General features: G+C 42.9%; 108 protein-coding genes and 1 pseudogene (2 of these 109 only partly in view). 41 read left to right on the plus strand and 68 right to left on the minus strand.

Going from position 1 to position 115343, the window contains the following annotated elements; all coding sequences use genetic code 11:
• From rplC to ACX17N_RS06110, 3 genes are all read right to left on the minus strand, one after another.
• Window positions 1–61, minus strand: partial view of a 50S ribosomal protein L3 gene (rplC, locus tag ACX17N_RS06100; protein ID WP_458891663.1) — the 5' end (the start) only. The gene continues 578 nt to the left of window position 1, outside the view; only the first 61 of its 639 coding nucleotides appear in the window; it begins with the start codon at window positions 59–61; the stop codon falls past the left edge of the window.
• Between the two features lie 60 nt (window positions 62–121).
• The gene (gene rpsJ, locus ACX17N_RS06105) at window positions 122–433 is read right to left on the minus strand and encodes a 30S ribosomal protein S10 (protein ID WP_000070912.1); all 312 of its coding nucleotides are present in this window, start codon (window positions 431–433) and stop codon (window positions 122–124) included.
• 261 nt (window positions 434–694) lie between these two features.
• Entirely contained in the window at window positions 695–1429 is a 735-nt protein-coding gene (locus tag ACX17N_RS06110) for a type 1 glutamine amidotransferase (protein WP_458891664.1), read from the minus strand.
• Between the two features lie 158 nt (window positions 1430–1587).
• Between ACX17N_RS06110 and ACX17N_RS06115 the strand changes: the two genes are divergently transcribed.
• From ACX17N_RS06115 to ACX17N_RS06145, 7 genes are all read left to right on the plus strand, one after another.
• Window positions 1588–2775: a PLP-dependent transferase gene (locus tag ACX17N_RS06115; RefSeq protein ID WP_458891665.1), complete on the plus strand. Its 1188-nt coding sequence runs from the start codon at window positions 1588–1590 to the stop codon at window positions 2773–2775.
• Between the two features lie 17 nt (window positions 2776–2792).
• Entirely contained in the window at window positions 2793–4343 is a 1551-nt protein-coding gene (locus tag ACX17N_RS06120) for a helicase HerA-like domain-containing protein (protein ID WP_458891666.1), read from the plus strand.
• Window positions 4344–4608: 265 nt separating this feature from the next.
• Window positions 4609–5820, plus strand: coding sequence for an NO-inducible flavohemoprotein (gene hmpA / locus ACX17N_RS06125; protein ID WP_458891667.1), 1212 nt, complete (start codon window positions 4609–4611; stop codon window positions 5818–5820).
• Between the two features lie 85 nt (window positions 5821–5905).
• Window positions 5906–6352, plus strand: a complete 447-nt coding sequence (locus tag ACX17N_RS06130) for an RrF2 family transcriptional regulator (RefSeq protein WP_458891668.1) — start codon at window positions 5906–5908, stop codon at window positions 6350–6352.
• A gap of 87 nt (window positions 6353–6439) precedes the next feature.
• Window positions 6440–7315 (plus strand): ribosome biogenesis GTP-binding protein YihA/YsxC, encoded by an 876-nt coding sequence (gene yihA, locus ACX17N_RS06135; RefSeq protein WP_458891669.1) that lies wholly within the window; start codon window positions 6440–6442, stop codon window positions 7313–7315.
• 122 nt (window positions 7316–7437) lie between these two features.
• Window positions 7438–8382: a metal-dependent hydrolase gene (locus tag ACX17N_RS06140; RefSeq protein WP_458891670.1), complete on the plus strand. Its 945-nt coding sequence runs from the start codon at window positions 7438–7440 to the stop codon at window positions 8380–8382.
• Between the two features lie 93 nt (window positions 8383–8475).
• Window positions 8476–8826 (plus strand): VOC family protein, encoded by a 351-nt coding sequence (locus ACX17N_RS06145; RefSeq protein WP_458891671.1) that lies wholly within the window; start codon window positions 8476–8478, stop codon window positions 8824–8826.
• Window positions 8827–8878: 52 nt separating this feature from the next.
• Here ACX17N_RS06145 and ACX17N_RS06150 read toward each other — a convergent pair whose 3' ends face one another.
• Window positions 8879–10123, minus strand: a complete 1245-nt coding sequence (locus ACX17N_RS06150; RefSeq protein ID WP_458891961.1) for a dicarboxylate/amino acid:cation symporter — start codon at window positions 10121–10123, stop codon at window positions 8879–8881.
• A gap of 149 nt (window positions 10124–10272) precedes the next feature.
• Window positions 10273–11145, minus strand: coding sequence for an acyl-CoA thioesterase (locus tag ACX17N_RS06155; protein ID WP_458891672.1), 873 nt, complete (start codon window positions 11143–11145; stop codon window positions 10273–10275).
• Between the two features lie 293 nt (window positions 11146–11438).
• Between ACX17N_RS06155 and plsB the strand changes: the two genes are divergently transcribed.
• Window positions 11439–14021 carry a glycerol-3-phosphate 1-O-acyltransferase PlsB gene (gene plsB, locus ACX17N_RS06160; protein ID WP_458891673.1) on the plus strand — a complete coding sequence of 861 codons (2583 nt, stop codon included), beginning with the start codon at window positions 11439–11441 and terminating at the stop codon, window positions 14019–14021.
• Between the two features lie 147 nt (window positions 14022–14168).
• Here the strand turns inward: plsB and ACX17N_RS06165 are convergent, their stop codons facing one another.
• The 4 genes from ACX17N_RS06165 to ACX17N_RS06180 all read right to left on the minus strand — a co-directional run bounded on the left by ACX17N_RS06165 (window position 14169) and on the right by ACX17N_RS06180 (window position 15854).
• Complete coding sequence (locus ACX17N_RS06165; RefSeq protein WP_458891674.1) at window positions 14169–14333, minus strand: hypothetical protein; 165 nt, start codon at window positions 14331–14333, stop codon at window positions 14169–14171.
• Window positions 14317–14679, minus strand: a complete 363-nt coding sequence (locus ACX17N_RS06170; RefSeq protein WP_458891675.1) for a hypothetical protein — start codon at window positions 14677–14679, stop codon at window positions 14317–14319. Before ACX17N_RS06170 ends, ACX17N_RS06165 begins: the two co-directional genes overlap by 17 nt.
• Window positions 14680–14701: 22 nt before the next feature.
• The gene (locus ACX17N_RS06175) at window positions 14702–14929 is read right to left on the minus strand and encodes a DUF6500 family protein (RefSeq protein WP_241626563.1); all 228 of its coding nucleotides are present in this window, start codon (window positions 14927–14929) and stop codon (window positions 14702–14704) included.
• A gap of 115 nt (window positions 14930–15044) precedes the next feature.
• A complete protein-coding gene (locus ACX17N_RS06180) occupies window positions 15045–15854 on the minus strand; it encodes an SDR family oxidoreductase (RefSeq protein ID WP_458891676.1) in 810 nt (269 codons plus the stop codon).
• Window positions 15855–15888: 34 nt separating this feature from the next.
• On the opposite strand from ACX17N_RS06180, the gene recG reads away from it, so the two are divergent.
• Window positions 15889–17934 carry an ATP-dependent DNA helicase RecG gene (gene recG, locus ACX17N_RS06185; RefSeq protein ID WP_458891677.1) on the plus strand — a complete coding sequence of 682 codons (2046 nt, stop codon included), beginning with the start codon at window positions 15889–15891 and terminating at the stop codon, window positions 17932–17934.
• Window positions 17921–18559: a ComF family protein gene (locus ACX17N_RS06190; protein WP_458891678.1), complete on the plus strand. Its 639-nt coding sequence runs from the start codon at window positions 17921–17923 to the stop codon at window positions 18557–18559. The genes recG and ACX17N_RS06190 overlap by 14 nt, the downstream gene beginning before the upstream one ends.
• A gap of 34 nt (window positions 18560–18593) precedes the next feature.
• Here the strand turns inward: ACX17N_RS06190 and ACX17N_RS06195 are convergent, their stop codons facing one another.
• Window positions 18594–18995 (minus strand): NUDIX hydrolase, encoded by a 402-nt coding sequence (locus ACX17N_RS06195; RefSeq protein ID WP_458891679.1) that lies wholly within the window; start codon window positions 18993–18995, stop codon window positions 18594–18596.
• Window positions 18995–19594 (minus strand): LOG family protein, encoded by a 600-nt coding sequence (locus ACX17N_RS06200; RefSeq protein WP_458891680.1) that lies wholly within the window; start codon window positions 19592–19594, stop codon window positions 18995–18997. The genes ACX17N_RS06195 and ACX17N_RS06200 overlap by 1 nt, the downstream gene beginning before the upstream one ends.
• Before the next feature lie 154 nt (window positions 19595–19748).
• On the opposite strand from ACX17N_RS06200, the gene ACX17N_RS06205 reads away from it, so the two are divergent.
• Window positions 19749–20762, plus strand: coding sequence for a magnesium and cobalt transport protein CorA (locus tag ACX17N_RS06205; protein WP_458891681.1), 1014 nt, complete (start codon window positions 19749–19751; stop codon window positions 20760–20762).
• 98 nt (window positions 20763–20860) lie between these two features.
• Here ACX17N_RS06205 and ACX17N_RS06210 read toward each other — a convergent pair whose 3' ends face one another.
• The 8 genes from ACX17N_RS06210 to dxs all read right to left on the minus strand — a co-directional run bounded on the left by ACX17N_RS06210 (window position 20861) and on the right by dxs (window position 29651).
• On the minus strand, window positions 20861–21121 hold the full coding sequence (locus tag ACX17N_RS06210; RefSeq protein WP_458891962.1) for an STAS domain-containing protein: 261 nt from the start codon (window positions 21119–21121) through the stop codon (window positions 20861–20863).
• A gap of 36 nt (window positions 21122–21157) precedes the next feature.
• Window positions 21158–21793, minus strand: a complete 636-nt coding sequence (locus tag ACX17N_RS06215) for an MlaC/ttg2D family ABC transporter substrate-binding protein (RefSeq protein ID WP_458891682.1) — start codon at window positions 21791–21793, stop codon at window positions 21158–21160.
• 16 nt (window positions 21794–21809) lie between these two features.
• On the minus strand, window positions 21810–22478 hold the full coding sequence (gene mlaD / locus ACX17N_RS06220) for an outer membrane lipid asymmetry maintenance protein MlaD (RefSeq protein ID WP_458891683.1): 669 nt from the start codon (window positions 22476–22478) through the stop codon (window positions 21810–21812).
• Window positions 22478–23257 carry a lipid asymmetry maintenance ABC transporter permease subunit MlaE gene (gene mlaE, locus ACX17N_RS06225; RefSeq protein WP_458891684.1) on the minus strand — a complete coding sequence of 260 codons (780 nt, stop codon included), beginning with the start codon at window positions 23255–23257 and terminating at the stop codon, window positions 22478–22480. Before mlaE ends, mlaD begins: the two co-directional genes overlap by 1 nt.
• On the minus strand, window positions 23254–24072 hold the full coding sequence (locus tag ACX17N_RS06230; RefSeq protein WP_458891685.1) for an ABC transporter ATP-binding protein: 819 nt from the start codon (window positions 24070–24072) through the stop codon (window positions 23254–23256). Before ACX17N_RS06230 ends, mlaE begins: the two co-directional genes overlap by 4 nt.
• 401 nt (window positions 24073–24473) lie before the next feature.
• Complete coding sequence (locus ACX17N_RS06235) at window positions 24474–26357, minus strand: DEAD/DEAH box helicase (RefSeq protein ID WP_458891686.1); 1884 nt, start codon at window positions 26355–26357, stop codon at window positions 24474–24476.
• A gap of 439 nt (window positions 26358–26796) precedes the next feature.
• The gene (locus ACX17N_RS06240) at window positions 26797–27627 is read right to left on the minus strand and encodes an inositol monophosphatase family protein (RefSeq protein WP_458891687.1); all 831 of its coding nucleotides are present in this window, start codon (window positions 27625–27627) and stop codon (window positions 26797–26799) included.
• A gap of 116 nt (window positions 27628–27743) precedes the next feature.
• Window positions 27744–29651, minus strand: a complete 1908-nt coding sequence (gene dxs, locus ACX17N_RS06245; RefSeq protein ID WP_458891688.1) for a 1-deoxy-D-xylulose-5-phosphate synthase — start codon at window positions 29649–29651, stop codon at window positions 27744–27746.
• Window positions 29652–29953: 302 nt separating this feature from the next.
• Between dxs and ribA the strand changes: the two genes are divergently transcribed.
• Window positions 29954–30556 (plus strand): GTP cyclohydrolase II, encoded by a 603-nt coding sequence (ribA, locus tag ACX17N_RS06250; protein WP_458891689.1) that lies wholly within the window; start codon window positions 29954–29956, stop codon window positions 30554–30556.
• A gap of 52 nt (window positions 30557–30608) precedes the next feature.
• Here ribA and hemN read toward each other — a convergent pair whose 3' ends face one another.
• Window positions 30609–31979, minus strand: a complete 1371-nt coding sequence (gene hemN / locus ACX17N_RS06255; protein ID WP_458891690.1) for an oxygen-independent coproporphyrinogen III oxidase — start codon at window positions 31977–31979, stop codon at window positions 30609–30611.
• 232 nt (window positions 31980–32211) lie between these two features.
• On the opposite strand from hemN, the gene hemF reads away from it, so the two are divergent.
• From hemF to aroE, 3 genes are all read left to right on the plus strand, one after another.
• Complete coding sequence (gene hemF, locus ACX17N_RS06260; protein ID WP_458891691.1) at window positions 32212–33159, plus strand: oxygen-dependent coproporphyrinogen oxidase; 948 nt, start codon at window positions 32212–32214, stop codon at window positions 33157–33159.
• Window positions 33160–33383: 224 nt separating this feature from the next.
• Entirely contained in the window at window positions 33384–33575 is a 192-nt protein-coding gene (locus tag ACX17N_RS06265; RefSeq protein ID WP_458891692.1) for a hypothetical protein, read from the plus strand.
• A gap of 114 nt (window positions 33576–33689) precedes the next feature.
• Window positions 33690–34478, plus strand: coding sequence for a shikimate dehydrogenase (aroE, locus tag ACX17N_RS06270; RefSeq protein WP_458891693.1), 789 nt, complete (start codon window positions 33690–33692; stop codon window positions 34476–34478).
• Between the two features lie 71 nt (window positions 34479–34549).
• Here the strand turns inward: aroE and ACX17N_RS06275 are convergent, their stop codons facing one another.
• Entirely contained in the window at window positions 34550–36853 is a 2304-nt protein-coding gene (locus tag ACX17N_RS06275) for a hypothetical protein (RefSeq protein ID WP_458891694.1), read from the minus strand.
• A gap of 346 nt (window positions 36854–37199) precedes the next feature.
• Here ACX17N_RS06275 and ACX17N_RS06280 point away from each other — a divergent pair, with 346 nt between their 5' ends.
• Window positions 37200–39023, plus strand: a complete 1824-nt coding sequence (locus ACX17N_RS06280) for an acyl-CoA dehydrogenase C-terminal domain-containing protein (protein WP_458891695.1) — start codon at window positions 37200–37202, stop codon at window positions 39021–39023.
• A 66-nt stretch (window positions 39024–39089) separates the two neighbouring features.
• Here the strand turns inward: ACX17N_RS06280 and hchA are convergent, their stop codons facing one another.
• The 4 genes from hchA to ACX17N_RS06300 all read right to left on the minus strand — a co-directional run bounded on the left by hchA (window position 39090) and on the right by ACX17N_RS06300 (window position 43145).
• Window positions 39090–39959 carry a glyoxalase III HchA gene (hchA, locus tag ACX17N_RS06285; RefSeq protein WP_458891696.1) on the minus strand — a complete coding sequence of 290 codons (870 nt, stop codon included), beginning with the start codon at window positions 39957–39959 and terminating at the stop codon, window positions 39090–39092.
• 674 nt (window positions 39960–40633) lie between these two features.
• Complete coding sequence (locus ACX17N_RS06290) at window positions 40634–41401, minus strand: hypothetical protein (RefSeq protein ID WP_458891697.1); 768 nt, start codon at window positions 41399–41401, stop codon at window positions 40634–40636.
• Between the two features lie 149 nt (window positions 41402–41550).
• Window positions 41551–42771 (minus strand): CsgG/HfaB family protein, encoded by a 1221-nt coding sequence (locus ACX17N_RS06295; protein ID WP_458891698.1) that lies wholly within the window; start codon window positions 42769–42771, stop codon window positions 41551–41553.
• Complete coding sequence (locus ACX17N_RS06300; protein WP_458891699.1) at window positions 42765–43145, minus strand: hypothetical protein; 381 nt, start codon at window positions 43143–43145, stop codon at window positions 42765–42767. Before ACX17N_RS06300 ends, ACX17N_RS06295 begins: the two co-directional genes overlap by 7 nt.
• A gap of 1375 nt (window positions 43146–44520) precedes the next feature.
• Between ACX17N_RS06300 and ACX17N_RS06305 the strand changes: the two genes are divergently transcribed.
• From ACX17N_RS06305 to ACX17N_RS06315, 3 genes are all read left to right on the plus strand, one after another.
• The gene (locus ACX17N_RS06305; protein WP_458891700.1) at window positions 44521–44736 is read left to right on the plus strand and encodes a cold-shock protein; all 216 of its coding nucleotides are present in this window, start codon (window positions 44521–44523) and stop codon (window positions 44734–44736) included.
• Window positions 44737–44833: 97 nt separating this feature from the next.
• Window positions 44834–45061, plus strand: coding sequence for a hypothetical protein (locus tag ACX17N_RS06310; RefSeq protein WP_458891701.1), 228 nt, complete (start codon window positions 44834–44836; stop codon window positions 45059–45061).
• Between the two features lie 62 nt (window positions 45062–45123).
• Complete coding sequence (locus tag ACX17N_RS06315) at window positions 45124–45321, plus strand: hypothetical protein (protein ID WP_241626000.1); 198 nt, start codon at window positions 45124–45126, stop codon at window positions 45319–45321.
• Window positions 45322–45693: 372 nt separating this feature from the next.
• Here ACX17N_RS06315 and hemW read toward each other — a convergent pair whose 3' ends face one another.
• The gene (hemW, locus tag ACX17N_RS06320) at window positions 45694–46848 is read right to left on the minus strand and encodes a radical SAM family heme chaperone HemW (protein ID WP_458891963.1); all 1155 of its coding nucleotides are present in this window, start codon (window positions 46846–46848) and stop codon (window positions 45694–45696) included.
• 124 nt (window positions 46849–46972) lie between these two features.
• On the opposite strand from hemW, the gene ACX17N_RS06325 reads away from it, so the two are divergent.
• From ACX17N_RS06325 to ACX17N_RS06340, 4 genes are all read left to right on the plus strand, one after another.
• Window positions 46973–47434, plus strand: a complete 462-nt coding sequence (locus tag ACX17N_RS06325) for a DMT family transporter (RefSeq protein WP_458891702.1) — start codon at window positions 46973–46975, stop codon at window positions 47432–47434.
• Window positions 47435–47526: 92 nt separating this feature from the next.
• A complete protein-coding gene (locus ACX17N_RS06330) occupies window positions 47527–48825 on the plus strand; it encodes an MATE family efflux transporter (RefSeq protein ID WP_458891964.1) in 1299 nt (432 codons plus the stop codon).
• A 299-nt stretch (window positions 48826–49124) separates the two neighbouring features.
• Window positions 49125–50426, plus strand: a complete 1302-nt coding sequence (locus ACX17N_RS06335) for an ABC1 kinase family protein (protein ID WP_458891703.1) — start codon at window positions 49125–49127, stop codon at window positions 50424–50426.
• Window positions 50427–50527: 101 nt separating this feature from the next.
• Window positions 50528–50782 carry a type B 50S ribosomal protein L31 gene (locus ACX17N_RS06340; protein ID WP_458891704.1) on the plus strand — a complete coding sequence of 85 codons (255 nt, stop codon included), beginning with the start codon at window positions 50528–50530 and terminating at the stop codon, window positions 50780–50782.
• Window positions 50783–50873: 91 nt separating this feature from the next.
• On the opposite strand, the gene crcB is transcribed toward ACX17N_RS06340, so the two are convergent.
• A complete protein-coding gene (gene crcB / locus ACX17N_RS06345) occupies window positions 50874–51257 on the minus strand; it encodes a fluoride efflux transporter CrcB (RefSeq protein WP_458891705.1) in 384 nt (127 codons plus the stop codon).
• Window positions 51258–51418: 161 nt separating this feature from the next.
• Between crcB and ACX17N_RS06350 the strand changes: the two genes are divergently transcribed.
• Window positions 51419–51751 (plus strand): HopJ type III effector protein, encoded by a 333-nt coding sequence (locus ACX17N_RS06350; RefSeq protein WP_458891706.1) that lies wholly within the window; start codon window positions 51419–51421, stop codon window positions 51749–51751.
• Between the two features lie 80 nt (window positions 51752–51831).
• Here the strand turns inward: ACX17N_RS06350 and ACX17N_RS06355 are convergent, their stop codons facing one another.
• Window positions 51832–52392: a hypothetical protein gene (locus ACX17N_RS06355; RefSeq protein WP_458891707.1), complete on the minus strand. Its 561-nt coding sequence runs from the start codon at window positions 52390–52392 to the stop codon at window positions 51832–51834.
• Window positions 52393–52541: 149 nt separating this feature from the next.
• Between ACX17N_RS06355 and ACX17N_RS06360 the strand changes: the two genes are divergently transcribed.
• Window positions 52542–53165: a class I SAM-dependent methyltransferase gene (locus ACX17N_RS06360; protein WP_458891708.1), complete on the plus strand. Its 624-nt coding sequence runs from the start codon at window positions 52542–52544 to the stop codon at window positions 53163–53165.
• Between the two features lie 37 nt (window positions 53166–53202).
• Here ACX17N_RS06360 and ACX17N_RS06365 read toward each other — a convergent pair.
• A pseudogene (locus ACX17N_RS06365) lies at window positions 53203–53517 on the minus strand (Holliday junction resolvase-like protein); the annotation flags it as partial.
• Between the two features lie 123 nt (window positions 53518–53640).
• Here ACX17N_RS06365 and yccS point away from each other — a divergent pair.
• Window positions 53641–55794 carry a YccS family putative transporter gene (yccS, locus tag ACX17N_RS06370; RefSeq protein ID WP_458891709.1) on the plus strand — a complete coding sequence of 718 codons (2154 nt, stop codon included), beginning with the start codon at window positions 53641–53643 and terminating at the stop codon, window positions 55792–55794.
• 165 nt (window positions 55795–55959) lie between these two features.
• Window positions 55960–56244 (plus strand): DUF3817 domain-containing protein, encoded by a 285-nt coding sequence (locus tag ACX17N_RS06375; protein WP_458891710.1) that lies wholly within the window; start codon window positions 55960–55962, stop codon window positions 56242–56244.
• Window positions 56245–56320: 76 nt separating this feature from the next.
• On the opposite strand, the gene craA is transcribed toward ACX17N_RS06375, so the two are convergent.
• Both craA and ACX17N_RS06385 read right to left on the minus strand, forming a co-directional pair.
• Entirely contained in the window at window positions 56321–57550 is a 1230-nt protein-coding gene (gene craA, locus ACX17N_RS06380; protein ID WP_458891711.1) for a chloramphenicol efflux MFS transporter CraA, read from the minus strand.
• A 275-nt stretch (window positions 57551–57825) separates the two neighbouring features.
• Entirely contained in the window at window positions 57826–59163 is a 1338-nt protein-coding gene (locus ACX17N_RS06385) for an MFS transporter (protein WP_458891712.1), read from the minus strand.
• 439 nt (window positions 59164–59602) lie between these two features.
• On the opposite strand from ACX17N_RS06385, the gene ACX17N_RS06390 reads away from it, so the two are divergent.
• On the plus strand, window positions 59603–60175 hold the full coding sequence (locus ACX17N_RS06390; protein WP_458891713.1) for a PAS domain-containing protein: 573 nt from the start codon (window positions 59603–59605) through the stop codon (window positions 60173–60175).
• A gap of 85 nt (window positions 60176–60260) precedes the next feature.
• Here the strand turns inward: ACX17N_RS06390 and ACX17N_RS06395 are convergent, their stop codons facing one another.
• A complete protein-coding gene (locus ACX17N_RS06395; RefSeq protein ID WP_458891714.1) occupies window positions 60261–60632 on the minus strand; it encodes a hypothetical protein in 372 nt (123 codons plus the stop codon).
• A gap of 178 nt (window positions 60633–60810) precedes the next feature.
• Window positions 60811–62220: an FAD-binding oxidoreductase gene (locus ACX17N_RS06400; RefSeq protein WP_458891715.1), complete on the minus strand. Its 1410-nt coding sequence runs from the start codon at window positions 62218–62220 to the stop codon at window positions 60811–60813.
• A gap of 356 nt (window positions 62221–62576) precedes the next feature.
• Between ACX17N_RS06400 and serA the strand changes: the two genes are divergently transcribed.
• The 4 genes from serA to ACX17N_RS06420 all read left to right on the plus strand — a co-directional run bounded on the left by serA (window position 62577) and on the right by ACX17N_RS06420 (window position 67235).
• Window positions 62577–63809 carry a phosphoglycerate dehydrogenase gene (gene serA / locus ACX17N_RS06405; protein ID WP_458891716.1) on the plus strand — a complete coding sequence of 411 codons (1233 nt, stop codon included), beginning with the start codon at window positions 62577–62579 and terminating at the stop codon, window positions 63807–63809.
• 292 nt (window positions 63810–64101) lie between these two features.
• Window positions 64102–65007 carry an EamA family transporter gene (locus ACX17N_RS06410; RefSeq protein ID WP_458891717.1) on the plus strand — a complete coding sequence of 302 codons (906 nt, stop codon included), beginning with the start codon at window positions 64102–64104 and terminating at the stop codon, window positions 65005–65007.
• Between the two features lie 70 nt (window positions 65008–65077).
• Window positions 65078–65968 (plus strand): EamA family transporter, encoded by an 891-nt coding sequence (locus tag ACX17N_RS06415; RefSeq protein WP_458891718.1) that lies wholly within the window; start codon window positions 65078–65080, stop codon window positions 65966–65968.
• Between the two features lie 181 nt (window positions 65969–66149).
• Window positions 66150–67235 carry a glycosyltransferase gene (locus tag ACX17N_RS06420; RefSeq protein WP_458891719.1) on the plus strand — a complete coding sequence of 362 codons (1086 nt, stop codon included), beginning with the start codon at window positions 66150–66152 and terminating at the stop codon, window positions 67233–67235.
• Between the two features lie 66 nt (window positions 67236–67301).
• Here ACX17N_RS06420 and ACX17N_RS06425 read toward each other — a convergent pair whose 3' ends face one another.
• Window positions 67302–68072, minus strand: coding sequence for a sulfite exporter TauE/SafE family protein (locus ACX17N_RS06425; protein ID WP_458891720.1), 771 nt, complete (start codon window positions 68070–68072; stop codon window positions 67302–67304).
• Window positions 68073–68085: 13 nt separating this feature from the next.
• Entirely contained in the window at window positions 68086–68991 is a 906-nt protein-coding gene (gene truB / locus ACX17N_RS06430; RefSeq protein WP_458891721.1) for a tRNA pseudouridine(55) synthase TruB, read from the minus strand.
• A gap of 155 nt (window positions 68992–69146) precedes the next feature.
• Between truB and ACX17N_RS06435 the strand changes: the two genes are divergently transcribed.
• Together ACX17N_RS06435 and ACX17N_RS06440 are read left to right on the plus strand one after the other, a co-directional pair.
• Complete coding sequence (locus ACX17N_RS06435; protein WP_458891722.1) at window positions 69147–70181, plus strand: lipase secretion chaperone; 1035 nt, start codon at window positions 69147–69149, stop codon at window positions 70179–70181.
• Window positions 70182–70216: 35 nt separating this feature from the next.
• Window positions 70217–71200 (plus strand): lipase family alpha/beta hydrolase, encoded by a 984-nt coding sequence (locus tag ACX17N_RS06440; RefSeq protein WP_312326846.1) that lies wholly within the window; start codon window positions 70217–70219, stop codon window positions 71198–71200.
• Window positions 71201–71257: 57 nt separating this feature from the next.
• Here the strand turns inward: ACX17N_RS06440 and rplS are convergent, their stop codons facing one another.
• The 12 genes from rplS to ispH all read right to left on the minus strand — a co-directional run bounded on the left by rplS (window position 71258) and on the right by ispH (window position 81797).
• A complete protein-coding gene (rplS, locus tag ACX17N_RS06445; protein ID WP_458891723.1) occupies window positions 71258–71632 on the minus strand; it encodes a 50S ribosomal protein L19 in 375 nt (124 codons plus the stop codon).
• Between the two features lie 188 nt (window positions 71633–71820).
• A complete protein-coding gene (trmD, locus tag ACX17N_RS06450) occupies window positions 71821–72555 on the minus strand; it encodes a tRNA (guanosine(37)-N1)-methyltransferase TrmD (RefSeq protein WP_458891724.1) in 735 nt (244 codons plus the stop codon).
• Window positions 72556–72600: 45 nt separating this feature from the next.
• A complete protein-coding gene (gene rimM, locus ACX17N_RS06455) occupies window positions 72601–73149 on the minus strand; it encodes a ribosome maturation factor RimM (protein ID WP_458891725.1) in 549 nt (182 codons plus the stop codon).
• 18 nt (window positions 73150–73167) lie between these two features.
• Window positions 73168–73425 (minus strand): 30S ribosomal protein S16, encoded by a 258-nt coding sequence (gene rpsP / locus ACX17N_RS06460; protein WP_005013161.1) that lies wholly within the window; start codon window positions 73423–73425, stop codon window positions 73168–73170.
• 146 nt (window positions 73426–73571) lie between these two features.
• Entirely contained in the window at window positions 73572–74042 is a 471-nt protein-coding gene (locus ACX17N_RS06465; RefSeq protein WP_458891726.1) for a type IV pilin protein, read from the minus strand.
• A complete protein-coding gene (locus ACX17N_RS06470) occupies window positions 74036–74473 on the minus strand; it encodes a type IV pilin protein (protein WP_458891727.1) in 438 nt (145 codons plus the stop codon). Before ACX17N_RS06470 ends, ACX17N_RS06465 begins: the two co-directional genes overlap by 7 nt.
• A gap of 10 nt (window positions 74474–74483) precedes the next feature.
• Window positions 74484–77969 (minus strand): pilus assembly protein, encoded by a 3486-nt coding sequence (locus ACX17N_RS06475; RefSeq protein ID WP_458891728.1) that lies wholly within the window; start codon window positions 77967–77969, stop codon window positions 74484–74486.
• Between the two features lie 17 nt (window positions 77970–77986).
• Window positions 77987–78763, minus strand: coding sequence for a PilX N-terminal domain-containing pilus assembly protein (locus ACX17N_RS06480; RefSeq protein ID WP_458891729.1), 777 nt, complete (start codon window positions 78761–78763; stop codon window positions 77987–77989).
• Window positions 78763–79737 carry a PilW family protein gene (locus ACX17N_RS06485; protein ID WP_458891730.1) on the minus strand — a complete coding sequence of 325 codons (975 nt, stop codon included), beginning with the start codon at window positions 79735–79737 and terminating at the stop codon, window positions 78763–78765. Before ACX17N_RS06485 ends, ACX17N_RS06480 begins: the two co-directional genes overlap by 1 nt.
• A gap of 1 nt (window position 79738) precedes the next feature.
• The gene (gene pilV, locus ACX17N_RS06490) at window positions 79739–80245 is read right to left on the minus strand and encodes a type IV pilus modification protein PilV (RefSeq protein WP_458891731.1); all 507 of its coding nucleotides are present in this window, start codon (window positions 80243–80245) and stop codon (window positions 79739–79741) included.
• Window positions 80242–80682, minus strand: a complete 441-nt coding sequence (locus tag ACX17N_RS06495; protein ID WP_458891732.1) for a pilus assembly FimT family protein — start codon at window positions 80680–80682, stop codon at window positions 80242–80244. The genes pilV and ACX17N_RS06495 overlap by 4 nt, the downstream gene beginning before the upstream one ends.
• A 164-nt stretch (window positions 80683–80846) precedes the next feature.
• Window positions 80847–81797, minus strand: coding sequence for a 4-hydroxy-3-methylbut-2-enyl diphosphate reductase (gene ispH, locus ACX17N_RS06500; protein ID WP_458891733.1), 951 nt, complete (start codon window positions 81795–81797; stop codon window positions 80847–80849).
• 135 nt (window positions 81798–81932) lie between these two features.
• Here ispH and gmk point away from each other — a divergent pair, with 135 nt between their 5' ends.
• The 6 genes from gmk (at window position 81933) to bfr (ending at window position 86821) form a co-directional block, all read left to right on the plus strand.
• Window positions 81933–82556: a guanylate kinase gene (gene gmk / locus ACX17N_RS06505; RefSeq protein ID WP_458891734.1), complete on the plus strand. Its 624-nt coding sequence runs from the start codon at window positions 81933–81935 to the stop codon at window positions 82554–82556.
• A gap of 77 nt (window positions 82557–82633) precedes the next feature.
• Window positions 82634–82915, plus strand: a complete 282-nt coding sequence (gene rpoZ, locus ACX17N_RS06510; RefSeq protein WP_086209029.1) for a DNA-directed RNA polymerase subunit omega — start codon at window positions 82634–82636, stop codon at window positions 82913–82915.
• Window positions 82916–83138: 223 nt separating this feature from the next.
• Complete coding sequence (locus ACX17N_RS06515; protein WP_458891735.1) at window positions 83139–85244, plus strand: RelA/SpoT family protein; 2106 nt, start codon at window positions 83139–83141, stop codon at window positions 85242–85244.
• Window positions 85245–85318: 74 nt separating this feature from the next.
• A complete protein-coding gene (locus ACX17N_RS06520; protein ID WP_044739681.1) occupies window positions 85319–85702 on the plus strand; it encodes a RidA family protein in 384 nt (127 codons plus the stop codon).
• A 222-nt stretch (window positions 85703–85924) separates the two neighbouring features.
• Entirely contained in the window at window positions 85925–86119 is a 195-nt protein-coding gene (locus tag ACX17N_RS06525; RefSeq protein WP_458891736.1) for a bacterioferritin-associated ferredoxin, read from the plus strand.
• Between the two features lie 237 nt (window positions 86120–86356).
• Window positions 86357–86821, plus strand: a complete 465-nt coding sequence (gene bfr, locus ACX17N_RS06530) for a heteropolymeric bacterioferritin subunit Bfr (RefSeq protein ID WP_458891737.1) — start codon at window positions 86357–86359, stop codon at window positions 86819–86821.
• Window positions 86822–86878: 57 nt separating this feature from the next.
• Here bfr and ACX17N_RS06535 read toward each other — a convergent pair whose 3' ends face one another.
• From ACX17N_RS06535 to ACX17N_RS06615, 17 genes are all read right to left on the minus strand, one after another.
• Entirely contained in the window at window positions 86879–88507 is a 1629-nt protein-coding gene (locus tag ACX17N_RS06535; RefSeq protein WP_458891738.1) for a PglL family O-oligosaccharyltransferase, read from the minus strand.
• Window positions 88508–88682: 175 nt separating this feature from the next.
• Window positions 88683–89966: an O-antigen ligase family protein gene (locus ACX17N_RS06540; protein WP_458891739.1), complete on the minus strand. Its 1284-nt coding sequence runs from the start codon at window positions 89964–89966 to the stop codon at window positions 88683–88685.
• Window positions 89966–90388, minus strand: coding sequence for a pilin (locus ACX17N_RS06545; protein WP_458891740.1), 423 nt, complete (start codon window positions 90386–90388; stop codon window positions 89966–89968). Before ACX17N_RS06545 ends, ACX17N_RS06540 begins: the two co-directional genes overlap by 1 nt.
• Window positions 90389–90652: 264 nt before the next feature.
• A complete protein-coding gene (locus ACX17N_RS06550; protein WP_458891741.1) occupies window positions 90653–91213 on the minus strand; it encodes a TPM domain-containing protein in 561 nt (186 codons plus the stop codon).
• Window positions 91207–92256, minus strand: coding sequence for a TPM domain-containing protein (locus tag ACX17N_RS06555; protein WP_458891742.1), 1050 nt, complete (start codon window positions 92254–92256; stop codon window positions 91207–91209). The genes ACX17N_RS06550 and ACX17N_RS06555 overlap by 7 nt, the downstream gene beginning before the upstream one ends.
• A gap of 26 nt (window positions 92257–92282) precedes the next feature.
• Window positions 92283–92873, minus strand: a complete 591-nt coding sequence (locus ACX17N_RS06560) for a LemA family protein (RefSeq protein ID WP_458891743.1) — start codon at window positions 92871–92873, stop codon at window positions 92283–92285.
• A 141-nt stretch (window positions 92874–93014) separates the two neighbouring features.
• Window positions 93015–93890 (minus strand): metal-dependent hydrolase, encoded by an 876-nt coding sequence (locus ACX17N_RS06565; protein WP_458891744.1) that lies wholly within the window; start codon window positions 93888–93890, stop codon window positions 93015–93017.
• Window positions 93891–94078: 188 nt separating this feature from the next.
• Window positions 94079–95500, minus strand: a complete 1422-nt coding sequence (locus tag ACX17N_RS06570) for an FAD-dependent oxidoreductase (protein ID WP_458891745.1) — start codon at window positions 95498–95500, stop codon at window positions 94079–94081.
• Window positions 95501–95569: 69 nt separating this feature from the next.
• Entirely contained in the window at window positions 95570–100045 is a 4476-nt protein-coding gene (gltB, locus tag ACX17N_RS06575) for a glutamate synthase large subunit (protein WP_458891746.1), read from the minus strand.
• Window positions 100046–100491: 446 nt separating this feature from the next.
• A complete protein-coding gene (locus ACX17N_RS06580; RefSeq protein ID WP_458891747.1) occupies window positions 100492–101364 on the minus strand; it encodes a hypothetical protein in 873 nt (290 codons plus the stop codon).
• A gap of 3 nt (window positions 101365–101367) precedes the next feature.
• Window positions 101368–102459, minus strand: a complete 1092-nt coding sequence (gene aroB, locus ACX17N_RS06585) for a 3-dehydroquinate synthase (RefSeq protein WP_458891748.1) — start codon at window positions 102457–102459, stop codon at window positions 101368–101370.
• A gap of 18 nt (window positions 102460–102477) precedes the next feature.
• The gene (gene aroK, locus ACX17N_RS06590) at window positions 102478–103020 is read right to left on the minus strand and encodes a shikimate kinase AroK (RefSeq protein WP_458891749.1); all 543 of its coding nucleotides are present in this window, start codon (window positions 103018–103020) and stop codon (window positions 102478–102480) included.
• A 37-nt stretch (window positions 103021–103057) separates the two neighbouring features.
• Window positions 103058–105184: a type IV pilus secretin PilQ gene (gene pilQ / locus ACX17N_RS06595; RefSeq protein WP_458891965.1), complete on the minus strand. Its 2127-nt coding sequence runs from the start codon at window positions 105182–105184 to the stop codon at window positions 103058–103060.
• 60 nt (window positions 105185–105244) lie between these two features.
• Window positions 105245–105772, minus strand: coding sequence for a pilus assembly protein PilP (locus ACX17N_RS06600; protein ID WP_458891750.1), 528 nt, complete (start codon window positions 105770–105772; stop codon window positions 105245–105247).
• Window positions 105772–106518, minus strand: coding sequence for a type IV pilus inner membrane component PilO (locus ACX17N_RS06605; protein ID WP_458891751.1), 747 nt, complete (start codon window positions 106516–106518; stop codon window positions 105772–105774). Before ACX17N_RS06605 ends, ACX17N_RS06600 begins: the two co-directional genes overlap by 1 nt.
• Window positions 106515–107165, minus strand: coding sequence for a PilN domain-containing protein (locus ACX17N_RS06610; protein WP_458891752.1), 651 nt, complete (start codon window positions 107163–107165; stop codon window positions 106515–106517). The genes ACX17N_RS06605 and ACX17N_RS06610 overlap by 4 nt, the downstream gene beginning before the upstream one ends.
• Window positions 107165–108223 (minus strand): pilus assembly protein PilM, encoded by a 1059-nt coding sequence (locus ACX17N_RS06615; protein WP_458891753.1) that lies wholly within the window; start codon window positions 108221–108223, stop codon window positions 107165–107167. The genes ACX17N_RS06610 and ACX17N_RS06615 overlap by 1 nt, the downstream gene beginning before the upstream one ends.
• 166 nt (window positions 108224–108389) lie before the next feature.
• Between ACX17N_RS06615 and ponA the strand changes: the two genes are divergently transcribed.
• Entirely contained in the window at window positions 108390–110906 is a 2517-nt protein-coding gene (gene ponA / locus ACX17N_RS06620) for a penicillin-binding protein PBP1a (protein WP_458891754.1), read from the plus strand.
• 59 nt (window positions 110907–110965) lie between these two features.
• Here ponA and ACX17N_RS06625 read toward each other — a convergent pair whose 3' ends face one another.
• From ACX17N_RS06625 to ACX17N_RS06640, 4 genes are all read right to left on the minus strand, one after another.
• Window positions 110966–111769, minus strand: coding sequence for a putative RNA methyltransferase (locus tag ACX17N_RS06625; RefSeq protein ID WP_458891755.1), 804 nt, complete (start codon window positions 111767–111769; stop codon window positions 110966–110968).
• 73 nt (window positions 111770–111842) lie between these two features.
• Window positions 111843–112961 (minus strand): phospho-N-acetylmuramoyl-pentapeptide-transferase, encoded by a 1119-nt coding sequence (gene mraY / locus ACX17N_RS06630; RefSeq protein ID WP_458891756.1) that lies wholly within the window; start codon window positions 112959–112961, stop codon window positions 111843–111845.
• A gap of 1 nt (window position 112962) precedes the next feature.
• Window positions 112963–114372: a UDP-N-acetylmuramoyl-tripeptide--D-alanyl-D-alanine ligase gene (locus tag ACX17N_RS06635; RefSeq protein WP_458891757.1), complete on the minus strand. Its 1410-nt coding sequence runs from the start codon at window positions 114370–114372 to the stop codon at window positions 112963–112965.
• 12 nt (window positions 114373–114384) lie between these two features.
• A protein-coding gene (locus ACX17N_RS06640) for a UDP-N-acetylmuramoyl-L-alanyl-D-glutamate--2,6-diaminopimelate ligase (RefSeq protein WP_458891758.1) crosses the window boundary here: on the minus strand, window positions 114385–115343 show its 3' portion. 535 nt of this gene lie beyond the right edge of the window; only the last 959 of its 1494 coding nucleotides appear in the window; its start codon lies off the right edge, out of view; its stop codon occupies window positions 114385–114387.

Below are 115343 nucleotides of genomic sequence, written 5' to 3' on the forward strand. Positions count from 1 at the left end.
CACCAGCATCTGTAAAGATACGGGTCATACCGCACTTGCGACCGACTAAACCAATAGCCATGTGCATAACCTCTAAAAAAGCGGCCTAATTAACTTTAAAAGCGTTAATTAACCGAAAGCCTTAACCCAAAGCGATCTGAACATCAACACCAGCAGCAAGATCTAACTTCATCAATGCATCAACAGTTTTATCTGTAGGTTGAACGATGTCGATCAAACGCTTGTAAGTGCGGATCTCGTATTGGTCACGCGCATCTTTGTTAACGTGTGGTGATGTTAAAACGTTAAAACGTTCGATGCGAGTTGGCATCGGAATTGGACCGCAAACTTGTGCGCCAGTACGTTTTGCTGTTTCTACGATCTCTTGAGCAGATTGATCAATTAAACGGTGATCAAAAGACTTAAGACGGATACGAATTCTCTGGTTAGACATACCAGTTAACTCCAAGCCAAATATATAAAGAATCACCCTTGACGCATCTCACCTACTGGTAAGTGTCAAAGGCAGTGAAAATCACTAAGGTCATGATCGATGCCACGACTGTCACGATATTAACTACTTTATTCGTAGTTAACCCCTTTCATTAAAGGGTCACTTATTATAGCGATTGTTTAACGCTTAAGCAAATCCATTTTACTTCTTTTGCTCTTTTTTTCATTTTTCTTCCATTTTCAATTGTTTGTTATTTGATCATTACGCGGTTTTCTGCATAACGTATTCAATTGCTTGATTGAGCAACTGATTGCCCTGCAAAAATTGCGTCTTGGCTGACCGTTTTAACTCGCTTTCTGTCTGTACATGCGTCCCTGAAAATAAAGCCAGCTCTTCATCATTTTCTAAAAATAAACTTAATGTTTCGGGAGTAATTTCAGGATGAAACTGGAACCCCAGTACATTTTTACCGATCTGATACATTTGATTTCGGCACACATCATTTTCTGCCAGATGAATCGCCCCCTTCGGAATCTCGAATGTCTCACTATGCCACTGCATGACATTAAAATATTCAGGCAAGGCAAAGCAGTCTTGAGGGACATGTTGTACTTTTCTTACCGTAGTCCACCCCAGTTCCTGTATAGCATTTTTACTCACCGCTGCACCCAAGGCATTGGCAATTAACTGCCCTCCTAGGCACAAGCCTATGGCTGGCTTCCCTAAAGCCAGATAACGCCTGAGCCAACGCTTTTCAATTTTTAACCACGGATAATTGGCCTCATCATTCACACTCATGGTACCACCCATAATGATCAGCAGATCAACGTCTTCGACCTGTGGCAAGGCCTCTATTTCCAAAGGCAGTTCGATGGGTAAGGCAAAAAATTCTGTGGCTGTAATCTGTGCCTGATGTGCTTTTAAATAATCATAACAACTACCGAACCCTTCACCAGCAATATGCTGAAAATAATGTACTTTTAAATGCGACTTCATGCGCTGTAACCTATTGTTGTAGCTTTCTTATGATTTAGCAAAATTGAAGCCAACTTTGCATTTGATACTCTCTTTTTACAGTTCTTACCAATTCTGTAGCGAAAATCCACATATTCTCTTAATCTAGGCTGCATCGTACGCTTTTAATGAGTCCTATTTTGAACAAGAAACCTCAAACCGCACTGATTCATGCACCAAGAAAAGCACCGCAATATATTTCTACTGTTCAACCTCCCCTGTTTCGTGCATCCACCATTATCTTTGAAGATACCAGTGCCCTATTTGATCGCCATTGGACCGATCCCTATGACTATAGTTATGGCACACATGGTACCCCCACCACGTTTACTCTAGCCGACCAGATTGCACAGATTGAAGGCGGTGAATATTGCCTGTTGGCGCCAAGTGGTCTTTCTGCGATTAATTTAGTGAATTCTGCCTTACTGGCACATGGGGACGAAGTTTGGGTTCCAGACAATGTCTACGGTCCAAACATGGAACATCTGCGTAATTTGGAAAAACGCTATGGCATACAGGTTCAAGTCTATAATCCTATTGACAGTGCTAGCTTTAACCCCTCCGACAAAGCCAAGCTACTTTGGTTAGAGGCCGCAGGTTCAGTCACCTTAGAGTTTCCCGATTTGGTTGGATTAGTACAAAAAGCTCAAGCACATCATATTATGACCGTGCTGGATAATACTTGGGGTGCAGGCTTAGCCTTCAATCCCTTTGATTTTTCCGAGCAGCATTTGTCTGTAGATATCAGTGTGCATGCTCTCACCAAATACCCAAGTGGTGGTGGCGACATCCTGATGGGTTCTGTAGTGACCCGAGATCTGCATCTGCACCATAAATTATTCCGTATGCATGCCATTCAAGGCATTGCGGTCTCAGGGGATGATACTGCACAAATTCAGCGGAGCTTGGCACATATGGCTCTGCGCTATGAACAGCAATCACAGTCCGCCTTAAAAGTGCTGCAATGGTTAAAGCAACAGCCTCAATTTAGCCAAGTATTACACCCGAGCGACCCCGATGCAGCAGGACATACATACTGGAAACAAGTCTGCACAACAGGAAAAAGCGCTGGTTTGGTCAGTGTCATTTTTAAACCTGAATATGACCTGCAAGCTGTGCGTCAATTCTGTGATCAACTGTCATTATTTAAACTGGGTTTTAGCTGGGGCGGCCCTATTAGTTTGGTGATGCTGTATGAGCTGAATCATATGCGTTCACTGCAGACTACACATTTACAACAAGGTTTATTGGTCCGTTTTTGCATAGGACTAGAACATGCAGACGATTTAGTCCAAGATATTCAGAACGCATTAAAACAGCTCGAATAAATTATAACAGGTGAAAAATGAGTACCCCGATTGTCGTTGCTAAAAAAACCACAGATACGACTCAAGATATTGTTTTATTGCCACAGTTTGCCAATCGACACGGCTTAATTGCAGGTGCCACAGGTACAGGTAAAACTGTGACACTCAAAGTCCTCGCTGAAAGTTTTTCACGCATTGGAGTACCCGTTTTTTTAGCCGATGCTAAAGGTGATGTCTCCAGTCTAGCGCAGGCTGGAAGCAGCAGCCCTAAGTTTGATGAGCGCCTTAAAAGTTTGGGCATCGACGCGATTCCTTTTGCAGCCTCACCTGTGGTGTTTTGGGATTTGTTCGGTGAACAAGGTCATCCTATTCGCAGCACCATTTCCGAAATCGGTCCGCTCTTATTGGCGCGCATGCTAAATCTGAACGATACACAAGAAGGCGTACTGGCTGCAGTATTTCGTATTGCTGACGATCAAGGCCTGCTGCTAATTGACGTTAAAGATTTAAAAACCATGCTGAGCTATGTCAGTGAACATGCGGCAGAATTTAAAGCCGAATATGGCAATCTTTCCCCTGCCAGTTTAGGCGCAATTCAGCGCAATTTACTGGCTTTGGCTGATCAAGGGGGTGATCAGTTCTTTGGTGAACCGAGCTTAAATATCCTCGACTTTATTCAAACCGATTCTGAAGGTCGCGGCTACATTAACCTACTGGCTGCCGATAAACTGATGAATACCCCCAAATTGTACGCCAGCTTTTTGCTGTGGATGTTGTCTGAATTGTTTGAACAATTGCCAGAAGTGGGCGATATGGACAAACCGAAACTGGTGTTCTTCTTTGATGAAGCTCACCTTTTGTTTGACAATGCCAGTGCAGCCTTACAAGAAAAAATTGAGCAAGTGGTGCGACTCATTCGCTCTAAAGGAGTGGGCATTTATTTTGTAACTCAGAGCCCCCTCGACTTACCAGAAAGCGTTCTGGGTCAACTGGGTAATCGTGTACAACATGCCTTACGCGCCTTTACCCCTAAAGACCAGAAGGCGGTAAAAACTGCTGCTGCAACTTTTCGCGCCAACCCTCACTTTGATGTTGAACAAGCCATTACTGAACTCGGAGTCGGTGAGGCACTGATTAGCTGCCTTGATGCACAAGGCATCCCACAAATGGTAGAACGTGGTTGGGTCATGCCGCCCTACTCAGCTTTCCATCCAATTTCTGCTGAGTTACGGCAATCTGTCATCGCGCAAAGTATCGTTGCGGGTGTGTATGAACAGCGTATAGACCGCGAGAGTGCCTATGAACGCTTACAGCAAAAAGTCGCCGACCGCCAACAACAAGCGATCCAAGCCGAACAAGATCAGCAACGCAAAAAAGAACAAGAGGCTATAGCCAAACAACAAGCTCGTGAACAGGAACGCCTAGCCAAAGAGCAACAAAAAGAAGCTGAACGTCTAGCAAAACAACGCGAAAAACTCATCCAAGATACCGTTGGCACTTTTGCCAAAAGTGCTGCACGCAGTTTAGGAGGATCTACCGGTCAAAAAATTGTCCGTGGCTTATTGGGTTCTTTATTTGGCGGGAAATAACCTGTTCTAGTAGTTAATACTGGCGTAACACCATCAGATTCGAAAGCCCTATTAACAACTACAGTCACTGCTCATCCATGCACAATGGTCTTGCCTCGATACAGCATCAATCTATAAGCAACTACATTGATCGTATTGACTTTGCATAATCCTATTTTTATTCCATAAAAAAAATAGGGTTTTGTGTTAAAAATAGATTGCAATTAAAAAACTAAAAATGTATTTTAAATACATCTTATAAATAACAGCCAAGTGAGATCTCGATATGACTCCGCAGCAAATAGAACTCGTAAAAGCAACTGTCCCTGTCCTACGTGAAAACGGTGTCGCATTAACCAGTTATTTTTATAACCGTATGTTAGGCAACAATCCTGACTTAAAAGAAACTTTTAATATGGGGCATCAACGTAGTGGTGCTCAGGCTCAGGCATTGGCTGGTGCAGTATTGGCATATGCAGAAAATATCGAAGACCCTTCTGTACTCCTACCGGTGGTTGAGTTAATCGCGCATAAGCATGTCAGCCTCAACATTCAGGCACCGGACTACAGTATTGTCGGTGAGAACTTACTGCACTCGATTAGCGAAGTGCTCAATATTTCAATGGAAGATCCATTAATTGGAGCTTGGGCGGCTGCGTATGGTCAACTGGCAGATTTGTTTATTAGCACTGAAAAGGCAATCTACGATCAACACCAACAAACCCAGGGCAGCTGGTTAGGGTGGCGCAACTTTAAAATCGCGAAAAAAGTGGTTGAAAGTGATGAAATTACCTCTATCTACTTCGCCCCTGTAGACGGCGGTGCTTTACCGCAATATGAAGCAGGACAATATATTTCCGTACGTGTATTTGTGCCTGAGCTGGGCTTAAAACAACCCCGTCAATACACGCTGTCTACCAGCCCACAGCAAGACTATCTTCGTATTTCGGTCAAGCGTGAAGCGGGCAATGGTGCTGACATTGCTGAGGGCTGGGTATCGAATACCTTACATGGTTTAGATGTAGGTGCAGAAGTCGAAATTTCAGCACCAACGGGTAACTTCTACTTAATTGATAGCAAGAAACGTAATGTATTTATTAGCGGTGGTGTAGGCTTAACCCCAATGATTGCCATGCTGAATCAATTGGTGACTGAAGATGTGCCACAACCGGTAACTTTCTTGCATGCTTGTCGTAACAAACACGTACATGCCATGAAACAACATTTGAAAGATGTTGCAGACAAGTATCCACGAATTACCTTGTTTACCGCATATGAATTCCCTGAAGCGGACGATGTCTTGGGAGAACATTACGATGCAGCAGGACGCCTTGATTTAGCCACGGTTGACGCCGCATTACTTCCAAGCAATGCAGATTACTACCTCTGTGGTCCTATGCCATTTATGGCGGAACAACACAAAGCGCTTGTGGCTCGCGGGATTAAACCTGAACAAATTCATAGTGAAGCATTTGGTACAGGCGGAGTTCGTCTCTAAGCCATCTATCGCATGCGTACCTTATAAGGCTAGTCTATGTTAGACTAGCCTTATCTATTCATCTCAAAAAAAGATGAGCACAATCATGCAGCTAAATAAATTTACCGATTATGCCCTGCGCATTCTGATGTATATTTCGCGTCCGAGAGACAGTGCCTATACCATTGCGGAAATTGCCGCCGACCTCAAAGTATCACAAAACCATTTGGTCAAAATTGTGCACTTTATGGGTAAACAAAACTGGTTAATCACCACACGTGGCAAAGGCGGTGGCATTCGCCTGAACCCCGATGCAGTTCATCTTAAAGTTGGTGAAGCTGTCAGAACCCTACAAGGTGAAAATCCTATTGTTGAGTGCAACAACCCACCTTGTGTACTCAGAAGCAATTGTGGTCTTAAAAGTATTCTAGATCAGGCACTAGAACAGTTTTATCAGCACTTAAACCAATACACCTTAGGTGAAGTGCTGGAACGCTCCAATGCCAAAACCAACAAGAGCATCAATAGCGGCATTGAACTCCTGAATTTGTAAGACTTTACTCCCATGAGAGGAAAATTCGCGTGTGTGGTCGACTTCCTTTATACTAGGCACTTGAAAAACAGTGAATGAAGTTGAGCTATGCATCACAGCAGAGGAAAATCAAAAAACAGTAAAACCGCGCAAGCGCCCAAGCAGAAGATCAGCTATGAAAAAAAGATGGATCCTGCGATTACTGAATATGCTGTACGCGCACTCAACTGGCTCCGTAAAGCCGAATTTTTAATGAGTGCCCCAAAACTCAATCTGTGTGTGGAAGACACGGGCTACGAAATTGCCTTTGCAGGTCGTTCCAATGCCGGTAAATCCAGTGCGATTAATGCCCTAACCAACCAAAAACAGCTGGCACGTGCGTCCAAGAAACCTGGTCGCACCCAGATGATTAACTTTTTCAGTTTAGGCAATCCTGATCAACGCTTGGTTGATTTACCGGGTTATGGTTATGCCGCTGTACCCGAAGCCATGAAAATTGTCTGGCAGAAAGAACTCGAAAATTATTTAATTCATCGTAAAAGTTTACAGGGTCTGGTGTTATTGATGGATATCCGCCATCCCTTACAACACTTTGACGTTATGATGCTGGAATGGGCCTACTCACGTAAATTGTTTGTCCATGTGCTATTGACCAAATCGGATAAAATGAACCGTGGGCCTGCCAACAAAGCCTTATTAGAAGTCAAACAGCAATTGAAAAAAATGAAGCTCGACTTCTCGATTCAATTGTTCTCGTCTTTAAACAAGCAAGGCCTAGAAGAACTTGCCAGTATCATGGGTGGACGTTTGAATTTCACCCTAGAACAATCAGTAGAGTTTGATCTTGCCCTGATTCCTGAAGCCGAAGCGGATAACGCTCTAGACGATGAGCAAGATCAGGCGTTTGAAGATGCCGAGCATGCAACATTTGCTGCTGAAGAAGTTAGCGCAGATGAATCAGCGCAAACACCTCAACAGGATTAAGCTCGATTAAACACCGTCTATTCATCATGAATTGACATTGAAATGTCCCGCATTGCTAATCACATTGCGGGACATTTTTTTCATACTGCCTTGACGCATGAAAAAATGCTGAGGACAGCATAATGAAACACTTACAACGACTAAAAAAATCAAAAATGGCTTCTTCGATTGCCTACCGCATTCAACCACGCAAAGTGAAGTTTGAATGGCTCAACACCCCGATTGACTGGATACCTAAACAGCCTTTTGTCAGTTATTTTATTAATGAAATTAATATGATCCTACCGGCGGGTGAGTTTTGGTTTTGCCGACTCTACAATAAAGTCCTACCGCAAATTCAAGATGAAAAACTCAAACACGATGTACAAGCTTTTATTCGCCAAGAAGCCATGCATGCACAAGCACATAATTCTGCCAACAAAGAGTATTTAAGCGAACGCCAAATTGACATTCAACGCAATCTGAAACTGATGGATTTCCTGTTTGGAAAATTACTGGCCGACCAACCCCTAGGTTTATCCATTCCAAAACCATTACAACATCAGTGGGATTTGTTCCGATTGGGGGTTGTGGCCACGGTAGAACACATGACCTGTGTTTTGGGTCAATATGCGCTTTACAATACCGAGTGGCAAAAGCATGGTGCCGACCCTGCAATGCTCGACTTAGTGAAATGGCATGGTGCTGAAGAAATCGAGCATCGTACTGTAGCATTTGATTTATATCGCCATTTAGGTGGTGGTTATTTGGCGCGTTATTATCTCAGTGTTCTGGTAATTATTGTCGTACTGGGGTTATGGGTCGATGGTGCAGCACACCTCATGCGACAAGATCCACGCTTCCAATCCATACGCCCTGCTGTTTATAAGCCTTGGATCTGGCGCGAGTGGTACAGGATCTCACAACAAAATAACCGCTTACTGCCCAATCCATTATGGCTGATTTCACAACAATTGGGCTATCTCATGCCTTGGTATGATCCGGTGCATGAAGCCAAAACGGAAGATGCGATTGCCTATTTAAATCAGTCCCCCGCGGCACTACGTGCCATACTTAAAGTCGCTTAACCACCATGAAGCTCGCAATCCAACAAAAAGCAGGCTGAATTCACCTGCTTTTTTACTCATGCAAAAAGCCACTTTTCACATGAGTTCGCCCCTATGCATCCTCATCTCAGTGTATTGACCCTTGCGGTTCTCAACCTTCAAACATCGCTGGATTTTTACTGCCAAGGACTGGGCTTTAAAAGTAAAGGCATTATTGGACAAGAATATGAAAATGGAGCGGTTGCTTTTATTGAACTGCAATCTGGTTTAAAACTGGCGCTGCGGCCTCAGCAGAGTTTAAGCCTAGACTCAGACCTACCCCCCCTCTGTCCGACTGAATCTTCACAGGGGCATCATCTCTGTTCAGCGGCAGAAGTCGATGCCATTATGTCCCTACACAGAGGTGCCACAACGCCCAAAGCCAGACAAAGCAGTTTATACAGTGGATATACAGCTTATTTTTAAGACACTGAATGCATCACTGGGAGAGGGTCTAGAATCCATGTTGGAATACAGTTTAACTGGTCGATTCAACTTTCGAATCTTGAGTATAACGATCCACCACCACACTAATCATCATATCGCCTTGTACATTCACCACAGTGCGCACCGTATCAAGCAAACGATCAATCGGCAGTAAAATCGCAATCGCTTCAGCAGGCAAGCCCACCGATTGCAGCACCATAATCATGGTGACCATGCCAGCACTGGGAATCCCAGGTGCACCTAGAGAAGCAATCATAGCGGTTAAACACACAATAACTTGCTGCCCCAGACTTAAATCTAGCCCCATTAAATTTGCAACAAATAAGGCCGCAGCCGCTTCATACAATGCTGTGCCATCCATATTCAACTGTGTCCCTAAGGGAATGACAAAACCAGCGGTTGCAGGATGTACTTTCAGATTTTCCTGCGCACACTTGAGCGACAAAGGCATGGTGGCAGAACTGGAACTGGTCGCAAATGCGGTAATCAACGCAGCTCGCGTACCTTTAAAGAAAGTTACAGGGTCCATCTTGCCAAAAATCCATAACAGTAACGGCAGAACCACAGCACCATGGAAAATGGTGGTTCCGGTCACCACCACTGCAAATTCAGCCAGACGGCTCAATACAGAAAGGTCTTCCGTGGCAATCAGCTTGGCTAACAAGGCAAAAATTCCCAGTGGTGCCAGTTTCATAACCCAACGAATCATCAACATCATGATTTCAAAGAACTGTCCTGCAAGCTGACGTACCGCTTTAAAACGCTCTCCCCCATGGACCAAGGCCACCCCTATCAACAAGGCAAAAACCACCACTGCCAATACATTGCCCTCAGCAAAAGCTTTAAACGGGTTGATCAGTGTATTTTGAATAAAATTGGTGAAAAAAGAGGATGGTGTAAGGGTATCAGGCGTTTGATAGCTATTGATCGCATCCTGAAACAGTGCAATATCCACGCCTTGCCCGACATCGAATAAATGCGCACAGCCTATGCCCAAAATTAACGCCAAGGTGGTGGTGGTAACACAACAGGCTAAGGTAATTTTCCAGACACGCCCCAACTGCCCGCCCGCTTGCAAATTGGACACCCCCACGACAATCGAACTAAAAATTAATGGGATCAGCAGCATTTTAAGCAGACCAATAAAAATGCTGCTCATGATGCCGAGGGCATAAAGACTGTTATCAAAAAAACCACTATTGGGAAATAAACTCAGTAAAAAACCACAGGCAATCCCCATAATTGCAGCAATCAAGATTTGGGTATTCAGGCTCATATCTGGCGTAATTTTATCTTTTAAAGTCACACCACTATGGCATATCTTCAATACAAAAATCGACTGATATTGTCCCGAATATGTTGCGGTGATTTGGATTTAGGCCATAAAAAAAGCCTCATTCAATAGAGGCTTTTAAGGTCGGTGATTTATTGCGTTTCAATTTCTCTGAGCCGAATCAAACCTTCTTGGGTGGTACTACACACCAACTCGCCATTTTGCCACATACGCCCAAAATTCAGTCCACGGGAATTCGCACTCACCGTAGCATCCATGTCATACAGCATCCAGTCATCAACCCGGAAAGGTTTATGGAAATACATGGCATGGTCAATACTGGCACACTGCAAACTTGGTGATAACCAGCTCAAACCATGTGGACGTAATGCCGTGGTCATTAAAGTAAAATCCGAATAAAAGGCAGCAATCGCCTGATGCAGTGAAACCTCATCCACATCGGGCGTTATGCGGTCATGGGTACGAATATAGTGGGCATAAGACGGCGCAGCAGGCTGCGGCTGATAGGGATTGGCTGGATCAATCGGGCGAATCTCGACATGACGGTCGCGCATAAAGCTGGCACGCACATTTTCCGGCACAAATTCCACCATCATTTTTTTCAGTTCCGCTTCCGATTTCACCTGCATCGGTGCTGGATAGTCAGGCTCCTGAATTTGGTAATTCAATCCTTCTTCTGGCTGTGCAAAAGACACCATGGCCGTGAAAATGGTACGTCCATGCTGAATGGCGTGGACTTGTCGGCTGACAAAACTCTTGCCATCTCTTAAACGATCCACTTTATAAATAATGGGCGCATTCACATCGCCTCCAAATAAAAAATAAGCATGCAAGGAATGCGCTGGACGATCCGCTGTATACGATGCGGCACGTAAGGCCTGCCCCAAAACTTGCCCACCAAAAACACGCTTACCCACTAAATTACGGCTTTGCCCCCGAAAAATATTCTCTTCAATTTTTTCAAGGCTAAGGAGTTCAACCAACTCTTGAGTTAAGGCATTCATAGGAGACCCGCTTTAAATTTTATACACACCGGTAAAAACGGTGTTGATTAGAAAGACGATAGTGTATTCACTCTAAACCTATATTACATAAATCTTGACCAATCCCCTAGAGATTAATTGACCGAGCTGTCACTGTAATTTTCAAATTTTATTGCTAAAAATATGTGGTTTAACGCTAGAATCTTGGCATAAGTAGTAAATTTGTCAGAAAATGACATCTCGTTTTTGATTACAATTACGCAGAATCATTTCCCCTTCGCATTTTGGGGCTTCGTACCGTATTAGGAGTGTTTATGTCCAAGCGTGGCTTTGGTCAAATGTATCGTCAGCTTTCCAGCAAGCTACTAGACCTTGTGGTAACCCCTCATATTTTGGGTGAAGTACCCAGCAACCCGACAACTCCTAATCGCAGTGAAGACGCCCATGTTGCAAACAGCGCAACACAAAAAGTGGTGTGCTATGTATTACAAAACTATTCGCGTAGTAATGCCTTGGTGGTCGATGGTGAAACCCGCCGTTTAAAGCTGCCTGCTGCTTTAGATTCGCTGCTGATTGGTGAACATAAAGAAAAAGCTTCGATTTTGTTTTTACAACATCATGACGAGCAAAACCTTCTCAATCCACCACCCAACACATTTCCACCGCGTCTATTACGTTTAATCGACTTGCTGGAACAGCATCCTGAACTCGATATTGAACTGGTGCCTGTGACGGTGCTGTGGGGACGCTCACCCGACAAAGAAGATTCTTGGTTTAAGCTGTTGTTTACCGACACATGGGCCACCCCAAGCCGCGTTAAACAGATGGTGAATATTGGTTTACATGGGCGTGAATCTTATCTGGAATTCCACGAAGCGCAATCCCTACGTGACTTGATCCAGTACGCGAAAACCACCCATCCAAATTTATCGCCTGCGACCTATATTATTAGCAGTCTAAATAACTATCTGGATGCCCAGCGCGAAGTAGTGCTCGGTCCTGACTTGTCAGACCGCCGTAATGTCATGCATAGCCTGATTAAGGCACAAGATGTGCAAGATGCAATTCGTCGTGAAAGTATCCGTAGCAAAATTAGCATGCTGGAAGCGGAACGTCGTGCGATTGGCTATTTAAATGAAATCGTATCGGACTATTCTTCTTCTGCGGTACGCTTTGCCGACATGGCACTGACTCGCTTATGGACCCAGCTCTATGACGGCGTGGAAGTACATAACTTCAGTACCGTGCGTGAACTGGCAAAAGAATACGAAATTATTTACACCCCATGTCACCGTAGTCATATCGACTATCTGTTGCTGTCTTATGTGATTTATAAACGTGGTTTGATGGTGCCGTACATTGCGGCAGGTGATAACCTGAACATGCCATTTGTGGGGCAATTACTGCGTGGTGGTGGTGCCTTCTTCATTCGCCGTACTTTCCGTGGCAATGGTTTATATACCACGGTATTTAAAGAATATTTATACAGCATTTTATCTCGCAACACGCCTTTGGAATACTTCATTGAAGGTGGGCGTTCGCGTACGGGCCGCTTATTACCTGCAAAAACAGGTATGCTGGCTATGACCGTACATAGTCACTTGCGTGGCCGTGCCAAGCCGATTGTGTTTGTGCCGACCTATATTGGTTATGAGCGCCTCATGGAAGGCTCAACCTACGTTGGCGAAATGCAAGGCAAACCGAAAGAAGCAGAATCCGTGTTGGGGATTTTAAAAACCTTACGCAAAATTGAACGCATCTTCGGTAAAGTGCATGTCAATTTCGGTGAACCTGTATTCTTGGATGACAAGCTGAAAGCCTTCGGTGCGGACCAGATTCGCATTGAAAAGAATGACGATCCAATTCCAAATGAAGTGTCCGATGCAGTGAACAGTGCCGCGCATACCATTTTGGAAAACATCAACCGTGCCGTAGTCATTAACCCAGTGTCGTTGCTGTCGCTGATTTTGTTGGCAACACCAAAACATACCTTGGATGAAGAGCTGTGCATTAAACAGTTAGATGCTTACCGCAACTTGCTGACTGCACTGCCTTATGACGAGCGTACACAAGTTACACCGCTCTCTGGCAAAGAAATTATTGCCTATGGCTTGAAACTGAAACTGATTAAACGTGTGCAGCATGTGCTGGGTGACATCATTGCCATTGAAGACAATCAGGCCGTATTACTTACCTATTTCCGCAACAACATTGTGCATGCCTTTGTGTTGCCATCATTAATTGCGGCATTGGTCGAACACAATGGCACCATCAAGCGTCATGATTTATGTAATGTGATTCGCACGCTTTATCCTTTCTTGAAAGCTGAACTGTTCCTGAAATGGGATGATGAAGGTCTGAAAGCGCAAATTGCGGCTTATACTGATGCCTTGATTCAAGCCAAATTAATCAGTGAAGATGCAGAAGGACATTTAATTTCTCCTGCGCCAAATAGTGAAGATCACAACCAGCTACTGGTGCTGGCAGGTCCTGTCATGCAGAGCCTTGAACGTTACTACTTAACTTTGGCACTCATTACACAACGTGGTTCTGGCAATATCTCAACGCGCCAAGTAGAAGAGTTGAGCCACTTGGTGGGTCAACGCTTGTCGGTCTTATATGAATTCAATTCGCCTGAATTCTTTGATAAAGCCCTGTTCCAAGGATTTATCCGTGTTCTGACCCAGCAAGGTTATATTGCAACCAATGCCGAGGGTTCGATTGTGTTTGATCGCAACTTTAGCAATATTGCTGAAAACGCCAATTTGGTGCTGGATGATGTGACTTTACAAATGTTGCAGCACATCACTACCTTTAGCGATGAAGAGCTAAAACAGGTGTTAGATGCAGTTGCCGCACAACAAGCGAAACGTCGTTTGAAGCGTAAGAAGAAGTAATTTTTTAAAAAGCATAGGTATCTACAATTGGTAGATACCTATGCTGTATAGATAACAATAAAATTTGAATCGATTTTTGAATAATCATCATTATGTTAAATGGCATATTGTTTAATAGGAAATTTAAAAATATTGATAATAAATCTATTACCTAAAAGATAAATTTTCCTTTATATATGCAGAATTTTTGTCATTATTAATGATTAATCTATCAGTATAAATTTCTTGCATTACTTTGATTAATTGGTGTTTTTCTTCTCCCTTTAATGGAAGTTCATTTGGATCTAAAACTATTTCACCAGCTAAAGTCATATTGAAATGTAATTTTTAAATCTTCTTTCATACTCTTGTATGATAAAAAAGTATAATACTGCCCTATTGAAAATCTCATTTTTCCAAAATCGGTTTTGATAGGTAAACCACCATAAAAATTTATAATTTGGGTAGCTACTTGCATACATTTTTCTGATGAAATATTTCCATTATACTCATTAATCGAGATATTCATTAAAACATCACTTATTTCATTTATATCACCAAGATTTTCTATAATTTCATATAGTTGATCAGCGATATGCACTATGTTTTGATTAGAAAAAAAAGGGGAAGGATTCCAAACATGTCTAAGTAATGTTTGAATCTTTTGTGTGTGATACATATTAAAAATTTCTCAAAAAATATTATACGGAGGATTCCTCTCTCAAAACAAGGGCTTTAATTTTTACGGCTTTTTCAAAATGATCTAATTTATGTTGCATGATCCACCAAGTTGCGGCTTCCATTAAAAGTTCAGGATTATCATTCTTATTTTTAAAAAAGGCATAGAAAGATAAACCCACGCTATCTCCCTTTTTTTGAATTTTCTCATTACATCCACTGATAAATAGTTCTCTTAGCTCTTTTCTCATATTTTTAACTTTTCCTAAAATTAGCATAAAAATTTACCAGAATGCCTTTTACATTACTTTTCACATTCAACGAACATTTTCCAAAAATTTCATTCAACAAATTACAAAATATTCTTCACTGACTCTTTACCAACAACGCTAAATAATCCTGAAAACAATCTGGATGCTGTAATTCAAAATCCAACTGTTGCATATTCGAAGCATAAATCTGTTTGCCTGAAAGCTGCTCACTCTCTAAGGTCAACTCAGGTAAACCGAGTTGCTGCTGAAACCATTGAATAATTTCATGCAAAGGAATCGGCTGATTATTACTCACAATATAGGAACGTTTTGGATGTTCCACGTGAATCAAATGCGCTAAAAATCGAGCTAAATCCTCAATGTGAATACGATTACTATAATGGATCTTCGGATATGTTGTGGTCTGCTGTGCCAGTTTTATCATCCGCGCCACCGAAGCTCCGTAAATGCCTGTTGGTCGAATAATAATACTTTGTTCAGGATAGGCGGCTTGCCACAGTAACTCCATCTGACGCAGAATTTCGCCTTGTGCATCCACAGGTTTTGGCTCAGTGTTATCATCAATGCGCTGCCCTGCCTGTTCTCCATAAACCCGGGTTGAAGACACAACAATGACTTTCTGGACGGGATGATTTTTCAAAGCCTCAAGCATGGTTGGAATCGCATCGACATAGGTCTGCTGGTAGCCTTGAACATCACTGGAGTCTGGTGAAAGCAATACATAAACCACATCTACAGGTGCAAGCAGGCTCAAATCTAGCTGGTGAATATCTTGTATCAGATGCGTGGCAAAATCCTGCGGTTTGGCAGAACGACTAATTGTGGTAATTTGGTGGCCTTGTTGAAATAATTGTTTAGCTACCCGTTGAGATGTTTTACCATAACCTATAAATAAAATATGCATTTAGCACCTAATGACGCACTTTAGTTGAGGGGACATGGCTGCAGTCCAGCAATTGCAAGGGGTTGGAAGCGCCTCTGCTGCTTTACTTGAAAAACTCAATATTTTCACCACAGATGATTTACTGTTTCATCTGCCACGTGACTATGAAGATCGTAGCACGATCATTGCCATGAACCAATTAGAGGTTGGGCGGAGCTACCTGCTTGAAGGCACGGTGAAATCGGTCGACTTCCCTCCTGGCAAGCGTAAGTCGATGGCGATTTTACTGGATGATGAGCTCGGTAAGGTAACCTTACGTTTTTATCACATCTACAAGGCTTTGACCGATCGGGGCAAAGTCGGCAATCGTTTACGCGTCTTTGGTGAAGTGCGTGTCGGTGCACGTGGTTTAGAAATGTATCATCCTGAAATTCAGCTGATTACCGAACACACCCCGCTACCGAAAACCCAACTCACCGCCATATACCCTGCGACCGATGGACTCACTCAACCCAAACTGCGTGAATATGTCAAACAAGCCTTAAAACAGCACAGTGATGATTTACCCGAGTTATTGCCGCAGAAATTCACCAATGGCTATAATCTCCAGCAAGCCTTGCACTATATTCATGAACCGCCTGTCGATGCCAATATGCTGCAACTGAGCCAAGGCTCACACCCAGCGCAGCAACGCCTGATTTTTGAAGAGCTGGTGGCACATCAAGTTAGTCTGCTGACCCGTCGCGCCTATATTCAGCAAATTGCCGCGCCCTCTTTTGCCAGCAGTAAAACCCTCGCCAAACAGTTATTGGCAGGTCTGCCCTTTAAAATGACCGCAGCCCAGAAGCGCGTATCAAAAGAAATCTCTGATGATTTAAAGCAGAACAAACCGATGCTTCGTTTGGTTCAGGGCGATGTTGGGGCAGGTAAAACCTTGGTGGCAGGTATTGCAGCCTGTCACGCCTTAGAGGAAGGCTGGCAAGTGGCCCTGATGGCACCAACCGAAATTCTGGCAGAACAGCATTATTTGAATTTTAAACGCTGGTTTGAACCACTCGGACTGAACGTGGCATGGCTCTCAGGCAAGCAAAAAGGCAAAGCCCGTGCATTGGCAGAGCAACAGATCCAACAAGGCACAGCGCAACTGGTGATTGGTACACACGCACTATTTCAAGACAGTGTGGCCTTTCATAAACTCGGTTTGGTGATTATTGATGAACAGCACCGCTTTGGGGTTGATCAACGTCTCGCGCTCAGAAATAAAGGTGCACAGCAGACCACACCGCACCAGTTGGTGATGACCGCCACCCCGATTCCACGGACTCTGGCCATGTCGGCCTATGGTGACTTAGATACATCCATCATTGATGAGTTGCCTCCAGGTCGAACCCCGATTCAAACTGTGACCATTCCACTCGATCGACGTGAAGAAGTCCTGCAACGCATTGCGACCAATTGTGCTGAAGGCAAACAGGCCTATTGGGTCTGCACACTGGTGGAACAATCAGAAACACTGGATGCCCAAGCCGCTGAAGCCACCTTTCAAGAAATTCGGGAACGCTTCCCCGAACTCAATATTGGCTTGGTGCATGGCAAAATGAAAGCCGATGAAAAGCAAGCCGTTATGCAACAGTTCAAAGACAATGCGCTACAACTGCTGATTGCGACCACGGTGATTGAAGTTGGGGTCGATGTCCCGAATGCTTCGATTATGGTGATTGAGAATGCAGAACGACTCGGTTTATCACAGTTGCATCAGTTACGTGGTCGGGTTGGCCGTGGCGCCAAAGCCAGCTTCTGTGCCCTGCTGTATAAAAATCCACTGTCGCAAAATGGGCAAGAACGGCTACGCATCATGCGTGAAACCAATGATGGCTTTATCATTGCAGAAAAAGATTTAGAAATTCGAGGGCCTGGAGAGCTTTTGGGCACCAAACAAACTGGTGATATAGGCTTTCGTGTCGCCAAACTGGAACGCGATGATCACTTGCTTAATCAAGCCCATTATGTGGCACAGCAGATCTTGAAAGATTACCCAACCCAGGCCGACGCATTGCTGAAGCGCTGGCTGCCCGAGGCGCCACGTTATGCCTATGTTTAAGCCATGGCTCACACCTGCACACAACTGGCTACAAGCCCGATTACCTTGCCAACTCTGTGGCCTCTCAGGCGGGGTGCATGCGAGTGTTTGTGATGATTGCTGGAAGAGCTTGCCTTGGTTCAAACAGCACATCCAACGTCAGGAAATCGAAATTCAGGTCGCATGCCATTATGCCTACCCGTTGGATCGCGTGATTCAGCAATTTAAATATCAACAACAATTGCATTTTCAGCGCATGCTGAGCGGCATGTTGCAGCAACTGGAATATCGGCAGATTCAGGCGATTGTACCAATGCCCATTTCAACTCAGCGTTTAGCGGAGCGTGGCTATAATCAAAGTGTGATTTTAGCCAAAGCCCTTGCTCGGCATCTGAATGTCCCCGTATGGCAACCGATTCAACGTCAGCATCAGCATTCACAAAAAGGCTTAAGCCGTTTGGAACGACTGGATCAGATTGAACAACAATTTCTGATTGCCCCCAGCAACACGCTACGCTATCGCCGTGTGCTAATGCTAGATGATGTGGTCACTACAGGCAGTTCACTCAAAGCCTTAAACACTGCTTTAACTGAACTGGGATGTCGTAAAGTTGAAGCCGCGTGTATCGCTGCGGCTCGAACCTGATCCTAATACCATATGCCAATCTGGTATTCCCATCTTAAGCACGTGAAGTGAGATATTCTCTGACCCAAGGCATCACGATTTCTCGGGTTAAGGGAGCTAACGGTGTGACCTGATCATCAAGATCAATCCATTTCATCTCTGCAATTTCAGCGGCAATCTGCGGCTCACGATCTAACTGCAACCAAAACAAATGGCTAATTAACACATGATCTGGCTCATTGGCAGCCGCTGTTTCAAATTGCCCCACATATTGCAACGAGTGCGCCTGACAAGCAATTTCTTCCTGAATTTCACGAACAATGCAGTGTTCAGGTGCTTCATTCGGCTCGAGCTTGCCACCGACCTGCATAAAAAATGCGGTATTTTGCTTACGCACCAATAACAACTGCTGTTGATCATTCAAGACAATCCCAGCAGCAACGGTAATTGTTTTCATCAGCCGTGCTTCACCAAATCCTGTTGCTCACACATCCCCCATTTCGGTGTCGGTGCGGTAAACATTTCAAATTGTTCTAAAATCGCTTCAACCGAGGTTTCTGCAATTAAGCTCTGGTTAAAACGAGAATGGGTAAAGCCCTTTCGGGTGGTTAAATCAATAAACTTTAACAAATCATCATAAAATCCTTCGACATTTAAAAATGCGCAAGGCTTAAGATGAATACCTAACTGAGCCCAAGTCCACTGCTCAAAAATTTCTTCTAAGGTGCCAGCCCCGCCCGGTAAGGCAATAAAGCCATCCGACAGTTCCGACATTTTGGTTTTACGTTCATGCATATTTTTCACCACATGCAATTCCGTTAAATGCGGATGGGCCAGTTCACGATCCACCAAAGCATGAGGAATCACCCCAATAACTCGCCCACCCGCCTGTATGGCACTATCGGCAATCACGCCCATCAGTCCCGAGCGACCACCACCATACACCAATGTTTTACCCTGCTGTGCTAAGGTACACCCCACGTGACGGGCTGTTTCTAAAAAAATTGTATCTGTACCAACTGCTGAACCGCAAAAAACTGCAATAGAATGTGTCATTGTTTCACCGTGTTATGATCTTGTCATGCCGCGAAAGTAAACTAGATGGAGATTTTTTCATAAAATAGCAATCCGATCAGTGTTTTTCATGAAATCCTTGTCTAAAATACACCCATCGATTTAACCCATACTGCGCAAGGGAGAAAAGACATCCATGCTTGAAGCCTTTTACGCCACAGAGCGCGGTAGTTTAGAAGACGCCACCATTAATGGAGGCTTCGATCTACACCCCGAACTGGTCTGGGTCGACCTGATTGCGCCTTCACAAGAAGAACAGCAATGGGTACTCGATGCCTACGACCAGAACTTGCCGACTTTAAAGTCTTTGGAAGACATTTCCTCTTCTGCCCGATTTTACCGTGATGACGATGGTATTTTGCATATCAGTACCTATTTTTTAACGAAAAATAAAAACTATCAGGTGGATGGCGAAGCTGATGACAACGCCAGCATTTTAGCCACGGTACAAACGGTGGCCTTTATTTTACATAAAGAACGTCTGTTTACCCTGCGTGGTGAAAAACTGGTGGCATTCCGGGCTTTTCGTGCCCGTGCACGTCGCAACGACTACGAAATTGACTATAAAGACCCCACGTGGGTTCTATTGGGCTTATTAGAAGCCAAACTGGATGAGCTTGCGGATATCTTGGAAGATATCCACAAGGACTTGGAAAAGTATTCCACAGAAGTGCTGAATAACCGTCATCGTGAACAGATTCTCGATCTGGACGACATGATTACCCGACTGGCACAACTCGAAGATATGTTAGGTAAAGCACAACTGTGTTTAATTGACTTACGTCGCGTCCTGACTTTCTTGGCCCGTCCACGCGCCTTAGGCAGTCATATTTATGATGCCGATATTCGAGAGCTCAGCGAAGATGTGCGCTCACTGGTGGAACATGATGCCTTCTTGTTCCAAAAAGTCCGCTTCTTACTCGACACCACATCCGGCTTCATTAACACCGAACAGAATGACACCATTCGTCGCTTCTCGATTTTACCGAGTATGCTTGCACCCCCTATGTTGGTTGCCAGTATCTATGGTATGAATACCGATGTGCTGCCTTTTGCTCACGGCACCACCAGTTTTATTGTGGTCAGTTTAATTATTGTCGGTTTCTTTATTGGACCGCTGATTTACTTCCGCTGGAAAAAATGGATTTGAGTCTGCTTTCAAGCTAGGCGCAAGAAATATGCGTTTATTTGATGAATGCCCATTTGCGAAGTACATAAAAAAAGCACCGCCATTGCGGTGCTTTTGCTTTAGATGATCTGTAAATCATCCTGTAGATGACAGGCTTGAATAATCTTCATCATTTTTTCTGGCACGGCCTTAAAGCGCAGCCCACGCGCCTGCGGGGTTTGACGCAACCAACGCACCAACACCGCCAGAGCCAAAGTACTGCCATGCTCGAGCTGGGCCAAATTCACCACCAAAGGCAATTGCTGTTGTCGAATAATCGCTAAACCTTGCTGATAATATTGTTCAGCGTTGGCGTAATCAATTTTACCCACAACCTGCATTTCCTGATCAATCAGATTAATCACCTAGCACCTATCTTATTTTTTCTTGTTAACCGCAGCATCTGCATCTGGTTCAAAGTTCGCGATGGCTTTATCTAAATCACCGCCATTACGTTTAACTGTTGCCGCAAACTGGTTACGGAACTGTAAACCTAAATCAATCCCCGACACATTGATGTTACGGATTTTCCACTGACTACCCTTGTCGGCCAACTGGAACGAGACTGGAATCTTCTCACCCTTGTTATTAAAATCAATGGTAACCACTGGATTGGCACTGCCCGTCGCTTTGTAAGGACGTATCGTGTAAGTCTGGTTACTAAATTTCGCAAAAGCACTGCCATAATTTTCAATCAGTGTTTCACGGAAATTCTTTTCAAACTTGGCACGTTGCGCAGCAGTACTATATTGATTGGTCGCATAAGTTCCCATCACAATACGGGTAAAGGCCTGAGAATCGACATAAGGATCTAGGTTTTGACGCACAATCATCTTAACCGCAGCGGGGTTATTTTGCAGCTTGGCATGATCTGCTTGTAAACGACCAATCAAACCATCCGCGACACGCTTAATAAATGCTGGAGGTGCTTCAGCTGGTGCAGCAAATGCAGTTCCTGCAATCATTGTAGATAAAATGCTTGCCGTTAGTGTTTGTTTAAACAACGTATTCACTCTAAATTCCTCTCAATTATTCAACAAATGCTGGTTCAGCATCTGTCTTCTCTGTTGGTGCTTCAGCTTCTGCGGATGAAGTCGATGACTTCCCTGCACCTGCAGTAATAAATTTACTAATCAGATCTTCAAGATCCATTGTGCCTTGCGTATTGGCAATTGCTGCACCACGTTTGACGTAGTTCAAACCACCGCCTGGAACAACTTTTAGATATTTCTCACCCAACAGACCATTGGTTGCTACCATTATGTAAGCATCCTCATCAATGCTGGTGATGGATTTCATGTTCGCAATAAGTTGCTGTTCCATTTCTTTTTGTTTCTCTGGCGTTGCTTCACTATATTCTGTGCTATAGCGCAGCTCTTCCAGAGCATTGTTTTCAACAGTCTTCAATTGCTCTGCGTTGAATGAGGTTAACTTGCCATCCAACTCAAAATGTACCGTTGCCAAACGTGTCACGGGGTCTAGGGTAATATCGGTGACACGACCAATCGTGACCCCACTCATAGTGACTTTTGCGCGCGGTTTTAAACCGTTTACATTATCAAACTGGGCCGTCATGTGATAAGCATCTCGTAAATTAGTGCCTACCAGACCACTCACTTTCATTGCCAAGAAAAATAATGCAACACCGAAGACAATGACAAAAAATCCTACGGCCAGCTCACTTGCACGTGATTTCATTAAACCCCTCCGAACATGACCGCAGTCAACACAAAATCAAAACCTAATACACAAAGCGAAGAATACACCACGGTACGCGTGGTCGAGGTTGCAATACCTTCCGAAGTCGGGACACAGGCATAACCCTGATAGACTGCAATCCAAGTACAAAGGATGGCGAAGACAATACTCTTAATAATCGTGCCATTAAAGATATCTTTATAGAATTGCACATTACTTTGCATGCCACTCCAGAAAGATCCTTCATCGACGCCCAAAAAATCTACGCCAACCATTTTTCCGCCAATAATACCAATCGCGGCAAAAATCACACTCAGCATCGGCAAGCTCACGATCCCTGCCCATAACCGTGGCGAAACAATCCGTTTTAAAGGATCAACCCCGATCATTTCCATGCTGGACAATTGCTCAGTGGCTTTCATTAAACCGATTTCCGCAGTCAGTGCAGAACCTGCACGACCTGCAAACAGTAATGCCGCAACCACTGGTGCTAATTCACGCAACAAGGTGAGCGACACCATGGTACCCAACATGGCTTCTGAACCAATGTTGACCAAGATGGAATAGCCCTGTAAGCCCAAAACCAAACCAATGAACAGTCCCGAAACCGAAATAATCAGCAAGGACATCACCCCAACACGGTACATTTGGTAAACAAAAAGTTTGACCCCTAACCATGTCGGTATAGAGCATAGAATTTGCAGCAACATAATCGTTGCAACCCCGACACCCTGAACACTTTGAATAACGCGTCTACCTAATGAGGCAATAGCATTCATGCACGAACCTCGCCTGCCAAATATGCTTGATCACTAAACTGATACTCTACAGGACCTTCTGCAGCCCCCGTGAGGAATTGACGCACAAATGGCGATGCATTGGCTTGTAATTGCTCAGGTGTGCCTTCCCCTTGCACCTTCCCTTCAGCCACCACATAAATATAGTCGGCAATCGATAAGGTTTCACCGACATCATGCGAGACAATAATCGTGGTCAATTCTAATGCTTCACGCAATGAACGGATCAGACGGGTCAGCACCCCCTTCACAATCGGGTCCTGCCCTGCGAAAGGCTCATCATACATAATCAATTCAGGGTCTAAGGCAATTGCACGCGCCAAGGCCACACGACGATTCATCCCGCCCGACAGCTCCGAAGGCATGAGCTTTTCTGTACCGCGTAGTCCGACAGATTCCAGCTTGAGTGCCACCAATTCTGCAATTAGATGCTCTGGCAACTGGGTATGCGCACGCAATGGAAATGCGACATTTTCATAGACACTCATGTCTGTAAATAAGGCACCACTTTGAAAGAGCATGCCCATACGCGCCCGTGCCGCGAACAGTTCATGTCGTGACATATGCCCAATATCTTTTCCATCCAGTAACACCTGTCCATGCTCGGGAGTAAGTTGCCCGCCAATTAAGCGTAACAAGGTGGTTTTTCCTGTACCCGATGGCCCCATAATGGCGGTAATCTGACCACGTCGAATATTCAAACTGACTTGGTCATAAATGATTCGTTCCCCTCGCTTAAAACTCAGCTCTTTGACCTCAATCAAAGACGAATTTTGGAGGGGTGCTTGATTATTCATAGCGGAGAAAGTTCCTGCATTTTTTCAGCACGCATACTATAAAGGATTGAACTATAAAATGTTACCTAGTTACGTCGGGTAAACTGTGTGCAATTTGTTTTTTAATTATAGGATTCTAATTATTGGTATTGAGCGGCACAGCCTTATATTTGGAACACAGCGTTATACAAATTGCGCATAAAAGAAATAAATCAGATTACTCATCAGTAGAATAAAACCAAGATAAGGCATAACTACCTCTTTTAACGAGAACACTAACACGGGCTGTTGTTGTATATTGTTGTTCATATTTGTCATATTTCAACAGAAATTTGACCAAGTATACATTTTTTAAACAATAAACAAAATGACCAAACATAAAAAAACCAGCGCATTGCGCTGGTTTTTTTAGAGTATCGAACTTAGTCGTTGAATTTACGACGTGGACGATCAAAACCACCTTCACGACGTGGACGATCTGAATTAAATTCACGCTTAGGACGGTCTTCACCACCGAAAGTACGCTTAGGACGATCATCACCAAAAGAACGTTGTGGACGGTCGCCAAAACCACCTTCACGACGTGGCGCTGGACGATCACCAAAATCACGTTTTGGACGGTCACCAAAAGAACCTTCACGACGTGGTTTGTAATCTACACGGTTACCACGGTTGTCATCATTCGAATCAAAACGTGGTTTATCGTTGAAACCACCTTCGCGACGTGGACGATCAGAGCTGAATTCACGCTTTGGACGATCATCAAAAGAACGTTGCGGACGATCACCGAAACCGCCTTCACGACGTGGCGCTGGACGATCACCAAAATCACGTTTTGGACGGTCATCAAAAGAACGTTGTGGACGATCACCGAAACCGCCTTCACGACGTGGACGATCATTATTAAACTCACGACGTGGACGATCTTCACCACCAAATGATGGACGATCACCACGAGGTTTGTCATCGTAGCTACGACGTGGACGATCTTCACCGCCTTCACGACGTTTAAAGTTCGACTCACCTTCGAAACGACGACCACCACCGAAACCACCACGGCCGCCATCACGACCACCACGGCCACGACCACCGCCATCACGGCCACGACCGCCACCATCACGACCACCGCGTGCAGGAGGTGGAGATGGCTCAAGGCCTTCAATTTCAGATACTTCTAAACGTGCATCTAAGTAATCTTCTAAAGCACGGATTTTACCGCGTTCACGGTAAGTCGCTAAAGTAATCGCTTTACCAGTACGGCCCGCACGACCTGTACGACCAATACGGTGTACATAGTCTTCGTTCTTCATTGGAAGACCGAAGTTAATTACGTGAGAAATTGTTGGTACGTCAAGACCACGTGCTGCAACGTCAGTCGCAACTAAGATCTTCGCACGACCTTCACGAATGCTACGTAAACGACGGTTACGAACTGTTTGTGGCATTGCACCGTGAAGTGCAACAACTGAGTGACCTGCTTCAGCAAGTTCTTCAGCCAACATATCTGTATCTTCTTGTGTAGATGCAAATACAACCGCTTGATCAAGATCTTCTTCGCTCAACCAGTGAGTCAAAAGTTTTTTCTTGTGCTCAAAGCCATCAGTCCAGTGTAAAGTCTGAGTGATGTCTGTATTGGTTGAGTGACCTGTTTCAATTGCAATACGCTCAGGTTCATTCATCATGCGTTCAGCAAGCGTAATGATGCGTGGTGCAAAAGTTGCAGAGAACATTAAGGTTTGTTTACGGTTCGCAGCAAGATCGCTAATTGCTTCTAGGTCTTCAGAGAAACCTAGGTCAAGCATACGGTCAGCTTCGTCAACAATTAGAGCGTCAACTTTATCAAGTTTGATTTGACGACGGTTCACAAGGTCAAGTAAACGACCTGGTGTTGCAACAACAACTTGCGCACCTTTTAACTGTTGGATTTGCTTACCAAATGGCATACCGCCCATGATCGCAGCAATACGTGCACCTTTCATGTGACGTACAAATGCAATTGCGTCTTGGCTCACTTGTTGCGCCAACTCACGTGTTGGGCAAAGAACTAAAATATTCGGTTGAGTAATTGCTTTCATACGTTCTTTGAACGGAACGAAAGTCTCTTGGCCTGCAAGTGCGTTTAACGTTGGAAGTAAGAACGCTGCAGTTTTACCTGAACCTGTTTGGCTTGATACAAGAAGGTCTTTACCTTCTAAAGCAGCAGGAATCGATTGTTCCTGTACAGGCGTAGGTGATGTAAAACCTAGGCTTTGTAAAGCTTGTTGTAACGATTCATGTAAAGGAAATTCAGCAAAAGTTTTGCTCATAGAGTTTTTCACCCGAAAACTGGGTGCTCCATTAAAATAAAGTCAAATGGACATCGACAAAAAGCGGTACAGCAATATACGCTGACAATCTTTAGAATCAGCGGCGATCCGAGTAACGACGATGTGATATAACGCACGCATGATTACGGCATAACCTGAAGGAATCGCTTTAGCGATTGGGGCGCGAGATATCGTCCTCTCTATGGACCGCACGCGCATACACAATGATAAGAAGAGAAATGTTCAGGTAACGAACAGAAATTAAGTGCGTGGCGAGATTATAACAGCATATTTTTAAAAGTCACCTTTTTTAATCGACTTTTACCATTTTTTTACAAAATATTATTCAAAGATGCAATTAAGGCATGGAATTGTATAAAAAAAAGCCCTCAGATTTTGAGAGCTTTTTTTGTCATGACTTGATCACGCAAGCATTCGATTACTTGGCTGCTTCGCCCCATGCTGGCACAACGGCCTGCATTAATGGCTTAAGCATTTTCATTGAACATGCAAGTACTTGACCATTTTCCATAGAGTCGCTACCACCACGCGCATCGACCACAGTACCACCTGCTTCTTTCACAATCAGTTCGCCTGCTGCGATATCCCAAGGCTTAAGACCCAATTCGAAATAACCGTCATAACGACCAGCCGCCACATAAGCAAGATCTAATGCAGCAGAACCAGCACGGCGATATTGCGCACCTGCTTCAGTCACGTTCAATAACGATTCGAAATGGTTTTTCGCATAAGAAACAATTGCACCATTACGCTTAGCACGGTAAGCATGACCCACAGCCAAGAAGGTATTCTCTAGGCTGTCTTTCACGTTTACACGGATACGACGTTGGTTCATCATGGCACCACGACCACGACTTGCAGAGAACAACTCATCACGCACAGGATCATAAATTACCCCGTGTTGAGTGACACCTTTATGTTGCACAGCAATTGAAATACAGAAATGCGGTAAGCCGTTTACGAAGTTCAGTGTGCCATCTAGCGGATCGATCACCCAACACCAATCGGCATCGTGACCTTTACCTTCTTGCATTCCAAATTCTTCGCCAAGGAAACTGTGGTTTTTATAGCTTTTACGTAGTGTATCGATGGTCAATTGTTCCAAATAACGGTCTACACGCGTTACCGGACCATCAATTCCTTTTTCTTCGACTTGTAGATCAAGTTTATGACGATTTTGATGCGCTTTTAAAAGCTCTTGACCGACTGTTTGAGCCGCACGCGCAGCCATCACCACCATAGGTTCCATTGAACACCCACTACAAATATGAAGAGATTGATTAAAGAATAATGCATAAAAGCCCTTATATCTTAACAAATATAAGCGCTTTTAGGGAAAAAATGTTTCGAAAATTTAGCTGGAGTTTAGCTTACATTTTGTACAAGCTTCGACCAGACCGATTCTACTGATTTTACAATACCTTGTGCATCTAGGCCTGCCTGCTGCAACATCTGACTATGCGTTGCCTGATGCATAAAGTTATCGGCCAAGCCTAAATTCAGCATGGGTTTAACGATTTGTGCTTGTGCCAGATATTCATTGACGGCACTCCCAGCACCGGCCATGACCGCATGCTCTTCAACCGTCACAAACAATTGTGTTTGCTCTGCTAGGCTGGATAGCATCTGCTCATCGAGCGGTTTCACAAAGCGCATGTTCACCACACGCACTCCCACTTCGAGTTGCTGTGCAAGTGTATGTGCTGCTTCTACAGAGGCCGCTACACGACTACCAAAGGCCAGAATGCTGATCTGCTCCTCAGCTGCTTCGTTCAATTGCAAAACAATTTCTGCACGACCAATGTCCAGCGCAGTCAACTGCTGCTGAATTTCCACACCCAAGCCATTGCCACGTGGGTAACGCACCGCAGCTGGTCCTGGATACAAATAGGCGGTATGTAGCATTTGGCGACATTCGTTTTCGTCTTTCGGTGCCATAATCACCATATTCGGTACCGTACGCATAAAGGCATAATCATATGCCCCTGCATGTGTTGGTCCGTCTTCACCAACCAAACCAGCACGGTCAATACCGAAGGTCACGTCCAGATTTTGCAAAGCCACATCATGAATAAGCTGGTCATAACCACGCTGCAAGAAAGTCGAATAAATCGCGACTACCGGTTTTAAGCCTTCACAAGCCATACCTGCAGCCAAGGTCACTGCATGTTGTTCCGCAATCGCCACATCAAAGAAACGTTTCGGATATTGCTGGGCAAATTTCACCATGCCTGAGCCTTCACACATGGCTGGTGTAATCGCCAACAAACGTGCATCTTGTGCCGCTTCATCACATAACCACTGACCAAACACATCTGAGTACTTCGGTGCGGTCTGAGGGGCAGCCTTGGCATTTATTTTGGTAATGGCATGGTATTTAATCTGGTTGGCTTCAGCAGGCGCAAACCCTTTGCCCTTTTTGGTATAGACATGAATCAAACGTGGACCAGTCCGTTTTTTCAACGCTTCAAAGACCTGTGCCAACTCTTTGACATTGTGGCCATCGAAGGGGCCAAAATAATCGAAACCAATGGCTTTAAATAAGTTATCCGCTGCTTCAGTTGCCGATTGATGCAAGCGTGAGTTGTACGACCATTTAGGATGCGGTTGTATGTAGGCTTCACCTTGCTCTGAAATATGCACCGACTGACCACTTTCCCAAATCGCCGCCAAATGCTTGGCAAAACCACCTGTGCTACAAGAAATTGACATGTCGTTGTCATTCAGGACCACGATCAGATCGGCATTATGCGCGACCGCATCATTCATGGCTTCAAATGCCATGCCCGCAGTCATGGCACCATCCCCAACAATTGCCACCACTTCACAAGGATTCTGTTGGTAACGGCGTGCCAAGGCCATACCCAGCCCTGCCGAAATTGCCGTCGAGGAATGTCCAACACCAAAGGTATCAAAGATTGATTCTTCCCGCGCAGGGAAAGCCGCCAAGCCATCTTTGGAACGGATTGTGGTTAATTGTTCACGGCGTCCTGTGAGGGCCTTGTGTGGATAGGCCTGATGCCCCACATCCCAAATTAAACGATCCTCTGGGGTATTAAAACAGTAATGTAACGCTACCGTGAGCTCGATCACACCTAGATTTGCGCCAAAGTGTCCGCCGCTTTGTCCAGCTGCATACAAAATAAATTGACGTAACTCATCCGCCACTTGTGGTAGTTGATCACGCGCGAGCAAACGAAGTTGTTGTGGATGATCTATCGTATCCAGCAACGGTGTGACAGGGCGTTGAGTTGGAATTTCTGTATACAACATATGTGGCAAAGCCTTCTAAAGCCTGGCAAATCCTAAGCTAGGTAAATGGGTTACTCGATCATAGTCGAATGATATCACCTTCAATCAGCCACATTTCTGGCGATGCATGCTTGAGTATAAAACTCAATTGGCGTTTTTTGGTGCGTAGATTATCCTGAATAATCTAACTATTTATCAACTATTATCGTTCGCTTTCTACAAAAAAGAAAATCTTGCGTACAATTTCCGCTTCACTATTCTACTAATGTCCAAGCATTACGCTATACTTTAGTCAATTTATAAACTATGTAACGGGTTAAACAGTGCCTATAGAATTTGTCGCAACTTCTCGCCTTCCCACTGCTTTTGGTGAATTTAAAATTACGGTCTTCCAAGATCCGAAAACAGGTGAAGAACATGTGGCGCTCTCTAAAGGACTCGATACACCACCTACGGGTCCAGTATTGGTGCGTATTCACTCCGAATGTTTGACAGGCGATGCGTTCGCCTCATTAAAGTGTGATTGCGGACCTCAGCTACAAGCCACGCAAAAACTGATTAATGACGTCGGACAAGGCGTGATTTTATATCTACGTCAGGAAGGACGCGGTATTGGACTTACCAACAAAATTCGTGCCTATGCCCTGCAAGATCAAGGACATGACACCGTTGATGCCAATCTCATGCTGAACTTGCCTGCAGATGCGCGCCGCTACGATATGTGCAGCATCATGCTGGATCATTTGAATGTGAAAGAAGTCCGTTTAGTGACCAATAATCCATTAAAAATTAAGGCATTAACTGATCTTGGCATTAATGTGATTGATCGTGTACCACTCACGGTGGGATTAAATCCCTTCAATGAAGAGTATTTAAAAACCAAACATGAACGCATGGCGCACATGTACAAAAAGGATGACTTTTAAGTCATCCTTGCGCAAGCTTTTGGGGATTGCTGAATCCCCAAACGTTCAAATTTTAAATCGTCATCGAGAAAATCCGATTATTCGGCATTTTACGACTCAGGCGTAAATCAAAAGCCATGCAGATATTGCGCACAAAAGGCTTCCCCTGCTCGGTAATTTGAATATGATCAGCAGCGATTTGCAATAAGCCGTCTTGTTGCATTTCATCTAATTGTGCTAGCACTTGTGGCAACTCAGGAAAAGCTAAATGAAGGTCTTGCCACGAGGTGGTGAAGGTACACATCAAATTTAAAATATGCTGCCGAATCACCAAGTCTTCATCGCTTAGGATATGCCCACGGTAGACCGGAATTTCATTCTGTTCCAGTCGCGCATAATAATCTTCTAAGGTCTTTTCATTTTGAGCAAAGCTGTACCAACTGTCACTGATCGATGATAACCCTAAGCCAATCATGACTTGGGTTTTCGATGAGGTATAGCCCATAAAATTACGGTGTAAGTTTTCTTGCTGAAAAGCTTGATACATCTTGTCATGTGGCAAGGCAAAATGATCCATGCCAATTTCATGATAACCCTGAGCTATCAGCTTTTTCTTGCCTTCTTCATAGAGCTGACGTTTCAGTTCATCTTTTGGCACATCCTGATCTTTAAAACCGCGTTGCCCATTGCCTTTAATCCAAGGGACATGGGCATAACTGTAAAATGCCAAGCGATCTGGTCTTAAACTATTGGTTTGCTCGATGGTGTGCAGTACATCTGTCAAATTCTGAAAAGGCAGACCAAACACCAAGTCATGCGAAATAGAGGTATAGCCAATTTCTCGTGCCCAGTCGGTGACCTGTTGCACATGTTCAAAAGGCTGAATGCGATGAATGGCTTTTTGGACTTTTTCGTTATAATCTTGCACCCCATAGCTGACCCGGCGGAAGCCAAGATCATACAAGGCTTGTAAATGTTCGCGCGTGGTATTGTTAGGATGCCCTTCAAAACTAAATTCATATTCTTCGGCAATGTCAGCTTGCGCCAAAAGTCCTTGAATCAACTGGGTCAAATGTTCGACCGAAAAGAAGGTGGGTGTGCCACCACCCAAGTGAATTTCTTTAATGATCGGTTTATCAACCAATAACTCACAATACAAATCCCACTCTTTTAGTAGCGCCTGAATATAAGGCTGTTCCATCTCATGCTTTTTAGTGACGCGTTTATGGCAACCGCAGAAGGTACACAAGCTTTCGCAAAATGGCAGATGGATATATAAACTGATCCCTTCACGCGCATTCGATTCATCAAATGCCCGTTTTAAGCTTTGTTTCCACGCAGCCAAGCGAAAGTCTTGTTCTTGCCAATACGGTACAGTGGGATAACTGGTATAGCGTGGACCTGCAACATTGTATTTTTGAATGAGTGAACTGGCTTGAGTCATAGACGCCCTATCTGAGTTTCTGCCTGTAGCAACACGCTGTATCCGTCTATTGTGCGGAGCTTGTCCCGAGAATTCAACCTAGCCTTTTAGTCGGAATAATCGCTGTCAGATCAGACAGATACTGCAGCAGCAACCCTGAGCCTAGCAGAGCCACTTAAGAAAAAAACCTTAAGTTTTTTATAAATTTATGGTACATGTTAATCCGTCTTTCATTTTTCTTTAGAGGGTTGAGATGCAACATCCAACGTCCACCGATATTCAACGTGTTCGTGAGTTTCTCCTCGATTTACAAGCCCGTATTTGTGCCAGCCTAGAACAACAAGAACGCGCTGGTGGTGGAACTGCTGAATTTGTGATTGATGATTGGCAACGCCCAGAAGGCGGTGGCGGACGTTCCCGCGTTTTGCAAAATGGTACGGTCATTGAAAAAGGCGGGGTGATGTTCTCGCATATCAATATTTCCAAGCTGCCCGCTTCTGCGACTGAACGCCATCCGTCCATCGCAGGGGCTAAAGCGCAAGCCATGGGGGTATCCTTGGTGATTCACCCAAAAAATCCGAATGTGCCGACCTCGCATGCCAATGTCCGGCTATTTGTCGCGGAACCTGAAGGACAAGACCCGATCTGGTGGTTCGGGGGTGGCTTCGATTTAACCCCATTTTATCCGAATGATGAAGATGTCTGGGCTTGGCATAACACAGCCGCTGAATTGTGTGCCCCATTTGGCAGCGAAGTGTATGCACAACACAAGCAATGGTGTGATGATTATTTTTATCTCAAACATCGTGATGAACAGCGTGGTGTCGGTGGTTTATTTTTTGATGACTTGAATCAATGGGACTTTGACACTTGTTTTAACTATATTCAAGCCGTCGGTAATGGCTACTTAGAGGCAATTCTCCCGATCTTCAAAAAAAATCAGGATAAACCCTATACTGAAGCGCAACGCGAATTCCAGCTGTACCGTCGTGGTCGTTATGTCGAATATAATCTGGTTTATGATCGCGGTACCCTATTTGGCTTGCAAACGGGCGGACGAATTGAGTCCATCTTGGTCAGCCTGCCTAATCTGGCAGCATGGTCTTATCGCCCAGAATGGGAACAAGACAGCCCTGAACAACGCCTGAGTGAATACTATTTAAAACCTCATGACTGGTTAAGCGAACTCGCTCCCAAATAAATCACCATCCTCTAAAAAAATAGCCATGCCTTACAAAGTGGCTATTTTTTTTGCAAGCCGGATACCTTATTTGAACTAAACAGACATCTTCGTTTACAGCTTTTCACGGCACCTAGACCAGAATTCGATTACACTGCATTATCACAGGTGAGCTGAATTCAAGATAAAGATCGATGAGCAGTAGCCCCTTTTACTACTTTTAGGTTTTTAAAATGATTAAAACAATGCAATCAAAAACACTGCTGTTCTGGACGATGCTTGGCACCTTTTGTGCCGCACTGAGTATTAATCTGATCTATGAATATGCACTGAGCGATCATCTGAGTCTCAGTATCACGATTTTGGCGGGGATGGTGTTAGTCATCGTGCTATTCTTATTTTTAATTGATCTGGTACAAGACATCTGTAACCCTTAAACACAGCAGGTGAATTCCAGTCTGTCTTTCACTCAGCCATCCAAGCCCCCAAGACTTTAGCATCCGGTTAAATTGCCGTATAGTGCTGCATATTTCTCCACTGGAACTTGTGTGATGAGCAAACAGTTTGCCGTAATCGGGAATCCTATTGAGCAGTCTCGCTCCCCAGAGCTGCACCATGCTTTTGCAGAAAAAACGGGCATAGATCTGCACTACAGCAAACGTTTAGCCCCACTCGATGGTTTTGAAGCCAGCGTCACGGACTTTTTTGCGCACGGTGGCAGTGGGATGAACGTGACTGTGCCCTTCAAAGAACAAGCCTTTGCACAATGTCAGGTCCTGACTGAGCGCGCCAAAATGGCTAAAGCCGTCAACACCCTGTGGATGCAGGATGGAAAACTGTATGGCGATAACACCGATGGTCAAGGACTGGTAGACGCCATTCATGCCCTAGGTTGGTCACTGCAGCACAGTCGTATTCTGATTTTAGGTGCTGGCGGGGCGACACGAGGGGTCATCTATCCATTGGTGCAAGCCGGTGCCAAGAAAATTGTGATTGCCAACCGGACCTTAGCGCGTGCAGAACAATTGGTTGCTGATTTACAGCAGTATGTCCCTCAAGCAGAACTCAGCGCAACCGCGCTTACAGATCTCAGCGGTGAGTTTGATTTGGTGATTAATGCCACATCTGCCAGCCTCAGTGGTGAAGCATTAATTCTGCCTGAACAACTGCAATTCCAGCATGCCTATGAAATGGCCTATGGCAAACCCTCGAGCTTTCTCGATCAAGCCAAGGCTCGCGGTGTGCCGACTTCAGAAGGTTTTGGCATGCTGGTCGGTCAAGCGATTGAAGCCTTTTTCATTTGGAATGGGGTCAAGCCAGAATTAAAAGATTTTCTCTAAGCCTCTAAGCTTGCCTAAATACCCCTCATAAAAAAACCAGCCTCCATCGGCTGGTTTTTTTATCTAAAGGGCTATTTCTGATGCGTCACAATATCGATATAGGCTTTTTCATACAGATCGAAATCAAACAAGCCATCATAGTCTGTTGTTAACTGGGCAATCGATTTTTCTGAAAGCTTGTGCTTACGATCATCAGCAAAAGCTTGTCCCAGTACCGCTGCGGCACCGGTGAGCGCTTTGCTCTGTTCCGCATTCAAATCATAATCATCTTTGAACAGTTCAGCATAATAGTGGGCAAACAGGGCTTGCGGAGTTTTGTATTGTTGCATGCGTTTATTCCACGCTTGACGCTCTTCTGCACCCGCTGAAGCGTCTTGCACAATACGGGCAACGCTATAGCCCAAATCATCGAACTGGTCGGGCTCTAACAATTTATGCTTTTGTTTCAGAGCATTCAAACGCGTTAAGGCTTTGCCTTTTGGCTCTTCTAAACGGTCATTAAAGCGATAGGCATAAACTTCAGCAATTTCATTCAATTCACTGTTGCTATAGTGTTGCATCAGTTCAGGGCGATGCGCTGACAGCATCAGCACAAATACCGCCTGATAAGTCTTCAGATAAGAATCGGTCTTGGCAAAGGTTTCGCCAGCCAATTCCGACAGTTGTTCATCAAAACTCAAGCTATCCTGCGCGTTCTCCGCGACATTTTCCGAGATCCCTAAAGACTCGGTAAAACCTTTGATGGCATTTTCCAACATTGAGCCTTTGGTCACTTCTTCGACGGACTTGGCTTCACGTAAGGCTTTTTTATCAATTGGGGTGGCCTGTCCATAATTCGACACTTGCATGTCTATATGCACTCCCATCTTACCGATGGTGTCATCACTCAATTGCAACTGATAATCTAAATCGACTGCGCGACCTTGCGCATCTAAGCCCATAACGATGCTGACTGGCATGTCTTGACCACTGTCTGCCAGTGCGGTCTGAATTTCGGCTTGGTGTTTGACCCACAAGGCTTTAAAGGCTTGCACATCGGTCAACTGCTCGCTGACATAAGGGGCAAAAATCGCTTGCACCTGTTGCATCGCGCTCAGCTTCTGTTCCAAACTCGAAGTGCTCGCTGCAGTTGGCGAGGTATTTTCAGCATCTTGCAGCAGTTTCACCCCATAATAGTCACGACAGAAAGTCACATCACCTATTGCCAAATGCTTCTTGCTACCTAAGAGTGCTTCACAAGCCTGTTCAGACAATAAGCTGTTTTCTTCTGCATCAACTGCACGGGCATCCACATCGGCATGGCTCTCATTCTCGGTATCGGCATACGCGGATTCAGCGCTATCACAGGTCGCCTGATCCCCCCCACAATCTGCCTCCTCAGCCTCAACCCCATCCTGTGCGGCATCTTGTCCTGAATAAAGCAACTCATCCAAGCGTTCATTAATTAAACTGCTGACACGCTCTGATGAGGCATAGGCTTGGGCACTGATTGAACCACCCGCCTCTTCAGCGGCTGCGACGACTTTCTCAGCTTCTGCCGTTGGTGCCACAGCATCTTCGCCCACAGAATCTGACTCAACCAAGCCCAAAACCTGCTGATTGAAATACGGGTTATTGATCTGCTCAAACGCACTCATCTGTAACATCAAGGTAGCTAAATCCCCTTGATAGCGAATTTTATTGCTGATGCCTTGTTGTTTTTCTTGTGCGGTGACATTCACTCGCTGTAACTGCTTTTCATCCGCCAGTGCATAAGGCAAAGCATTGACTTGTTTCAAATAGTCGACCAACTTCGGCAGGTTGACTCGTTGAATGTCTTGCTTATATTTAGAAAAATCAAGATAAGCATAAGAAGCCTGACTTTCACGATTCACCAAATATGGCATCAAGGCGAAATAGTTGGCATAGAACTTATAGTTTTGGAAATCGACCACCATCGGTAACTTGGCTTCGACCAGTAAGGTTGGCTTCTGGTATTTCGCAACCAAATTTAACGAGGCCATTTTGTCTCGATAATGCACCGAACCATCATAGCTGATGTGCAAATCATTCATAAAATTCATGGCACCTGCAGCAATGCGTGCTGCCGATGAATCGCCCCTTGTGCCGTACATGGCATAAGGATTTTGTGCTGTGGCAATCGCATTATACAAGGCTTGTTTTTGTTGCTTATTTAACGCTAACTTTTGCTGTTTGATATATTGATCTAACTGCTTTTGCAATGCCGGATCGAGATTTTGAGGGAGCTGTTGTGCCTCGTTGGAAGCCGTCAGCTGACTACGACTGGTATCGAATTGAAAACCCATCGTGCCACGATAATCATAACTCGGAGATTCGTACATGGCATTCACGCCAGCTGCCGCTTGTTGTTGCAAAGAGTTCTGCGTAGAAGATGCATTCGAATTGGATTTTATGACATGCTGGGAGCAACCGATCATGCTCAAACTTAAAAGACAGCAACTTAAATATTTTAAACGCATAGGTTTTTTTAAACCCCTTATTTATTTATACTTTAATACATCAAGAAATTTGATTATTTGATCAAAAGACCGCGGATACTGTAGCAAAAAAATACAATATTTTGATAACATTTTTTAAGTCAATTAGCCTTTCTGACATTTTTATTAGGCTACACTATCAATGTATTTTTATAACTAATGTGAATAATCAAATTATCGATTCGGATAATCCAAAAACTATTTCTAAATTAGGATTAATATCATGCCAGCATATAAAGCCCCTCTACACGACATTCGCTTTTTAATGAATGAAGTGTTTGATTACCCAGCACATTACAAAACTTTATCCAATGGCGAACTCGCCGATGCTGACACTGTAGACATGATTCTAGAAGGTGCGGCGGATTTCTGTGAAAACGTACTCTCCCCTCTCAACCAGTCTGGTGATGAGGAAGGTTGTCACTTTGACAATGGTGAAGTAAAAACCCCTAAAGGTTTTAAAGAAGCCTATGACCAGTTTGTCCAAGGTGGCTGGCAAGGTCTGTCTTTCCCTGAAGAGTTTGGTGGGCAAAACTTACCGCAATCCCTCAACCTGATTAAATCGGAAATGATGGGTACTGCGAACTGGTCTTTCCAGATGTACCCAGGTTTAAGTATTGGCTGTATGAACACTATTTTGCAGTTTGGTACGGATGAACAAAAAAATCTGTATATGCCAAATTTAGTCGCGGGGACTTGGTCTGGCACCATGTGTTTGACTGAACCGCAATGTGGTACCGACTTGGGTCAAGTCAAAACCAAAGCAGAACCGAATACGGATGGTACCTATAACATTTCGGGCACCAAAATTTTCATTTCGGCAGGTGAACATGACCTGACCGAAAACATTGTGCATATTGTCTTGGCACGTTTACCCGATGCGCCTGCGGGCACCAAAGGTATTTCGCTATTTATCGTGCCGAAATTCTTGGTCAATGAAGATGGCAGCTTAGGTGAACGCAACCCTGTCACCTGTGGTTCGATTGAACACAAAATGGGGATTCGCGCTTCTGCTACTTCGGTATTGAACTTTGACAATGCCGTGGGCTATTTGATTGGTGAACCAAACAAAGGCTTACATGCCATGTTTACCTTTATGAATACCGCGCGTATTGGGACGGCTATTCAAGGTATTGCCCATGCCGAATTGTCATTCCAAGGCGCATTGCCTTATGCCAAGGAACGTATGTCCATGCGCGCACTTTCAGGTAAAAAAGACCCTGAAAAAGTGGCGGATGCGATTATTCACCATGCCGATGTGCGTCGCATGTTACTCACGCAAAAAGCCATTGCTGAAGGTGGTCGTGCCATGATTTATCATGCTGCGCAAATTGCCGATAAAATGGCGGATGCTCTAACACGTGGTGATACCGCAGCCTTTGAAGAGCATGATGACCATTTAGGTTTCTATACCCCTATCTTAAAAGGCTTTTTAACCGAGTTGGGCTTTGAAGCCGCCAATCATGGTATGCAAGTGTATGGTGGGCACGGCTACATTAAAGAATGGGGCATGGAACAAATTGTCCGTGACGCCCGTATCGCAACTCTTTACGAAGGCACAACGGGTGTTCAAGCACTGGATTTGATTGGCCGTAAAGTGCTACTCACCTCTAAAGGTAAAGTGATTCGTGACTACACCGCTGAAATTTTGAAATTCTGTGGTGTACATGCACGCAATAAATACATGCGTCGTTTTGCATGGGATTTAACCAAGTTATGTGCACAATGGAATGCCCTCACCGTCCGCATTATGCTGGCAGCACGTAAGGATCGTGACATCGTGTCGAGCGCTTCTGTCGACTTCTTAATGTTCTCAGGTTATGTGATGATGGCCTACTTCTGGGCACAACAAGCTGCGGTGGCTTCTGCCAAACTTGCTGCGGGTGAAGGTCAAGAAACCGCGGAATTCTATAAAGCCAAAATTAAAGTGGCAGACTTCTACTTTGAGCGTTTGTTACCGCGCACTCAAGGTCATGCTGAAGCGATGGTCAATCCTTCTCGCACCATGACTTCTTTGGCTGCGGAACATTTTAGTTTTGATTACTAAGTTCTAAACCCATAAAAAAGACTGCTAAGGCGGTCTTTTTTATTCTTTGCATCGCTTTTCATTTCTCTACTGAACTTCTTCCAATAAAGCTTGAGCTGCCATTTTACCCAAGGTATTCGATGCCAACGGGCTATCGCCTGTAATTAACTTACGGTCTTGAATACATTGTCCCGACATCTCTTTATTAACCACTTCAACACCCAGTTGTTCGAGGCGTTCCGCCAATAACCAAGGTAACTCTCCCGGCATATAACCAATATCTAGGTTTGCCCCTTGATCAAGTGCATCGGGGAAAACACACATTTTATAGCCTTTAAAAATATAATTTTCTGGTGCTTCATTCACAGCCGCTGCCAATAACCCTGCTGGTCCATGACACAAAGAAATCACAAATTTATCTTTGGCTACCGCCCATTTCAATAAAGTTTTTAAGTCTTCACTTTGAGGTAAACCAATTAAAGCACCATGCCCACCGGGAATAAGGACAGCCAAATAGGGAGAATCCTCACCTAAACTATTTTTTAATACATCTGCAAGTTTTAAAGGCTTTTTAAACTGGGCTAAATATTTTTGGAATGTTGCTGGCACCACAGCATCTTCATGAGGCATCGCCCACATTTCAAGCTTGACAGGATTGCCCGATAAGGTCGCAATATCAATTTTGAAACCCGCACGATCTAAATGATACATCGGCAACAAGGTTTCTACAGGATGATTGCCCGTAGAAAAGAATTTTCCATTTTTCATGAGCAAATAGCGTTCATCGCTTGCAATCATCAGAATTTTTTTATGCCCAGTATAAGGCGTAGGATAGTCCGTGCCATCAAAATCAGTTTTACTGGCAGTGTATTGAGAAAGTGAATAAGGTGAAGGGAAAAAGGCATTGTCTTCAGCTAAATCAGGGGTTGGATTACGGTCTTGGCTGGCCTGTACCATACGAATTCTCCGTTATTATTGCGTGGTTTTTTTTCAATTTTTCGAAACCTAAAGTCCTGCACTACAGCGCATTTATTCAGCATAACAAAGTTTCACAGTGGCACTGTTTTAAGATGTAATTCGAAGCTTTTAATGTTGTTGTAGCACTTTCAAAATCTGCCAAAACCATTCTGGGATGATGATAAGGCATTTTGGGTGTTTCTATTGCTTTGACGGTGTTATCCATGTCCATCAAATTCAAAGTTTTTATAAAAATGTATCCATATTGCTTTAGGGTATTTTTTAAATCATCTGGTATCATTTTAATTTTTAATTAAAAAATTTTTGGATTATAGATTTATTTTTTCTTAATTTTCAAATTTATCTAAAGTTAACATAATAAGCGTTATACATAACATGTATATCAAATCAAAACTTTATCGCATGAAATCCAGCCCAATTAATCCTACATATTAAGAGAAACTTTGCTGCTGATTTTAAACAGCATTAAAAGTAAAAAAATGAACTGTTCAAAAGTATAAATCTTTCAAAATATTAGATTAAAAAATATAGTACACCTAGGATTGAAGCAGCTCTTTAATCGTTATTAGCTCTGCAATACAGGACTTTTCCTCAATAAAAAGAATCTAACTATCTTTAGATAGTTAGATTCTGCTTTAAGTTATTGAATAGAATTATTTTACAGTTACAGTAATAGCACCTGTATTTACTGCACCAACCGCTGTTGTTTCAATGTCACCCAGTGTATTAGTAAAGCCTGTGGTATTCACAGAAGCATTGATATCACCTGAATTAAAGGCAACGTTGGCTGCAGCATAGTTACTGGCTGTACTTGCCGCTGATGATGCATTACTTGTACTGATTTCTGCCTCGACTCCAGCTGCGATTGCTGATGTGAATGCCTCACTCGCAGTATTGTAATAGTTATTAGCGTTATAGTACCAACCACTAATACTGCTATTACTGCTAGAAGAGTCACTAGAAGACCCACTACCGAACCATCCGTGATCGTACTCTTCATTTTCTGAAGATGCTTGACCAGCTGAAGCTTGTCCACCTGCAGCGGTTTGGTTAGAACTTTCCGTAGTCTCTGAACCTGCTTCACTTACAGAACCTGCCATACCAGCTTTAAAGCTACCATCTAAGGTGACGGTATTACTGACAGTCGAACTGCCCTGTTGAAGATTAATGGTACCTGTATTGGCTGCACCAAGTGCCATAGTTTTAATATCTCCCGTCAATGAGTTAACTGACTTACCATCTATTTCAAATCCATGATAACTTTTACTGAGATCAAAACCCTCTCCAGTTGTATTCACACTTGCATTCACATCACCTGTATTGATTGCAAGATTTAATGCGGAGCCATCCATACCTTGTTTAGCAATTGTAGCTAGGGTGTTTGTTAAATTAGTATCGACAGAGATTTCCGTGTCAGCCATAGCCACGCTAGATAGACATGCTACTGATATCGATAAAACGAGTGTTTTAATTGACGTATTCATGATTATGTCCTTGCTTATACTGAAATACTCCTCGCTAAGTACTTCTTTTTTTCATCGCACTGGGAGCGAGCCCATTTAATATTTGTTTAATCCCGTTGAGTTGTAGACCAATAATTTTCAACAACTGCTGGGTTTGCACTCCAAAGCTGCTGAGGTTGCTCATCTTCTTGCTTATTTTCTGCCTTCACGTGCTTGGTGGGTACAGGCGGATTTTGGCTAATATATTTAATTAAATCTTGTTTACTCATTTCTGGTTCGGCATCAGGGTCCTGAATCAAATCCGATTCCTTTTGCTTAGGTGGCTGAGTATCTTTATTGGGAGTATTTGTAGATTTATTTTTGTCATTGCTTGATGTACTTTTTGCTGTATTCGTCACCTTATCTTGATTAGTTACCGCAGTACTTTTAACAGTCGCTGAAGATTGTGGAGCTATATTTGAAGCTGCACTATTTTGTTGCTGATTAACTTGATACTTATGCAATGCAACTGAACTTCGGGTTAAATTTAATTGCCCGTATTCAGGGGGAATGACTGCCCGACAACTTGCAAAAGATTGAGGTGGAATGACCTGACTTAATAATTCAAAGGTTGCCAAATTCAACATTTGCCGGAGTGCAAAGTTGGTCGCCTCACGCTCCCCCTTGCCTATTTGAATATTCAGCAAAGTATGACCCGCAAATCGACCTGCGTTAATGCCATAATCTTGCGCTACAATTTGCTTTTGTAGAGAAACATTCGCCACTACTCGGCTCGTTCGGGTATCGGTTAACGATAAATCTAGACCAACCATGATCCGGGTTTGACTATATGTGGGACCAACTCCTGCAATTTGCATGTCCAAACCACCACCAGGAATAAAGTCCAAACTGTTGATGCTGCCAGTGACATAATAATCGGACGCCTGAATATTTTTAGGATCACGGATGCCCCACTTTGCCTCACTCTCTATAATGCGTGGATCACGTCGGTTTAAAAGGCTCACACCAGCTTGGAACAACGCAGATTGCACCATGTCACCCGCACCTTGAGTGACCATTTTTCCCGTTCCTCCATCAGTGACCAGATCTTTGCCCGTCTGATCTAAAATTGCACCCACAGAAAAATTTACATCATTGCGTAATTGCCCTTTTAAACAGGACAAAGCCATATCAAAAGGGGTAAAAATATCGGTAATGGGGGGACCCTGTACTAAAGTGACAGGCTTTTTGTTAGAGAATGCAAGGCCAGTACAACCCGTCACGACTTGACTTAAGACCAGCACTGCACTTACAGAAAATACTGTTTTTGTTCTTTTATGATTCAACATAGCGTGGCTCCCGTAAGGGTGCCTAAATTAGGACAGGCTTGATTGGCTTTATTGGTGGTTGAATTCACTTCTGACTCATTCTGCGCATCAGCAGAAATACCCACATTGTTGTCTGAACCGGTAAGATTCACATTACTGGTGGATGAGTTGACTGTACCGACCGAACTGGTCGAAGTCGTATTGCTATAAATGGTGGTTTTGCCTACTCCGTCGTAATAATCCGAATCCATTAACTCAATTAAATTGGCTTGAACCAAATGCTCTGCGGCGCGTGTTCTCGAAGCTTGCCAACGCTGGCTCCATTCATCTGCCGCATAGGAATTTTGCAAAAAAAGCAAACAGCATAATGCTATTTTGATTGCTGCATTTCTCATGGCTGTGACCTTCCATTTTGATCTTTCCAAATATTTAAATTTTATCTAACATAAATATTTAGAAATTCTAACCAAAACGAATTAAACCACATAAATGCAACTAATTTTCATTCAATATACCGGTTGATATATTATCCCTCTTTTAAATTAAAATCAGCTTGTTGTTTTTAGATTAAATGACTAAAACTTGGTATAACCACTTAATTGTAAATAGATATGAATTTAAAAATAGACAAATAAAATATTTAGAATATAAAATAGAGAAAACTAATGTAAATATTAAAACATTAAAACCCACAACTACACATCATTATTTATATTAAACACTAGTTTATATATTTGATTTGATTATTTTAATATTCAAAAATTAAGATTTTTCAAAATCATTTTATATTTTTCTTTTCACATAAAGTTATAACAAAATCATTGCGACTTTATTTTGCATTCGATTTTGCGCTGATTTAGAAAGTAAAAAAGCCCGACATCCTGTCGGGCTTTTTTGTATGTGTTGCTTAGGTATAACTCCTGTCGTACCTCACATCCTGGTGTTGAACTTATCATTATTGTTTTATGTTTTGGAACTTCCTGTTCTCTATGGCTCCATCATATGAAAAATCTTAAAGCTGACATAGACGCAATATTCTCTGATTTATGTCAGCCACAGCGTACAAAACTGCTCAAAACTCAACCCAAGATTTATCCGCAGAAATTGCGGATCATTTCAGAAACCGAAGCATTCCGCTATTGAGGGACAAATTAAAATCTGAATGGTTTACTAGCAACTCAATTCGCTACAAGTAACAGCTTCGCTCATGAAAACGCCGACTTGTTTCAATGTCGGCATTTTGTGCATTTTAACTTTGAATTCCTATTAAGCGATTAATACTTAAGTAAAAATATAAATTCACTTTGTATCATAAGCATTATGTTCGAAAACCCAAAGCATTATAAAAGTTGTTTTTATGAATGGAGAAAAAGCATCATTTCTAAAATAAGAACAACTAATAGTCTGAAACTATACAATCACATTGATTGACTGATTTTAAAAAATGCCATTCGAGTCAATTAAACCTATTGAATAGCAATCACAATTAAAGCCGAATAGTATATTGCTGAATTAAGAGGATTTTTATAGAAAAATTATTCTTTTATAAAAAAAATAAATATATATATTTAAAAACTTGATTATTTATATTTTTAGTGTATAGTTAACTTAACTAGAAAAAAGTCTTGTTTCGGTAAATCTTCCTTAAGTATCGCAGTTTTAGTCATAATCCTTCGTTTTTTAGATTTTAAGTCTCATTCTTTATTATTTCAAAGTTATAATCAGTCAATAAAATGACTAAAAAATTATTAAAAATTAGTAGGATATATTATGTCAAACTCAAATGTTGTTAAAGGTACGGTTAAGTGGTTTAACGAAGCTAAAGGTTTTGGTTTCATTCAACAAGAATCAGGTCCAGACGTTTTTGCGCATTTCAGCGAAATCGCGAGTTCAGGTTTCAAAACCTTATTTGAAGGCCAGCAAGTTGAATTCAGTGTCGCTCAAGGTCAAAAAGGACCGAATGCTGTAAATATTATTGCGATCTAAGTAATAATAGGCAGTAGTAAAAAGCACTCACGAGTGCTTTTTTAAACTTTAAAATTTGTTTTCAAAAGCAAAGAATCTCTAAAAAATAGGATATAAGTTGTTAAAAATAAATGATTTAATTGCAAAATCTAAAAATGGTACTGAAATTGTTGTTTCATTAATTCCCCTCAATAAAATGCAGAATACACGTCAAGGTTTTAAACAAATTGAAGTTGGTAAAAGAGTTCTGCTGGAATCTGGAATCGAGGTTGATTTAAATTTGGATGGTCGTACATTTTACACTTCTCCAAATCAATTGTTTAAATTGAACCACAAAGTTTCTTAGAGATAAAATTAATAAACATCAATAATTTACTCTCCTACTACAATTTTATTCAGGATATATATATGTTTAAACAGAGTCTTAGCGTGAAAGATCAGTTTGGGATTAAACACACTATTCAAGCAACAGTGGATCATCAGTTTGCCAACACGCAATCGCATTCGAATATAAAACATATCACCGTTGATGGCGAAGATATTCGACCTAGTTTTGAAATGCTTTTTCAAAGTACCTTAAGTGGAAAAATTTTTAAAATTATATAGATAATAATTTGTGTTAGATCATTAGGTGTTAGCTCAAGACGATCGAGATTCAATTTTAGAAAGTAAAAAACGGGCATCTAATTACAACAAAACCTTTATTTATTTGTACCAAAGTACCTGCTGGAAAGCCTGTACTTTGATTGAAGATCATTAACTTCTTTTTTATCTATTTATTTTTTAATTTGAAGATTAGACCGTTTTTCTAAAATCCACTTAATCCACCTTATTTACTATAAATCGATGAATTAAAATATAAAGCAATGCCCAATTAATCCTAATCGGGCATTTACAACCAATGCTCCGCATAGCCTGACTTCATTTTAAATCAGAATTTAAAATGACATTTCAATTCACAAGTTTCCCTGTATAAGCTTACAAAAACTCGTCCAGTACCGAATTTAAAAAGATATGCCCCTGTTCAGTACAAACCAAATGAGTGGCATCATCCTGCATCAATTTTCGACGGCGTAAAGAAGCCAAGGTTTCAGATAAATCATCCAGACTCAAACCTGTACGTAGCGCATAATTTTCTGCTGCAACCCCATCATTTAATCGCAACGCATTCATCATAAATTCAAACGGCAATTCTTCCGCTGCAATGCGTTTAAATTGCACATGCTCCGCAGGGACTTTGGCTAAATAGTCTTTGGGTAAGCGGGTTTTCTGAAAGCGATACACCCCATCAGGCAACGTGACTTTGGCATGTGCACCTGCACCAATCGCCAAATAATCCCCAAATTGCCAGTAATTCAAATTATGTGCCGAAGGTAATTCTTTCCGCCATGCCGAAACTTCGTAATTCACAAAACCTTGAGCTTTTAAATAGGCTTCACCTTGGGCCTGAATGTCTTCCAGCACTTCATCGACAGGTAAAATGGGTTGGGTTCTAAAAAACACCGTATTCGGCTCAATGGTCAGTTGATACCACGAGATATGCGTTGCACCACTTTCAACCGCCAGTTTTAAATCGAATAAGGCTTGTGCTAAGGTCTGTTCAGGTAGGCCATGCATCAGATCGACATTAATCCGTTTAAACCCTGCGTCTCGCGCTAGACCAATCGCGGAAATCGCATCTTGATTACTATGAATCCGCCCAAGTTTTTGTAAATGTTCGGTATCAAAACTTTGTACCCCAAGCGACAGGCGATTAATCCCAACCGCCAAATAGTCGGCAAAAGGATCATGTTCTAGCGTACCGGGATTGGCTTCGAGCGTGATCTCACAGCCATCTTCAAACGGCAATAAAGCTTTGAGCTGAGCAAATAACCAAGCATAGCCTTGTGCTGAAATCAGCGATGGTGTACCGCCGCCAATAAAGACACTATGAATGCTGCGCCCTTGAGCAAAGTCAATTTGGGTTTTAAAGTCTTCCACCAAAGCCTGTAAGTACTGTTGCTCCAAGTCTAAAGACAGTTTGCCATCTGGCACCGCATGCGAATTAAAGTCACAATAAGGGCACTTACGCACACACCATGGCATGTGAATATATAAAGACAATGGAATATTTGCAGGAAGTAAATCAGCCAAGGACAGGACTCTAAAACACAGCGGAAATCTTGCATATTTTAACATGACTGCATCAAGACTCTTATGAAATCTGTAGGTATTTGCATTAGACTGATAAAAAGATAAGAAGAATGAATGGTTTAAAATGATGAAAATATCGGGTCACTTGTTGTTTTTCTTGCCGCTGGCTTTCGGTATTGGCATTGCCATGACCTTTCAAACCGCAATTAACGCGCAGTTAAGAGAGCATTTATATTCCCCGCTACAAGCCGCACTGCTGTCATTTTGTATCGGTACCCTTGTCTTGGCCCTGCTGGTGCTGTTACAGCCAGTCAGCAAACCCCATTTACAAGATTTTTCCAGTATTCCATGGTACTTATGGCTTGGGGGATGTCTAGGGGTTTATGCCATCAGTATTAGCATCTATACTGCCCCTAAATTAGGTTTTCTCACGTTTTCAGGTTTGGTTATTTTTGGTCAAATCCTGACCTCGATGATCTTTGACCATTTTGGTCTCCTTGGTACCGACAAAACGCCTGTAAATTGGCAGCGTTTACTTGGTGGCGTCGTAATTTTTATTGGTGTGCTTCTCACTTTACAACGCTGAATTTATTCTGACCAAGCACATAATGAAGATGAGTAATTTTTGTGTCGAATGTCACCTCTACCCGTTATGAATTAAAACAACTTTTCCATTTAATGTTGCCCATTTTGGTGACGCAGTTTGCCCAAGCTGGTTTGGGTTTAATTGACACCATTATGGCAGGGCATCTATCTGCGACAGATTTGGCAGCCATTGCGGTGGGTGTCGGCTTATGGATTCCAGTGATGCTGCTGTTTAGCGGCATCATGATTGCCACCACCCCGTTGGTGGCGGAAGCCAAAGGGGCGCGAACACCTGAGAAAATTGCCACAATTGCGCGTCAGTCCTTATGGGTGGCGTTTATTTTGGGCGTGATTGCAGGACTGATTTTACAGCTGATGCCATTTTTACTGCCAGTTTTTGGCGTGCCTGAAAGCTTGCAAGCCAAAGCCAGTCTGTTCTTACATGCCATTGGTTTTGGTATGCCCGCAGTCACCATGTATGCCGCTTTACGAGGCTACTCGGAGGCTTTAGGCTACCCGCGCCCAGTCACTGCAATTAGTCTGATTGCCCTTGTGGTGTTAATTCCTCTCAATTTTGTCTTTATGTATGGTTTAGGACCTGTGCCGGAACTGGGCAGTGCTGGCTGTGGTTTTGCCACCGCCATTTTACAATGGCTGATGTTCTTGACCCTTGCCACTTACATTTACAAAAGCAGTGCCTATAAATCCACGCAGGTGTTTGCCCTGTGGGAAAAACTGGATCAGTATTGGGTAAAACGCATTTTAAAACTGGGTTTACCCATTGGTTTAGCCATTTTCTTTGAAGTCAGTATTTTCAGCACCGCTGCCATTATTCTTAGCCCCTTGGGCGATACCATTGTGGCCGCCCACCAAATTGCAATTTCAATTACTTCGCAGTTGTTCATGATCCCCATGTCTCTGGCCATTGCACTAACCATCCGTGTCGGCACCTATTATGGGGAAAAAAACTGGCCTGCGATGCATAGAGTGCAATTGGTTGGACTGGCTGCGGGAACCTGCTTTGCCCTTATGACCATGTTGTTATTATGGATTTTTAGGGCTGAAATTATTGCCATCTACACTTCAGATTACGATGTCGCACAGATTGCCATGTACTTGGTGTTGTTCGCGATTGCCTATCAGCTGATGGATGCTTGGCAAGTGAGTGCCGCAGGTTGCTTACGCGGAATGCAAGACACCAAAGGTCCCATGTGGATTACCATGCTGGCTTATTGGGTGGTGGCCTTCCCCGTCGGCATTTATCTAGCCCGTTTTACCAGTATGCAAGCCGCAGGGGTTTGGGTCGGCTTGATTGTCGGTTTAAGCGTTGCTTGTGTGCTCTTGCTCAGCCGTTTATATCTAAATAACCATCGTCTAAAACAGTCGACTTAACCCATCCTCACTATGACCTTGAGCCTCGCGCTCAAGGTCATTGCAGACCGTCTTATTCTGCTGCGCTGTTGTCGCAATACAAATCACCACTCATGTTTATCATCTGATCTGCGGCTTTTCTGCCAGCCTTTCATACGTCCCATCCAATAAAAAATCCCACCACTCTCGGCATCTTCAAGACTGCATGCTCCCTATGCCAAATCCTGTATACGCATTATTAACAATTTAAAATAGGCAAATTCAAATTTAGCGCCTATGATCAAAACTCCCCCAGACCGAGATTTTCCGAGGAATACTGCATGGCTAAAACGACTCATACATCTGGTCGTCGCTTTATGAAACTTGCCAGCATGACTGCAAGTATTGCCACCAAAACCGTGTCCAATTCGATTAAAAACTTTAATGCCGATGAAGAACAAAAAAATGCAGCACGTAGTAAGCTCTTTCAGGACATTGGGATACAAATTGCAGACACGCTGGGAGAAATGAAAGGCGCGGTGATGAAAGTCGGTCAAATTGCCTCGCAATATAAAGATATTTTCCCGCCAGAAGTGGCACGTGCCATTGCCAAGCTACAACGTCAAGCACCCGCCATGCCCTTTGCCGAAATTAAACAACAGGTCGAAAAAGAGCTGGGCAAACCGCTGGAACAAATCTTTAAGCATTTTGATGAGCAACCCTTTGCAGCAGCCTCGATTGGTCAAGTACACAAAGCCCTGTTGCCGCATGGCGAACAGGTGGTGGTCAAGGTGCAATATCCTGGGGTGGATGAAGCCTGTGAAAGTGACCTGAAACAAATTCGACTTGCGCTACGTCTTATGGGCGTATTAAAAGTTGACCGCAAACTTCAGGATCGTCTATTTCAGGAAATTCAAACCAGCCTAGACAATGAGCTGAATTACCAGATTGAAGCGCAAAATTTAGAAGTTGCACGAACCTTTCACGAAAAGCTCGACAGTAAAATTATTATTCCCAAAGTCTATCCGGACTATTCCTCACGGCATATTTTGACTTTAAGTCTTGAAGCAGGTGAAAGCATCGAAACCGCCAGCACATGGTCACAAGACACCCGCAATGCGTTGGGGCGTCGTCTACTGCGTGCCATCGGACAAGAGATTTTCTATCTGAAGCGTTTTCACTGTGACCCTCATCCGGGTAACTTTGCCTTCCGTGAAGATGGCAGTGTGATTATTTACGACTACGGCGGGGTCAAAGTCTTGTCCAATGACATTGTGCATCACTTCAAGCAATTGATTCAGGCGGCACGTCGGCAGGACATTGCAGAAATCGAACTTCAGCTGGATGCCCTACATGCCATTGCCGAACTGGGGAAATTTCCAAAAGACTTATATACCGCTTGGCTGGAAGTGCTGATGCGTCCACTGACCACGCATTATGACTTTGCAGAAAATTCCGCCAATTATGATGGTATGGAACTGGTGAAATCTTCATTGAAATATTGGGATGTGTTTAAACCTTCCCCTTATACCCTCATGGTGAACCGAACAGTTTCAGGACATTATTGGAATCTGGTTCATTTAAAAGTAAATGACGATTTAAATGATGTATTTGAAGCCTTAGTCCCTAGCCCGCAAGACTGATCCCGTGCGATGAAAAGACCGATGGCAACATGGGTCTTTTTATTTGGCCTACATATGTTATATTATAACATAACAACTAATGACAACTGAGGAGCTTGACCATGCGTCCCAATATCCATCCTGAATACCGTGAAGTACTGTTCCACGACACCAATGCCGATGCTTACTTTATTATTGGCAGTACATTACAAAGCGCACAACACCGCGAATACCAAGGCAAAAGCTATCCTTATGTCACGCTCGATATCTCCAGTGCATCACATCCGTTTTATACTGGTGAAGTGCGTCAAGCCAGTAATGAAGGTCGTGTGGCGAGCTTCAATAAACGCTTCGCACGCTTTCAGCGTAAAGGCTAAGCAATTAATCTTGTTTTAAGTTTGACCTTCTAGACTACAACTATTCAGAAGTCTAAGTCCCTATCCTCCACTTAGACTTCTTTTTTTATGCCTAGGCTTTCAACGCGAAGAGAGAGGAAAAAATAAAATAACCAACCGCAAGCAGGAGAATACCGAGAATCACACTCGACAGAGCATAACTCACAGCCAACATGAGTTGACCTTCACGCATTAAATTAAACGTTTCTAGGCCAAAACTAGAAAAAGTGGTAAAGCCCCCCAAAATGCCGACCATTAAAAATAAACGGGCATTATTTTGTAAAGCGGGATAGTGCTGACTGCAAGCAAAAAATACGCCCGCCAAGAAGCAGCCGAGTAGATTAATGTACCAAGTTGCCCACGGAAACGTTGCACTGGATTTAACGAGAATACTGCCCAAACCATAACGAGAAACAGCCCCGATTGCGCCGCCCAGAGCCACTAACAGCCAATTCATGTCTTGATCATCAAAAATTAAATCCTCCCTGTTATGCTCTGCATCAAGTTAATTGTCAACGTCTGTCCCGCTGCAGTAGAGAATTTAGTCCAGAAAAATCATTTAGCTTTTGGCAAAACTTGCTATAGTCAGAACCCATTTTCACTGTGTTTGAGGACATTATGGCTCAGGACTTACTAGCACAATTACAGGCAGGCGAAGCAAAATTTGCCGATGTATTGGCGTATATTGAAGCACGTTATACCCACACCCCAACGGCATTTAAAAATGGTCAACAGCACAATGCCGCAACTGAAAACCAAGGCAGTGCCAAAGTGTTTTCCTTTGCTCAGCTCAATGATTTGAATCCAGAACAAACCTTGTCTTTATTTGCAGAGCACTATGCCGCAGTATTGGCAACGCCAGAAGGCACAGATCACCAAAATATCCGTCAATTCATGCAGCAAGGTTGGGCGGGCATTCAATTTGAAGGTCAGGCGCTAACGGCAAAATAATTTCAGTTTCTGCTCAGGCACTGCTCCAACTGATGTTTGATTGTTATGATCAATTCAGCCAAGCAGTGCCATCAATTGCTTTAACCTTTAACTTTTTCAATCCAGACAATCGAGCTGACGCGAAACAACTCACATGCGCCATCCCCCGTATCCGTCGGGGTTAAAGATGAACGCCACACCAGATCTTTGTCTTTAATTTCGACCAGTTCCCCTCGTAAACGTACCAAATCACCACGTCGAACCTGTTGAATCTGCTGCGCGACTTGCGGATTGGCAGGAATAATATGCATATTCGACACCATTTGCATGGCTTGCTCGGTCGGCACAGGAACTTTATCCATTTTCCAGTTTAAATAGCGATCATACTGATTCACCGAAATATGCCGCGCAATTTCAGGTTCGGCAAACAGCCCCCAACTCACCGCATAATCAATCGGGGAAAACTTGGCTTGCTCATCATCCGTATAGGTTTTAGACCCCAGAATCCGAAAATCCCCTTTAAAAGCTTTGAGTACCGAAATAGATTGATCCTTGGCTATGGGAGGAAGCCCTTTGGCAATATTATATTCCGCAGAAGATGCATAGCTGCCCGTACTCAAAATACTGGCACATACTAATAGGGCTGCGAGTCGAATGTTCATGACCACCTCTTGCAATGCATTTCATCCTGTTCTAGTTTTAATCATACGCCTGAATTACAGCTTAAAATTTGCAGAATTGGTAACAATCATGAAGAGTTTGGTCACACTGACTGAACTTTCGCAGCCTTTAAAGGTGGAATCTGAACCTTATGCTTTATCAGTTTTATCAACAACAGATTTTTCCGCATCTACTGAATCAGGTCATGCAGACCCCGAGTTTGATGGATCGACGTCGTGAACTCTTATTACCAGTATCAGGGCAAGTCTTAGAAATCGGTTTTGGCACAGGCATTAACCTCGCGTTCTACCAAAATGTCGAACATTTATATGCGCTTGAACCCAATCAAGATCTTTTTAAACTGGCAGCCCAACGTATTTTTACATGCAACTTCCCCATTCAGCATTTACAGGCCAGTGCCGAACAGATTCCCTTAGCCGCACAAAGTATCGACCATGTGGTCAGTACATGGACCTTATGCAGTGTGCAGCAACTGGGACAGGTCTTGGCCGAAATCCACCGCGTACTGAAACCGAATGGGTGCTTGCACTTGGTCGAGCATGTACTGAATACCGAGAAAAAAGGGATCCGCCAACTGCAACATCTCATCACCCCGATTCAGAAACGTTTGGCCGATGGCTGTCACTTAAATCGGAATGTGGAACTGGCATTAAGTAAAGCCGGTTTTCAGCTAGTCGATTATGCTTATTTTTATGCCGAAGGTATTCCGAAAATAGGACAGCAAATGCTCTTGGCGCGGGCGCAAAAACGATAGAACAACATGCGTTGGTTTAAGGTCACAAAAGCTATTTTTAGCTATCCTCAAAGTCGATACGGATGGTTTCAAAACGAATTCGTCCGTGTTGAATCGCATGGGCAATCGCCTGCTGCCCTTTGGTTAAGCGAGCTCCGCCACTTTTAATGTCAATCAATACAATCTCGACATCTTCGACTTTACCCTGCCCATCACGTAAATCGGTATAGCCATCGAATACCACATAGTCGATAGGGTCACCCAAAAACTTGGCATCACTGGGTAAATACTGAAATTCAGGTAAAATGGGGGCCAGTTGTTCCGCCATTTTGCCTTTGAGCACTGCGCGACTGGTGTTGACACTGCGCTCCTGATCACACCAGTTATTCAATCGTGGCATTGCATCCGAAGCAACGCAAATGCAGGATTCAAGAATTGACAGCCTGACTAAAAAACGTCAGGCTAGCGGAAAACGATAACACCGATAAAGAACAACATGGTGAATCCCATAAGTCCGCTGTTACGTGCTTTTTTCTCCAATTCTATTCTGGTGTATTGCCTACACATCCTGATTGTGCTGACTGGAACCACGCTCGGCTTATATTATTTCGGCTATGAGACGCTGATTGTCCCTGTAACCTTGGGGGCAATTGCCGCAGCCCTAACCGATTTTGATGATCGACTCAGTATTCGCCTGCGTAATCTGCTCTATGTCTGCATTTTATTTTTTAGCGTCAGCAGTATTCTCGAATTTCTTGCCCCTTATAAACTTCTCTTTATTCTGTATTTATCCTTATCCAGTGCTGCCCTGATTTTAATGGGCGCCTTGGGGCAACGTTATGCCACCATTTCTTTTGGCACGATCTTGCTGTCCATTTACACCATGTTTGGACTGGGCGAATATCAAGTCTGGTATCAACAGCCCTATTATTTTGTCTTAGGTGCCCTCTGGTATGGCTTCAGTTCCATACTGTTTTACTTACTCAAACCGACTCAGGCCGTGCAGGACAATTTGGCACAGAGTTTTCAGCAACTGGCCACGTTATTACAGGCCAAAGCCCGACTATTTGACCCCGACAATATCGAGAATGTAGAAACTTTACTGTATGCGGTCTCGCTGCAAAATGCGCAGGTGGTCCAACGCTTAAACCAGTGCAAAGCCTCGCTGCTGACCCGTTTAAAGGCATCCCGTGCCAATCAAAAAACCATTTACTGGCTCAATCTCTATTTTCTGGCGCAAGATATTCATGAACAAGCCACATCGAATTATCTGCATTATGAAAATATTCATCGCAACTTTAGCCGTACCGACCTGATTTTTCGGATTCAGAAAAATATTCGACTGCAAGCCAATTCTTGCCAACAATTGGCTACAGCCATCTTACAGCAACAGACTTTTCAGCTGGATCCCTCGCATGCCGTGGCTCTAGCCCATTTGGAAAGCTCGATGCACAGTTGGATTCAGGACCATCCACATAATATTGAAGTGAAAAACTTGGGCTTGGTGCTGCGAAATTTACGTAATGTACAAGATCAGTTTGCCAATCTCACGATTGAACAAGACCATTACCAGCAGCATTATTCTGCACATCAAGACAATTTAAATCTGCTGGATGATGACATTCACGGTCTACAGGACTTATGGCTGAAGCTACGCCAACATTTAACGCCTCAATCTGCGTTGTTTCGACATGCAGTCCGCATTGCATTTGTATTTGCCGTGGGCTATGCCATTTCTTTGTTACCCTTTGCCAAAAATGGCTACTGGATTTTATTGACCAGTTTATTTGTCTGTCAGATCAGTTATTTTGCCACCAAAAGCCGTTTAAAACTGAGAACTTTGGGCACCTTGCTCGGGGTTATTTTAGGGGTTCCGCTACTGTATTTTGTACCCAGTATTGAAGGGCAACTGATTCTCACCATTATATGTGGCGTGGCCTTTTTCTATTTACGCTCGCAAAAATATGCGATTGCCACGCTCATGGCGACCCTGATGGTGTTGTTAATTTTTAACCTGAAAGGTGCCGGTTATGAAATTATCTTACCGCGTATTATTGATACCCTACTTGGCTGTTTGATTGCATGGTTTGCAGTCAATGCCATTTGGCCAGACTGGAATTTTCGCAATATTTCTAAAAATATTCAAAATAGTAGTCAGGCCACTTTAGATTACTTCGCTGCCATTGTGCAGCAATATCAACAGGGCAAAAATAACAGCATCAACTATCGTAAAGCTCGGCGCCTTGCACATAATGCGCAAATTGAACTGTCCAGCATGATTTCCAGTCTGAGTACTGAACCGCAGCCTAATCCAGAACTGATTCAGCAGGCTTTTCGCTATTTGGTCTACAGTCATAGTCAACTCAGCTATATTTCTGCCTTGGGCAGTCATCGCGAACAGCTACATGACCCAAAAATACTCGAACTGTTGCAATGGTGTTTACACACCCTAAACAACAGTTTGATTCAGCAACACCATCTAGATCAACAACAGATACAACATCAACTGGAAGAGATTCAGTCCATTAGCCAAGCAGTAGAACTTTCTGAACATTGGCAATTGGTACTCAAACAAATGAGTCTGTTACTGGAAACCTTGCCGGAACTGCTCAAGCTCAAACAACGCTTATTGGCACTTGAAATTAAGTAAAACCGACTGCGCTACAAGCCATGACCACCTCTGCAACTCTCGAGCAGACCAGACTTGCAGCTGTATGAGATGGAAAAATTCAGCCCTTTCAGTCACTTTTTATGTATAAAGATTCGCCCGATTCAGCTAGAATCGAGATTCATTCTCAATTTTATTGTTTTGAATATGAATATTAAAACCTTACGCGTTGTTGGTTTTCTGGAAGGCTTATCTTTTCTTCTGCTCCTATTTATTGCCATGCCTTTAAAATATATCTGGGGCAATCCGATTTTGGTGAAATTCGTCGGAATGGGACACGGTGTTTTATTTATTCTATTTTTGGTGGTGCTGTTTGCGGTCTGCGAAAAACAGAAATGGTCAATTAAAATGTTTATTCTTGGCTTGATTGCCTCTATTTTGCCGTTTGGCCCTTTTGTATTTGATCATAAACTCAAGAAATTTGAATCATAATTGATGCCATATTGTGGCAACAAAACTGGTCAAACAGGCATCAATAGCCTGTTTGACTCTGAGTCTTCAAGCCCAGTTAGAACTCGCCTTTGGCGTGTCGTTCCCGCAAAACTTGCTGCAACATGCGTCGTGGAAAACTAAACCACAGTGCAATCAAGACAAAACATGCCAAGCTATAAGCAATTAAATGGTACTGCGCATACAAAATACGCACCAGTTCAATAATAAAAAAGAAACTAAACATCAGCAGCATTGACACCGCAGCAGCTACAGTACCTTTTGACACTTCTGAAGACATCAGCGCAAAACGGTACAGCACCGAAAAACTAATCCCCTCGCCAAAGCTAATTAGGGTCATACCGACGATCAGGCTAATCAGGAAATACTCCTGCCAGAACATCCCAGCCAAAATCAGCAGTGTGCCCAGCAGCATAATTGGTAAACCGATCATCACGGTTTTTCCTAAGGCCAGTCGGTCAATGATTTTAATCAGCACCAAATTGCCCGCAATCAACCCGCCCAATACTGGGAATTGTGCTAAACCGTATTGCAAACTGCTGAGCTTTAATTCTTCCACCAACATCACGGGGGAAAGTGCAATCCACAACATTAATGGCATACTGACCATGGGCAAGGCCAAAGTTAAGCCGAGAAAACGCCGATTTTGATAGACTTTTTTAAAGTCAGACAGAATATAGCGTAGTGGCTGTTTCACCACAGTTTGCTGGGTTGCGGGCATGTTGGCTTTTAAGCCAAACCAGCTGAGAAAAGCCAATAATGCGATGCCGATAAAACCCCAATGCCATGACACATGGTCAATCAGGAAGGCACCTAACACGGGACCCAACAATGGAGCAAGCAAGGAAATATTGGCCATCAGCGCCATGACTTTAATGGCATCGCGCTCTGCAAAGGTTTCCTGAATAGCGGCATAACCCACGGCAGAAATCACGGTTAAGCCAATACCCTGTAAAAAGCGCAGGGCAAGGAATTGTTCAATATTTTGGGTGAGCAAAATCAGTAAGCAACAGATACTAAAAAACAGTACCCCAGTGAGCAGGACTTTTTTTCGTCCCAATCGGTCGGATAATGGACCCAACAGCCATGCCACACAAGCGCCACCCAGCAAATAAAAAGACATAGATGAGGGTGCCCAACTGCTGCTGACGCCAAATTCTTTGGTGATGGCGAGCATGGCGGGTTGCACTAAATCATTGCCGATATAGACGGAAAACTCGAACAGCACCAACGCCAAAGGAAACATCAGCGTTGCGCGGTTCAACGTGGTGGTTTGAACTTTTTGCATTATTTTCTACATATCTTTATGGTCTAGTCGCAGGCTGACACTATTTTTTGGGAGATAAGCGTTAGCCCAATGACCAGCACTGAGAGAATTAATAAATTACGTTTTTAAAATGCGCTAAGGTTTAGCGGCTTAATACACCGTATTCACAAGGTGTCTAAGACAGATCAAGCTATTTCAGTTGTGAGATTTTTATCACTCAAGCTAGTACACCCACTAGGTCAAGTGGGTGTAGTTTAGCAGTTTATAGCTTGGGAATTGTAGTTTTGTTTTGTAGATTAAGCCGAGATTTCGGTTTTGACTTTAAGCGGATCTTTTTTTCGATTTAGATGATCAGGCTTCATAAATAAAGAACAGATAATTGCAAAAACTGCCATACCCGCAATATAGCTAATAATTAAATGTGGACTGCCGTCTCCAATACTCAATAATTTAGTTGCAATGAGAGGAGCTAAACCACCACCCAATACACCCGCAAATTGTACTGAAATTGAGATACCACTATATCGAATTTCCGCGGGAAATTGACGTGCAAATAACTGAGCTTGTGGAGCATACATAATTGGAAATACCACACCGATTGCCAGCACAATAGCGGTCCAAACCAAGACAGGATCTTTACTATCCAACATACTGAAAAATGGATAACAATACAGTGCCAATAACACCAAGCCAAACATGAACATATTGCGTTGACCCACTTTATCAGACAAATGCCCACATAACGGCGTCATCACCATAATTAAGCCTGCACCGCAAATCGTGGCAAATAAAATATCCTGACGAGGAATTCCCAATTTAGTGGTGGTATAAGCCAACGCAAAAGTAGAGGCAATATAAAACCAAGCGTTTTCTGCTGCACGTGCAAAAATAATAGTCAACAACTCACGCGGGTGATTTTTAAAGACCTGCAGCGCTGGCACTTTAATTTCTTGTGCCTGTTCTTTAACTTTTTCAAAATCTGGCGATTCAGGTACTTTAACTCGAATATACCAACCGACTCCAAGCAGCAAAATACTGGCAAGAAAAGGTAAACGCCAGCCCCAACTAAATAGCGTCGCTTCAGGCAGTAATGACACGGCACCTAGGGCGAGTGAAGCCAAGAGTAAGCCTCCTCCTGCACTGGCTTGCGGTAAACTTCCCCAGAAGCCTTTGCCGCCTTCGGGTGCATGTTCAACCGCCATCAGCACTGCACCACCCCACTCTCCGCCCATTGCCATACCTTGAATAAAGCGAAGCACGACTAAAAAGAAAGTTGCCCAATAACCAATACTCTCATAGGTAGGTAACAAACCAATTAATACTGTAGGAATCCCCATCATAATCAGGGTGGTTAACAGCATGGCTTTACGTCCAATCTTGTCGCCAAAATGACCAAAAACAATCCCCCCCAAAGGGCGACCAATAAAGCCTACGGCATAGGTGGCAAAGGCTGCCAACACGCCTGTTAATGGATCAAGATTTGGAAAGAAAAGCTTATTGAAAATCAGTGCTGCCGCAGCACCATAAATAAAAAAGTCATACCATTCAATTGTCGTTCCGACCATGCTGGAAATACCCGCCAGTCGATGCGAAGACTTTTTCGTTTGCGAAGCTGATCCTTGTTGCTGCTCCATATTCACCTCTTCCATTTTTAAGTATTGTTACCCTGTCATCACAGATGAAGAATCGTTCCTGATTACTTTTTAAATAAAGTGATTCGATTTACTTTGTTATTGCTTTAGTTCTATTTAATCGTTCGATAAGTCATATTTAAAAAAATTAAACTCTCCAATTCTCAACTCATTCAACTTTTCTAATGTGGTCTAGCTTTTTAGCTGAGTCAACATACTTAATTACTTAAGTAGTTTTTCCTTTTAATTAAATAATCTAATTACAATGCTTTAGAAATAAAAATACGAAATCTTCCCCTTAAATCTGACTTTAAATATCAAGACTTAAAGATAGAATTTAATCAACTCAACGATGAAAAATATATAAATGCGTGATTTTTTACAATTGCTAATTTTAGCTGTGTGACTATATTACTTATTATACTAAGTAAGGATACTTAATATGATGAATTATAATAAATTGGCGTTCGAGTTTAGCCCAGCTCCAATTGTCGTGCTCAGTAATCGGCACATGGTCGAAATGAATAATGCCTTTTCCCTGATGTTTGGCTATGAACGTGCCGAACTGATCAATCAATCCATCATCAAAATTTTTCCAAGTATTGAGGACTACGAAAAGGTCGGGCATGCTGCCTTACAAAGTCTGTTGCAAAAAAATAGCCTGTATTATTCAGATCAACGTTTCATGCAGCATAAAAGTGGGGAAATTTTCTGGACCCATACCCATGGCAGAACCCTCACCCCTGAAGATCCGTTTAAATTAATGGTTTGGCATTTTGAGCGTAAAGAACAACATCCGCTGATTACCCAGCAAAAACTCACTAAACGTGAATCTGAAATTACCCAACTGATTGTGAATGGATTAACCTGCAAAGAAATCGCACGCAAACTTTCGCTCTCACATCGTACCGTAGAAGTCCATAAAGCCAATTTGATGAAAAAACTCGGTGTCCATTCTAAACATGAACTCAGTTCTAAAATTATTATTCAAAATAACCTGACGCATCTTGAATAGTTCTGTGCATGCTAGTGGTTCAATTATAAAAAAGGCGTAATTGAATACGCCTTTAATCAATCTAATTGGTACCGACTAAATCAAATCAAGGACACGGTTTGGTCTGGAAAGTCTTGGTGTTTTTACCGCGCATACATTGATACGATTTTTCGGTTTCAACCAATTTCCAGTCATTCTCTACATGTTTAAAACTATAAATGGTACGAATAGAACGGACTGAATCGTCCATTAAACCTGTTTCAGTCACTTTGACTTGGGCTGCCGTTGGTGCTTCTACGCTATTAAAAAATTGACGAATTTCCACCGTCGATAATTCTTTCACCAAATCTGGACGTTGTTTTAATACTTGCGCCAAAGGTGTATCTGAACTACTGACCTTATTGACTAAATTCTGAGTGGTGGCACAGCCTGCCAATACACCTAAACATAAGGCTGAAACCGAAACTAAACGCAACATGACAAATTCCCCATAGATATCGTTACATACCCGTCATAATGCAATGCTTAAGCACAGAACTCTATGGCAACAATGTAGCGTTTATTGCTCGAGGTTGAAGGTTTGAACTTTTGAGTTGCACAATAAAAAACACCGCAATGTGACCATCGCGGTGTTTTGGTTTTATTCAATCATCAAATTATAAATCGAATAATTTACCCGGATTCATAATACCATTTGGGTCAAAGACTTTTTTCAAAGCTTTCATGTATTCAATTTCTTCAGCACTGCGTGAATATTCCAAATATGGTTTTTTGGTCATTCCTACGCCATGCTCGGCAGAAATCGAACCATCATATTTTTTCACAGTATCAAACACGTATTTATTCACCACCTGACATTTCGCAAAGAATTCGTCTTTGCTTAAATCCGCAGGTTTCAGAATATTCAAGTGCAAGTTACCGTCACCGATATGACCAAACCAGCAGATTTCAAAGTCTGGATAGTTTTCTGCCACAATCGCATCAATTTCTTGAATAAATGCAGGCACATGGGTAATCAAAACTGAAATGTCATTTTTATATGGGGTAAATGGCGCAATCGACTCAGAAATGTCTTCACGTAAACGCCATAAGCTTTCTACTTGCTCAAGGCTTTGGCTCAACACGCCATCCAGCACCCAACCCTGTTCCATACAGTGCTCAAAAATTTCCATCGCCTTGTCCATAATTGGCTCAAACGGCGCTTCAAATTCAAGTAACACGTAGAATGGGCATTTGGTTTCAAATGGACGTTGTACATGGCCATGATCCAAGACTTTCTGCATTGCCAATTCACCAAAGAATTCAAATGCAGTTAAATCAATTTTCGCTTGGAAGGCATGCAGTACAGGCATCACAGCTTCAAAATCAGGAACACCCAACACCATCACTTGTAAGTCTTGTGGTTGGCGCTCAAGTTTAATTTCCGCTTCAGTGATCAGACCTAAAGTGCCTTCACCACCAATGAATAAATGCTGTAAGGCATAACCTGTGGCATTTTTAATCATGCCTTTGTTTAAACGTAAGATGTCGCCTTTCCCTGTTACTACAGTTAAACCCAACACCCAGTTACGGGTCATGCCGTATTTAATGACTTTAATACCGCCCGCATTGGTACCAATGTTGCCACCAATTTGTGATGAACCCGCAGAAGCAAAATCCACTGGGTAGTACATCCCCTGTTCTTCAGCATATTTTTGTAATTGTTCAGTCACCACACCCGCTTGTACGCGGACCATACGGTCGGCAGGGAAAAATTCCAGAATCTGGTTCATTTTGTCCATGCTCACCACGATTTCACCATTGGCTGCCACGGCACCCGCAGATAAACCCGTACGACCACCCGATGGAGTCACGGCAATATTGAATTGGTTGGCAAGTTGAACAATGGCTTGAACTTGTTCCGTCGTTGCAGGGAAAACGATCACAGATGGGTTTGGATCAAAGTGTTTGGTATAATCCCGACCCCAATTTTGCAGACTATCGGTATCCGTTTTAATACGGTTTTCGCCAACAATTTCGGTCAATTGGGTCAACAACTCTGGGGTTAAAGCGACTGGAGCATTCATCGTTTTCAGACCTTGCAATGAAGTAAACAAGTGGTGTCGAATCTAATGCATTATTCAGCTGAAACTGCGGTAACAAAGGAACAATAACTAGACAGCGCGTGAAGTAACGGACAGTCCATCTGTACCGTATTTTTTCACGGAGCATTATTATAAGCCATTTTTAAGCAAAACCCGCAGAAAATCGCGTTTTAACCAGGTTACCTTGTAAATTACAGGCTTAGTTAGACCAACCACGACAGGTTGTGACGCATATTTCGCCAAAATACCTGATTGCTGCGTCATAAAGGAAATGTATATCCCCCCTAGTCCTATGCTATGATACTGCCACCAAATTTGGCCTTTGTAGCGGAGCCGTAATGAGCCAACATCTTTCCCTGCCTAAAGATAAAATTCGTTTCTTGTTGTTAGAAGGCGTTCACCAAAACGCAGTCGACACTTTAAATGCAGCTGGATACACCAACATCGATTATCGTAAAACTGCGCTTGAGGGTGAAGCGTTGAAAGAAGCGATCAAAGATGCGCATTTCATTGGTATTCGTTCCCGTACTCAATTGACTGAAGAAGTTTTTGAAGCGGCAAACAAACTCATCGCGGTGGGCTGTTTCTGTATCGGGACCAACCAAGTGAACTTAAATGCTGCGATGGTTCGCGGTATTCCAGTCTTTAACGCACCATACTCAAATACTCGTTCAGTGGCTGAACTGGTATTAGCAGAAGCAATTCTCCTTCTTCGTCGTGTACCTGAAAAATCAACAGATACACATGCAGGCGGCTGGAACAAATCTGCTGTAGGTTCGTTTGAAACACGCGGTAAAACTTTAGGTATCGTGGGTTATGGTTCAATCGGTTCTCAACTTTCAGTTTTAGCTGAAAGCATGGGGATGAAAGTCATCTATTTCGATACAGTGACTAAGTTACCTTTAGGTAATGCACGTCAAGTCGGCAGCTTGAATGAACTTCTTGCCAATGCAGACGTCGTCTCTTTACACGTACCTGATGTTCCTTCTACGCGTAACTTCATGACTAAAGATCAGTTTGCGCAAATGAAAGAAGGTTCAATCTTCATCAATGCGGCACGTGGTACATGTGTCGTGATTGAAGACTTGGCTGATGCGCTTAAATCAGGTCACCTTGCGGGTGCTGCGGTGGACGTATTCCCGAAAGAACCTAAAGCCAATGGTGAAGAATTTGTTTCTCCATTACGTAACCTACCAAACGTGATTTTAACACCGCACGTGGGTGGTTCGACCATGGAAGCGCAAGCAAACATCGGTTTAGAAGTTGCAGAGAAATTCGTGGCTTACTCAGACAAGGGTATGACTTTATCTGCAGTGAACTTCCCAGAAATCGCCTTGCCGTTGACTGAAGGTAAACACCGTTTACTGCACATTCACAAAAACATACCGGGCGTACTTTCAAAAATCAACAACCTATTTGCTGAGCACGGCATCAACATCTCTGGTCAGTCTTTAATGACCAAAGGTGATGTCGGCTACTTAGTGATGGATGTTGACGCAACTGCATCTCAAGAAGCACTGGATACTTTGCAACACGTTGAAGGCACTATCCGCGTTCGCGTATTGTTCTAAGTTATTCGATGTGAAAAACCACAGACTTGTGTCTGTGGTTTTTTATTGACCCCTCCTCCGCTTAATGGAGTCAATAAAAAGCATTTCACAGCTTAAAATCGATCTATTGCCATGGGGAATAGATCGATTTTGTTTCAGTTCAGTATGGCCATGCCTTCTGGCTGCTTCATCTTACTGTATGATGAAGCGTTGATATTGCTCATCCGCTACGAGCTATTTCAACTGCACAATGTTATGATTGAAAAAAACACACAAATTGACCATCCGATATAAAACAAAATGCCTCTAACTCATGCTGAATTTTAAAACGCCTTCTTATTTACAAGCGGTTTTCCTGCTCTTTATTGCCATGCTCTGTGTGCAAAGTAGCGGTTCCTTAGCCAAAATCCTGTTTCAGCAATTTCCTGTTTTAACGGTTTCTGCCATGCGTATGCTGTTGGGTGCGCTGATTCTGGCCATTATTTTTCAAATCTGGAAAATTAACTTTAAAAGCGTTCGCTGGTCTTCGATTCTCAGCTATGGCATTGCACTGGCAGGGATGAACGGTCTGTTCTACCTCTCCATTGAACGTCTACCACTGGGTATTGCGGTTTCATTTGAATTTATTGGTCCACTCAGTGTCGCCCTGTATTATGCGCGACAAAAATATGATCTGCTCTGGGTCGGCATGGCCATTTTGGGCTTGATCTTATTATTTCCGTTCGACCAAGCCTCGCAATCGCTAGATTTGGTTGGCATTGCCTTGGCGCTTGGCGCGGGAGCATGTTGGGCGATTTATATTATTGCAGGGCAACGTCCTTCGGGTATTTCAGGCAATCATACGGTGTGTTTAGGCATGTTTGTCGGCATGTTGTGTTTAATGCCAATCGCAATGTTTTCAGGCATGACCAGTAATGTCTTCCAACCTCCTCATTTATTTTATTTTGTCGCTCTGGCTATTTTGGCAAGTGCGCTGCCTTTTACATTGGAAATGATTGCCCTGCGCAACCTCACCGCCATGAGCTTTGGAACCTTAATGAGTCTTGAGCCTGCAATTGCAGCATTGTCGGGTTTTGTCTTCCTTAATGAACAATTGCTCTGGACACAATGGTTAGCCCTAAGCACCATTATTATGGCTTCGATTGGTTGTACCTATACCACGCAACAAGCCAAACGCACGAAATCAACCAGTTTAGCATCTTCAAGCCAAGGCGATTGAGGTTTGCGGAACAGCCGATCTCGACAACTTCATCCCCGACCCAGCGACCAAATGTAGCGAGAAAAGCCATATGCGCAACAGTCAACTCAGTGCGGTCTTATTCATGGTACTTTCCATGTTGGCCTATCAAGTCAGTGCCTCTTTTGCCAAACAGCTCATGCAGGCCTTAGACCCGTTTACAGTGGTCACTTTACGTCTGAGTTTTGCCTCCATTTTAGTGGTGTTGATGTTCCGTTCATGGAGAATCATTCAGCGCCTACCATATCTAAAATGGCGTGATTTGCTGTTTTATAGTGCTGCGGTCTGCGTCATGAATGTGTTGTTCTATGCCTCTTTGGGCAAATTACCTCAAGGGATTGCCGTCGGCTTAGAGTTCTTAGGACCACTCACCTTAGCCCTGCTCTCCATTAAACAGAAAGGGGATTATATCTGGGTCGGACTCGCCATTGCAGGGATTGCCCTGATGGTGCCTTGGCAGGATGCGCAAGCCCATAACTTCTCTTATGTCGGGGCTGCCTGTGCTTTGGGTGCGGGGATTTGCTGGGCATTTTATATTTATTTTGGACAGCGTGTGGCTCGACAAAATATCGGAATGCATGCACTCAGTATTGCCATTGTGCTGTCCACACTGGTACTGCTCCCAATCAATGCCGTTCATAATCCACAGGCTTTAGTCCAATTCCAATATTGGCCACAAGCGCTGATGATTGCCTTATTAGCAACAGCCATTCCCTATACCCTAGATTTAATGGCACTCAAACGTCTCAGCAAACTCAGTTATGGCACGCTCTCCAGTTTATCTCCCGCCCTAGCTGCAATTGCAGGCATGCTCCTGCTCAAAGAACACATCACCATGTTGCAGACCCTAGCGCTCATTTGCATTATGACCGCTTCGGTCGGGGTGACTTATCGTGCCAGTCGCACTGCACCAGAAACTGAAAACAAAGACTCCATGGCCTAATTCATTCTGTTATCTACAAGCCCCACCCTGTTGTGCTGGCATCGTCCAGCTCACAAGCTCAGCGCATCTCGGGGAGTGTGCGGCTTGGGAATACGCGGCACATCTTCAAGACGGAGTGCTTGAATTCTAGCGGCTTAAAAATTACTATCATAAAAATAACATTAAAAAGATCAGTACAATAATGCAGCCACATATCCGTCTTAATATGATTGTCAAAAATGAAGCCGCCGTGATTTTGCGCTGCTTAAAGTCAGTCAAACCTTGGATTCACTCTTGGGCAATTGTCGATACAGGCTCTACCGATGGCACACAACAACTGATTCAAGACTTTATGCAGGATATGCCTGGACAGCTGTTTGAACGCCCTTGGCATAATTTTGGCTTTAATCGCAGCGAAGCCCTACAACTGGCACAAGCTCGCGACCTTCCTCCTGCCGACTATTTAATGTTTATTGATGCCGATCAAACCCTATTGGTCGAGCCAGAGTTTCAATGGGGAAGCTTATCTGGCACCGGTTACTATTTTGAATATATATATGGCAACATTCGTTACCAACTCAATGCCTTAGTCTCAACCAAACTGCCCTGGGTGTGGAAAGGGGTCTTACATGAATTTCTCGATTCAACAGCACCACATACTTGGCAATTCTTAGCAGGACCTCGTATTTTCGTGCAACATGATGGCGCACGCGGGCGCGATCCTTCTACCTATCTCAAAGATATAGAAATACTCAAACAAGGCATTAAAGATGAGCCAGAGAACCTGCGTTATCAGTTTTACTTGGCTCAAAGTTATCAAGATGCCCATTTACCCGAGCAGGCGCTGGAAGCCTATCAAATCCGTGCGGCAGCTGGAGGATGGGAAGAAGAGCGCTGGCTGGCACAATTCCGCGCAGCGAAATTTAAGGAGCTGTTGAAGCATCCTGCTGAAGACATCCGACATGCCTATTTACAAGCTTGGGTCAGTCGCCCGCAACGTGCTGAACCGCTCTATGAGCTGGCGCGCTATTATCGAGAGCAGCGTTTATTTACACAAGCCTGTCAATTTGCCTTGCAAGCTTGCCAAATTAGACGTCCAAGCGATATTTTATTTGTCGATGAAAGTGTGTATACCTGGCGAGCCTTAGATGAACTCAGTGTCGCTGCATCTTATTGCCCACAATATAAAGAAGACGGAAAAAAAGCCATTCTCAAATTATTCATGGAACAGAAATTTCCAGCTTCTGAAGAAGCACGACTGATTGCCAACTTGCGCTTTTATCAATAAAAAAGCCCTTGCAAAAGCAAGGGCACGATCTACAGTCAATCATCCACAGACATTACAGTTTCAAACTTAAGCCGGGAAAAAGATTTGATAACTTAAACGGACAATTAAAATAGAAACCAATACTAAAAAGATGATCCGGATAAATCCACTGCCATATTTTAATGCCAGCTTAACCCCAACCAAAGAACCTGCAATATTCGCGGCGGCCATGGTTAAACCGATTCCAAACAGCACATGACCTGCGGGCACAAAAAAACTCAGCGCTGCAAAGTTGGTCATAAAATTGGCAATTTTAGAGAGTGCTGAGGCATGAATAAAATCGACTTTTAAATAACGAATAAAATAGAAAATAAAGAAACTGCCCGTTCCTGGACCAAAAATTCCATCATAAAAGCCAATCAACACACTCCCGACTGCAGCGAGCACGAGAATTTTAGTGGTGACTTCCTGCTGAAAATGCACCTGACCAAACTGCTTTTTCATGAAGGTATAGATCGCAATAATGATCAACATACACAACACAAAGGGCTTTAATACTTGGGTAGGAATCATGGAAACACAAGCCGCCCCCAAGTAGGAGCTGATAAAAGCCCCCACCCCAATCACCAACAGCAACTTCCACGACAGTGACACGCGACGCATAAATGAAAAGGCCGCTGAGGCCGTACCAAAAATGGAAGACAGCTTATTGGTGCCAAAAACTGTCGCGGGTGCCAATTGCGGCATTGCCCCCATAATCGCAGGAATCTGAATTAAGCCCCCTCCTCCGACTGCGGCATCAATTGCGCCTGCACAGAAAGCAAAGAAGACCAAACTCAGAATAAGATCAAGTTCCATATGATTCAGCCGCCTACAGGTTCAAAACACGTTTAGGAATTAAACGCTTTCGATCACTGATTTCGGCCAAACCAAGACATTTTTCCCCATCAAAAACGAGCACTTGGGCTTCTGCAGCATGCTCAATATTGCTTTCCATGCCTCGACTGAAATATTCCGCCCGACCTTCAGGCACCTGAATCTGTGTCAAATGCTGTACAGGTGCATAGACTGGCAATAATAAGGCCTCACGCTCTTGTTCAGTTAAAGCTTCCAAATATTCAATGGTATAGCTCGGAATCAGGTCAAAATGACCCGTTTTAATCCGATGTAAATAAGTCAAATGCCCGTAAGTACCCAAGGCTTTGGCAATATCTTCGCCTAAAACCCGAATATAAGTGCCTTTAGAACAGGTCACATCTAAAGTAATACTGTTTTCCGTAAAAGACAGTAGCTGAATGGCTTCAATGGTGATTGGTCGTGCTTCACGCTCAATTTCAATGCCTTTACGCGCTAATTCATACAGCGGACGACCTTGCTTTTTCAGTGCCGAATACATCGGTGGAATTTGTTGAATCTCGCCAACAAACTGATCCAAGACCTGCTGAATATTTGCTTCGCTCAGCGCAGGTACTGTCTGCTCTAATAAAACCTCGCCCTCAACATCACCGGTGGTGGTGCTGTGCCCCAATTGCACTGTGGTTTGATAGCGTTTGCTTGAATCTAATAAAAAATGCGAAAACTTGGTTGCTTCACCCAAACAAATCGGCAATAAACCCGAAGCAAGCGGATCTAAAGCCCCAGTATGCCCCGCTTTCTCTGCGCGGAATAACCAACGGACTTTCTGTAATGCTGCATTCGAGCTAATACCCAATGGTTTATTTAATAAAAATACGCCATTTACCGCTCGACGCTGGATTTTTACCGCAGAAGATTTCATAACTCAGGACACGCATTTTCAACTGTGGCAATACTAACAACCGCTTGTCTAGTTTTACAACTTTTCTGTTGTTTATTTAGTTTGGCACTGCAAAATTAATTCAGTTCAGAGTATTGAATCAATTAAAACAATAAAATGGAAATTGGGCATAGGATATGCAGAAAAAGAAATTATGGCTCATACTGGCTATGATCCTCGTGATCTTGCTTGGTTTTCTCATCTGGCTTGCACCGAGTGCCAGCACAGGCAGCAATCCAAGAGAGAATCCCCGCAGCGCAACTGCAATGGAGAATGCCGCCCTCGGCCATCGTACAACTGAACCCCCAAGCTCTCAGCAGCCTTTTGTGAGTACGAGCCAACAAGATACGGAAATTAATTGCCAAATCAGCTTAGACCAAGCGAATCACTTGGTGGTCGATGAACGTACACGGAATTGTTTTGAATACTTCATTACCCAATATGGGGAAAAGCAAATTGAGCAGATCAAACAGGATTTTGCAGCATATATTGCTCAAAGCTATCAAGCACCGGCTACAACGCAAATTTTAGATTTATGGAATCGCTATCTCGATTACCGCGTGCAATTAAGCAACTTAAAAGAACCCAATTTAAATCAGCAAGAACCTGAATATTATCGAAAGGTTTTTGCGCTCACGCAAAACTTACGCCAGCAATTCTTTTCCGATTATGAAATTACAGGGCTGTTCGGTGCGGAAAATGTCTACCATGAATATACTCTAAATCGTATGAGTATTCTAGCCGACGCTACTCTCAATGAAATCCAGAAAGCACAAAAACTAAAACAACTCTTCGCTCAACTGCCTGAAGATTGGAAAGAAAATCTAGAACAACTGTCTAAATTGGAAGATCTGCGCAAACTCACATCTGACCTTAAAGCCCGAGGTGGTTCGCCTGAAGAGCTGCGCCAAATGCGTATGAATTTAGTCGGTGTAGAGGCCACGCAACGACTCGAACAGCTGGATCAGGAACGTGGTCAATGGAAATCACGAGTGAATGACTATTTAGCCCAACGTGATCAGATTTTGCAGAGCCAGATGAGTGAATCAGCACAACAACAAGCCATTCAGCAACTGCGCCAGCAACAATTTAAAAACCCGCAAGAACAGTTACGACTTGGAACCTTTGAAACCACACACGACACAGGAGGAAAGTTACCTTTCGCAGAATAATTCTGCCTCTTAAGACCTTTTTTCAGGATGAAAATATGTATAAAACCAAAAAAATAGCACATAGCCTTTCATTGCTCGGTTTAGCAGCATGTATCGGATTCAGCAGCAGCTCACTCACTGCAGGAGTGCTCAGTGTCAATGCCTCCGCACAAAGCACCTATGCCAAAACTAAATATCCACTGTTATTTACACATGGTATGTTTGGCTTTAGTCGCTTGGGGGTTGCCGAGTTTGGCCTCGATTATTGGTACCAGATTTTGCCCGATCTGGCACGTAATGGCGCAACCACTTTTGCTGCACAAATCTCACCTTTAGAATCTACCGAAGTTCGTGGTGAGCAACTGCTACAACAGGTCGAAGAAGTGATTGCGATTTCAGGCAAATCCAAAGTCAACTTGATCGGACATAGCCATGGCGGACCCACTATTCGTTATGTCGAAGCTGTCAAACCTCAATATGTAGCCTCCTTAACTGGGGTCGGTGCTACCTTTAGAGGTTCCAAAGTGGCGGATGATTTACTTTCGAACCAAGCCGGCTCACAACTGTTGAGCATTGCTACCGACTATATTATTGGCCCCTTGATTACTTTTGCCGAAGGTAATCCATCACTACAAAATGATCTACAGGCTTCGCTAAGTTCGATTAGTGAAAAGGGGTCTCAAATATTTAACCAAAAATACCCCACCACAGCACTGGCTGCAGACTGTAGTAAAAGTGGTGCAACATCCAATAACGGCGTCTATTACTACTCGTGGACGGGAACCTCGCAAGTAACCAATGTGATTGATGTCGCAGACAGTACGATTTCCTTACTTGCACCGCTGTCTTATATCAGTACCGACAATGATGGTCTGGTGGCACGTTGCAGCACGCATTTCGGCAAAGTCATTCGAGATAACTATAACTGGAATCATTTAGATGAAGTCAATCAGGTACTGGGTTTAAGAGGCTTATTTAGTCCAGACCCTGTCGATGTCTATCGTCAGCATGCCAATCGCCTGAAGTTACAAGGGCTGTAAAATTCAATGCAAAAAAAATGCGCCAAAGGGCGCATTTTTTCACTCAAATAAAACTGATTAAACTGCAGTTTTACGAGCTGGTAACTTTTCACGAATACGTGCAGCTTTACCAGACAATTCACGTAGGTAGTAAAGTTTAGCACGACGAACGTCACCACGACGTTTCACTTCGATTTTAGCAACGATTGGAGAGTGAGTTTGGAAAACACGCTCAACACCAACACCGCTAGAAATTTTACGTACTGTGAACGCAGAGTTCAAACCACGGTTTTTCTTCGCGATTACAACACCTTCAAATGCTTGAAGACGCTCACGATCACCTTCTTTTACTTTTACCTGAACGATAACAGTGTCACCTGGTGCAAAAGCTGGGATGTCTTGTTTAAGCTGTGCATTTTCAACAGCTTGTACTAAAGGATGCTTACCGCTCATGGGGTATCTCCAATATGTGTGGGTCAGAAGAGGTCTGAGATCCACTGGGTATAGAGGCTAAAGCGCATAGACCCGATTAACTTTCCCTTTATGCTTGACCGCTTCAACGCATAAAGAGCCTAATAAAGAACACCTAAACAGATGCGTCTAAGTCTTCGCATACGGACAATAACTGGAAGCTATCGACCTTATAAATCTTTGAGCCATTTTTTTTGCTGCTTGGTCAGCTCCACTTTTTCCACCAACTCAGGTCGGCGTTCAAGGGTGCGCTGATAACGCTGCAAAAACCGCCATTTTTCAATATTGGCATGATGTCCTGATTTTAAAATATCTGGCACATCTAAACCTTCAAAATGGTCTGGCTTGGTATATTGTGGGCAATCTAACAGACCATCCACAAAAGAATCTTGCACAGCCGATTGTTCATCAGACATGGTATTCGGCAAACGTCGAATAATACTGTCCAATAACACCATCGCAGGAAGCTCGCCCCCCGATAACACGTAATCTCCAATTGACCATTCCTGATCAACATATTTTTGGATTAAACGCTCATCGACCCCTTCATAACGACCACACAATACAATCAATCCATCATAATCGACAAACTGTTGTACCGCAGTTTCATTCAGGGTTTTCCCCTGTGGTGACATATACACCACAGGAACATGAACTGCTCCCGCTTGCGCTGCAAGCTGTTTAGCATGTTGAATTGCTTTTGCCAAAGGCTCAGCCATCATCACCATGCCAGGACCACCACCAAAGGGACGTTCGTCCACTCTTTTATAGTTGCCCTCAGCAAATTCGCGTGGATTGATGCAATGTACTTGCACAATGTCACGTTTTGCTGCACGTCCGCTAATACCGTAGGCTGTAATCGCTTCAAACATTTCAGGAAAAAGCGTAATGACTGCAAAAAACACCGCAGACTCCTCTATTTTCCTGCTGCTGTGTGAATCCTATACGGATTAATAATCTGCGCCCCAATTGACGTAGATACGACCAGCTTCGAGATCAACGCGTTGTACCACATCTTTATGCCATGGAATCATTCGCTCTTCACTATCGATACTTTCGGCCGTTGCGCGAACCACCATCACATCGTTAGCGCCTGTTTCAAACAATTCGTGGATTTGACCAAGATTCACTTCCTGTTCTTCATCATCCAGACCTAACACGGTTAAGCCTTTTAAATCCGACCAGTAATACTCGTCCACGCCTGCTTGAGGCAGTTGCGATTTTGAAATCCAGATATTAGCGCCAACCAGATTATCTGCTGCAGTGCGATCACTCACTCCTTTCAGCGAAACAACCAAGCCTTTGCCATGTGGTTTCCAACGTTTTACATCGACAATTTGCCAACCTGCTTTGGTCTCAATGTACCAAGGCAGGTAGTCAAATATGTTGCTCATAGGTTCTGTATTGGAATAGACCCAGAGCCACCCATTTAATCCATAAGCTGAACGTAACTGTCCAATCTGAATACGATCTTCGGGAACATTCTGTGTTGGTGTCATGGGCAATCTACTACCGTATTAAACAGCAGCTGCAGCTTTTTTAGCTTGAGCAGCTAAAGAAGCAACACGATCAGAAGGTTGAGCACCTTGAGAAACCCAATGAGCAAAACGATCAGCATCTAAACGAAGTTTTTCTGCTTTACCTTGAGCTGTAGGGTTGAAGAAACCGATACGTTCGATGAAACGACCGTCACGTGCATTACGACTATCAGTCACAATGATTTGATAGAACGGACGTTTTTTAGCACCACCGCGTGCAAGACGAATAACTACCATGATACAACCTTATAGTTTTTACGGATTTTCCCTGTACCGACCATCGATACATTTCAAACCCCTTTGATAGAGGGCGACATTCTACGCTAAATTCAGCATGAGGGAAAGATCAAAAAACGATTTATCCACAGTTTTGAATTTAGGTTTTAGCGACCATCCCAATTAGTTGTTGCAGAAGGGACACAAGCTGTACCGCTATTGATATCAGTTCCTTTACTCCAACACCGTTCCCCACGGTAATTGACCACCAAATGCCCATCACCTTGTTGCGCTGATCCTGTAATCGGAGTTGCGGTTAAAGTCCAAGCAGAAGATGTTAATGCCGCTGGCGTACCATCTACAGGCGTTAAACTCACAGTATATAAAGCTGTACCTTGTGTCGGATATGCAGCTGCAATACCCACATCACTTGCTGTTGCTCCCGTCACCTTAAAATTCGCAATTTTGTAACGTTGAATTTGACTTGTAATTTCAGTCAAACTCGCTTTCATATCTTCACGTTTTGTGCGACGTACAGACTCTTGATAAGAGGGATAGGCTATCGCGGCTAAAATAGCAATCACCGCAACAACAATCATTAACTCAATAAGAGTAAAGCCTCTTTGCTGTTTTACCATGGCTCACTCCCCGTACCACAACCCGTATAACTAATATTAGCTGCTGTTAAATTTCTGCAACGTATCCCGGAACTGGTAAGCAAATAATTATAATTTTTCGCATCAGTGGTCGTCGCTTTAAGAACCCAGGTATGCCCTGAAGCACCTGTCGCATTCAACAACTTAGTTGTGTCCGTACCATCTTTTAAGTCAAAACTATATGTTCTAGGAGTGCTGAGAGTCTGAGCCGATAAATCAAAGCCCTTATAACTAAAATTACGCGCCTTATGACGCTCTAACAAAGTTGCAATACGCTTAACTTCTTGTTGTGCTTTAGATGTTTCTGCACGCCGAATATAAGCTTGGTAAGATGGAATAGCAATTGCAGCAAAAATAGCCACAATTACTACCACAACCATCAGCTCAATTAAGGTGAAGCCATTTTTTTTCATAGATCACCTCTTATTTTTCATACCAACGCTGAGCAATCAACTTAATCTTAGTTTTATATTGATCATCTAAATTATTACCAATAATCGCACCACCAACCAAACGTGTAGTACCATCACCGCCACTGGCAATTGCATGGTTTTGAATTCCTGGTCCATGCTCATCACTGTAATTCTGGTCCGTACGATCAGGATAATCAGCGGCCGAACATTGACCAAATGGCATACAGAATAACTGTACTTTACTCACCCCCTGTACACCACCACCACAGGCTCCAGTTAGACCTAAACGGCTTGAATCATAACTACTTACATATAAGTCATAATCAATAACAGTTGGCGCATAAAATATTTTTTCATTTTGAATTTTAGTTCCGCCTTGCATCTGATAATACCAACCTGACGAACTGGCATATGGTGCAACTAATGCAGACATAGCTTCTGCAGACTGCTGGAATCGGTTACTTAACGTTAACTCATTAATTGCCAACATACTATTACTGTTACCCACAGAGGTATCTTGGGTATGCAAACTAGTTGTAGTATATAAATCTGAACGGGCTACATCTTTATCATAAATCGTATATAAAGCATCATAACTACGACCAGAATCATAACCTGCTAATGGATGACTTAAATTACCACTACCGATAGAAATTGCAGCAAATAAATTACCACTTTCACTGTCTTTAAAAATTGCAAAAGATGGGGTTGAATAAAAACGAGGGCTTAAATACGCGGAACTCGCATTATGCATATTTAGTATGCGGGTTGAACGTGCGCCAAATGCACCTATTGTGGAAGCCTTATTATTTAAATCAATACGGAAAACCTGTCCACTTAAATCTCCAAAATAAAGGTGATCAACTAAACCATCATTATCCCGATCAGCCGTTTTAATTTCGCTAACCACACTATATTTTAAGTTTGGATCTTTTAATGCGATTACACCACTTGTTGTAGTTGCAGCACTCGTTGCTGAAGCATTATTACTTGCCCACCAAAGTAAATCACCATTCAGGGCATCAAACATATAAACCCCGGCCCCGACTCCATTGGTCTGATTATAGGTATCGCTTTCATAGCCAGCATTGTTCGCTGTTCCAGTAGCACCACCAGCATCATAACCACCACCAACAAACATCACCATTTTACGGCTACCGTTCCAGTTCACCCACGCAATATTAGGTTTCGACCAACTTTGTCCCATGTAGCTTAATGGTGATCCTGAAGATGCCGCATCAGGATTAATGTGAAATTTTAGTGCTGGATTATTCATATTTTTGAGGTCAAGCGCATAATAACTCCGCCCCCCCATACGTAGCCCACCATAAACCAATTGCTTACCTTGTAACTGGCTACTACTTCCTTCAACAGTAATGGTTTTACCTGTACCTACAGTTAAAGTACCATCCGATTTTGGCACATACTCTGTATACGCTGTCCAAGGCGCATCAATACCATAAAACAGGTTTGCCATCCCCCCTGTACTTTGATCTGGTGTTAAAAATGCTTTACTTTGTTTTTCCACCATTTCATGCGGGACAAATGCAAATACTTCTCGACCACCACTATTATTACTCGTCACACCATCGGTCGTAGTTTCAGAATAATCAGGCACTTTAACTACATGCAAAATACCTTGCGTACTACCAAATAAAACGTAATCTTCACGATTGGTGGATTCCATTTTGCCTGTAGAGCTGTTATACGTCATCTTACCCTCATTCGAAAGCAATAAAGGCGATGAATGCATCACCGCACCAACCTGACGTAAACTTAGCAACTGCATAATATCTGATCGTTTAGGATCATTAGCAGAATAACTCATATCAATACGAGACAACGTCGTCTTTTCACTCGCAACGCCCGAACTAGACACATCACGATTAGTCAATAATTTACGATCAACTACTGTGCTACTAGAGATAATTGAGGTTAATGGTAATTGGGACCACATCCCTCCCTTACGCGCATAAAGCTCACTACCACGAATAGTTTCATCACTGACTGCTACAGCTGAGTCAGAACTCACAGGTGGTGCCCAGAAGTCATGCGTTCCACTGACTAAACGCCCTAAGTCATCAATAACAGCATTATTATTTTTTCCGATTAATCTACCCAGATTATTCACATGATATTTTTTAAGATTTCCGACCCATAAAGGACTTCCATCTGTAGGGTTCGTGGTCGGAGTAGGCTTGAATTGAGAATAATAAGCATCATTTTGAACCAAAGCAGGATTTAATGGATCCTGAGGAATTGTAGGCGCGCCCGTGGTGATATATGGAATATCCGCCTTTGCAACTTCTGCAATAAACTTTTTAATCGTCGTTGTTAAAGCATTGGTATCATTAACGGTAAAATATCCACCATCACCTTTAATTCCAGAAATGGATGCATCTCTTTTATTATTTAATACATCGGCGCCATTCCCATTGACATCTGTAGGAATTTGATCAGTAACTAACTTAATTTGCTGCTCTGTCGTCATTTTCGAGTCATAGGCAGGCAAGGGGGGTGTAAATGTAAAACTCGAACCAAAACTAACTACAACAGATTTAACAGGCATCGCAATCTTAGCCTTACCAGCAGCCAACAAATCTGCCGCTCTACCAACACACTTCCAAGCACGGCCATCATCCAAACTACCTGTTGCAGGACAATCTGTTGAAGTAACCTGAAAACCCGATTGCAAAATGCTATTTAAATTTGACCGTGCAACATCCATTTCTTCATGCAGTGGAAGCCCTGCTGTTAAAGAAAATATACCATAACCTGAACATTGGTCAGCTGTAAGGACTCCTCCTGATTCATTCGTTAGCAAGGTCTTGGCTGCGACACTATATCCTTTTGCAACTGGAACTTTTTTTGCTTGATCAATATCAGTCACTGGAGCAGTAATCTGATGTATTTTTTGGTTTAATATATTTCGATTTTCAACGGTCAACGGTAATGGAGATTGAACTGTAGTTGTACCAAATAAAGGATACATTGCAATTCCAATTGAGACTTTATCACCTAACTCAGGATCATTGACAACTTGATACATACTCCGACGAGCCAAAGTAAATCGGTCGTAACATTTATAAGTTGAACCAACAAGATCGCATGATCTTTCAATCGCTGCTTTATTTAAATTATTTGCATTAGATGGTACTGGAGATGGTGTTGTACAATAATATTCGTCATCAGTATAGGTTATACCGTTGTAAGTACGTGAAACTGATTCTGCATTATATTTTTGATCACCATTAGGACATGTAATTCCATTTCCATAATCCTCTGTAATAGAGGTCGAACCACCACTAAAACCTCCTGGTGTCCCTGCCATTAAAGATGAATTGTCTAAATTCAACATAATTCTTGCTTTGCCATCAGCAGCAGAGGGAGCTTTATAAATTTCAATGTCACTAGCATAGTTATTTGCTGTTACACACAGCATTAACGTGCTTAAGATGGAGAGTTTAAACGTCATTATTTTTGCAATATTTTTCATTATTCAATCCCCTAATATCAAGTACGATTAAATGCTTGCGTTAAGTTGTATTCAGTGACTTGCGTATTGACTGGCACGCCTATGCCCTGCAGACATTCGGCAACACTTTTGCCCATCCCTGATGCTGGTGTCACATTACTCGGAATCACTACTTGGTTCATATGTCGAGAAAAACACGCATTAATATCCGCATCTGAAGCAGAACTTAACGCGGGTACAATAGATGTTGCTGTCACTAATATTTTTTCAGATTTATCAATCTTTGCAGAATCCACATCTGTACCGAGCTGCATATGCTGAAATGCTTGATCTAAACCAACGGATTGGCTATCCGTACTCGTATTCACTTTAACTGCAACCTGAGTCATGACTGCTCTACGACCACTGGTAAAAAAGTTCGCTGTACTATCGATTTTACAGTAACCATCTAACCCCAATTCACTGTTTGAAGGCGCTGTTCCAGAAACCCATTGCATGAAACTTGCCTGACTATAGTCATAAAAGCTGCTAGATGCTCCTCGATAGCAAAAGACCAGCTCTTTGCCTTTATTCGCATCAGTTTTAACTTGCCCAAACAATCCATCATAGGCTGTATTTTTGAGCAATAATGCAGGATTCTCTACATTAAAAATGGCTGAATCAGAATTTTGCACCAACAATTGCTGTGCTTGACTATTGGTTGCAATATTTAAAGCGGTCAAACTACTTCTGATAGCCAATGTTCCAATCACGGTAATAATGACCAATAGAATTAGAACAACGATTAAAGTCGCACCTTCTTGTTTTGTTTTCATTATTCTCGCTCCCCAAGTGCATTGCGCAAAGCAATCGTTTGTGAAACCACCTGACGAATATATTTAGGATCAGTCATCGCTTTTAACTTGACAGTTTGATCTAAAACCTGAAAAGTTTGATCAGCTTTGATAAGGGCATCGCCACCCATTGATTGTGTAGATCGAGCAAGAGCACCCAACTGAATCGACAAAATTCTCGGACGCGGTGCAGTTAGTGCCATATACGATGCAATCGGAAGATAACGATGTGTACCATTTGCATATTGCACGCCTAATAACACCCTAAAATGATCAACCCGTTTCATAATAATTTCACCAGAGCCACCATAACCCTGAATAGAACTTGGTGTACTTATCGAGTAATACCCTGCATCACAAGCCAAAGCTAATGGAGAACCTTCATTATTTGCTTTATTACTATCCGCTCTTAAAAAGTAGCGCTGTACCACCATTTGTAAGCCCGCCGATTTACTAAACCGGAGTTCTTGTCCTTCACAGTCAAAGCCACCCACTAGTTCATCATCACTCTCATCAGAAAGCGTATTTTTATTATCCAAAGTATATTGTGGTAAATATTGGATCACCAACTGATCACTGTTTACAGCTGCTCCACTACCATCTACAACATTACTGGTTAAATCACCTTTTGACATCAGGCTAACATCAAGTGCCGCTGCAGACAGATATACATTAGTATTTGTTTCTGTATTAGAAGAACTTAAGACTACACCACCATAAGGTGATTGATCATTAATCGTGGCACTCTTAACATTTAAATTGGTTAAGCGAATATCTTTAGTGATGTAATTCAATCCAAAATTGGCGTTATCCTGAAGCTCAGCCACGCCTTTTTGCATCGCAACACTTTTTTGTCCCGTTAAAAATAATAGAATTGCAGCCGCGACAACAATAAGCCCCAACGCTAAAGAAATCATGAGTTCAATTAATGTGAAACCTAATTGTTTATTCTTCATTTTAATAGGTCTCCATAATTACGCAGGTAGAGCTAGGATTATAAGATGTCCCGTTGGTACAGTCCCCCGTACCCGTACCATCCGTCGCACTAGTATCTCCCCAAGCAACATATAAGCAATTTCGACCATCACTATTGCCAGCACAAGACAACATATTAACCGTCATCCCCAAGTCGGCCGCTTTACCTGTTACTTGAGACACATCAAAGTCAGCCAAATCTGCAGCGCTGCAAGCACTGGTCATACAATTTGTATTATATGCAACTTGATTAGTGGCAGTTTCCGTTTGAGATTTATATGCTGCTAGTCCATCGCGATTTGCCCTAATTCGTTCCGCCATATCTCGCGCAATATTCATAGCTTGAACACGATTAATGGCTTCCGATGTTGCCTCTACTGCTCGATATTGCAATGCGACAAAACCTAAAATACCAATAGCCAACACCAGCAAAGCAACCAAAATCTCGATTAAGCCCACACCATTCTGACTAGACATCTTTGAGTTCATGAGCATATTCCTTCAGCAATTTGCTGGATGGTTCCCATTTTTGAAATACTGACTGTTTTAGATAAAGATCCCGAAGACTGTTCGCAAACCACAAAGGAAGTGTCGGAAGTCGCATCTTTTACTAAGCCTGTCGAGAGAAATGTAATGGTCGTTGGAGAGCCGCTCTTTAACACAGCTTTGCCATTTGGCATCCAATTCAATTGAGTTTCAGTATCAGCAACTTCTGCCGTATTTAATTGCACTGTAATTTGTCTACGCTCAAAGGCTGCTTTTGCTCTTGCTTTAGTCAATACTTCAGCTAATTCTTGAGAACTTTTTTTCAAGTTTTGTTTCAACATTAAATCCTTAAAAGAAGGTGCAGCAAGCATTGCTATAATCACCAACACCGCAATCGTCACTAACAACTCAATTAAGGTGAAGCCTCTACTTCTTCGCATACTTTCCCCCTAGGCAACAAACCTTTACCCTATTCAAAATCATATTTCTTTTTTTTACAAAACGAACACAAACTAGATAAAAGGCATAAAAAAACAGATGATTGTCAAAAAGCCAATCATCTGTCAAATATTTAATAAAAATAAAATGTTAAGCGATTATCACTTTAAGCCTGAGTTACAGGAATACGTAACTCTTTTGGCAAACTAAAGGTAATATTTTCTTCACGACCCGCCAATTCTTCAGGAACTTTCGCCCCCCAGTCTTGCAAGCGTTGAATCACTTGTTTAATCAGAATTTCAGGGGCTGATGCGCCAGCTGTCACCCCAATTTTAGTATTTTCATTAAACCAGTCTTGCTGAAGTTGTTCTGCATTATCGACCAAATAAGCGGCTTTCCCCATGCGTTCAGCCAATTCACGTAACCGATTCGAATTCGATGAGTTTGGCGAACCTACCACCAAGACCACATCACATTGTGCCGCCAAATCACGCACTGCATCTTGACGGTTCTGAGTCGCATAGCAAATATCATCTTTGCGCGGCCCCTGAATATTCGGATATTTCTTACGAAGGGCATCGATTACTTTTGCAGTATCATCAATCGATAACGTGGTCTGCGTGACAAAAGCAACTTTGTCTGGATGACGGACGTTTAATTGTGCGACATCCTCCTCATCTTCCACTAAATAGATTTCACCACCATTGTTTTTGTCATACTGCCCCATCGTGCCTTCTACTTCGGGATGACCCTCATGTCCAATCAGAATCGCTTCGACGCCTTCACGGGCATACTTGGTCACTTCAATATGCACCTTAGTCACCAATGGACAGGTCGCATCAAAGACTTTTAGGCCGCGACGTTCAGCTTCCTGCTGTACAGTTTTAGACACTCCATGTGCACTAAAAATCACAATGTTATCGTCTGGAACTTCATCCAGCTCATCGACAAAAATTGCACCACGTTGACGTAAATCATCCACCACAAATTTGTTATGTACCACTTCATGACGCACATAAATTGGCGGCTGAAAGCATTCAAGTGCACGATTTACAATCGCAATGGCTCGGTCTACCCCTGCACAAAAACCACGCGGATTAGCCAATACAATTTCCATAAAACCCTCATTGTTCACTTAAATGTTCGTCAGATGCTGCTAAATTTATGCAAACTAAAATACGACTAGCTATTTTGTTTGCGGCTCGTCTACTCTAAAATAGAGAAGATATTTTATCATATCAGGAAAAATATCATGTCGGGTCTCTTGTTTGTCGTTTCTGCTGCGTCAGGAACTGGCAAAACATCTCTCGTAAAAGCCCTACTTGAACGTGTAAACAATTTACATGTTTCTGTGTCCCATACCACGCGCGGACAACGTCCTGGCGAACTCGATGGTGTACACTACCATTTCACTCAAAAAGATGACTTTCTTGCCTTGGTTGAACAAGGTGGATTCATTGAATACGCTGAAGTGTTTGGTAATTATTACGGTACAGCTCAAGCAACCGTAAAAGAACAATTGGCCAAAGGACATGATGTTTTACTGGAAATTGACTGGCAAGGTGCGCAGCAAGTCCGTAAATTATTTCCAGAGTCGAAACAAATTTTCATTTTACCACCGAGCCAGTTCGATTTGCGCCAACGGTTATCAAACCGCGGCACAGACAGTGTGGAAGTGATTGAACATCGCTTAAGCTGTGCTGTAGAAGACATGCAGCAGTTTGTAAACTTTGACTATGTCATTATTAACGATGACTTTAATAAGGCGTTGCACGATCTCGAATCGGTGATTACCGCCAATCGTCTGGTTCTGACACAGCAAGCCAACCGCCACCAAGATTTGATTCAGAAGTTGATCACTCCGGTTGAGTCGTGATTAAAACTTGAGTCTAAACTGAAAGCATTTTATACTGCACAGTCTGTTTCAGCATTAGCATTTAAACGAGAACTCTTATGGCACGCGTAACCGTTGAAGATTGTTTAGACCATGTAGACAACCGCTTTGAGCTTGTACTAGTGGCAAGCAAACGTGCGCGTCAACTGGCACGTCAAGGTATTGAACCAACTGTAGAATGGGACAACGACAAGCCAACTGTTGTGGCTTTACGTGAAATCGCAGTTGGCCACGTTTCAAAAGATATTTTGAAGCAACGTGAACAAGATTACCAAACTTCAAGCCTTGATCTTGCACTTTCAGCAAACAATCTTAATTTAGATGGTTTTTCTTTCCAATAAGATCGAAAAACTACGTAAAGGCCTAGTTTTTAACTAGGCTTTTTTTCGCTTGGAACTTTAATATTTCTTCAAGAACAGTTATAACATTAACTCAAACCATTCTATTTTTTTAAATTGACGATTTGCGAATTTTGCACAAAAAATTTGACAAGTTTCGCACTTTGCTTTTTATTAAAAACTGAAATGATGAATAGCTTTTTCATGGTATAGGTAAAGGTGTTATATGCCAGGCGCAGAAGTCAGCCAAGCCAAACAACAACTCAATGTGATTATCGACGCTTATCTTAATGAAAGTGAAGTCGAACGAGTGCTTGCGGCCTGCGATTATGCCGATATTGCGCATGATGGTATCACCCGTAAAAGTGGTGAACCGTACATCCTACATCCGATAGCCGTTAGCTGTATTTTGGCACATATGCGTTTGGATGCTGAGACCCTGATGGCTGCCTTATTGCACGATGTCATTGAAGATACCGATTTTAGCAAAGATGATATCAGTGAAAAATTTGGTCGTACAGTTGCCGAACTGGTCGATGGAGTCACCAAACTTAGCCATTCCAGCGATAAAGAATATAACAAAGCGGCATCGTTCCGAAAAATTTTACAAGCTACCCTACAAGATCCACGTGTCATTATTATTAAATTAGCAGATCGCTACCATAATATGACCACGCTGGAATCCTTACGTCCAGACAAACGTGCGCGTATTGCCCAAGAAACCTTTGATGTGTTTGTGCCTATGGCGCGCTTGGTCGGCATGAATGAAATGGCGGACAATCTTGAACATCTGTGTTATCAGAATCTTGATCTGGACATGTTCAACAATGTGCAAGAAGCTTTAGCCAAAACCAAGCCAAAACGCTGCGAATATCAAGCCATCTGGGAAAGAAATCTCACTTCACTGTTGCAGCAAAACCAAATTACTGGTCGGATAAAAAAGAAAAACAATAATATTGAGCTACTACGCCACTTTGTGAAAAATGATATTGATTTGCAAGAACTGACCCATAGTCATGCTTTTGAAATCATTCTACAAAGTATTGCTGATTGCGATAACCTCGCTGAAATTCTTAAAGAGCATTTCCAAGTCCTGTCGTATCAAGATCATATTCGTCGACCTTTACCAGGCGGCAATCAATCCTTGATGATGCGCCTCAAAGGCGAAAAAACCACGCTCTCACTCACTTTACAAACTGAACTGATGCGCAAAGCTGCACGCTTTGGTGTGGTCTTGGGTGAAAGTGCGCCTCAAGCGTGTCGCTCCGCAATTCAAGCCTCAATGCAGAATTTGAATGTCCTGATTGACAGCAGCTGCGCCAAAACCACGTTCAATGATTTGCTCGACTATCTGCATCAAGAAAAAATTTGGGTGTATACCCCACACGGCCAACTACACGAATTGCCACAAGGGGCAACCGCTGTCGATTTTGCCTACTCAGCCAGCCTATTTTTAGGCAACCATGCTGTCGGGGCGAAGATTAATGGGGAAACCAAACCCCTCTCGACCCCGCTCCTCAGTGGGCAAGTAATCGAAATCATTACGGATGTTTTAGCAACCCCGAATCCTGACTGGCTCAGCTTTATCAACACCCAAAAAGCCCGACGTGCGATTCAGAATATCCTGCGTGATCAAGATGTCGAAGAACAACAATTGGTCGGTGAACAAGCTTTAAACCGCGCACTCAAACTGTTTAACCGCTCTACAGATGATTTAACCGAAGATGATTGGCTCGACTTATTAGAATGGCGTCATCTTGAAACTAAACAGCGTCTATTTGAACAAATTGCAGTTGGGGATTTATTACCGCAGTTGGTTGCAAATCATTTGTTCGCACAAGGGCAATCTGCCGAAGAACATAGCTCCGATCGCTTAATTCAGGGTACGGAAGGCGTGGATGTCAAATATGCGCATTGCTGCAACCCTGTCCTCGGTGATCCAATCCAAGGACATTTATCCCGCCGTGGACTGATTGTGCATCGCGCACGCTGCCATAATTTATTGCATGAGCAGCATTTACATCCAGAAAATATCATGCCGCTACAATGGGCTTCAGAAGATCTGGATGACGTCAGTTTTACGGCCTATTTGTGTATTGATATGCAAATGAATGATGAACAAATTTCTGATTTGATTTATCAATGCCGTAAAGCCAAAACTGGGGTAGAAATGGTCCGCAACTACGACCATAAAACCTATGTCAATATCGTAGTCAATAACCGTAAGCAAATTGCCCAGATTATTCGCGACTTACGTATGCATTATGGCTTCCCACGAATTACTCGTCTTGCCATGCCCTTAAGTGCGACAGAAGCCTCTATTGCAAGTTAATCATTAAAAACGATAGGGCTTCTGTATCCGCATACAATCCTTTAAGATGTAGTGAGATATAAAAGGAGAAATCGATGTCCCGCCAAGTCATTCATACAGAAAATGCCCCTGCCGCTATTGGTACTTATTCTCAAGCAATTTTAGTCGGTGAAACACTTTATCTTTCAGGGCAAATCGGTTTAGATCCGTACAGTATGGAGTTGGTTGAAGGCATTGAAGCACAGATCCGTCGTGTATTTGATAACTTAAAAGCGGTCTGTGAAGCTGCGGGTGGCTCGCTTGCCGATATCGCCAAACTGAATATTTTCCTGACCGACCTATCTAATTTCCAATTGGTGAATCAGATTATGGGCGAATACTTTGCACAACCTTATCCAGCACGTGCTGCTTTAGGCGTTGCTAGCCTTCCAAAAGGCGCCTTGGTAGAAATGGATGGGATTGTGATTATTCCACAGTAATTTATAGAATTAATTCAATATCCTGCCTTAAATATTTAGTTCAAAATTTTATAGCTCTCTTGCGCGAAAATCCGAGCAACACTCGGATTTCCGCTCAAATAGTATTCTTTTATTTAAATTCCCAATGATAATAATTCTCTTTTCAGATGAATTTAATTGACAAACGATAACAATTATCAATAATATTACTTATCGTATTTAATTTACTCTGGTTAACCCCAAATGTACGTATGTTTATGTCGTGGTATTACAGATCAAGATATTAAAGATGCCGTTGCCAACGGTGCTGAAAGCTATCGTGAAATCCGCGATTTACTTGATTTGGGTACTTGCTGTGGTCGTTGCGCACCTGAAGCACGTGCCATCATTAGCGATGAAATTGCTGAAATTGCGGCTCGTATTGCTGTGGCGGCTTAAGCCTCAATAACCATAATCATAAATATAATGATCTAATTGATCATTCCCCCTCCCCCGCTTCCGACTCTAAGCGGGCTTTATTTTTCTAAATATCCAATTGTTTTTGATTGCGATTTTCATTTGCTGTTCTATAAAGCACTCGCCTTTCCCAGTATTCTTGTTTAAGATTTATAGCACAACTGGGCTATAAGACCCGAATACAATTTTAAATCAGCATTGATTGATGGAGTCTAGGCTATGAAAGGCAATCGCGATGTGATTAACCAGTTAAATCAGGTGCTCTATCATCATTTAACTGCCATTAACCAATATTTTTTACATTCACGTATGTTTAATGATTGGGGTATCGAACAACTCGGTTCTGCGGAATATAAAGAATCGATTCGCCAGATGAAACATGCCGATAAAATTATTGAACGTATTTTATTCTTAGAAGGTCTGCCAAATTTACAACATTTAGGCAAACTCTATATTGGTCAACATACGGTTGAAGTTTTGCACTGCGATATTCGTAAAGTCAAAGAAAATATTGAAAGTATTCAAACTGCGGTAACCTTGGCCGAACAAACCATGGATTATGTTACACGTGACTTGGTACAAGAAATTCTAGAAAAAGAAGAAGAGTATTGGGACTGGCTCACCACACAACTCGATTTAGTCGAAAATGTTGGGATTGAAAATTATATTCAAAGCCAGCTTTAATTAGCTTTAAGTTTGATTATTAAAAAAGCCAGCAAAAGCTGGCTTTTTTAAGGTCTTTTATTGCGTGGGTGCTAATAAAGACTCATAACTTACATCCACATGTTTCAACTGTTTTAACAACCATAATTGATGACGCGCACCCTGCTCATCTCCATTGAAGGCAAGCACACGTGCATATTTCAACAAATCATATTTGGTTGGATAACACTGTACCATTTCATAGATTTGCTGTAATTCAGCTTTACTGAGCAGCGTATTCGGGTTGAGTCGAATCCATGCAATTCTACGACTGAGCTCATCCAGAACATAAATTCGATCATGATTGGTGATTTTTTCTGGGGTCTTTTCATAACGCATCGACTGATTGAGCTTGGGCACAGCAACCATATAATCACGATGAATCAAAACTAAAAGCAAGCCACCTACAATGAACATGATTTGCATATATTTGGGTGCAAGCGTCCACACTTTTAACTGATTGTCTTGAGATAGCACCAAACCCACAATAAAGCCTAGCGGCAACAAGAAATAGGCATAGTTCTGCGGATATTCCAATAAGGCATGCACCAATACTGCAATCACCATGAGAGTTCCAATCACCGATTCAGTGGAGTTCACGCGACTAATGAGGCGATATGCCAAATACATTAAATAAGCCAGAAATGGCACGCCAATCAGCAATCCATTCCAGACCAAAAAGTCTAAGACAAAATTATGCGAACTACGCACCCACTCAGGGATACGATAATACTCACTTACTGACACCTGTGCCACACTGGTCTGATTCCAGCCATAACCAAACCACGGTCGATCCGAAATGGCATACAGCATTTGCTGCCATATACCTAAGCGTAAGTGACCGCTACTTGCACGCTCAATCGCAGTTGGAGAATCTGCAATCGCTAAGTGAGATGCTTGCGCAATCCAATGATCAGCTATTGGCAGCGCTAGAATCAGCCCAATAAACAGGCCGACCCAAGTTAACATTGCATACCATTTCAGGCGCAAATATCCTCGGTACTGCTGATAAAAGAAATAACCCAAGAATAGAATACAGACAACCCATGAAGTTCTAGACTGGCTTAGGACCAATGCCACCAAAATAACCAATGAGCACAAACTTAACGCCCAAGCTTTAACTTTACTTTTCTCAAATAAATACAAACTAGACATTAATGAGAGAATAAGAAACGTGGCCATATTATTCGGCTGGGCAAAATTTGCATATGGTCTGTTGCTACGCAAATTTGCAATCCCAGGAATATGGTTTTCAATGGTGAGCCACTGCGCAATTGCCATCAAGCCAGATAGAGTTCCAACTATGAGCAGAACATAACTAAAAACAGTGAAGGCTTGCTCTCGATCTGTTTGCGTTAAAGATAAGTTATAACCGAGTACTGTACTTAGCCAAAAGCCAATGACAAACAAGCAAGAAATTAATGCAACACTAAAAAAGAATTCTAGTCCAAACATCCATTGCACTACAGGTATAAATGCCATAACGACAAGTGGTAGTGTCACCATAGGCAATTTAATTTTTTGCTGCAGAAAAATTGCTACTAATGTAAACAGGGATAAAAATGCAAAAAGTTCACCTGTATAGGTGACCCATGGGCGATAGTGAACAGGCAAAAGCCATGCCAGTGCAATCAGCACACTGGCAAGTAAAGAAAGAATGAATTTCATGGGGGTGCTACAGTTGCAGAACTGCGCATAGTGTAATTCAAAATGTTGTTTTTTTCTTATGATTCTATTTATCACAACTTACTCTGATGAGGTTATCTTTAATTATACGTAAAGCACTTCTGTTTAATATTATTAAGAAACAAGCTTTTTGCTAGGTTTAAACACAATATGAACCTCAAAATAATTTAGATACAAACAATTTATATCCATATTCCCAAAAGCGTGGTGGACTTAAAGGAATGCCAAACAAGTCAGATCTAAAATAATTAAAAAACAAATAAGAAAATAAAATTAAAAGTAGTAAACCTAAAATAAAATTAATAAAATTATCTATTTTATTTGTTTTAATATTTTCAACAAAAATTATTTCATTAAATTCTGAATTTTTTAACAAAAACACAAACAACAACAAAAGAGAAATTTGTGTTACTGGATAAACATAAACACCAGAAAGAGATAACTCTATTCCAATAGCTACAAAAGAAGCCAACAAAAAATATCCATTTTTTTGTTTTATATTTATATTTATAAAAATAGAATAAATTAAATAACTTAAGAAAGCAAAACCAATTAAACCAGTTTCTGAAAGTATTTGAATAAATAGATTATGTGGGTGAGCTGGTAAATTTACATATCGATCCAACTGATAAAAACCACATCCAAATATAGGATTATTTAACCAGCACAAAATTGCATGTTCCCATAAGTTATAACGTCCACTTGAAGTATCACGAATAATTGGTCTTAAAGGATTAGATGGAGACAAAAAAATAATTAAGAAATAAACCATCCATGTAAAAGTATAAACCAAGATTAATTTAAATCGATTTAACTTATTAAATATACAAACTAAAGCCAAAAATACAGTGTAAGCAATCGTTGCAGACCGCCCACCATCCAAAAGAATCGATAAAAAAGCTAATGATGTAAAAAGAAGATAAAAATTTTTTAACTTTTCATTGTTCAAATAAAACCAGATAGCAAAAATTGAAAAAATTAAAAAAAAACTATTATAAATACGAATATTCCAAGGCATAGGATACCAATTTTCGTAAACACCTGTATTTATATAACTATAAATTGAAAAAGGAAGCAGAATAAAAATTGAAAAACTAGAAATTATAATAATTTTAATATAAATTTCATTATAATCTAATATAAAAAACACCTTAAATAATAAATAAAAAACTAATAAATCTAGTATAATAAATTCCGCATTATTCCAAAAAAAACCACCAATAATCAAAAATAAAAAAAACAAAATATCCACTCTAATATAATTTAATTTTGTTTTCCCACCCCAAACAACATAAATAATCAACAACATTAGAATTTCAAGTATTCTAAGCTCATTATAGAAATTATCACTTATTCTTATCAAGTAACCAAAAATGAAAATGAAAAAATAAAGAGCTAACAATAGCTCTTTATTTTTTAAATGCTCAAAAATTTTAAGCATTAGGTTCCACGACAGTTAGCCGGTAAATATTTTTTTGCAATTGTTGACGCTGTACAATTCCATTGTAATGGCTTTGAAGCATCCGCACCAGGGACCGGAGTTAAAACAAAATTACCGTTAGCAGGTGCAGGCAAAGCACTTGCAACAGTGATAACACCATTCGCTCCTACAGCTAAGCTAGTTACATATTGACTAGCATTATTTGCACAACCAGCCGCATCAGTTGTACCAGGTAAAGAACCCTGAGCCTGATAGTATTCAGACACAGATGCTTTACATGCTGAAGCAGCTGTAGCCAACTCTGTAACTTTTGAACGTGTAATATAATCTTGATAAGCAGGAATCGCAATTGCCGCCAAAATACCAATAATGGCAACAACGATCATTAATTCAATAAGAGTGAAACCCTTTTGAGCGTTCATAACATTCTCCACAAATGTTTTTGTTTCGTTTTTTTTAAGCTTTGTAAAGCAAGAAGCGCTTTTGTATGCTTTGTTTATAATTAGCACGGAATGTGCCAAGATTTATTATAGTTAAATCCAACAAAAAAACAGCACCTTAGCGATGTTTTTTTTAATTAATTTTATCGGATAAACGCAAACTTAAAGACACAATTAGTACATAGGTGACAATATTTGTCATTTTCAAACCCATATGTTTTTTTGCTTGTGTACCAATTCGCATTCTTAATTGATAATGATAGGTTGATTCGGCAATTCATTTGATCCTTCATTTTCTTGTTGCGCGTTATAAACCTGAAGTATCGCTCCCATCTTATTTACAGCATCGATTACAGCTGCGCAATATTGTTGCAGACTCATTAACTGAACCATATCTTGGCAAATAGTATCCCAAATAACTTGTTCACTGGCTTGCTGAATGCCTCGATCAAACACCAATTCCACTTGTCGCTCACACAAGTTTAAATATAACAACACCCCACTATTGTATTCAGTATCCCAAACGCCCAGTTCAGCAAATAATTGTTCGGCGCGTTTACGGGTATTTTGTCGATAGGCTTGTAAACATGGTAAATGACCTTCAATCACCACCTGTATTTCACCGACATGACCGCATTCTGCTTGTTGTACAGCACTAGCAATTTGCTTTAAATCCTCGGCATTGAAATAGCGGTTTGTCCCTGAAAAATAAAAGCAATGCTTTAACCAGCGTTTAAAGCTAGGCTCGACTTGCGCTTGCCACTTCGGAGTCGTGACAATTTGAGTTGAATCCGTTGTTGTTACCATGAGCCTGATGCCCCTCCTCCACCAAAACCTCCGCCACCACCACGATAACCTCCCCCTCCACCAAAGCCACCACCCCCTGAACCCCGTCCTGAACCCGAAGCCAGCATTTGTAAGATGAGTTGTGCGATTGACGTGATGAGTAATACGAATATTCCAACACCGACCAATATACTAGTGAGCAAACCTACACCACTAACTAAGCCTGCCACTACACCTGCCACGCCCGCTGTTGCAGCGCTTAAACGCTTGCCAATCATCATAGAGGCAAAGGTTCCAACCACAATAATCACTAAGGCATAAGTCCAAAGCTTGGAACGCGCTTGCTGTTCATGCAGTGCTTGTGCTTGTTGTTCTTTTAATTCTTGCGCAGCTTGCTGGGCAATTTCAGGGTCTAAATTCAAGATCCGTGCTATTTCATTCAATCCAGATTGAATCCCTTGCGCATATTCGGCTTGTTTAAAATATGGGGTGATCTCATTCCGGATAATGCGTCCAGCGACAATATCTGGTAGTACACCTTCCAAACCATAGCCTGTCAGAATTTGGATTTTACGATCATTAATCGCAATCACCATCAGCAAACCATTATCACGTTTTGCCGTTCCCAACTGCCATTGTTCCGCTACACGCATGGCATAATCAAAAATTGTTTCCTGCCCTGTGGTTGGTACAATCACCACACCAATTTGGGCTTTACCTTGCTGATGCAATTGTAAAATCTGATCGCTAAGCGCCTGTTTATCTTGACTACTGAGAATATTCGCTTGATCAATCACAGGCGAATTTAAGCTTGGCAGGCTACGGACTTCCCCTTCAGGCAAATCATTTGCAACCTGTACCGAAGATGATGCTTGTTGTTCAACATCTGAAGAAACAGATGCCTGCTTAGCCTGTTGAAGAATCTGACCAATCACCACCGCATCTTCAGAACCATTAACTGTTTGAGCCGCTTCAGCCCAACTGAATGAACAGACGATCAAAGACAATAACGCGCTTAACAACAACAAAGTTGCTGACTTAGTCTTGTCTTTGAGATGATTCATGTCATCATTCCGTATCATACAGACAATTAATCAAAAGAGATTTTCGGTGCAGTCTGTGCACTTTGTTCAGCACTAAAGTTGGGCTTGGTATCCATACCAATCACTTTTGCCGTCATGACTTGCGGGAACTGTCGCACATAGGAATTGTAATCTTGTACCGTGGTGATATAACGATTTCGCGCCACTGCAATCCGATTTTCCGTACCTTCCAGCTGCACCTGTAAATCCCGGAATTGCTCGTTGGCTTTTAGATCGGGATAATTTTCCGAAACTGCAATCAAGCGCGATAAGGCCCCGGTTAGCTGCCCCTGTGCTTCCTGATATTTTTGGAATAATGCAGGATCTTCCAAGACTTGTTTATCGACTTTTAGTCCCGCCACATTGGCTCGAGCTTGCGTAACTTCCGTTAATACTTGTTCTTCATGTTTGGCATAGCCTTTTACCACATTGACCAAATTCGGCACCAAATCAGCACGACGTTGATATTGGTTTTGCACCTCCGACCAAGCTGCGGTTACCGCCTCATCTTTAACTTGTAAGGTGTTATAGCCACAGCCTGTCAACATTAAACTACCACTGAGTAAAACAATTAATGCGCTGTTTTTTATCCATTGCATGAGCTATGCCCTCAATTTTTATTGGTATGTTTCAATTCGAATAAAGAGCATTGTAGCCCGATTTTATTTGTCTTGTGTTTGATTTGTTTAATTTCAATTGGCTAAAAAAAGTCGGGAATATTCCCGACTGAATATAATCAATTAACTGGCTAAGCCCTTAGGCATAAATGCTTGCATCTGATAATCTTCAGCCAAACGCTGCTTCCAGTACTCCACAATCTCACTATAATCATGTGCAGTAGGATGAAAGTGTGCTTGATAATAGCTTAAATATTCTGGTACCAGTTGAATCAACATTTTCAATAGCCAATATAGGCCAAACAAATTCCCTTGAATTTTCGCTAAACTTTTCCCGCGATCCTGCCAGAATAATCGGCTGGCAGCATAAAAAGTTAAGCTGGCAAAACCCGTGGTGACACTCCGCATGATCATACGGCGTATCGCATCATCCCCATAAACATGCTGATACACATCAAAGGCCACGGCACGATGTTCAATTTCTTCTATGGCATGCCAGACCCATAATTTCTGTGCATCTTCTTCTAAAGCACGCAATACCTCGGGATGTCGCATAATATAACCACCCAGTAAGGCCGTAAAATGTTCAAAGGCACAAGTAATGGCCAACTGAATTTTAGGATCTAGACTTTTAACATAATGATCTTTACGCGCCAGCCAGTCTTGGAAACGATCCAGATTATAGTCCTCGCGTCGCCAGGCCTGATTAAATTCAGTATGCGCCTTGGAATGCATAGCTTCCTGCCCAATAAATGCCGCAATTTGTGCCTGCAATTCTTCGTTCTGAACACGCTCACGTACATTTCGCACACTATGCACAAAGAACTGTTCTCCAATCGGAAAAGTCGAAGACAATGCCGTCAGCAAATGCGACAGCACGGGAGAATTGGCAAAATAGTGGCGACGAATCGCCTTGGGATTGAATTGTAATTTACGCACGGTAATGCCATGTGCTTTGGGACGATTTAGGTATGATTTTTCTGTCGTCGTGTTTAACATTGCTGCTTCTCAACTAAGTCAAAGTACAGAGATTCAGTATCTAAAGCTATAATCCGATACGACATGGCAAAAATGCTTAGCCCATTTGCCAAATAACTCAAACCGATTATTGGTCGAATTACCATAAAAAAATCCCACCGAAGTGGGATTTTTCATGGGTCCAGAACATTTAACGTGGCATATCCCTATTACACGTCAAGGTAGTCTAAAATACCTTCTGCTGCTTGGCGACCTTCCCAGATTGCAGTCACAACCAAGTCAGAACCACGCACCATATCACCACCTGCGAAGATTTTCGGATTCGACGTCTGGAATTTGTATTGTTGCTTTTCAGCTGCAACTACACGACCAGAACCATCTAAACCAATATTGGCACCCGTAAACCAGTCTGCTGGACTTGGACGGAAACCGAATGCAAGCAGTACCGCATCGGCTGGTAAAATTTCTTCAGAACCTGGAATTGGCTCAGGACTCCGGCGACCACGACTATCAGGCTCACCCATTTGTGTGGTTACGAATTTCACACCCGTCACTTTGCCATTTTCACCGACAATTTCAATTGGCTGACGGTTGAACAGGAACTTCACACCCTCTTCATAGGCATTTTTTACTTCACGTGCAGAACCTGGCATGTTGCTTTCATCACGACGGTAAGCACAAGTCACATCATGTGCGCCTTGACGTAATGAAGTACGGTTACAGTCCATCGCGGTATCACCACCACCAAGCACAATCACCTTCTTGCCATCAACACTGATATATTCGCTTGGATCTTTTTCCCAACCTTGGCAACGATTCACATTAGCAATCAAGAAATCTAAGGCATCATAAACACCCTCTAGATCTTCACCCGCAAACCCGCCTTTCATATAGGTATAGGTTCCCATACCCATAAATACCGCATCGTAGTCTGCAAGTAATTGCTCAATCGTCACATCTGTACCAATTTCGGTATTTAAACGGAATTCAATACCCATCCCCGTGAAAATTTCACGGCGACGTTTCATGACGTCTTTTTCCATTTTAAATTCAGGAATACCGAAGGTTAATAAGCCACCAATTTCTGGACGCTTATCAAATACCACAGGTTTCACCCCGCTACGTACCAGAATATCTGCACAGCCTAAACCAGCCGGGCCCGCACCGATAATCGCTACTTTTTTGTTGGTCCATTTCACATGTGACATGTCTGGACGCCAGCCAAGTGCGAATGCCGTGTCATTAATATACTTTTCAGCATTACCAATGGTCACTGCACCAAAACCATCATTCAGGGTACACGCCCCTTCACACAATCGGTCTTGTGGACAAACGCGACCACACACTTCAGGTAAAGTATTGGTTTGATGGCAAAGTTCAGCCGCTTGAAAAATACGACCTTCCGCAATCAGTTTTAACCAGTTTGGAATGTAGTTGTGAACTGGACATTTCCATTCGCAATACGGGTTACCACAACCTAAACAACGGTGGGTCTGATTGGCAGCCACTTCCGCAGTAAATGGTTTATAAATTTCCACAAACTCTGCTTTGCGGACAGTAATATCTTTTTTCTCTGGATCTTGACGTGCGACATCCAGGAATTGAAAGTCATTATTTAGGCGCTCTGCCATGTCTCTCTCCGTGGGTAGATGCAGTCATTTTTATCTGCTGCACCTGCCTATATATCTGCAGTAGTGGAATTATTGTGGATCAGCTTTGGTCGTTTTCAAAAGCGTAAGCAAATTAGCAGCTTTTGGTTTTACAAGCCAGAATTTACGGCTGTAAAAATCGAACTCATTGCGGATCTTATACGCCCAAGCACTACCAGTTTCAGCAATATGCTCATCCAGAATACGTAATAAGAATTCTTGATGCTCTTCCATCGATTCTGTTGAGATACGGTTCAACTCGATTAGCTCATGGTTGTAGTAGTCGACAAAGTCATTATCTAAGTCAAGCACATAAGCAAAACCACCGGTCATCCCTGCACCAAAGTTGTGACCGACTTTACCCAGTACCGTCACAATACCACCTGTCATGTATTCACAACAGTGATCGCCCGCACCTTCAATCACAGCAAAGGCACCCGAGTTACGTACCGCAAAACGCTCGCCTGCCGTACCTGCAGCAAACAACTTACCGCCTGTCGCGCCATATAGACAAGTGTTACCAATAATCGCTGTTTCTTGGGTTTGGAATGGTGAACCTTGTGGTGGGAAGATCGATACACGACCACCTGCCATACCTTTACCGACATAGTCGTTCGCATCACCTTCAAGTTTGATGTGCAAACCACCTGCGTTCCAAACACCCAATGACTGACCCGCAGTCCCTTTCAGGTTCATCACGACAGGATGCGCTTCCATATCCAGATTGCCGTAACGACGTGCAATTTCACCTGAGATACGCGCACCAATTGAACGGTCACAGTTTCCGACTGTGAAGCTATATTCACCGCCTGTACCAGCTTCAATTGCTGGCAACATTTCTGTCACCATTTGCTCTGCCAATAAGCCTTTGTCGAATGGTGCATTGCCTTCAACTTGGCAATATTGCGCCTTACCTTCAGCCGCAGGATGCGATTCAAGCAACGCACTGAGGTCTAAGTGAGCATGCTTGTCTGTTTCACCTGGTAAAACTTCCAGCAAGTCAGTACGACCAATCAAATCTTTCAGGCTTGCAACACCAAGAGCCGCCAACCATTCACGTGTTTCTTCCGCAATAAAGTGGAAGAAGTTGATCAACATTTCAGGTTCACCAATGTAGTGTTCCTGACGTAAATGATCTTGTTGAGTCGCAACACCGGTCGCACAGTTGTTCAAGTGGCAGATACGCAGGTATTTACAACCTAAAGCAATCATTGGCGTAGAACCAAAACCAAAGCTTTCTGCACCTAAAATAGCCGCTTTAACAACATCAAGACCTGTTTTTAAACCACCATCGGTTTGTACGCGAACTTTACCACGCAGATCATTCACACGCAGCGCTTGATGCGCTTCAGAAAGACCCAACTCCCATGGTGAACCCGCATGGTGAATTGATGAAAGTGGAGATGCAGCTGTACCACCGTCATAACCTGAAATGGTAATGAAATCGGCATAAGCTTTGGCCACACCTGCGGCAATTGTTCCGACACCTGGTTCAGACACCAATTTCACCGAAACCATCGCTTTTGGATTAACTTGCTTCAAGTCAAAGATCAATTGCGATAAATCTTCAATCGAATAAATATCATGGTGTGGCGGTGGAGAAATGAGAGTTACCCCTGGCACTGAGTAACGTAAACGCGCAATTAAGCCATTCACTTTACCACCTGGCAACTGACCACCTTCACCTGGTTTCGCACCTTGCGCGACTTTAATCTGCAAGACTTCAGCAGAGGTTAAGTAAGCAGGGGTCACACCGAAACGGCCTGATGCAATCTGTTTGATTTTCGAGTTACGAATTGTGCCGTAACGCGCAGGATCTTCACCACCCTCACCTGAGTTCGAACGACCACCAATGGTGTTCATGGCAATCGCAATCGCTTCATGCGCTTCAGGAGACAATGCACCTAAAGACATCCCCGCAGAGTCAAAGCGTGGCAAGATTGCTTCTACCGACTCAACTTGATCTAAGGCAATTGAGTTATCGGTTTTTAACTTAAATAAGTCACGAATCGTTGCGATAGGGCGCTCATTCACCAGTTCCGCATATTCTTTAAAGTCTGCGTAGTTACCTGAACGCACAGCTTTATGTAAAGCGTTGATCACGTCAGGGTTAAACGCATGGTATTCCTTATCGAATACGAATTTTAGCAAGCCACCTTGATCGATTGGCTTACGTGATTTCCACGCAGTATCTGCCAATTTTTTCTGATCATTTTCTAGGTCAACAAAGGTTGCCCCTTTAATACGGCTTGGTACACCAGTGAAGCATTTGCCCACGACTTCTTCAGACAAGCCTACCGCTTCAAACAGCTGGCCGCCACGGTAAGAAGCAACCGTTGAAATCCCCATCTTCGAGAGCACTTTCAACAAGCCTTTTTCAATCCCTTTACGGAAGTTGGCTTGTGCATGGATTGGATCACCCAACAACTCGCCTTTAGCAACCAAATCATTGATCACGTCATAAGCTAAGTATGGATAAATCGCTGTGGCACCAAAACCGAGAATCACGGCAAATTGATGTGGATCACGAGCAAAACCGGTTTCCACAATAATGTTGGCATCGGTACGTAAACCCACATTAATCAAATGGTGATGTACAGCACCAGTTGCCATCACGGCATTGGCAGGTAAATAGCCTTCACGGATTTTCTTGTCCGAAAGTAATAACAAAGTTTTGCCATCGCGAATTGCTTGTGCAGATTCTTCACAAATACGTGCGATGGCTGCTTCCAAGCCTTCACTTTCAGTGTAGTTTAAATCGATATCCGCAATTTCATAACCCGCACGACCTAAAGTACGGATTTGATGCATTTTAGAGTTCGATAGTACAGGGCTTGAAATAATCAAACGATCCGCATGTTCAGGGCTTTGCTCAAATACATTTTGCTCACGACCCAAACAAGTTTCCAACGACATCACGATTGATTCACGCAATGGGTCGATTGGCGGATTGGTCACCTGTGCAAACTGTTGGCGGAAGTAGTCCGATACATGACGGACTTGACGTGACAAGACTGCCATCGGGGTATCATCACCCATTGAACCGACTGCTTCCTGACCGCTTTCCGCGATTGGGCGCAACAATTGATCACGTTCTTCAAAAGTTACCATGAACATTTTTTGTGCCGCTTTTAAGGCATCGCCTTTTAAGCCTTGATCACACAAATATTCTTCGAGCTCTGGGCTACCTTGTAAGCGAATCGAGTTTTCACGTAACCATTCACGGTATGGACGCATTTTTTTCAAATGATTGCTGACATCTTTAGTGTCCAGCAATTTACCGGTAAAGGTATCGACTACAAGAATTTGTCCAGGACCAACACGACCTTTCGAAATCACATCTTCAGGTTGATAGTCCCATACGCCAATTTCAGACGCTAAAGTGATATAGCCATTTTTAGTGATGACCCAGCGCGCTGGACGTAAACCATTACGGTCTAACATACAGATTGCATGACGCCCATCCTGAATCACTAGACCAGCAGGACCATCCCACGCTTCCATGTGCTTCGAGTTAAACTCATAGAATGCGCGTAAGTCGGCATCTAAAGTTTCAACGTTTTGCCAAGCAGGTGGAACCAACATACGTAGCGCACGGAATAAATCCATACCACCACCCACCAGAATTTCCAGCATGTTATCCAAGCTCGAAGAGTCTGAACCAGTTCGGTTTACGATTGGTTTCAGCTCAGTTAAACCTGGTAATAATGGGTTTTCAAACTTCGGGGTACGCGCCATTGCCCAGTTACGGTTTGCAGTAATGGTATTGATTTCACCATTGTGTGCAAGATAACGGAAAGGCTGCGCCAACGGCCAACGCGGTAAAGTATTGGTCGAGAAACGCTGATGGAACACAACAATGTGCGAAGCCAAACGCTCATCAGCTAAGTCAGTATAGAAGTCTGCAATTGCAGCAGGCATCATCAAACCTTTATAGCTGATAACCGTAGAACACAGCGTTGTTACATAGAAAGATGGATCATTTTTGAGCTGTTGTTCCGCACGACGACGCGCCAAGAATAACTTACGGTTAAATTCAACCTCAGTTACCCCCATTGGACAATTCACAATAATTTGTTCAAAGGCAGGCAAAGATTGCATCGCAATTTCACCCAATGCCGCATTATTGGTTGGCACGACACGCCATGCCAGAACACGTAAGCCTTCTTCTTCGATTTCTTTACTTAGAATTTGTTTTGAATGTGCTGCAATGGCTGGGTCTAAGTTAAGAAAAACCGTCCCAACTGCAAAAATTTCACTTAGAGTAATATCGCTCAGTTTCTTGGCTTCTTCGCGGAAGAATTGTTTTGGCATTGCCAACAATAAACCACATCCATCCCCTGTCTTACCATCGGCGGCAATCCCACCACGGTGGGTCATACAGCTCAAGCTATGAATAGCGGTCTTGACCAGATCATGACTTTCGTCCCCTTGCATATGTGCAATAAGGCCGAAACCACAGTTATCTTTAAACTCATCCGGTTGGTATAAACCTTGAGCGGGAGCTACAGTATTAGGCGATGGCATGTGCATAGCGTACCCTTCTTTCTACTTGGCCCTGAATCGGGCGCTGACTATCGAACTTCTTTGCGACTTAGTCTAACTTTCTCACACTAAGATCAATTTAATGCAATGTCTTTGCATGTTCATGTCAAAGATAGACTGTATTTATCTTTTGTACATGACCGAAATGCAAGAAACTATTGCCACTTTTGCGCACTGTTTTAAAGCAGGCAATCTTGATGTTTTCGCACACTCTTTGAATCTTTTCGCGCCAAAATAGTGACATCAACTCAAATCATGCACCATTTAAGCAAAAAATATGCCAACTTAATGACCAATCAACAAATTCCTTTAAATACAGAAATATCAAGAGATAGAACGAATTTCTTGCATTTTAAGTTTTAATTATATTGCACCATTTTTGAGCATTTATTTATTTATATAACACAGCATGCGCCATTTTAGAACGATTAATTAAATGGATCTGCAATTTCTTGGCGCACGGATGAGGAATCCCCAGTATTTGAAGCGGTTGATTTTGTTCCACTATCAACATGGGACTGAGATTTTTGTACATCAATCACATTACCGGCTGCATCTCTACGAGTAACCGTGGTGCTGGTCGTGGCATTTCCAGCTTGCACCGTTGTACTAGTGGAATTATTGGCTTTTTGTTGAATACGATTGATTATGGCTTCATCGACTTTGGGTACAGCTGCTGCTCTCAAACGCACTTCATACAACTGAGTAGCACCCAGCATCTCTTCCATACCCATATCGCTCACTTGTGCCTGATAGTCACCCAATGTAACGACTTCAGGCTGCACCGAGGCAGGCAGTTTTAAATCCAATTGCTCGAATGCCTGTTTAGCTTCATTTTCACTGCCATATATGCCATAGAACAGCACATAGCGTTCTGGCTGCTGCTCACCACTGAGACGAATGTAAAAGTAATTTTTTCGATTAGCTTGTTTGTTCAAAAAGCTCTTTACAATATCTTCATCTGTTGTGCTAAAGAGCTGAATAGATGACTTATTTTTCTGCTCTAGAATAAATTTTGTACCACGAAATTCATTGCTATGATTGCCTGTGGCCACCACCCTCGTGGTCAAAGCCAGTGGTCGCACTTCATTTTGTAGAGTCCCTAGATTAGTTGTAGCCGTCACGCGTGCGGGTTGTATCTGCAGTTCAGCATCAGACTCAACTGCTTTATTAACCTCAACCAATTCTTGACGGGTATCCGAGCCTGCCCAAAATACCAAGGCAATCAACAAACACAACACCCCACTCACCAGCCAGATATAACGCTGTGAATTTTGCCAATATTTGCGGAGTGTCGTCATTGCTTAACCTTCTATTTTAGCTTGATTGGCAATAATAGCCTGCTGCATGAGCTCCACATCAAATTCTTTAGTAATGATGGCTTGACCCAGCTGCTTTAACAGCACCAATCTTAATTGACCATTCAAGACTTTTTTATCGTGAGCCATATAACCCAAAAAGTCTTGTAATGGAATTTCTGGACAGACGATCGGAAGCCCCGCACGCTGAATGATTGCTCGGATTCGGTTCAAATCGGCTTCAGAAATCCAGCCCATACGCTGCGATAAATCTGCTGCCATCACCATACCCGTTGCGACCGCCTCACCATGCAACCATACACCATAACCCAAATAGGATTCTATTGCATGTCCAAAGGTATGTCCTAGATTCAGCAGGGCTCGCTCCCCTTGCTCTTTTTCATCATTCGCGACTATGCGGGCTTTATGTGCGCAAGAACGATAGACTGCCTCTGCGAGTAAATCTGGATCACGTGCGACCAAGCCATCCATCTTGGCTTCTAACCAAACCAGAAATTGCTCATCCCCCAATAAAGCATATTTAATCACCTCAGCCAAACCAGCTGATAATTCTCGATCTGGCAAGGTTTTCAATTGCGACATATCAGCCATCACCACCTGCGGCTGCTGAAATGCTCCAATCATATTTTTACCCAAAGGGTGATTAATTCCAGTTTTCCCCCCAACACTTGAATCCACTTGAGAAAGCAGCGTGGTCGGTACTTGAATAAAATACACTCCTCGCTGGAAACAAGCCGATGCAAATCCAGCCATATCTCCAATCACACCGCCCCCCAAAGCCAATACCGTACAGTCGCGATTAAACCCCGCCTCCAGCAAGGCATCAAAGATTAAATTCAAATGTTGAATATCTTTGTATTTTTCACCATCTGGCAACACACAGGTCGCCACTTTTTTACCCAAAGCCTGAATTGCCTGAACATAATGTTCTAAATATAACGGCTGGATGGTTGTATTGGTGACCACCATCACTTGCTGACCCAAAATATAGGGTGCCAACAAAGTTTGAGGATCTAAATCACTACCAATAAAAATAGGATAACGGCGTTCACCGAGTTCTACATGTAAAGTTTGCATGGCTTCAACTACTTAAATTCAACGGGTCGGTTGGGTCGTAATTATGTTCAAGATTCTGTGCGCTAAGTCTCGTGCAGCACCTTGATTGGTCTCGATAATATAATGTGCAACTTCACGATATAAAGGATCTCGGATTGCCAATAAATCGCGTAACTTTTGCTCGGGATTTTCTACTTGAAGAAGAGGACGATTTTTATCGCGGTAGGTGCGCTGAAGCTGAATTTCGACAGGAGTATAAAGATAAACAACGATACCGCGTTGTTTTAAAAATTCGCGATTCGGTGCTTGAGTCACTGCTCCGCCACCAGTAGCCAATACCAAATGAGGACGAGCTGTTAGCTCGTCGATCACAACAGTTTCACGCGTACGAAAGCCCGTTTCACCTTCTTTCTCAAAAATCCACGGAATAGTCGCCCCTGTTTTTCGCTCAATCTCATGATCACTATCAATAAATTCACGACCTAACAATTCAGCCAAATGCCGTCCAACTGTTGTTTTTCCTGCCCCCATTGGCCCTACCAAATAGATATTTGGTAGGGAATTAAACTCTTTGCTTGGCAAGGAGTCACCTATTAATTTTGTTTAAATTGAAAATATATTAATGATTTCTTGAAACACTGTCATTAACAATTCGCGGTGTCACAAAAATCAATAGCTCTTGCTTATCATCCGACTTGGTATCTTTTCTAAACAACCAACCAATATATGGAATATCGCCTAGGAATGGCACCTTAGTTTGGGAATTACTGGTCGTTTGCTCAAATACCCCACCCAAAATCACGGTTTCACCATTGTTGACCAACACATTGGTAGTAATCGTGTTTTTATTCAGGATTAATTCACCATTTGGAGCCTCACCTGCAATCGAGTCTTTAGCAATATCTAATTGCATTTGTACCTTACCATCTGGGGTAATGCTAGGGGTCACTTCAAGACTTAATAAAGCTTCTTTAAATGAAGTACTTGCTGTTGAACCCGCGGCCGAGTTAGTCGTGGTTTGATAAGGAACTTCCTGACCTGTCGCCACTTTCGCTTTTTGTTTATCTCCTGTCAGGACTTTTGGTGTAGAAATCACTTCACCATAACCATCCGCCTGTAATGCGGACAACTCAAGATCCAACATAAAATCAGATAGGCTGATTAAACTAAAGGCAATCTGGCCCGCTGGGTTGGTGACACCTAAATCCACATTGAGGTTATCTGGACGCTGAATGGTATATTTACCCTCATCATCTGGTGTTTTTAAATCCCAAAGGGTTTGATCACTACCACCGACTAGCAAATCATTATTACTATTAATACCCTGAGATAAAATGCCCCATTTCACCCCCATCTCTTTGGTGAAAGATGTGGATGCCCGCACAATTCGCGCCTCAACCATGACTTGTTGTACTTGTACATCCAATAAATCAATCATCTTACGAATTTGATCAATTTTCTGCGAAGTATCATTAATGATTAACATATTTGTACGTGGATCAATCGAAACCGTACCACGCGGACTTAACAGACTTCCTACACTATCGCCTAAAGGATCTATATTATTACTGGAATTTGAATTATTTGAAGTCGATGCATTCTTACCTTGCGTGATCATTTTCTCAATATCACTGGCTTTGGCATAGTTCAATTGAATATATTCTGTTTGCAGGGGAGCCAGTTTCACACTCTGTGCAATGGCTTTAGCTTCTTCCTCTTCCGCTTTAATCAACTCGGCCACAGGTGCAATCCAGATCACATTCCCATTACGGCGTTTATCTAGATTCTTGGTTTTCAGGATAATATCCAGAGCCTGATCCCATGGTACATCCTTTAAGCGCAAGGTAATGTTGCCTTGTACGGTGTCCGCTGCAACCATATTGATGCCAGTAAAGTCGGCCAACAATTGCAGGACACGACGCACTTCAATATCTTGGAAATCTAAAGAGATTTTCTTGCCCGTATAACTGTTTGCCGCATGTGGCTTCATTGGATTCTTATCAACAGGGCGTTTTAAGCTAATCGTAAGCTTATTTTCCGCCTGATAAGCCATATATTCATAGCTACCCGAGGATTGAATGTTGATTACCCCGTTATTGCCATCATTGTAAGCATCAACAGTAGAAACAGGGGTAGCAAAGTCATTCACATTTAAACGACGGGTTAAATGTGCTGGAATTTTTGTCCCCAGCATACGCACTACAATTTTACTACCTTGCTGCTGCACATCCGCCGGGGTGTTACTGCCCAATAAATCAATCACGACTTGACCTTCACCTTCAGCACCACGCTGAAAGCCAATATTAGATACACCTTGTGCAGGTGCTTTCATACTGGTGGCAACTGGTGTGGCATAACTATTATCTGTCGAATTAATTTTCAGAATAAATGTATTGCCTTCTACACGTGTCGTAAATGCACCAGCATCTGCTAGATTAACTGTTAAGCGAGAACGCTGTGCATCGGAAGCCACATCGATGGAACTGGCTTCTTTCGTTGCAACGGCAATATTACTTTGCTTTAAAGTCTGCTGTGCTTTATCGAAATCTAAAATGAGGCGTGATGGTTGTTCTAATTGATAGGCTTGTGGTTGTGGTGGAATACCATTAAACATCACACGAATTTCAGTGCCTTGCCCTGGAATTTGCATGGGTACAACATTGGTAATACTCACCTGTGCACTGGCAGCTTGCATCACTGCCATTGCGACTGCACCCATAGAAAACTGACGGAAAATATGATTCATTGTATTACCATCCCCAAATATAAAATCTTGAATACTGTTTTTCATTTTTATTCCTTTACGTTAAGGTGCGGGACCAATTAAGACCATACTCCGCGGACGCTCAACATATCCTTCTCTACCATCTGGAATAATTTCAATCAGGTCAATCTGTGTCGGCGTAATTTTGACAATACGCCCTTGATTCATCCCCATAAAGCTACCGACCTGTACACGCTCGATTTCACCATCTGGTGTTTGAATCAACGCCAAAATTTGTCCAGATTGGCTACGCATACTACCCTTCATATTTAAGGATTCTAGCGCATAACTTTCCAATGGCTGAGGCTGGCGGGCAAAGTTTGGATACACTCGTTTACCCGCCATAATTTTTAATTCTGCCGCCAATGAGCTTGGCATAAATGGGCTTTTTAATTGATGCGCCGAATAATTAAAGGTTGGTACTGGTGGAAAAACTGGTGCAGGCTCAATCGGTAATGGCTGTTGACTACGAATGTTGACCATTTCCATATTCACAGCATCAATACGCGAGTCACACCCAACCAAGACCAGTCCCAACATCAAAGCTAATGTGATTTTTTCAAATTTCATTACTTCGCTCCTCCTTGTGGAGTGGCTTGAGCAGGTGAATTGTTCGCATTGCCATTCGCTGCTGCATTTTGACGTTCTTCATTCCCGATGTAACGATAAGTACGTGCCTTCGCCACATAAGTGACTTGCGGGATTTCAGACTTCTTGTCATTACTGATTGAAGAAGTGATGTCAAAGTCATGCAATGTCACAATGCGAGGTAAAGCCGCAATACCACTAACAAAAGAACCAAATGCGTGATAATCGCCGGTGGCCTCAATACTAATCGGCTGTTCGATAAAGAACTCTTGTCTCACTTCAGGTTCTAGACGGATATTTTTAAATTTCAATCCAGAGTTCACACCCGTCACGTTAATATCTTCAACCAGACCAGGAATTTCTGTTTCTTTCGGCAATTGTTCTAATTGTTGATTGAAGTTGGCTTCCATCTCTTGTAATTGCGCTTGATACTGCTGCAAATTACGCAGTTTTGAATCTTTCTCACGGAATTCATTCAATAAATTCTGTTCTTGTGCATGTGCACTCGAAATCGCATCCAACTTCGGCTTAATCACCAGAAAGTAGCCAACCGCACAAATCAAAAACACAATGAAAATCCAACACGTGATTTTGACTGACAGCGGCCAACTGCCATAATTATTTGGATCTAAAGTATTAAATTGTTGGAAAAACTTATCCACTGTCATTTTTTTCTTTGGTTTAACAACAGCTTCTTGATTTAATTCATCAAATTCATCACGACTCATTGTGCTGCCCCCGCTGTTGAACTGGCTACTGCATTAGCGTCAGTTGCGACTGGCTCTGAAGTTGGCATCGCAATTTCATCTAGATCAGCTGTAACCACAAAAGTTCCATAACTGTCTTCAACTCGAGGAATGACTGAGCTCGGAGCTTTATTTTTATTTTCTTCTGCTGCCAAGAATGAATTCATAAAGGCATTACGATACCAAGCCGAAGCCTCTAAATTACGCAAGAATTCCGCCACAGCATTTGGACTTTCTGCCTTACCTTCAATGGTAAATTTATCCCCAACCCGTGAAAATTTAGTGATGTAGACATTGGCAGGCACAACCCGTGCCATCTCATCAATCAAACGTACAGCAATTGGACGCTGGCTTTGCAAGCCCTGAATTAATTTCATCCGTTCCACAATTGCATTACGCTGCTCTTGTAAACCTTCTAACGATTTAAGTTGTACATCCAAATTTTGGTTGGTACTGGTAATCAGTTGATTGGCTTGCTCTTGATCTTCAAGTTTATAGTTGTAATAGAACCACGCCATGACAACCAACAACACCCCAATTAAAGCCGCCCCAATACAAATAACAATGAATTCTTTTTTCCGTTTCTCTCTTAGCTCATCGCGCCAAGGGAGCAGGTTAATTTTTGCCATTAATCAAAACTCCTCAATGCCAGACCACACGCCACCAAGAGAGAGGAAGCATCATTTTCAATTTTTTTAATATCAATTTTTGGAGAAAAGCCCATTTGTAAGAATGGATTTGCAATCGTGACACGATAGCCAAGTTTTTGTTGTAACAACTTGGCCAAACCCGGAATATTGGCATTCCCTCCTGCCAACAAAATATGATCGATTTCATTAAATTGTGAAGAGGAAAAAAAGAACTGCAATGAACGAGCAGCTTGCTGCACCACAGCATCAAGGAACGGCTCTAAAACTTCTACATCGTAATCATCTGGCAAGGTACGACTTTTTTTCGCACGCCCTGCTTCCTCAAAAGATAGACCATATCGGTTCTGAATTTCTTGAGTCAGCTGTTTACCCCCAAAAACTTGTTCACGAGTGTAGATAATTTTGTCATTTTGCATCACAGACAAGGTAGTCATGGTATGCCCGATGTCCAACACGCCAACAGTATTCACCCCCATTGGCATCGTATCCGAGAAGACCTTATAGACATTTTCCAAAGCAAAACTTTCAACATCGGCAATTTTTGGCGTTAGGCCTGCCAGCTCCAGAACTTCTGAACGCGCTTCGACATTTTCTAGACGTGTTGCCACCAGGAGTACATTGACACGATTCGGGTTAGCCAAACGATCTGGCAAAACCTCAAAATCAAGACTCACTTCATCTAAAGGGAACGGAATATATTGCTCAGCATCCATACGGATCTGAACTTCACGTTCATCATCCGTCATATCCGCATCCATTTCGATAATCTTACTAATTACCATGGACGTCGGAATGGCGATTGCTGCTGCATGTGATTGAACATTTGCTAAATTTAAAGCGCGTCCCAAAGCATCCCCAATAGCTTCCGGATTCAAAATGTTTTTTTCAACAACACTGCCTTCCGGTAGCGGAACCAAAGCATAGCTTTCGACCCAATAACGACCGTTCTTTACTGACAGCTCTAACAACTTAACAGAAGTGGAACTAATATCTACCCCTATTAACCCCTTATTTGGCTTACGATATAACCTGAGCACAATACTATTCCTATTATTTTTTTATCCCCAATAGAAGTAACCAACCAATTGACTGCGGTCTATAATTTTAATACGGATACAATAACTCATTAACAATCCGTATCTGTAAAAGGCTATACTGACCACCAATTAGTTTGCCATTAGCTCCTATTAAAACTTACTTGTTATGAAAAAGCTATCTTGTTCAGGCCGTGTTCATCCATTTTTTTTGATCATAATTATAGTTTTGGTCGCAATTCCTATGGGGTTTTATGGCATGTATCTCTATATTGCCCCGTCTTTGCCTGAAATGAGCATTTTAAAAAAAGCACCTTTACTAAAACCATTACAAGTTTATAGTGCCGATCAACAACTGATTGCGGAATACGGTGGCAAACTTTCCGTGCCAGTTGAATATGATCAAATCCCCCGAACCTTTATTCATGCCTTTTTGGCCGCAGAAGATTCTGCCTTTTTTGAACACAGCGGTATTAGCTTTAAAGGCCTGGGGCGTGCCGTAAGCGAGAGCATTACCGGATCAAATGTACAGACCGGTGGTTCGACCATTACCATGCAAGTGGCGAAAAACTATTATCTCAGTCCTGAACGTACCTTAAAGCGCAAACTCACCGAAGTCTTCTTGGCTCGAAAGATTGAACAAAATCTCTCTAAAGAAGAAATCCTCACTTTGTACGTCAATAAGATCTTTTTGGGTAAAAATGCCTACGGCATCGCGGCGGCGGCCAAGATTTACTACAACAAGAATCTAGAAGATTTAAGCATTGCCCAAATGGCAATGATTGCCGGACTTCCCAAAGCACCATCCAAATATAATCCGGTTGCCAATCCTGAACGTGCTTTGGAACGCCGCAACTGGATTTTAGGTCGCATGCTACAACTGGGCTATATCAATCAAGAACAATATCAGAATGCGATTGCCGAACCGATTAATCTTGACATGCCCGACCGCGGAGTGAGCAACCAGTTTCCCTATGTCGGGGAAATGGTTCGCGCTGAATTGGTCAGTAAGTTTGGAGATCAAGCCGTTGATTCTGGCTACAAGGTCTATACCACCATCAATAGTCAACGACAGTATTTTGCCGAGCAGTCTGTGCAAGAGGGCTTAGAAGCCTATGATCGCCGCCATGGTTGGCGGGGTGCCGAAGCGCATGATAAAGATTTAAAACAATTTATGGCTTATGCCAACACCTATCCCGCCAAAGTCAGCAAAGTCAACGCCACTTCATTTGAAGCGTTCATGCAAGATGGTTCCAGTGTAACGGTTCCGTGGTCAGGCATGTCTTGGGCACGCCCCTATCGGAATGCCAATAGTGTTGGTCCCTCTCCCAGTAGAGCCTCACAGATTGTCAAGGTTAAAGATATTGTTCGCCTAAGACCCAATGCTGACAAAACTTCATGGTCTTTAGTCCAAGTGCCGAAAGTTCAGGGGCAACTGATTGCCATTAACCCCAACAATGGCGCCATTGAAGCCATTGTGGGGGGATACAATTTTTACCAATCCAAATTTAACCGAGCACTGCAGGGCTGGCGTCAACCGGGTTCAACCATTAAACCCTTTGTCTATGCACTGGCTTTAGAACGCGGCATGACGCCCTTTACCATGGTCAATGACAGCCCGATTACCATTGGCAAATGGACTCCCCGCAACTCTGATGGTCGCTATCTAGGCATGATTCCGTTACGTCGGGCCTTATATTTATCGCGCAACACAGTCTCGGTACGTTTATTACAGGCTGTTGGTATTGAACGTACCCGCCAATTATTTATGGATTTTGGTCTACAAGAGGATCAAATTCCACATAACTACACCATCGCACTGGGCACGCCACAAGTCTTGCCAATCCAAATGGCAACGGGTTATGCCACGTTTGCCAATGGTGGTTACCGGATTCAACCGCACTTTATTGATCGGATTGAAGATGCCTATGGCAAAGTCATTTACCAATCCAATCCAGAATATGCATGTATTGAATGTATTCATGAAAAAGAGCAACAATTCTCTGCCGCACCCGTAACGCCCGACGATGAAGTGATTGAAATCACCAATCAAACCACTGCCCCTAGCAAAGCTGAACCGAATGCAGAATATCGTCAAGCGCAACGCATTTTAAAATCGAGTTCAGCTTTTGACATGGCCAATATTCTTAAAGATGTGATCCAGCATGGTACTGGGCGTGCTGCTTTAAAAATTGGTCGTGATGATTTGGGCGGCAAAACGGGAACCACCAACGATGCCAAAGATGCTTGGTTTGCAGGCTTTAATGGCAAATTAGTAACAGTTGCTTGGGTTGGCTTTGACCAACCAACCACTTTAGGACGACGCGAATATGGTGGCATAGCGGCATTACCTATTTGGACCAATTTTATGGGCAATGCCCTTAAAGGCACACCTTCCTCTTGGGTGCATTTGGATAAAGATGCCAAAGCACCGACCCTGCATGATGAAACGCAATTTATTCAGGGGGAAACCAAGAAAGATTATCGTGCTTCACCACCACTGGCTCAGCCTTTGTATCGTCCGAAACCCGCGGCTCCTATGCGCGCACCTGAACGCGACTTTGAGGATTTACCTGACGATGACCAAACACTGCAACCAAGTCATCAAACCCCTCCAAGTATGCAACCAAATCCTGCAGCTAAAAAACCAGATGCTCTGGAACATTTAATTGATCAGGTGCAATAAGCGAAAATTGTCACCAATAAAAAACCCTCCGCATGGAGGGTTTTTTATTGGCTTTTGAGTTAGTGCTTTTGCAAGAGATAAATTTGAAATTGCGCTGTAACTTTAAACTGCTCACTGGCTTCTAATGCACTGCGACGATCTACCTTGGCTTTATAAGCATACGGGGTCATGGCAATCAGGTTTTTCAACTGCTGCTGATTTAAATCCAATTCTGCCTGAACCACCTGTGACTCAAGCAAAGTAAAATCAGAAGCCAATTGCTGCACAAACTTATCGGGTTCATGTGCCTTTACTTCTTCAAATAACGCTTCACGCAAAGCAAATAAATGCGCTGGGGCTGGCGTCACCACCAACAAATAACCTTTGTCCTTCAGCACACGCAGAATTTCTTGTTGCGGAATCGGACTAAATAAACTGCTGCACAAATCAATCGATTGATCTAAGACAGGCAATGTTGCTCCTGTTCCGACGACCCAAGTCACTTCACGGTTTAACTTGGCGGCCACCTGTACTGCATTTTTGGCAATATCCACCCCAACACATTGCAGCACTTCAGCTTGCATGGCACTGGTGTAATAGCCTTCACCACAACCAATATCTAAGAGGTTTTCAATGCGTAATTGTTGCAGTTTCTCGACTACCGCCTGCTGTAGCGGGGCATAAAAACCAGCACTTAAAAATGCGCGACGCGCCTGTACCGATTCTGGGGTATCGCCCGGGGTTTTACTGTGCTTATGCTGCACGACATGCAGATTCACATAGCCCTGCTTGGCAACATCATAGCTATGATGATTTACACACTGCCAGGTCTTTGCTACTAAACTCAATTTCTCACGACATACTGGGCACATGAGTAGATTCATCATTTTCTCCAACTTTCTGCGTTTACATATAAAAAAAGGCCAGCAAATGCCGACCTTTTGATATGTCTTTGGCTTAGCGCAATTTTAAGGTCATTAAGCCCAAAACCACCAGCATAATCGTAATAATCCAGAAACGAATCACCACCTGCGTTTCACGCCAGCCTTTTTTCTCATAATGATGATGTAATGGCGCCATTAAGAACACCCGCTTATTGCGCATGCGCAAGGAACCGATTTGTAGGAAGACGGAAACCGCTTCAACCACAAACACCCCCCCCATGATCGCAAACACGATTTCTTGACGCACCATCACAGCAATTGTACCGAGCATCGCACCCAATGATAAAGCACCCACATCCCCCATAAATACTTGAGCTGGATGCGCGTTATACCAAAGGAAAGCCAAACCCGCACCAATCATGGCGGCACAAATCACCACCAACTCAGATGAATATTTAACATAAGGAATATGCAAGTAATTGGCAAAACGTACGTCACCCGCAAGGTAAGCAAACACGCCTAAACCCGCAGCTACCAATACAATCGGCATAATCGCCAGACCATCCAAACCATCGGTCAGATTCACAGCATTGGATGCCCCATTAATCACCAGATAGGTAAAGATAATAAAACCAATACCTAAAGGGATTGCTGAGAATGGAATACTAAGATTCTTAAAGAATGGAATCAGCAAATCCAGCATATTGGCTGTATGAATCGGATTATCTTGTTGTTTAGCAATCACATACAAGGCGATCCCCGCACCGAGCGATGCCACCGACGTCCAGAAAAACTTCTTCCGTGCCGGCAAACCCGCATTGTCTTTATAACGGATTTTAATCCAGTCATCTGCCCAGCCCACGGCACCAAAAATCACCATGACACCTAGCACAATCCAGACATAGGGATTAGATAAGTCCGCCCAGAGTAAGGTTGAAATGCCGATGGAAAGCAGGATTAAAACCCCACCCATGGTCGGAGTACCCATTTTCTTGGCGTGATTTTCAGGTGCAAAAGTACTAACCGCCTGACCGTACTTCAAGGCCTGTAATTTACGGATCATGACTGGCCCTAACACCAGACCAATCGATAAAGCCGTCAGGACACTCAATAATGAGCGCAGGGTTAAATAACGTACCACTTGGAATGAGCTGTGATAGCCCGCAAGCTGCTCAAATAGCCATAACAGCATTTTAAAGTTTCTCCATCAAGTCAGTCATCAACGTTTCCATATGGGTATAACGAGAACCTTTAAACAGGAAACTCATCGACTGGGGTTGATGTGTTTCGACTAAACTAATTAAAAAAGGTAAAGCTTGTTCTTGATTCAAGAATGCCTGTAATTTCTTACCATATTGGGTACTGCGGGCACCTTCTTGTGTGGCAGGCGCAAATTCACCCACCGCCACCACAAAGTTAATGCCTTTGATCGAAACCAGATCACGTCCTAACAGATAATGTTGCTGTGCTGCACTTTGACCCAACTCACCAATATCACCAATCACCATCACGCGAACGCCTTCTTGCTGAGCCAAGACCTCACCTGCCGCCCGCATCGAAGTTGGGTTGGCATTATAGGTATCATCAATAAACAAATAGGGCGCTTTGTGAATAAAATTCAGTCGCCCTTTTGCGCCTTGCGCCTGTTCGAGCCCCAAAACAATGTCATCCAAATCAATACCGATTGCCAAGGCAAAAGCGGCAGCAGCGGTGGCATTTTGCACATTATGCTCGCCTGCAAAAGGTAATTGGACCATACGTTCGCCTTGCAGAGTATGCAAGGTAAATGTCGCGGATTGCGGTTGCAACTGGATATCAGAGGCAAAGATCTCGCCTCCTGACCCAAAGCTTAATACTTGCTGGCTGTGTACCGCATTTCGAATACTATCGGTAAAATCATCGGCAGCCGGCACAATGGCTGTTCCCGATGGTGCAATATGCGCATAAATCTCGGATTTTGCGCGGCAAATTCCCTCACGCCCACCAAACTCACCCAAATGTGCCGTACCAATATTTAAAATTCCAGCAACCTGTGGTTGAACCAGTGCCGAGGTATAATCGATTTCACCTTGATGACTGGCGCCGAGTTCCATTACTGCATAACGATGCTCGGCACGCAGCTCAAGCAACATCATCGGGACACCCAGATCATTATTTAAGTTACCACGAGTAATCAAGGTTGGCGCTAGACGCGATAAAATACTGCCCAACATTTCTTTGGTGGTGGTTTTTCCACTACTGCCCGTTAAAGCGATGACCTTCAACTGCGGATGTTGCGCACGTCGATACGCCCCCAAATGCCCCAAGGCCAAACGCGTATCCGATACAACCAACTGACAAATATCCGCATCGACAGGATGGCTCACAATCGCGACCTGACAGCCCTTCTCAGCCACTTGTGCAACAAAATCATGTGCATCGAAACGTTCGCCCTGCAATGCTAAAAAGGCATCACCCTGCTCGGCATGACGAGAGTCGGTCAGAACGCGTTTAATGGCAGTGTCTGGCACCCGATCATTCAGCCAATAACCCTGTGTGGCATCTTGCAATTCGGCCGCAGTCCACGGCTCTAATGGAACAGTACTGGTAGTTGATGTATGCATCTATATTTCCTATTACGCAGGATATGCTGAATCAGGGAGATGGTGCTGGGCATCTATTGCGGCTTGTACTTCAATCACATCATCAAACCAATGGCGTACGCCTTCAATTTCTTGATAGTTTTCGTGCCCCTTGCCAGCAATGACCACGATATCGCCTGCCTGAGCAGTTTGTACAGCAAATTTGATTGCTTCACGACGGTCACGAATTTCATGCACCACATGTCCAGAAAAATCAATCTCCGCTTTCATATCTGCAAAAATCTGTTCAGGATTTTCAGTGCGTGGATTGTCAGACGTCAATAATACGACATCAGCCCCTTCGAGAGCCGCTTGAGTCATCAGTGGACGTTTACCACGATCACGATCTCCCCCACAGCCAAAGACTGCCCATAAACGCTGCTCAACATGACGTTTTAAAGTACGTAGTACCTGCACCAAAGCATCTGGAGTGTGGGCATAGTCCACGACAAATAATCGTGCATCATCACGGATGACTTGCATGCGCCCTGGGGCACCTTGCAGCTTCGGTACACTGGCAATCAGTTGTGACAAGTCAAATCCAGCCTGTTCTGCAACGATCAGACTAGCAACCAAATTTTCAATATTGAAGTGTCCGAGCAACGGACTCTGCACCATAAACTGTCCATGCGTAGTTTGCAGACTAAACTGTGCGCCTGACAGGCTATACTGGATATCACGCACTTGATAATCTGCAGCCTGCGTCATGGAATAGGTCAAAATTTGTGGTTGTGCAGGATTGGATTTTGCAGCAGCCAACATCAATGGCGCATATTCATCATCCATATTAATCACAGCCACTTTTAAAGACTCAAATTTAAACAGAAGCGACTTAGCTTCTGCATAAGCTTCAAGCGTACCGTGATAGTCCAAATGGTCACGACTTAAATTACTATAGGCCGCAATCTCAATCGCACAGCCTGTTAAACGCCCCTGCTCCAAACCATGTGAAC

Source organism: Acinetobacter sp. GXMZU3951 (genome assembly GCF_054457875.1).

Coding starts and splice junctions, on each gene's coding strand:
- rpsP (WP_005013161.1), bottom strand. CDS start 73,425: ATGGTAGTTATTCGTCTTGCACGCGGTGGTGCTAAAAAACGTCCGTTC.
- ACX17N_RS06465 (WP_458891726.1), bottom strand. CDS start 74,042: ATGGTAAAACAGCAAAGAGGCTTTACTCTTATTGAGTTAATGATTGTT.
- plsB (WP_458891673.1), top strand. CDS start 11,439: ATGTCCAAGCGTGGCTTTGGTCAAATGTATCGTCAGCTTTCCAGCAAG.
- yccS (WP_458891709.1), top strand. CDS start 53,641: ATGGTGAATCCCATAAGTCCGCTGTTACGTGCTTTTTTCTCCAATTCT.
- ACX17N_RS06560 (WP_458891743.1), bottom strand. CDS start 92,873: ATGCAATGGATAAAAAACAGCGCATTAATTGTTTTACTCAGTGGTAGT.
- truB (WP_458891721.1), bottom strand. CDS start 68,991: ATGAAATCTTCTGCGGTAAAAATCCAGCGTCGAGCGGTAAATGGCGTA.
- ACX17N_RS06425 (WP_458891720.1), bottom strand. CDS start 68,072: ATGGAACTTGATCTTATTCTGAGTTTGGTCTTCTTTGCTTTCTGTGCA.
- ACX17N_RS06410 (WP_458891717.1), top strand. CDS start 64,102: ATGCTGAATTTTAAAACGCCTTCTTATTTACAAGCGGTTTTCCTGCTC.
- recG (WP_458891677.1), top strand. CDS start 15,889: ATGGCTGCAGTCCAGCAATTGCAAGGGGTTGGAAGCGCCTCTGCTGCT.
- ACX17N_RS06475 (WP_458891728.1), bottom strand. CDS start 77,969: ATGAAAAATATTGCAAAAATAATGACGTTTAAACTCTCCATCTTAAGC.
- ACX17N_RS06495 (WP_458891732.1), bottom strand. CDS start 80,682: ATGCGAAGAAGTAGAGGCTTCACCTTAATTGAGTTGTTAGTGACGATT.
- ACX17N_RS06520 (WP_044739681.1), top strand. CDS start 85,319: ATGTCCCGCCAAGTCATTCATACAGAAAATGCCCCTGCCGCTATTGGT.
- ACX17N_RS06330 (WP_458891964.1), top strand. CDS start 47,527: ATGTTGCCCATTTTGGTGACGCAGTTTGCCCAAGCTGGTTTGGGTTTA.
- ACX17N_RS06485 (WP_458891730.1), bottom strand. CDS start 79,737: ATGAAGAATAAACAATTAGGTTTCACATTAATTGAACTCATGATTTCT.
- ACX17N_RS06375 (WP_458891710.1), top strand. CDS start 55,960: ATGAATATTAAAACCTTACGCGTTGTTGGTTTTCTGGAAGGCTTATCT.
- serA (WP_458891716.1), top strand. CDS start 62,577: ATGAGCCAACATCTTTCCCTGCCTAAAGATAAAATTCGTTTCTTGTTG.
- ACX17N_RS06565 (WP_458891744.1), bottom strand. CDS start 93,890: ATGTTAAACACGACGACAGAAAAATCATACCTAAATCGTCCCAAAGCA.
- ACX17N_RS06415 (WP_458891718.1), top strand. CDS start 65,078: ATGCGCAACAGTCAACTCAGTGCGGTCTTATTCATGGTACTTTCCATG.
- ispH (WP_458891733.1), bottom strand. CDS start 81,797: ATGGAAATTGTATTGGCTAATCCGCGTGGTTTTTGTGCAGGGGTAGAC.
- ACX17N_RS06110 (WP_458891664.1), bottom strand. CDS start 1,429: ATGAAGTCGCATTTAAAAGTACATTATTTTCAGCATATTGCTGGTGAA.
- ACX17N_RS06525 (WP_458891736.1), top strand. CDS start 85,925: ATGTACGTATGTTTATGTCGTGGTATTACAGATCAAGATATTAAAGAT.
- ACX17N_RS06140 (WP_458891670.1), top strand. CDS start 7,438: ATGAAACACTTACAACGACTAAAAAAATCAAAAATGGCTTCTTCGATT.
- ACX17N_RS06315 (WP_241626000.1), top strand. CDS start 45,124: ATGTTTAAACAGAGTCTTAGCGTGAAAGATCAGTTTGGGATTAAACAC.
- hemN (WP_458891690.1), bottom strand. CDS start 31,979: ATGACTCAAGCCAGTTCACTCATTCAAAAATACAATGTTGCAGGTCCA.
- ACX17N_RS06120 (WP_458891666.1), top strand. CDS start 2,793: ATGAGTACCCCGATTGTCGTTGCTAAAAAAACCACAGATACGACTCAA.
- ACX17N_RS06280 (WP_458891695.1), top strand. CDS start 37,200: ATGCCAGCATATAAAGCCCCTCTACACGACATTCGCTTTTTAATGAAT.
- ACX17N_RS06635 (WP_458891757.1), bottom strand. CDS start 114,372: ATGCATACATCAACTACCAGTACTGTTCCATTAGAGCCGTGGACTGCG.
- ACX17N_RS06610 (WP_458891752.1), bottom strand. CDS start 107,165: ATGGCAAAAATTAACCTGCTCCCTTGGCGCGATGAGCTAAGAGAGAAA.
- hchA (WP_458891696.1), bottom strand. CDS start 39,959: ATGGTACAGGCCAGCCAAGACCGTAATCCAACCCCTGATTTAGCTGAA.
- ACX17N_RS06580 (WP_458891747.1), bottom strand. CDS start 101,364: ATGACGACACTCCGCAAATATTGGCAAAATTCACAGCGTTATATCTGG.
- ACX17N_RS06435 (WP_458891722.1), top strand. CDS start 69,147: ATGCAGAAAAAGAAATTATGGCTCATACTGGCTATGATCCTCGTGATC.
- bfr (WP_458891737.1), top strand. CDS start 86,357: ATGAAAGGCAATCGCGATGTGATTAACCAGTTAAATCAGGTGCTCTAT.
- dxs (WP_458891688.1), bottom strand. CDS start 29,651: ATGTTGTATACAGAAATTCCAACTCAACGCCCTGTCACACCGTTGCTG.
- ACX17N_RS06195 (WP_458891679.1), bottom strand. CDS start 18,995: ATGAAAACAATTACCGTTGCTGCTGGGATTGTCTTGAATGATCAACAG.
- mlaE (WP_458891684.1), bottom strand. CDS start 23,257: ATGAATGCTATTGCCTCATTAGGTAGACGCGTTATTCAAAGTGTTCAG.
- ACX17N_RS06340 (WP_458891704.1), top strand. CDS start 50,528: ATGCGTCCCAATATCCATCCTGAATACCGTGAAGTACTGTTCCACGAC.
- mraY (WP_458891756.1), bottom strand. CDS start 112,961: ATGCTGTTATGGCTATTTGAGCAGCTTGCGGGCTATCACAGCTCATTC.
- crcB (WP_458891705.1), bottom strand. CDS start 51,257: ATGAATTGGCTGTTAGTGGCTCTGGGCGGCGCAATCGGGGCTGTTTCT.
- craA (WP_458891711.1), bottom strand. CDS start 57,550: ATGCAAAAAGTTCAAACCACCACGTTGAACCGCGCAACGCTGATGTTT.
- ACX17N_RS06165 (WP_458891674.1), bottom strand. CDS start 14,333: ATGACTTTAGCTGGTGAAATAGTTTTAGATCCAAATGAACTTCCATTA.
- pilV (WP_458891731.1), bottom strand. CDS start 80,245: ATGAACTCAAAGATGTCTAGTCAGAATGGTGTGGGCTTAATCGAGATT.
- ACX17N_RS06290 (WP_458891697.1), bottom strand. CDS start 41,401: ATGGCTGACACGGAAATCTCTGTCGATACTAATTTAACAAACACCCTA.
- ACX17N_RS06200 (WP_458891680.1), bottom strand. CDS start 19,594: ATGACACATTCTATTGCAGTTTTTTGCGGTTCAGCAGTTGGTACAGAT.
- ACX17N_RS06300 (WP_458891699.1), bottom strand. CDS start 43,145: ATGAGAAATGCAGCAATCAAAATAGCATTATGCTGTTTGCTTTTTTTG.
- gmk (WP_458891734.1), top strand. CDS start 81,933: ATGTCGGGTCTCTTGTTTGTCGTTTCTGCTGCGTCAGGAACTGGCAAA.
- ACX17N_RS06395 (WP_458891714.1), bottom strand. CDS start 60,632: ATGTTGCGTTTAGTTTCGGTTTCAGCCTTATGTTTAGGTGTATTGGCA.
- ACX17N_RS06625 (WP_458891755.1), bottom strand. CDS start 111,769: ATGAATCTACTCATGTGCCCAGTATGTCGTGAGAAATTGAGTTTAGTA.
- ACX17N_RS06600 (WP_458891750.1), bottom strand. CDS start 105,772: ATGAAATTTGAAAAAATCACATTAGCTTTGATGTTGGGACTGGTCTTG.
- aroE (WP_458891693.1), top strand. CDS start 33,690: ATGAGCAAACAGTTTGCCGTAATCGGGAATCCTATTGAGCAGTCTCGC.
- yihA (WP_458891669.1), top strand. CDS start 6,440: ATGCATCACAGCAGAGGAAAATCAAAAAACAGTAAAACCGCGCAAGCG.
- ACX17N_RS06390 (WP_458891713.1), top strand. CDS start 59,603: ATGATGAATTATAATAAATTGGCGTTCGAGTTTAGCCCAGCTCCAATT.
- rimM (WP_458891725.1), bottom strand. CDS start 73,149: ATGACACCAACACAGAATGTTCCCGAAGATCGTATTCAGATTGGACAG.
- ACX17N_RS06535 (WP_458891738.1), bottom strand. CDS start 88,507: ATGAAATTCATTCTTTCTTTACTTGCCAGTGTGCTGATTGCACTGGCA.
- pilQ (WP_458891965.1), bottom strand. CDS start 105,184: ATGAATCATATTTTCCGTCAGTTTTCTATGGGTGCAGTCGCAATGGCA.
- ACX17N_RS06170 (WP_458891675.1), bottom strand. CDS start 14,679: ATGTATCACACACAAAAGATTCAAACATTACTTAGACATGTTTGGAAT.
- ACX17N_RS06540 (WP_458891739.1), bottom strand. CDS start 89,966: ATGCTTAAAATTTTTGAGCATTTAAAAAATAAAGAGCTATTGTTAGCT.
- ACX17N_RS06470 (WP_458891727.1), bottom strand. CDS start 74,473: ATGAAAAAAAATGGCTTCACCTTAATTGAGCTGATGGTTGTGGTAGTA.
- ACX17N_RS06570 (WP_458891745.1), bottom strand. CDS start 95,500: ATGGCAGAGCGCCTAAATAATGACTTTCAATTCCTGGATGTCGCACGT.
- ACX17N_RS06210 (WP_458891962.1), bottom strand. CDS start 21,121: ATGCAGGTTGTGGGTAAAATTGATTACGCCAACGCTGAACAATATTAT.
- ACX17N_RS06305 (WP_458891700.1), top strand. CDS start 44,521: ATGTCAAACTCAAATGTTGTTAAAGGTACGGTTAAGTGGTTTAACGAA.
- ACX17N_RS06545 (WP_458891740.1), bottom strand. CDS start 90,388: ATGAACGCTCAAAAGGGTTTCACTCTTATTGAATTAATGATCGTTGTT.
- ACX17N_RS06240 (WP_458891687.1), bottom strand. CDS start 27,627: ATGGAACCTATGGTGGTGATGGCTGCGCGTGCGGCTCAAACAGTCGGT.
- ACX17N_RS06350 (WP_458891706.1), top strand. CDS start 51,419: ATGGCTCAGGACTTACTAGCACAATTACAGGCAGGCGAAGCAAAATTT.
- ACX17N_RS06130 (WP_458891668.1), top strand. CDS start 5,906: ATGCAGCTAAATAAATTTACCGATTATGCCCTGCGCATTCTGATGTAT.
- rpoZ (WP_086209029.1), top strand. CDS start 82,634: ATGGCACGCGTAACCGTTGAAGATTGTTTAGACCATGTAGACAACCGC.
- ACX17N_RS06360 (WP_458891708.1), top strand. CDS start 52,542: ATGCTTTATCAGTTTTATCAACAACAGATTTTTCCGCATCTACTGAAT.
- ACX17N_RS06230 (WP_458891685.1), bottom strand. CDS start 24,072: ATGAATAATCAAGCACCCCTCCAAAATTCGTCTTTGATTGAGGTCAAA.
- ACX17N_RS06180 (WP_458891676.1), bottom strand. CDS start 15,854: ATGCATATTTTATTTATAGGTTATGGTAAAACATCTCAACGGGTAGCT.
- ACX17N_RS06235 (WP_458891686.1), bottom strand. CDS start 26,357: ATGAGCAAAACTTTTGCTGAATTTCCTTTACATGAATCGTTACAACAA.
- ACX17N_RS06335 (WP_458891703.1), top strand. CDS start 49,125: ATGGCTAAAACGACTCATACATCTGGTCGTCGCTTTATGAAACTTGCC.
- ACX17N_RS06155 (WP_458891672.1), bottom strand. CDS start 11,145: ATGAATGCCTTAACTCAAGAGTTGGTTGAACTCCTTAGCCTTGAAAAA.
- ACX17N_RS06150 (WP_458891961.1), bottom strand. CDS start 10,123: ATGAGCCTGAATACCCAAATCTTGATTGCTGCAATTATGGGGATTGCC.
- ACX17N_RS06480 (WP_458891729.1), bottom strand. CDS start 78,763: ATGAAAACAAAACAAGAAGGTGCGACTTTAATCGTTGTTCTAATTCTA.
- ACX17N_RS06265 (WP_458891692.1), top strand. CDS start 33,384: ATGCAATCAAAAACACTGCTGTTCTGGACGATGCTTGGCACCTTTTGT.
- ACX17N_RS06400 (WP_458891715.1), bottom strand. CDS start 62,220: ATGAATGCTCCAGTCGCTTTAACCCCAGAGTTGTTGACCCAATTGACC.
- ACX17N_RS06175 (WP_241626563.1), bottom strand. CDS start 14,929: ATGAGAAAAGAGCTAAGAGAACTATTTATCAGTGGATGTAATGAGAAA.
- rpsJ (WP_000070912.1), bottom strand. CDS start 433: ATGTCTAACCAGAGAATTCGTATCCGTCTTAAGTCTTTTGATCACCGT.
- ponA (WP_458891754.1), top strand. CDS start 108,390: ATGAAAAAGCTATCTTGTTCAGGCCGTGTTCATCCATTTTTTTTGATC.
- ACX17N_RS06420 (WP_458891719.1), top strand. CDS start 66,150: ATGCAGCCACATATCCGTCTTAATATGATTGTCAAAAATGAAGCCGCC.
- ACX17N_RS06205 (WP_458891681.1), top strand. CDS start 19,749: ATGCTTGAAGCCTTTTACGCCACAGAGCGCGGTAGTTTAGAAGACGCC.
- mlaD (WP_458891683.1), bottom strand. CDS start 22,478: ATGAAATCACGTGCAAGTGAGCTGGCCGTAGGATTTTTTGTCATTGTC.
- ACX17N_RS06190 (WP_458891678.1), top strand. CDS start 17,921: ATGCCTATGTTTAAGCCATGGCTCACACCTGCACACAACTGGCTACAA.
- ACX17N_RS06555 (WP_458891742.1), bottom strand. CDS start 92,256: ATGAATCATCTCAAAGACAAGACTAAGTCAGCAACTTTGTTGTTGTTA.
- ACX17N_RS06355 (WP_458891707.1), bottom strand. CDS start 52,392: ATGAACATTCGACTCGCAGCCCTATTAGTATGTGCCAGTATTTTGAGT.
- hemF (WP_458891691.1), top strand. CDS start 32,212: ATGCAACATCCAACGTCCACCGATATTCAACGTGTTCGTGAGTTTCTC.
- rplS (WP_458891723.1), bottom strand. CDS start 71,632: ATGAGCGGTAAGCATCCTTTAGTACAAGCTGTTGAAAATGCACAGCTT.
- hmpA (WP_458891667.1), top strand. CDS start 4,609: ATGACTCCGCAGCAAATAGAACTCGTAAAAGCAACTGTCCCTGTCCTA.
- aroB (WP_458891748.1), bottom strand. CDS start 102,459: ATGCAAACTTTACATGTAGAACTCGGTGAACGCCGTTATCCTATTTTT.
- ACX17N_RS06325 (WP_458891702.1), top strand. CDS start 46,973: ATGATGAAAATATCGGGTCACTTGTTGTTTTTCTTGCCGCTGGCTTTC.
- ACX17N_RS06385 (WP_458891712.1), bottom strand. CDS start 59,163: ATGGAGCAGCAACAAGGATCAGCTTCGCAAACGAAAAAGTCTTCGCAT.
- ACX17N_RS06550 (WP_458891741.1), bottom strand. CDS start 91,213: ATGGTAACAACAACGGATTCAACTCAAATTGTCACGACTCCGAAGTGG.
- ACX17N_RS06515 (WP_458891735.1), top strand. CDS start 83,139: ATGCCAGGCGCAGAAGTCAGCCAAGCCAAACAACAACTCAATGTGATT.
- gltB (WP_458891746.1), bottom strand. CDS start 100,045: ATGCCATCGCCTAATACTGTAGCTCCCGCTCAAGGTTTATACCAACCG.
- ACX17N_RS06295 (WP_458891698.1), bottom strand. CDS start 42,771: ATGTTGAATCATAAAAGAACAAAAACAGTATTTTCTGTAAGTGCAGTG.
- ACX17N_RS06605 (WP_458891751.1), bottom strand. CDS start 106,518: ATGAGTCGTGATGAATTTGATGAATTAAATCAAGAAGCTGTTGTTAAA.
- ACX17N_RS06145 (WP_458891671.1), top strand. CDS start 8,476: ATGCATCCTCATCTCAGTGTATTGACCCTTGCGGTTCTCAACCTTCAA.
- ACX17N_RS06440 (WP_312326846.1), top strand. CDS start 70,217: ATGTATAAAACCAAAAAAATAGCACATAGCCTTTCATTGCTCGGTTTA.